General features: G+C 61.2%; 93 protein-coding genes, 7 tRNA genes, 3 rRNA genes and 1 pseudogene (2 of these 104 running past the window's edge). 51 read left to right on the top strand and 53 right to left on the bottom strand.

Features of this window, described 5'->3' with window-relative positions; genetic code table 11:
* The 21 genes from rpoC to tyrS form a co-directional block, all read right to left on the bottom strand.
* Positions 1–3,587, bottom strand: the 5' portion of a protein-coding gene (gene rpoC / locus LK03_RS07665) for a DNA-directed RNA polymerase subunit beta' (RefSeq protein WP_038411790.1). 613 nt of this gene lie to the left of the window's left edge; 3,587 of the gene's 4,200 nt are visible here — the first part of the coding sequence; it begins with the start codon at positions 3,585–3,587; the stop codon falls past the left edge of the window.
* A gap of 64 nt (positions 3,588–3,651) precedes the next feature.
* A complete protein-coding gene (rpoB, locus tag LK03_RS07660; protein WP_038411789.1) occupies positions 3,652–7,725 on the bottom strand; it encodes a DNA-directed RNA polymerase subunit beta in 4,074 nt (1,357 codons plus the stop codon).
* 220 nt (positions 7,726–7,945) lie between these two features.
* The gene (rplL, locus tag LK03_RS07655) at positions 7,946–8,311 is read right to left on the bottom strand and encodes a 50S ribosomal protein L7/L12 (RefSeq protein WP_028695403.1); all 366 of its coding nucleotides are present in this window, start codon (positions 8,309–8,311) and stop codon (positions 7,946–7,948) included.
* A gap of 78 nt (positions 8,312–8,389) precedes the next feature.
* Positions 8,390–8,890 carry a 50S ribosomal protein L10 gene (gene rplJ, locus LK03_RS07650; RefSeq protein ID WP_038411788.1) on the bottom strand — a complete coding sequence of 167 codons (501 nt, stop codon included), beginning with the start codon at positions 8,888–8,890 and terminating at the stop codon, positions 8,390–8,392.
* Between the two features lie 201 nt (positions 8,891–9,091).
* Positions 9,092–9,787: a 50S ribosomal protein L1 gene (gene rplA / locus LK03_RS07645; protein WP_028695401.1), complete on the bottom strand. Its 696-nt coding sequence runs from the start codon at positions 9,785–9,787 to the stop codon at positions 9,092–9,094.
* Complete coding sequence (rplK, locus tag LK03_RS07640) at positions 9,787–10,218, bottom strand: 50S ribosomal protein L11 (RefSeq protein WP_038411787.1); 432 nt, start codon at positions 10,216–10,218, stop codon at positions 9,787–9,789. Before rplK ends, rplA begins: the two co-directional genes overlap by 1 nt.
* A 118-nt stretch (positions 10,219–10,336) precedes the next feature.
* Positions 10,337–10,870: a transcription termination/antitermination protein NusG gene (gene nusG / locus LK03_RS07635; protein ID WP_038411786.1), complete on the bottom strand. Its 534-nt coding sequence runs from the start codon at positions 10,868–10,870 to the stop codon at positions 10,337–10,339.
* A 9-nt stretch (positions 10,871–10,879) separates the two neighbouring features.
* Positions 10,880–11,248 carry a preprotein translocase subunit SecE gene (secE, locus tag LK03_RS07630; protein WP_038411785.1) on the bottom strand — a complete coding sequence of 123 codons (369 nt, stop codon included), beginning with the start codon at positions 11,246–11,248 and terminating at the stop codon, positions 10,880–10,882.
* Between the two features lie 44 nt (positions 11,249–11,292).
* A tRNA-Trp gene (locus LK03_RS07625) sits at positions 11,293–11,368 on the bottom strand.
* 190 nt (positions 11,369–11,558) lie between these two features.
* A tRNA-Thr gene (locus LK03_RS07620) sits at positions 11,559–11,634 on the bottom strand.
* A 24-nt stretch (positions 11,635–11,658) separates the two neighbouring features.
* Positions 11,659–11,732: transfer RNA gene (locus tag LK03_RS07615), tRNA-Gly, on the bottom strand.
* A gap of 22 nt (positions 11,733–11,754) precedes the next feature.
* Positions 11,755–11,839: transfer RNA gene (locus LK03_RS07610), tRNA-Tyr, on the bottom strand.
* A 143-nt stretch (positions 11,840–11,982) separates the two neighbouring features.
* Complete coding sequence (locus tag LK03_RS07605; RefSeq protein WP_038411784.1) at positions 11,983–12,408, bottom strand: hypothetical protein; 426 nt, start codon at positions 12,406–12,408, stop codon at positions 11,983–11,985.
* A gap of 7 nt (positions 12,409–12,415) precedes the next feature.
* Positions 12,416–13,165: a pantothenate kinase gene (locus LK03_RS07600; RefSeq protein ID WP_038411783.1), complete on the bottom strand. Its 750-nt coding sequence runs from the start codon at positions 13,163–13,165 to the stop codon at positions 12,416–12,418.
* On the bottom strand, positions 13,155–14,114 hold the full coding sequence (gene birA / locus LK03_RS07595; protein WP_038411782.1) for a bifunctional biotin--[acetyl-CoA-carboxylase] ligase/biotin operon repressor BirA: 960 nt from the start codon (positions 14,112–14,114) through the stop codon (positions 13,155–13,157). The genes LK03_RS07600 and birA overlap by 11 nt, the downstream gene beginning before the upstream one ends.
* Before the next feature lie 157 nt (positions 14,115–14,271).
* Positions 14,272–14,387: ribosomal RNA gene (gene rrf, locus LK03_RS07590) — 5S ribosomal RNA — on the bottom strand.
* Between the two features lie 128 nt (positions 14,388–14,515).
* Positions 14,516–17,407, bottom strand: a 23S ribosomal RNA gene (locus tag LK03_RS07585).
* Between the two features lie 265 nt (positions 17,408–17,672).
* Positions 17,673–17,748: transfer RNA gene (locus LK03_RS07580), tRNA-Ala, on the bottom strand.
* 24 nt (positions 17,749–17,772) lie between these two features.
* Positions 17,773–17,849: transfer RNA gene (locus LK03_RS07575), tRNA-Ile, on the bottom strand.
* An 86-nt stretch (positions 17,850–17,935) separates the two neighbouring features.
* Positions 17,936–19,472 (bottom strand): 16S ribosomal RNA (locus LK03_RS07570).
* The 16S, 23S and 5S rRNA genes sit together here with 2 tRNA genes alongside, the layout of an rRNA operon.
* Before the next feature lie 561 nt (positions 19,473–20,033).
* The gene (gene tyrS / locus LK03_RS07565; protein ID WP_038411780.1) at positions 20,034–21,233 is read right to left on the bottom strand and encodes a tyrosine--tRNA ligase; all 1,200 of its coding nucleotides are present in this window, start codon (positions 21,231–21,233) and stop codon (positions 20,034–20,036) included.
* A 208-nt stretch (positions 21,234–21,441) separates the two neighbouring features.
* Between tyrS and LK03_RS07560 the strand changes: the two genes are divergently transcribed.
* Positions 21,442–22,854 carry a peptidoglycan DD-metalloendopeptidase family protein gene (locus LK03_RS07560; protein ID WP_038411779.1) on the top strand — a complete coding sequence of 471 codons (1,413 nt, stop codon included), beginning with the start codon at positions 21,442–21,444 and terminating at the stop codon, positions 22,852–22,854.
* Positions 22,855–22,857: 3 nt separating this feature from the next.
* Positions 22,858–23,949 (top strand): anhydro-N-acetylmuramic acid kinase, encoded by a 1,092-nt coding sequence (locus tag LK03_RS07555; RefSeq protein WP_038411778.1) that lies wholly within the window; start codon positions 22,858–22,860, stop codon positions 23,947–23,949.
* Between the two features lie 56 nt (positions 23,950–24,005).
* Here the strand turns inward: LK03_RS07555 and erpA are convergent, their stop codons facing one another.
* Both erpA and argC read right to left on the bottom strand, forming a co-directional pair.
* On the bottom strand, positions 24,006–24,356 hold the full coding sequence (gene erpA, locus LK03_RS07550) for an iron-sulfur cluster insertion protein ErpA (protein ID WP_028695768.1): 351 nt from the start codon (positions 24,354–24,356) through the stop codon (positions 24,006–24,008).
* Between the two features lie 158 nt (positions 24,357–24,514).
* On the bottom strand, positions 24,515–25,549 hold the full coding sequence (argC, locus tag LK03_RS07545; protein WP_038411777.1) for an N-acetyl-gamma-glutamyl-phosphate reductase: 1,035 nt from the start codon (positions 25,547–25,549) through the stop codon (positions 24,515–24,517).
* A gap of 144 nt (positions 25,550–25,693) precedes the next feature.
* Here argC and hemJ point away from each other — a divergent pair, with 144 nt between their 5' ends.
* From hemJ to coq7, 4 genes are all read left to right on the top strand, one after another.
* The gene (hemJ, locus tag LK03_RS07540; RefSeq protein ID WP_205621239.1) at positions 25,694–26,116 is read left to right on the top strand and encodes a protoporphyrinogen oxidase HemJ; all 423 of its coding nucleotides are present in this window, start codon (positions 25,694–25,696) and stop codon (positions 26,114–26,116) included.
* A gap of 82 nt (positions 26,117–26,198) precedes the next feature.
* Complete coding sequence (locus LK03_RS07535; protein WP_038411775.1) at positions 26,199–26,978, top strand: SDR family NAD(P)-dependent oxidoreductase; 780 nt, start codon at positions 26,199–26,201, stop codon at positions 26,976–26,978.
* Between the two features lie 66 nt (positions 26,979–27,044).
* Positions 27,045–27,383, top strand: a complete 339-nt coding sequence (locus LK03_RS07530) for a histidine triad nucleotide-binding protein (protein WP_038411774.1) — start codon at positions 27,045–27,047, stop codon at positions 27,381–27,383.
* Between the two features lie 100 nt (positions 27,384–27,483).
* Entirely contained in the window at positions 27,484–28,131 is a 648-nt protein-coding gene (coq7, locus tag LK03_RS07525) for a 2-polyprenyl-3-methyl-6-methoxy-1,4-benzoquinone monooxygenase (RefSeq protein ID WP_038411773.1), read from the top strand.
* Between the two features lie 55 nt (positions 28,132–28,186).
* Here coq7 and LK03_RS07520 read toward each other — a convergent pair whose 3' ends face one another.
* Positions 28,187–28,609 (bottom strand): OsmC family protein, encoded by a 423-nt coding sequence (locus LK03_RS07520; protein WP_038411772.1) that lies wholly within the window; start codon positions 28,607–28,609, stop codon positions 28,187–28,189.
* 188 nt (positions 28,610–28,797) lie between these two features.
* Here LK03_RS07520 and crp point away from each other — a divergent pair, with 188 nt between their 5' ends.
* On the top strand, positions 28,798–29,442 hold the full coding sequence (gene crp / locus LK03_RS07515; protein WP_038411770.1) for a cAMP-activated global transcriptional regulator CRP: 645 nt from the start codon (positions 28,798–28,800) through the stop codon (positions 29,440–29,442).
* On the opposite strand, the gene LK03_RS07510 is transcribed toward crp, so the two are convergent.
* From LK03_RS07510 to LK03_RS07495, 4 genes are read right to left on the bottom strand one after another with little or no spacing between them, the layout of a single operon-like run.
* A complete protein-coding gene (locus tag LK03_RS07510; protein ID WP_038411769.1) occupies positions 29,439–30,152 on the bottom strand; it encodes a lipoate--protein ligase family protein in 714 nt (237 codons plus the stop codon). The two genes, crp and LK03_RS07510, sit on opposite strands and share 4 nt — an antisense overlap.
* Before the next feature lie 7 nt (positions 30,153–30,159).
* Positions 30,160–30,993 carry an indole-3-glycerol phosphate synthase TrpC gene (gene trpC, locus LK03_RS07505; RefSeq protein ID WP_038411768.1) on the bottom strand — a complete coding sequence of 278 codons (834 nt, stop codon included), beginning with the start codon at positions 30,991–30,993 and terminating at the stop codon, positions 30,160–30,162.
* Positions 30,990–32,039 (bottom strand): anthranilate phosphoribosyltransferase, encoded by a 1,050-nt coding sequence (gene trpD, locus LK03_RS07500; RefSeq protein WP_038411767.1) that lies wholly within the window; start codon positions 32,037–32,039, stop codon positions 30,990–30,992. Before trpD ends, trpC begins: the two co-directional genes overlap by 4 nt.
* Positions 32,040–32,054: 15 nt before the next feature.
* Positions 32,055–32,648 carry an aminodeoxychorismate/anthranilate synthase component II gene (locus LK03_RS07495; protein WP_038411766.1) on the bottom strand — a complete coding sequence of 198 codons (594 nt, stop codon included), beginning with the start codon at positions 32,646–32,648 and terminating at the stop codon, positions 32,055–32,057.
* Positions 32,649–33,020: 372 nt separating this feature from the next.
* Here LK03_RS07495 and estP point away from each other — a divergent pair, with 372 nt between their 5' ends.
* Complete coding sequence (gene estP / locus LK03_RS07490) at positions 33,021–34,925, top strand: esterase EstP (protein WP_038411765.1); 1,905 nt, start codon at positions 33,021–33,023, stop codon at positions 34,923–34,925.
* Positions 34,926–34,985: 60 nt separating this feature from the next.
* On the opposite strand, the gene trpE is transcribed toward estP, so the two are convergent.
* From trpE to LK03_RS07445, 9 genes are all read right to left on the bottom strand, one after another.
* Entirely contained in the window at positions 34,986–36,467 is a 1,482-nt protein-coding gene (gene trpE / locus LK03_RS07485) for an anthranilate synthase component I (RefSeq protein ID WP_038411764.1), read from the bottom strand.
* A 72-nt stretch (positions 36,468–36,539) separates the two neighbouring features.
* A complete protein-coding gene (locus LK03_RS07480; RefSeq protein ID WP_038411763.1) occupies positions 36,540–37,358 on the bottom strand; it encodes a phosphoglycolate phosphatase in 819 nt (272 codons plus the stop codon).
* Positions 37,355–38,029: a ribulose-phosphate 3-epimerase gene (gene rpe, locus LK03_RS07475; protein WP_038411762.1), complete on the bottom strand. Its 675-nt coding sequence runs from the start codon at positions 38,027–38,029 to the stop codon at positions 37,355–37,357. Before rpe ends, LK03_RS07480 begins: the two co-directional genes overlap by 4 nt.
* 117 nt (positions 38,030–38,146) lie before the next feature.
* A complete protein-coding gene (locus tag LK03_RS07470) occupies positions 38,147–38,974 on the bottom strand; it encodes an ABC transporter permease (RefSeq protein ID WP_028695752.1) in 828 nt (275 codons plus the stop codon).
* A 12-nt stretch (positions 38,975–38,986) separates the two neighbouring features.
* Positions 38,987–40,234: an ABC transporter permease gene (locus LK03_RS07465; RefSeq protein ID WP_038411760.1), complete on the bottom strand. Its 1,248-nt coding sequence runs from the start codon at positions 40,232–40,234 to the stop codon at positions 38,987–38,989.
* A 63-nt stretch (positions 40,235–40,297) separates the two neighbouring features.
* Positions 40,298–41,332 carry an ABC transporter substrate-binding protein gene (locus LK03_RS07460; protein ID WP_038411758.1) on the bottom strand — a complete coding sequence of 345 codons (1,035 nt, stop codon included), beginning with the start codon at positions 41,330–41,332 and terminating at the stop codon, positions 40,298–40,300.
* 40 nt (positions 41,333–41,372) lie between these two features.
* Positions 41,373–42,497 carry an ABC transporter ATP-binding protein gene (locus LK03_RS07455; protein WP_038411756.1) on the bottom strand — a complete coding sequence of 375 codons (1,125 nt, stop codon included), beginning with the start codon at positions 42,495–42,497 and terminating at the stop codon, positions 41,373–41,375.
* Positions 42,498–42,698: 201 nt separating this feature from the next.
* Positions 42,699–43,328 (bottom strand): response regulator, encoded by a 630-nt coding sequence (locus LK03_RS07450; protein ID WP_038411755.1) that lies wholly within the window; start codon positions 43,326–43,328, stop codon positions 42,699–42,701.
* On the bottom strand, positions 43,325–45,730 hold the full coding sequence (locus tag LK03_RS07445; RefSeq protein WP_038411754.1) for a PAS domain-containing sensor histidine kinase: 2,406 nt from the start codon (positions 45,728–45,730) through the stop codon (positions 43,325–43,327). The genes LK03_RS07450 and LK03_RS07445 overlap by 4 nt, the downstream gene beginning before the upstream one ends.
* A 94-nt stretch (positions 45,731–45,824) precedes the next feature.
* Here LK03_RS07445 and LK03_RS07440 point away from each other — a divergent pair, with 94 nt between their 5' ends.
* Entirely contained in the window at positions 45,825–46,820 is a 996-nt protein-coding gene (locus tag LK03_RS07440; RefSeq protein WP_038411753.1) for an alpha/beta hydrolase family protein, read from the top strand.
* A 7-nt stretch (positions 46,821–46,827) separates the two neighbouring features.
* Here LK03_RS07440 and LK03_RS07435 read toward each other — a convergent pair whose 3' ends face one another.
* The 3 genes from LK03_RS07435 to LK03_RS07425 are packed head-to-tail and all read right to left on the bottom strand — an operon-like array spanning position 46,828 to position 49,281.
* Positions 46,828–47,592 carry a TerB family tellurite resistance protein gene (locus LK03_RS07435; protein ID WP_038411752.1) on the bottom strand — a complete coding sequence of 255 codons (765 nt, stop codon included), beginning with the start codon at positions 47,590–47,592 and terminating at the stop codon, positions 46,828–46,830.
* Between the two features lies 1 nt (position 47,593).
* Positions 47,594–48,265, bottom strand: a complete 672-nt coding sequence (gene murU / locus LK03_RS07430) for an N-acetylmuramate alpha-1-phosphate uridylyltransferase MurU (RefSeq protein ID WP_038411751.1) — start codon at positions 48,263–48,265, stop codon at positions 47,594–47,596.
* Positions 48,262–49,281, bottom strand: a complete 1,020-nt coding sequence (locus tag LK03_RS07425; protein ID WP_038411750.1) for an aminoglycoside phosphotransferase family protein — start codon at positions 49,279–49,281, stop codon at positions 48,262–48,264. Before LK03_RS07425 ends, murU begins: the two co-directional genes overlap by 4 nt.
* A gap of 131 nt (positions 49,282–49,412) precedes the next feature.
* On the opposite strand from LK03_RS07425, the gene LK03_RS07420 reads away from it, so the two are divergent.
* The 11 genes from LK03_RS07420 to LK03_RS07370 all read left to right on the top strand — a co-directional run bounded on the left by LK03_RS07420 (position 49,413) and on the right by LK03_RS07370 (position 63,507).
* The gene (locus LK03_RS07420; protein WP_038411749.1) at positions 49,413–52,241 is read left to right on the top strand and encodes an LPS-assembly protein LptD; all 2,829 of its coding nucleotides are present in this window, start codon (positions 49,413–49,415) and stop codon (positions 52,239–52,241) included.
* Positions 52,222–53,541 (top strand): peptidylprolyl isomerase, encoded by a 1,320-nt coding sequence (locus LK03_RS07415; RefSeq protein ID WP_038411748.1) that lies wholly within the window; start codon positions 52,222–52,224, stop codon positions 53,539–53,541. The genes LK03_RS07420 and LK03_RS07415 overlap by 20 nt, the downstream gene beginning before the upstream one ends.
* Positions 53,538–54,527, top strand: coding sequence for a 4-hydroxythreonine-4-phosphate dehydrogenase PdxA (gene pdxA, locus LK03_RS07410; RefSeq protein WP_038411747.1), 990 nt, complete (start codon positions 53,538–53,540; stop codon positions 54,525–54,527). Before LK03_RS07415 ends, pdxA begins: the two co-directional genes overlap by 4 nt.
* Positions 54,524–55,330, top strand: coding sequence for a 16S rRNA (adenine(1518)-N(6)/adenine(1519)-N(6))-dimethyltransferase RsmA (gene rsmA, locus LK03_RS07405; RefSeq protein ID WP_038411746.1), 807 nt, complete (start codon positions 54,524–54,526; stop codon positions 55,328–55,330). Before pdxA ends, rsmA begins: the two co-directional genes overlap by 4 nt.
* Before the next feature lie 112 nt (positions 55,331–55,442).
* On the top strand, positions 55,443–55,823 hold the full coding sequence (gene apaG, locus LK03_RS07400) for a Co2+/Mg2+ efflux protein ApaG (protein ID WP_038411745.1): 381 nt from the start codon (positions 55,443–55,445) through the stop codon (positions 55,821–55,823).
* Entirely contained in the window at positions 55,823–56,689 is an 867-nt protein-coding gene (locus LK03_RS07395) for a symmetrical bis(5'-nucleosyl)-tetraphosphatase (RefSeq protein WP_038411743.1), read from the top strand. The genes apaG and LK03_RS07395 overlap by 1 nt, the downstream gene beginning before the upstream one ends.
* A gap of 11 nt (positions 56,690–56,700) precedes the next feature.
* The gene (gene glpE, locus LK03_RS07390) at positions 56,701–57,030 is read left to right on the top strand and encodes a thiosulfate sulfurtransferase GlpE (protein WP_038411742.1); all 330 of its coding nucleotides are present in this window, start codon (positions 56,701–56,703) and stop codon (positions 57,028–57,030) included.
* Between the two features lie 283 nt (positions 57,031–57,313).
* Positions 57,314–59,236 (top strand): PrkA family serine protein kinase, encoded by a 1,923-nt coding sequence (locus tag LK03_RS07385; RefSeq protein ID WP_038411741.1) that lies wholly within the window; start codon positions 57,314–57,316, stop codon positions 59,234–59,236.
* Between the two features lie 140 nt (positions 59,237–59,376).
* Positions 59,377–60,651, top strand: coding sequence for a YeaH/YhbH family protein (locus LK03_RS07380; protein WP_038411740.1), 1,275 nt, complete (start codon positions 59,377–59,379; stop codon positions 60,649–60,651).
* Positions 60,648–62,216: a SpoVR family protein gene (locus LK03_RS07375; protein ID WP_038411739.1), complete on the top strand. Its 1,569-nt coding sequence runs from the start codon at positions 60,648–60,650 to the stop codon at positions 62,214–62,216. Before LK03_RS07380 ends, LK03_RS07375 begins: the two co-directional genes overlap by 4 nt.
* Before the next feature lie 58 nt (positions 62,217–62,274).
* Positions 62,275–63,507: a multifunctional CCA addition/repair protein gene (locus tag LK03_RS07370; protein WP_038411738.1), complete on the top strand. Its 1,233-nt coding sequence runs from the start codon at positions 62,275–62,277 to the stop codon at positions 63,505–63,507.
* A gap of 48 nt (positions 63,508–63,555) precedes the next feature.
* Here the strand turns inward: LK03_RS07370 and folK are convergent, their stop codons facing one another.
* Together folK and folB are read right to left on the bottom strand one after the other, a co-directional pair.
* Positions 63,556–64,065, bottom strand: a complete 510-nt coding sequence (folK, locus tag LK03_RS07365; protein ID WP_038411737.1) for a 2-amino-4-hydroxy-6-hydroxymethyldihydropteridine diphosphokinase — start codon at positions 64,063–64,065, stop codon at positions 63,556–63,558.
* A complete protein-coding gene (folB, locus tag LK03_RS07360) occupies positions 64,056–64,412 on the bottom strand; it encodes a dihydroneopterin aldolase (protein WP_038411736.1) in 357 nt (118 codons plus the stop codon). Before folB ends, folK begins: the two co-directional genes overlap by 10 nt.
* Before the next feature lie 75 nt (positions 64,413–64,487).
* Between folB and plsY the strand changes: the two genes are divergently transcribed.
* Complete coding sequence (gene plsY / locus LK03_RS07355) at positions 64,488–65,057, top strand: glycerol-3-phosphate 1-O-acyltransferase PlsY (protein ID WP_038411735.1); 570 nt, start codon at positions 64,488–64,490, stop codon at positions 65,055–65,057.
* Positions 65,058–65,088: 31 nt separating this feature from the next.
* On the opposite strand, the gene tsaD is transcribed toward plsY, so the two are convergent.
* Entirely contained in the window at positions 65,089–66,114 is a 1,026-nt protein-coding gene (gene tsaD, locus LK03_RS07350) for a tRNA (adenosine(37)-N6)-threonylcarbamoyltransferase complex transferase subunit TsaD (protein WP_038411734.1), read from the bottom strand.
* Between the two features lie 204 nt (positions 66,115–66,318).
* Between tsaD and rpsU the strand changes: the two genes are divergently transcribed.
* From rpsU to LK03_RS07325, 5 genes are all read left to right on the top strand, one after another.
* A complete protein-coding gene (gene rpsU / locus LK03_RS07345; protein ID WP_003255575.1) occupies positions 66,319–66,534 on the top strand; it encodes a 30S ribosomal protein S21 in 216 nt (71 codons plus the stop codon).
* Positions 66,535–66,818: 284 nt separating this feature from the next.
* Positions 66,819–68,816: a DNA primase gene (gene dnaG / locus LK03_RS07340; protein ID WP_038411733.1), complete on the top strand. Its 1,998-nt coding sequence runs from the start codon at positions 66,819–66,821 to the stop codon at positions 68,814–68,816.
* A 67-nt stretch (positions 68,817–68,883) separates the two neighbouring features.
* Positions 68,884–70,731 (top strand): RNA polymerase sigma factor RpoD, encoded by a 1,848-nt coding sequence (gene rpoD, locus LK03_RS07335; protein ID WP_038411732.1) that lies wholly within the window; start codon positions 68,884–68,886, stop codon positions 70,729–70,731.
* 195 nt (positions 70,732–70,926) lie between these two features.
* Positions 70,927–74,673 (top strand): bifunctional diguanylate cyclase/phosphodiesterase, encoded by a 3,747-nt coding sequence (locus tag LK03_RS07330; RefSeq protein ID WP_038411731.1) that lies wholly within the window; start codon positions 70,927–70,929, stop codon positions 74,671–74,673.
* Between the two features lie 16 nt (positions 74,674–74,689).
* Positions 74,690–74,766: transfer RNA gene (locus LK03_RS07325), tRNA-Ile, on the top strand.
* 50 nt (positions 74,767–74,816) lie between these two features.
* On the opposite strand, the gene LK03_RS21895 is transcribed toward LK03_RS07325, so the two are convergent.
* A protein-coding gene (locus LK03_RS21895) for an IS3 family transposase (protein WP_156109521.1) occupies positions 74,817–75,978 on the bottom strand; the annotation gives its coding sequence in 2 pieces (ribosomal slippage) (positions 74,817–75,720 and positions 75,719–75,978; 1,164 coding nt in all).
* Between the two features lie 966 nt (positions 75,979–76,944).
* On the opposite strand from LK03_RS21895, the gene LK03_RS21890 reads away from it, so the two are divergent.
* Positions 76,945–77,679: a hypothetical protein gene (locus LK03_RS21890; protein WP_081951576.1), complete on the top strand. Its 735-nt coding sequence runs from the start codon at positions 76,945–76,947 to the stop codon at positions 77,677–77,679.
* Entirely contained in the window at positions 77,669–79,951 is a 2,283-nt protein-coding gene (locus LK03_RS21885) for a DEAD/DEAH box helicase (protein WP_081951575.1), read from the top strand. The genes LK03_RS21890 and LK03_RS21885 overlap by 11 nt, the downstream gene beginning before the upstream one ends.
* A 473-nt stretch (positions 79,952–80,424) precedes the next feature.
* On the opposite strand, the gene LK03_RS07310 is transcribed toward LK03_RS21885, so the two are convergent.
* The 3 genes from LK03_RS07310 to LK03_RS07300 form a co-directional block, all read right to left on the bottom strand.
* On the bottom strand, positions 80,425–81,381 hold the full coding sequence (locus tag LK03_RS07310; protein ID WP_240478650.1) for a tetratricopeptide repeat protein: 957 nt from the start codon (positions 81,379–81,381) through the stop codon (positions 80,425–80,427).
* Between the two features lie 140 nt (positions 81,382–81,521).
* Complete coding sequence (locus tag LK03_RS07305) at positions 81,522–82,205, bottom strand: glycosyltransferase family 25 protein (RefSeq protein WP_038411726.1); 684 nt, start codon at positions 82,203–82,205, stop codon at positions 81,522–81,524.
* Positions 82,206–82,372: 167 nt separating this feature from the next.
* Positions 82,373–83,026 carry a hypothetical protein gene (locus LK03_RS07300; protein ID WP_038411725.1) on the bottom strand — a complete coding sequence of 218 codons (654 nt, stop codon included), beginning with the start codon at positions 83,024–83,026 and terminating at the stop codon, positions 82,373–82,375.
* A gap of 159 nt (positions 83,027–83,185) precedes the next feature.
* On the opposite strand from LK03_RS07300, the gene LK03_RS07295 reads away from it, so the two are divergent.
* The 6 genes from LK03_RS07295 to LK03_RS07270 all read left to right on the top strand — a co-directional run bounded on the left by LK03_RS07295 (position 83,186) and on the right by LK03_RS07270 (position 89,642).
* Complete coding sequence (locus LK03_RS07295; protein WP_038411724.1) at positions 83,186–83,638, top strand: Lrp/AsnC family transcriptional regulator; 453 nt, start codon at positions 83,186–83,188, stop codon at positions 83,636–83,638.
* 308 nt (positions 83,639–83,946) lie between these two features.
* Entirely contained in the window at positions 83,947–84,678 is a 732-nt protein-coding gene (locus LK03_RS07290; protein ID WP_038411723.1) for a GntR family transcriptional regulator, read from the top strand.
* Positions 84,679–84,717: 39 nt separating this feature from the next.
* A complete protein-coding gene (locus LK03_RS07285) occupies positions 84,718–86,001 on the top strand; it encodes an MFS transporter (protein ID WP_038411721.1) in 1,284 nt (427 codons plus the stop codon).
* Between the two features lie 52 nt (positions 86,002–86,053).
* Positions 86,054–86,893: an amidohydrolase family protein gene (locus tag LK03_RS07280; RefSeq protein ID WP_038411720.1), complete on the top strand. Its 840-nt coding sequence runs from the start codon at positions 86,054–86,056 to the stop codon at positions 86,891–86,893.
* Between the two features lie 261 nt (positions 86,894–87,154).
* Positions 87,155–88,837: a flavin monoamine oxidase family protein gene (locus LK03_RS07275; protein ID WP_038411719.1), complete on the top strand. Its 1,683-nt coding sequence runs from the start codon at positions 87,155–87,157 to the stop codon at positions 88,835–88,837.
* Positions 88,838–88,850: 13 nt separating this feature from the next.
* On the top strand, positions 88,851–89,642 hold the full coding sequence (locus tag LK03_RS07270) for a carbon-nitrogen hydrolase family protein (RefSeq protein ID WP_038411718.1): 792 nt from the start codon (positions 88,851–88,853) through the stop codon (positions 89,640–89,642).
* A 206-nt stretch (positions 89,643–89,848) separates the two neighbouring features.
* Here LK03_RS07270 and LK03_RS07265 read toward each other — a convergent pair whose 3' ends face one another.
* Complete coding sequence (locus LK03_RS07265; RefSeq protein ID WP_038411717.1) at positions 89,849–90,289, bottom strand: hypothetical protein; 441 nt, start codon at positions 90,287–90,289, stop codon at positions 89,849–89,851.
* Between LK03_RS07265 and trmL the strand changes: the two genes are divergently transcribed.
* Complete coding sequence (trmL, locus tag LK03_RS07260) at positions 90,288–90,743, top strand: tRNA (uridine(34)/cytosine(34)/5-carboxymethylaminomethyluridine(34)-2'-O)-methyltransferase TrmL (RefSeq protein ID WP_038411716.1); 456 nt, start codon at positions 90,288–90,290, stop codon at positions 90,741–90,743. The genes LK03_RS07265 and trmL overlap by 2 nt on opposite strands.
* A gap of 153 nt (positions 90,744–90,896) precedes the next feature.
* Here the strand turns inward: trmL and secB are convergent, their stop codons facing one another.
* The 3 genes from secB to LK03_RS07245 are packed head-to-tail and all read right to left on the bottom strand — an operon-like array spanning position 90,897 to position 92,094.
* The gene (gene secB / locus LK03_RS07255) at positions 90,897–91,385 is read right to left on the bottom strand and encodes a protein-export chaperone SecB (protein ID WP_028695698.1); all 489 of its coding nucleotides are present in this window, start codon (positions 91,383–91,385) and stop codon (positions 90,897–90,899) included.
* A gap of 38 nt (positions 91,386–91,423) precedes the next feature.
* Positions 91,424–91,678: a glutaredoxin 3 gene (gene grxC / locus LK03_RS07250; RefSeq protein WP_038411715.1), complete on the bottom strand. Its 255-nt coding sequence runs from the start codon at positions 91,676–91,678 to the stop codon at positions 91,424–91,426.
* Positions 91,679–91,680: 2 nt separating this feature from the next.
* Positions 91,681–92,094: a rhodanese-like domain-containing protein gene (locus LK03_RS07245; RefSeq protein WP_028695696.1), complete on the bottom strand. Its 414-nt coding sequence runs from the start codon at positions 92,092–92,094 to the stop codon at positions 91,681–91,683.
* Between the two features lie 204 nt (positions 92,095–92,298).
* On the opposite strand from LK03_RS07245, the gene gpmI reads away from it, so the two are divergent.
* From gpmI to LK03_RS07225, 4 genes are all read left to right on the top strand, one after another.
* Entirely contained in the window at positions 92,299–93,834 is a 1,536-nt protein-coding gene (gpmI, locus tag LK03_RS07240) for a 2,3-bisphosphoglycerate-independent phosphoglycerate mutase (protein ID WP_038411713.1), read from the top strand.
* Between the two features lie 111 nt (positions 93,835–93,945).
* Positions 93,946–95,271: a murein hydrolase activator EnvC family protein gene (locus LK03_RS07235; protein WP_038411712.1), complete on the top strand. Its 1,326-nt coding sequence runs from the start codon at positions 93,946–93,948 to the stop codon at positions 95,269–95,271.
* A gap of 95 nt (positions 95,272–95,366) precedes the next feature.
* Positions 95,367–96,683 carry a S41 family peptidase gene (locus LK03_RS07230; RefSeq protein ID WP_038411711.1) on the top strand — a complete coding sequence of 439 codons (1,317 nt, stop codon included), beginning with the start codon at positions 95,367–95,369 and terminating at the stop codon, positions 96,681–96,683.
* Between the two features lie 7 nt (positions 96,684–96,690).
* Positions 96,691–97,464, top strand: a complete 774-nt coding sequence (locus tag LK03_RS07225; protein ID WP_038411710.1) for a divergent polysaccharide deacetylase family protein — start codon at positions 96,691–96,693, stop codon at positions 97,462–97,464.
* Positions 97,465–97,901: 437 nt separating this feature from the next.
* Here LK03_RS07225 and LK03_RS07220 read toward each other — a convergent pair.
* Positions 97,902–99,439, bottom strand: a pseudogene (locus tag LK03_RS07220) (BCCT family transporter).
* A 482-nt stretch (positions 99,440–99,921) separates the two neighbouring features.
* Between LK03_RS07220 and betI the strand changes: the two are divergent.
* The 6 genes from betI (at position 99,922) to selO (ending at position 110,763) form a co-directional block, all read left to right on the top strand.
* On the top strand, positions 99,922–100,587 hold the full coding sequence (betI, locus tag LK03_RS07215) for a transcriptional regulator BetI (protein WP_038411708.1): 666 nt from the start codon (positions 99,922–99,924) through the stop codon (positions 100,585–100,587).
* A gap of 31 nt (positions 100,588–100,618) precedes the next feature.
* Positions 100,619–102,091 (top strand): betaine-aldehyde dehydrogenase, encoded by a 1,473-nt coding sequence (betB, locus tag LK03_RS07210; protein WP_038411707.1) that lies wholly within the window; start codon positions 100,619–100,621, stop codon positions 102,089–102,091.
* 158 nt (positions 102,092–102,249) lie between these two features.
* On the top strand, positions 102,250–103,941 hold the full coding sequence (gene betA, locus LK03_RS07205) for a choline dehydrogenase (RefSeq protein ID WP_038411706.1): 1,692 nt from the start codon (positions 102,250–102,252) through the stop codon (positions 103,939–103,941).
* 173 nt (positions 103,942–104,114) lie between these two features.
* Positions 104,115–105,857 carry a potassium/proton antiporter gene (locus LK03_RS07200; RefSeq protein WP_038411705.1) on the top strand — a complete coding sequence of 581 codons (1,743 nt, stop codon included), beginning with the start codon at positions 104,115–104,117 and terminating at the stop codon, positions 105,855–105,857.
* Between the two features lie 39 nt (positions 105,858–105,896).
* Entirely contained in the window at positions 105,897–109,190 is a 3,294-nt protein-coding gene (mscK, locus tag LK03_RS07195; protein ID WP_038411704.1) for a mechanosensitive channel MscK, read from the top strand.
* 112 nt (positions 109,191–109,302) lie between these two features.
* The gene (gene selO / locus LK03_RS07190) at positions 109,303–110,763 is read left to right on the top strand and encodes a protein adenylyltransferase SelO (RefSeq protein WP_038414645.1); all 1,461 of its coding nucleotides are present in this window, start codon (positions 109,303–109,305) and stop codon (positions 110,761–110,763) included.
* Between the two features lie 86 nt (positions 110,764–110,849).
* Here the strand turns inward: selO and LK03_RS07185 are convergent, their stop codons facing one another.
* Complete coding sequence (locus LK03_RS07185) at positions 110,850–111,620, bottom strand: ParA family protein (protein WP_028695684.1); 771 nt, start codon at positions 111,618–111,620, stop codon at positions 110,850–110,852.
* A gap of 314 nt (positions 111,621–111,934) precedes the next feature.
* Here LK03_RS07185 and LK03_RS07180 point away from each other — a divergent pair, with 314 nt between their 5' ends.
* The 6 genes in view from LK03_RS07180 to LK03_RS07155 are tightly spaced (at most 9 nt apart) and all read left to right on the top strand, a layout consistent with a single transcriptional unit that may run on beyond the window.
* The gene (locus tag LK03_RS07180) at positions 111,935–112,657 is read left to right on the top strand and encodes a beta-ketoacyl synthase chain length factor (RefSeq protein WP_038411703.1); all 723 of its coding nucleotides are present in this window, start codon (positions 111,935–111,937) and stop codon (positions 112,655–112,657) included.
* Entirely contained in the window at positions 112,633–113,451 is an 819-nt protein-coding gene (locus tag LK03_RS07175; RefSeq protein WP_038411702.1) for a lysophospholipid acyltransferase family protein, read from the top strand. The genes LK03_RS07180 and LK03_RS07175 overlap by 25 nt, the downstream gene beginning before the upstream one ends.
* The gene (locus tag LK03_RS07170; RefSeq protein ID WP_028695681.1) at positions 113,420–113,692 is read left to right on the top strand and encodes a phosphopantetheine-binding protein; all 273 of its coding nucleotides are present in this window, start codon (positions 113,420–113,422) and stop codon (positions 113,690–113,692) included. Before LK03_RS07175 ends, LK03_RS07170 begins: the two co-directional genes overlap by 32 nt.
* A 9-nt stretch (positions 113,693–113,701) precedes the next feature.
* Positions 113,702–113,956 (top strand): acyl carrier protein, encoded by a 255-nt coding sequence (locus LK03_RS07165; protein ID WP_038411701.1) that lies wholly within the window; start codon positions 113,702–113,704, stop codon positions 113,954–113,956.
* Positions 113,953–114,498, top strand: coding sequence for a membrane protein (locus LK03_RS07160; protein ID WP_038411700.1), 546 nt, complete (start codon positions 113,953–113,955; stop codon positions 114,496–114,498). The genes LK03_RS07165 and LK03_RS07160 overlap by 4 nt, the downstream gene beginning before the upstream one ends.
* Positions 114,495–115,343, top strand: partial view of an AMP-binding protein gene (locus LK03_RS07155; RefSeq protein ID WP_038411699.1) — the 5' portion only. It continues 831 nt past the right edge of the window; the window shows 849 of its 1,680 coding nt (coding positions 1–849); the start codon lies at positions 114,495–114,497; its stop codon lies off the right edge, out of view. The genes LK03_RS07160 and LK03_RS07155 overlap by 4 nt, the downstream gene beginning before the upstream one ends.

The following is a 115,343-nucleotide window of genomic DNA, read 5'->3' as shown; positions in this document are numbered from 1 at the left end:
AGGTGGCGCCACTTCGGAATCAGCTCTTCGTACGGATCGCTGCCGTCGGTTGGCGTGATGACCAGGCGACGCTTGCCCTTGGTTTCCTTGCCGAAAGCAATGGTGCCGCTGACTTCCGCCAGGATCGACGCTTCTTTCGGACGACGCGCTTCGAACAAGTCGGCAACACGTGGCAGACCACCGGTGATGTCACGGGTCTTGGACGTTTCCTGAGGAATACGCGCCAGAACGTCACCCACTGCAATCTGCGCACCGTCAGCAACGCCGACCAATGCGTTGGCTGGCAGGAAGTACTGAGCCGGTACGTCGGTACCTGGCAGGTACAGGTCCTTGCCGTTGGCGTCGACCATCTTGATCGCCGGACGGATTTCCTTGCCGGAGGCAGGGCGATCCTTGACGTCCAGAACTTCAATGTTGGTCAAGCCAGTCAACTCGTCGGTCTGACGCTTGATGGTGATGTTTTCTTCCATGCCCACGAAGGTCACGGTACCTTTCAGCTCGGTAACGATCGGGTGGGTGTGCGGGTCCCACTTGGCGACGATTGCGCCAGCGTCGACCTTGTCACCTTCCTTGACCGAAATCACCGCACCGTAAGGCAGCTTGTAACGCTCGCGTTCACGACCGAATTCGTCGGCAATGGCCAGTTCGCCCGAACGGGAAACGGCGACCAGGTTGCCATCGGCACGCTCGACCTGCTTGAGGTTGTGCAGACGTACCACACCACCGTTCTTCACTTGGACGCTGTCGGCAGCCGAGGTCCGGCTCGCCGCACCACCGATGTGGAAGGTACGCATGGTCAGCTGGGTGCCCGGCTCACCGATGGACTGGGCGGCGATGACGCCGACCGCTTCACCGATGTTGACCTGGTGACCGCGCGCCAGGTCACGACCGTAGCACTTGGCACAGATGCCGTAGCGGGTTTCACAGCTGATTGGCGAGCGAACGACGACTTCGTCGATGCTGTTCAGCTCGATGAATTCGACCCACTGCTCATCTACCAGCGTGCCAGCCGGAACGATGACGTCCTCGGTACCCGGCTTGAACACGTCACGGGCGATGACACGACCCAGTACGCGCTCACCGAGCGGCTCGACCACGTCGCCACCCTCGATGTGCGGCGTCATGTGCAGGCCATGTTCGGTACCGCAATCGATCTCGGTCACGACCAGGTCTTGCGCAACGTCCACCAGACGACGGGTCAGGTAACCGGAGTTCGCGGTCTTCAGCGCGGTATCCGCCAGACCCTTACGAGCACCGTGAGTCGAGATGAAGTACTGCAGTACGCTCAAGCCCTCACGGAAGTTCGCGGTGATCGGCGTCTCGATGATGGAGCCGTCCGGCTTGGCCATCAGACCACGCATACCGGCCAGCTGACGGATCTGGGCTGCGGAACCCCGCGCACCCGAGTCAGCCATCATGTACATCGAGTTGAAGGACTCTTGGTCGACTTCATTACCTTCGCGGTCGATGACCTTCTCTTTCGAGAGGTTGGCCATCATCGCCTTGGAAACTTCATCGTTCGCCTTCGACCACAAGTCGATGACCTTGTTGTACTTCTCGCCCTGGGTAACCAGGCCGGAGGCGTACTGGCTCTCGATCTCCTTCACTTCGTCGGTAGCGGTACCGATGATGCGGGCTTTCTCATCAGGGATAACGAAGTCGTTAACGCCGATGGACACACCGGAAATGGTCGAATAGGCAAAGCCGGTGTACATCAACTGGTCGGCGAAGATGACGGTCTCTTTCAGACCCACCACGCGGTAGCACTGGTTGATCAGTTTGGAGATGGCCTTTTTCTTCATCGGCTGGTTGACCACGTCGTACGGCAGACCTGCCGGAACGACCTGGAACAGCAGCGCACGGCCGACAGTGGTGTCGACGATACGGGTGTTCTTGACCACCGAACCATCACGCTCTTTCACGGTTTCGTTGATACGAACTTTGATCTTGGCGTGCAGCGCAGCTTCGCCGGCGCGGAATACGCGGTCAACTTCCTGCAGGTCGGCGAACACACGACCTTCGCCCTTGGCGTTGATCGCTTCGCGGGTCATGTAGTACAGCCCCAGAACGACGTCCTGCGAAGGCACGATGATTGGCTCACCGTTGGCTGGCGACAGGATGTTGTTGGTCGACATCATCAGCGCACGCGCTTCGAGCTGGGCTTCCAGCGTCAGCGGTACGTGAACGGCCATCTGGTCGCCGTCGAAGTCGGCGTTGTACGCGGCGCAGACCAACGGGTGCAGCTGAATGGCCTTACCTTCGATCAGAACCGGCTCGAACGCCTGGATACCCAGACGGTGCAGGGTCGGCGCACGGTTGAGCAGTACGGGGTGTTCACGAATGACTTCGGCGAGAACGTCCCACACCTCTGGCAGCTCGCGCTCGACCATCTTCTTGGCAGCCTTGATGGTGGTCGCCAGACCACGCATTTCCAGCTTGCCGAAAATGAACGGCTTGAACAGTTCGAGGGCCATCTTCTTGGGCAGACCGCACTGGTGCAGACGCAGGGTCGGGCCTACGGTAATGACGGAACGACCGGAGTAGTCAACGCGCTTACCGAGCAAGTTCTGACGGAAGCGACCTTGCTTACCTTTGATCATGTCGGCCAGGGACTTCAGCGGACGCTTGTTCGAGCCAGTGATGGCGCGACCGCGACGGCCGTTGTCGAGCAGGGCGTCGACCGCCTCCTGCAGCATGCGCTTTTCGTTGCGCACGATGATGTCTGGCGCCGACAGATCGAGCAGGCGCTTGAGGCGGTTGTTACGGTTGATCACCCGACGATACAGGTCGTTCAGGTCGGAGGTCGCGAAGCGGCCACCATCGAGCGGAACCAGCGGACGCAGGTCTGGCGGCAGAACCGGCAGAACGGTCAGCACCATCCACTCAGGCAGGTTGCCCGAACCTTCGAATGCTTCCATCAGCTTGAGGCGTTTGGACAGCTTCTTGATCTTGGTTTCCGAGTTGGTCTGCGGAATCTCTTCGCGCAGGCGACCGATCTCGTGCTCCAGGTCGATAGCGTGCAGCAGCTCGCGGACAGCCTCGGCACCCATACGGGCATCGAAATCGTCGCCGAACTCTTCCAGCGCTTCGAAGTACTGCTCATCGTTGAGCAGCTGGCCTTTTTCCAAGGTGGTCATGCCCGGATCGATGACGACGTAGCTCTCGAAGTAGAGCACGCGCTCGATATCACGCAGGGTCATGTCCATCAGCAGGCCGATACGGGATGGCAGCGACTTCAGGAACCAGATGTGGGCAACCGGCGAGGCCAGTTCGATGTGCGCCATGCGCTCACGACGAACCTTGGCCAGGGCAACTTCAACGCCGCACTTCTCGCAGATGACGCCGCGGTGCTTGAGGCGCTTGTACTTGCCGCACAGGCACTCGTAGTCCTTGACTGGGCCAAAGATCTTGGCGCAGAACAGGCCGTCACGCTCAGGTTTGAACGTACGGTAGTTGATGGTTTCCGGCTTTTTGACTTCACCGAACGACCACGAACGGATCATTTCAGGCGACGCCAGACCGATACGGATGGCGTCGAACTCTTCGACTTGACCCTGGTTTTTCAGCAAATTCAGTAGGTCTTTCAAGGCCTTTCCTCCTGGCGGAGCAGGAAGCGGGCATCAACTGCACCGCTCCCCTTCGCGTCACGTGTTATTCGGTTTCCAGATCGATATCGATACCGAGCGAACGGATCTCTTTGATCAACACGTTGAAGGACTCGGGCATGCCCGGCTCCATACGGTGATCGCCATCCACGATGTTTTTGTACATCTTGGTACGGCCGTTCACGTCGTCCGACTTCACTGTGAGCATTTCCTGCAGGGTGTAGGCCGCGCCGTACGCTTCCAGCGCCCACACCTCCATCTCCCCGAAACGCTGACCACCGAACTGCGCCTTACCACCCAGCGGCTGCTGGGTAACCAGGCTGTAGGAACCAGTGGAGCGCGCGTGCATCTTGTCGTCCACCAAGTGGTTCAGCTTGAGCATGTACATGTAACCAACGGTCACAGGACGCTCGAACTTGTTCCCGGTACGGCCATCGAACAGCACCATCTGGCCGCTTTCTGGCATGTCTGCCAGTTTCAGCATGGCCTTGATCTCGGTTTCCTTGGCACCGTCGAAGACCGGCGTCGCCATCGGCACGCCCTTCTTCAGGTTGTGCGCCAGAGCGAGGATCTCTTCGTCGGAGAATTCGTCGAGGTTTTCCTGACGACCACCGATCTCGTTGTAGACCTCGGTCAGGAAGCCACGCAGTTCTGCGGCCTTGCGCTGCTCTTCGATCATGCGGTCGATCTTCTCGCCCAGACCCTTGGCCGCGAGGCCCAGGTGGGTTTCGAGGATCTGCCCGACGTTCATACGCGATGGTACGCCCAGCGGGTTGAGCACGACATCGACCGGCGTACCGTTGGCGTCATGCGGCATGTCTTCGACAGGCATGATCACCGAGACCACACCCTTGTTACCGTGACGACCGGCCATCTTGTCACCCGGCTGGATGCGACGGCGAATGGCCAGGTAGACCTTGACGATCTTCAGCACGCCTGGAGCCAGGTCATCGCCCTGCTGCAGCTTGCGCTTCTTGTCTTCGAACTTGTCGTCCAGCAGACGGCGGCGATCGACGATGTAGGCCTGGGCTTTTTCCAGCTGTTCGTTCAGGGCGTCTTCTGCCATGCGCAGCTTGAACCACTGACCGTGCTCGAGGCCGTCGAGGACTTCATCGCTGATCACGGTGCCTTTCTTCAGGCCAGCACCACCATCGACGACCTGACCGTTCAGAGCCGAACGCAAACGCTCGAAGGTCGCACCTTCGACGATACGGAACTCTTCGTTGAGGTCCTTGCGGATCTCGTCGAGCTGGCTCTTCTCGATGGACAGGGCGCGGCTGTCGCGCTCTACACCATCACGGGTGAAGACCTGAACGTCGATGACCGTACCTTTGGTGCCGGTCGGCACGCGCAGGGAAGTGTCTTTGACGTCGCTGGCTTTCTCACCAAAGATGGCGCGCAGCAGTTTTTCTTCCGGAGTCAGCTGAGTCTCGCCCTTGGGGGTGACCTTGCCAACCAGGATGTCGCCTGCACCGACTTCGGCACCTACGTAGACGATACCGGCTTCGTCCAGCTTGTTCAGCGCAGCCTCACCCACGTTCGGGATGTCTGCAGTGATTTCCTCTGGGCCAAGCTTGGTATCACGGGCCACACAGGTCAGTTCCTGAATGTGGATCGTGGTGAAGCGGTCTTCCTGAACCACGCGCTCGGACAGGCAGATGGAGTCTTCGAAGTTGAAGCCGTTCCACGCCATGAAGGCGATGCGCATGTTCTGACCCAGTGCCAGTTCACCCATGTCGGTGGACGGACCGTCGGCCATGATGTCGCTGCGCTTGACCACGTCACCCTTGCTCACCAGCGGACGCTGGTTGATGCAGGTGTTCTGGTTCGAGCGGGTGTACTTGGTCAGGTTGTAGATATCTACGCCCGCCTCGCCGGTTTCCACTTCGTCGTCGGCAACGCGAACGACGATACGGCTGGCGTCGACCGAATCGATCACACCACCACGGCGAGCAACCACACAGACACCGGAGTCACGGGCGACGTTGCGCTCCATACCGGTACCTACCAGCGGCTTGTCGGCACGCAGGGTCGGAACCGCCTGACGTTGCATGTTCGAACCCATCAACGCACGGTTGGCGTCGTCGTGCTCGAGGAACGGAATCAGCGACGCTGCGACCGAAACAACCTGCTTCGGCGAAACGTCCATCAAGGTGACGTCTTCCGGCGCCTTGACGGTGAATTCGTTCAAGTGACGAACCGCTACCAGCTCATCGATCAGTTGCTTATTCTCGTTCATCGCGGCCGAAGCCTGGGCGATGACGTGATCGGCTTCTTCGATGGCCGACAGGAACACGATGTCGTCGCTGACGACGCCTTCCTTCACCACGCGGTACGGGCTTTCCAGGAAGCCGTACTGGTTGGTGCGGGCATAGGCCGCCAGGGAGTTGATCAGACCGATGTTCGGACCTTCAGGGGTCTCGATCGGGCATACGCGGCCGTAGTGAGTCGGGTGAACGTCACGTACTTCGAAGCCGGCACGCTCGCGGGTCAGACCACCAGGGCCAAGTGCCGAAACGCGGCGCTTGTGGGTGATCTCCGAGAGCGGGTTGTTCTGGTCCATGAACTGGGAAAGCTGGCTGGAACCGAAGAACTCCTTCACCGCCGCCGCGACCGGCTTGGCGTTGATCAGGTCCTGCGGCATCAGGCCTTCGCTTTCAGCCATCGACAGACGTTCCTTGACCGCACGCTCTACGCGCACCAGGCCAACACGGAACTGGTTCTCGGCCATCTCGCCGACGCAACGCACGCGACGGTTACCGAGGTGGTCGATGTCGTCGACGATGCCTTTGCCGTTACGGATATCGACCAGAGTCTTGAGGACTTCGACGATATCTTCCTTGCTCAGCACACCAGAACCTTCGATCTCGGTGCGACCGATACGACGGTTGAACTTCATGCGACCAACGGCGGACAGGTCGTAACGCTCGGCGCTGAAGAACAGGTTGTTGAACAGGGTCTCGGCAGCATCCTTGGTTGGCGGCTCGCCAGGACGCATCATCCGGTAGATTTCGACCAGGGCTTCCAGCTGATTGCCGGTGGTGTCGATCTTCAGGGTGTCGGCGATGAAAGGACCGCAGTCGATGTCGTTGGTGTACAACGTCTCGATACGCACGACCTGAGCCTTGGCGACCTTGACCAGCAGGTCGGCGGTCAGCTCGGTGTTGCACTCGGCGAGGATCTCTCCGGTCGCCGGATGCACAATGGCCTTGGCAGTGGTACGGCCCAGGACATACTCCATCGGCACCGCGAGCTCTTTCACGCCAGCTTTTTCGAGCTGGTTGATATGGCGGGCGGTGATGCGACGGCCCTGCTCGACGATGACCTTGCCGGTTTCGTCATGGATGTCCATGACTGCCACTTCACCACGCAGACGCTGCGGCACCAGTTCCAGGCTGAGTTGCTCGCCGGAAATATGGAAGACGTTGGTGGTGTAGAAGGTGTTGAGGATTTCCTCGGTGGTGTAGCCGAGCGCGCGCAGCAGCACCGACGCCGGCAGTTTGCGGCGACGGTCGATACGGACGAACACGCAGTCTTTAGGGTCGAACTCGAAGTCCAACCACGAACCGCGGTAAGGAATGATGCGCGCGGAGTACAGCAGTTTACCGGAGCTGTGAGTCTTGCCGCGGTCGTGGTCGAAGAACACGCCTGGCGAACGGTGCAGCTGGGAAACGATCACACGCTCGGTACCGTTGATAACGAACGTACCGTTCTCAGTCATCAGGGGAATTTCACCCATGTAGACTTCTTGCTCTTTGATGTCCTTGATCGCTTTGTTCGACGATTCTTTGTCGAAAATGATCAGGCGCACTTTCACCCGCAGCGGGACTGCGAAAGTCACACCACGAAGGACGCACTCCTTGACATCGAAGGCCGGCTCACCGAGGCGATAGCCTACGTACTCCAGGGCAGCATTGCCGGAGTAGCTGATGATCGGGAATACCGATTTGAAGGCCGCGTGCAGACCGACATCGCGGAACTGCTCCTTGGATGCTCCCGCTTGCAGGAATTCTCGATACGAATCCAGCTGGATGGCCAGGAGGTAAGGCACATCCATGACGTCCGGCAACTTGCTAAAGTCCTTGCGGATACGTTTTTTCTCAGTGTATGAGTAAGCCATCAGCGTTCCCCAGCTTGGTCACCTGCTTGTTTGGCTTCTCCCGGCGGGAGCAGCCAGAAAATCGTGCAAACCCCATGGTTTGCGTCACCCACTATGGGTGTATACCGCACGTCATCAGGGTCGAAACAATCGCCCGCCAATAACGGAAAAAGGCCGGTGGCCTAAGCCACCAGCCGTCAGCCTCGCGCTTAACGCTCAGGCTGGAGTCGCACAGTCGAAATTACTTCAGCTCGACTTTAGCGCCTGCTTCTTCCAGCTTCTTCTTGGCGTCTTCAGCAGCTTCTTTCGAAACGCCTTCAGCGACAACCTGAGGAGCGCCGTCTACTTTCTCTTTGGCTTCTTTCAGGCCCAGACCGGTCAGTTCACGAACTGCCTTGATCACGTTGACCTTCTTGTCACCAGCTTCCAGCAGGACGACGTTGAACTCGGTTTGCTCTTCGACAACGGCAGCGGCAGCAGCTGGGCCAGCGGCGGCAACGGCAGCGGTAACGCCGAAGGTTTCTTCCATGGCTTTGATCAGCTCAACAACTTCCAGAACGGTTTTCTGGCCGATTGCTTCGATGATTTGCTCGTTAGTCAGGGACATGACTTGAATCCTGTATTGGGGTGGCAGCCTACGCAGCCATCAAATTAAACGTATGATTTTGAAAGACAGTGCGCAGCCTTAGGCAGCAGCAGCTTCTTTCTGGTCGCGAACGGCCGCCAGAGTACGAGCCAGCTTGCTGGTAGCGCCTTGAATCACGCTCATCAGCTTCGCGATAGCTTCGTCACGGGTCGGCAAGGTAGCCAGCACGTCGATCTGGTTGGCGGCAATGAAATTGCCGTCAAACGCAGCTGCCTTGATCTCGAACTTTTCCTGACCCTTGGCGAACTCTTTGAACAGACGAGCAGCAGCGCCCGGGTGTTCGTTGGAGAACGCAATCAGGGTAGGGCCAGTGAAGGCGTCGTTGAGGATACTGAATTCAGTATCGGCAACAGCGCGCTTGAGCAGGGTGTTACGTACGACACGCACATAAACACCAGCCTCACGGGCCTCTTTACGGAGTCCGGTCATTGCGCTTACAGTCACGCCACGGGCATCAGCCACAACAGCAGACAGAGCGACTTTGGCAGCCTCGTTGACTTCAGCGACGATGGCCTTCTTGTCTTCGAGTTTAATTGCCACGGGTTTACTCCTGGTTTTAACCGTTTCATCTGGCCGAGGCCGGATGTCGTTTTGGTGTCTGATTCGATAACGAACCGGGAGCACCATCTGCGTAGGCTGGAGGTTTAAGACTTGCGTCGCCTACGGTCTTGGACAGCCCCCGCCAGGCAGGGACCCCAATCTCTTCCAACCCGTGCAGACTCGCCGCACGGGTGATGTTTCTTATACGTCCAGCGAGCTCTGGTCGATGACCAGACCTGGGCCCATGGTGGTGCTCAGGGTAACGCGCTTGACGTAGATACCTTTCGAGGAAGCCGGCTTGATACGCTTCAGATCAGCGATCAGGGCTTCAACGTTTTCCTTCAGCTTGCCAGCTTCAAAGCCGATCTTGCCAACGGAGGTGTGGATGATACCGTTCTTGTCGGTACGGTAGCGAACCTGACCAGCCTTGGCGTTCTTGACGGCGCCGGCTACGTCTGGGGTCACGGTACCCACTTTCGGGTTAGGCATCAGGCCGCGAGGACCCAGAACCTGACCCAGTTGACCGACAACGCGCATGGCATCAGGCGATGCGATCACGACGTCGTAGTTCAGGTCGCCGCCTTTCATTTCGGCAGCCAGATCGTCCATACCTACACGGTCAGCGCCAGCAGCCAGAGCGGCTTCAGCAGCAGGACCCTGGGTGAAGACAGCCACGCGAACGGTCTTGCCAGTACCGTGCGGCAGTACGGTAGCACTGCGAACGACCTGGTCGGATTTACGCGGGTCAACACCGAGGTTGACGGCGATATCGAACGACTCGACGAACTTGGCAGCCGGCAACGAAGCGAGCAGGGTTGCTGCTTCTTCGAAGTTGTAGGCCTTGCCTGCTTCGATCTTCTCGGCGATAGCCTTTTGGCGCTTGGTCAGCTTAGCCATTACACACCCTCCACGTTCAAGCCCATGCTGCGGGCAGAGCCAGCGATGGTGCGTACAGCTGCGTCCAGGTCAGCAGAAGTCAGATCGGCCTGTTTGGTCTTGGCGATTTCTTCCAGCTGAGCGCGGGTAACGGTACCAACCTTGACGGTGTTCGGACGAGCCGAACCACTGGCCAGGCCAGCAGCTTTCTTCAGCAGAACCGAGGCAGGGGTGCTCTTGGTCTCGAAGGTGAAGCTACGGTCGCTGTAGACAGTGATGATCACAGGAGTTGGCAGACCGGCTTCTTGACCCTGAGTACGGGCGTTGAAGGCCTTGCAGAACTCCATGATGTTCACGCCGTGTTGGCCCAGTGCAGGACCGACGGGTGGGCTTGGGTTGGCCTGGCCGGCCTTAACTTGCAGCTTGATGTAAGCCTGAATCTTCTTAGCCATGAGCTACTCCAAAATCGGGTACGAACGCCTGATGGCTCCCCGGATGACTTGCGTTTTATCCCAGTGACGACAAAACCCCGCAGCACGCAGGCTGCGGGGTATGGGATGCTGCGTTCCGCTAGACCTTCTCGACCTGGCTGAACTCGAGCTCCACCGGGGTGGAGCGACCGAAAATGAGCACTGCGACCTGCAGACGGCTCTTTTCGTAATTCACTTCTTCTACTGCACCGTTGAAGTCAGCGAACGGACCGTCGATAACGCGAACCGTTTCACCTGGCTCAAACAGCGTCTTGGGTTTCGGCTTGGCCGAACCATCAGCGACGCGACGCAGAATGGCTTCAGCTTCTTTATCAGTGATAGGTGCAGGCTTATCTGCAGTACCACCGATGAAGCCCATGACGCGCGGCGTGTCCTTGACAAGGTGCCAAGTCTCTTCGTTCATCTCCATCTGGACCAGAACATAGCCCGGGAAGAACTTACGCTCGCTCTTACGCTTCTGACCGTTGCGCATCTCGACGACTTCCTCGGTCGGAACCAGGATTTCGCCGAACACGTCTTCGATGCCAGCAAGCTTGACGCGCTCAATCAGGGAGCGCATTACATGCTTCTCGTAACCCGAGTAAGCATGCACAACGTACCAACGCTTAGCCACGGGACACCCTTAGCCAACAATCAAGGAAACCAACCAACCGAGCAGGGAATCAAGCCCCCACAACAGCAACGCCATCACCAGAACGACGACCACGACAATCAGCGTGGTCTGCATGGTTTCTTGGCGGGTCGGCCACACGACTTTACGAATCTCGGCACGAGCTTCCTTCGCCAGCGTAAAGAACGACCTACCCTTCGCAGTCTGCAGGGCGATGAAGCCAGCGACAGCAGCCAGGGCAAGCAGTGCAAGAACGCGATACAGGATAGGTGCCGCCGAGTAATACTGGTTACCCACCACACCCACGACCACCAAAGCCACAACAGCCAGCCACTTGAACAGATCGAAACGTGTTTCTTGGGCTTCAGTTTTGGGGGTCATCGAGGAAGATCCTGTAAGAAGAAAGCCAATCACACCGAGGTGAATGGCAGGTCAGGAGGGAATCGAACCCCCAACCTACGGTTTTGGAGACCGTCGCTCTGCCAATTGAGCTACTGACCTTTAACGCTGTATCAGGCCGCGCATTATGCAGACCCGACCTTGAGAAATCAACCACTTGTTCAAGCTATTCGCCCGGCGTGACACCACGACCAGACCCATTGAACCGTGACCAATCCGCTATCCGCCAGAAAGCAAACAGGCGTTCCTGACAGAACAAAGGCAGATATTTTCATATCTGCCTTTGTTTATATGGAGCTCTTGAGCGGACTTGAACCGCTGACCTCACCCTTACCAAGGGTGTGCTCTACCAACTGAGCTACAAGAGCAGTACACATTGAAAACAACAAACTTGGAGCGGGTAGCGGGAATCGAACCCGCATCATCAGCTTGGAAGGCTGAGGTTCTACCACTAAACTATACCCGCGGAGCTTGCAGCTCTCGCAAAATGGTGGAGGGGGAAGGATTCGAACCTTCGAAGTCGAAGACGTCAGATTTACAGTCTGATCCCTTTGGCCGCTCGGGAACCCCTCCTGAGCGTGGGCGGCATTTTCAACTCTTGCCGTCCTGCTGTCAAGCTTTTTCTCATTTAAATCCTGAGGTTAGCTCATTCGACAGCGACTTGCAGTTCAACCACTGGGTGGTGTTCCCTGCGAAGCGGGCGCCATTCTATCAAGCTATTCAGCCGTTGCAACCCCTTCGCATAAAATAATTTTATGCTTCAAGTCTTTGAAATCCTTGGAAAGACTTTGCAGCACCGACTGATCCAACAGGCGCTCGCTCTGAGGATCGATTTTCAGCCAACGGCCCTCAGCCCCAGGCAACTGTCCAGGGATCGTCTGGCTGGATATATCAAGGCTGACCAGCCGCTGGCGAAGTTGCTGGATTCGGTCGTTCGAACTCAACCCGCCCAGCACCAGGCACTCATCACGACGCACCGCTGGCAGCGATGTCCCCGTTTCGCGCACCAGGCGGATCTCTTGCTGCCCGCCCTTGTATAGGGAGAGCGGCGTCACATCCTTGATCTTCAGAGGCGCCTCCTGCTGGCGCCAGGCGAAGTAACAGATATTGAGCACGACCAAAAGCAAGAACAGCCAGCGCATAGGCACCTCAATTCAACGGGCAGGCCATCGCCAGGCCCACAAATACCAAGTCAGGCACTATCCGTCCCTGCGGCGCTGCACTTCTCACCAGAGGAGCATCCCCTCCCGTGAGGAACAGGGTGTAATCATCCCCCCACAGCGCCTGGGCCTGTTCGATTTGTGAACGAGCAAACCCTTGCAACATCATCACACACCCCCGCTCCACAGCTTCAACGGTCGAGCGGCCGGGCTCCAGACTCGCAAGGGCGCGTTCCGCGGAGGCATCGTCGTAACGAATACGCCGAGTGTGCGTGCGCAGCTGGGTACGCATCAACGGCATACCCGGACAAATGTAACCGCCCAGGTGCTGGCCGTCCGCCGCCACGAAGTCGGCCTTGGCAGCGGTACCGAAGTCGATGACCAGGCACGCTCCACCGGCCAGATGATAGCCCCCGAGTGCTGCAAGCCAGCGATCCATACCCAGGCGCTGGTAGTCATCATAGCCATTGCGCACGCCGGCCATTTCTCGAGCAGGCTCAGCCACCAGAGCAGTGATACCGAACGCCCTTTCGAGTTGGGCGCAAAGCGAGGCCGTTTCGTCCTCACTGCGGACGCTGACCATTCGACAAGCCGACAGATGCAGAGCCGTCACACTCCGTATGGCATCGAGCAGGGCTTGATCAGAGTCAACGATGCCCCCCGCCACGACGCAGGCATCTGCAGCGAAGATCACTCGCCATTTTATGAAGCTGTTACCGCAATCGAGCTCAAGAATCATCACGCAACCTCAGACTGAGCTCGCCACCGCTGAAGCTCTTTTCCTTGCCGTCGATGTCCAGACGCAGGCCACCGTGAACATCCACACCTTTCACGACCCCATCGACTCGGCTGGCGCCGGCAATCAGCGACACGCTACGCCCCTGCCAGAGGTGGGCCTGCTCCCATTCGACCTGGAAGGCGGCAAATCCATGCGTTTGATGCCTCTTGAGCTCACGTTCAAGCTCACCGCTCAGCATTGCCACCAAATGGTTGCGATCAACCAGAGCACCCGTCTCGCAGCGCATGGACGTCCAAGGCTGATCCACCTGGTCGGTGCTCTGCATGTTGACATTCACGCCAATACCCAGCACCACGTGGCATACATCGGCCGGATCACCCACCAACTCCAGGAGAATACCTGCCACCTTTCGATCAGCAACCAATACATCGTTCGGCCACTTGAGACCAACATGCTTGACGTTCAGGTTGCTCAACACGCGCATCACCACCAGCCCGACGACCAGGCTGAGCCCCTCCAGCTGGCGCATCCCGCCCTCTATGCGCAAAACTGCACTGTAGTAGAGGTTCTCGGCGAACGGACTGATCCACTGCCGCCCACGGCGACCGCGACCAGCGCTCTGGCGCTCTGCCAATACCACGAAAGGGGTCGGCTGGCCTTGTGCGGCCATTCTGAGCCCTTCAGCATTGGTGGAGTCGATTTCTTCGTGGACAAACACAGGCCAGGGGGCATGCGAAGCATCGCTTAAGATCACCTGTGCATCCAGTAGATGCAGAGGCTCGGAAAGCTTGTACCCCCGGCCACGCACTTTGTAGATCGTCAGGTTCAACTCGCTTTCCAGATTCTGCAGCTGCTTCCAGACGGCGCTCCGGCTGATACCCAGGGCTGTACCCAGATCTTCACCGGAATGGAAACGGCCGTCCCTAAGAAGGCTCAACAACTTCAGCATGCCAGTCTCGATTTGAAATGAGGGTCGCATGATAGCCACGCCCCGGTTGATTGCCTAGAACTGCGAGCAAGCTCCATCAGACGATGACGCTTTTTCCGACATCCAGAAAAGACAAAACCCCTACCTGCTCGCGCAGATAGGGGTTTTGCGAAATGAATCTTGACGATGACCTACTCTCACATGGGGAAACCCCACACTACCATCGGCGATGCATCGTTTCACTGCTGAGTTCGGGATGGGATCAGGTGGTTCCAATGCTCTATGGTCGTCAAGAAATTCGGTAGCCGGTGCGTTCTGAGAACGTGCCAGCGAATTCGGATATGTGATGTCTGTGAGCTGCGAATTTTCGGTTTCAGCGTCTTCACCACCACAATCTGCGTTGCAGATTGCTTGGGTGTTATATGGTCAAGCCTCACGGGCAATTAGTATGGGTTAGCTCAACGCCTCACAGCGCTTACACACCCCACCTATCAACGTCGTAGTCTTCGACGGCCCTTCAGGGGATTCAAGATCCCAGTGAGATCTCATCTTGAGGCAAGTTTCCCGCTTAGATGCTTTCAGCGGTTATCTCTTCCGAACATAGCTACCCGGCAATGCCACTGGCGTGACAACCGGAACACCAGAGGTTCGTCCACTCCGGTCCTCTCGTACTAGGAGCAGCCCCTCTCAAATCTCAAACGTCCACGGCAGATAGGGACCGAACTGTCTCACGACGTTCTAAACCCAGCTCGCGTACCACTTTAAATGGCGAACAGCCATACCCTTGGGACCGGCTTCAGCCCCAGGATGTGATGAGCCGACATCGAGGTGCCAAACACCGCCGTCGATATGAACTCTTGGGCGGTATCAGCCTGTTATCCCCGGAGTACCTTTTATCCGTTGAGCGATGGCCCTTCCATACAGAACCACCGGATCACTAAGACCTACTTTCGTACCTGCTCGACGTGTGGGTCTCGCAGTCAAGCGCGCTTTTGCCTTTATACTCTACGACCGATTTCCGACCGGTCTGAGCGCACCTTCGTACTCCTCCGTTACTCTTTGGGAGGAGACCGCCCCAGTCAAACTACCCACCATACACTGTCCTCGATCCGGATGACGGACCTGAGTTAGAACCTCAAAGTTGCCAGGGTGGTATTTCAAGGATGGCTCCATGAGAACTGGCGTCCCCACTTCAAAGCCTCCCACCTATCCTACACAAGCAAATTCAAAGTCCAGTGCAAAGCTATAGTAAAGGTTCACGGGGTCTTTCCGTCTAGCCGCGGATACACTGCATCTTCACAGCGATTTCAATTTCACTGAGTCTCGGGTGGAGACAGCGCCGCCATCGTTACGCCATTCGTGCAGGTCGGAACTTACCCGACAAGGAATTTCGCTACCTTAGGACCGTTATAGTTACGGCCGCCGTTTACCGGGGCTTCGATCAAGAGCTTCGCTTGCGCTAACCCCATCAATTAACCTTCCGGCACCGGGCAGGCGTCACACCCTATACGTCCACTTTCGTGTTTGCAGAGTGCTGTGTTTTTAATAAACAGTCGCAGCGGCCTGGTATCTTCGACCGGCATGAGCTTACGGAGCAAGTCCTTCACCCTCACCGGCGCACCTTCTCCCGAAGTTACGGTGCCATTTTGCCTAGTTCCTTCACCCGAGTTCTCTCAAGCGCCTTGGTATTCTCTACCCAACCACCTGTGTCGGTTTGGGGTACGGTTCCCGATTGTCTGAAGCTTAGGAGCTTTTCTTGGAAGCATGGCATCAACCACTTCGTCGCCTAAAGGCAACTCGTCATCAGCTCTCGGCCTTGAGATCCCGGATTTGCCTAAGATCTCAGCCTACCACCTTAAACTTGGACAACCAACGCCAAGCTGGCCTAGCCTTCTCCGTCCCTCCATCGCAACAATCGGAAGTACAGGAATATTAACCTGTTTTCCATCGACTACGCTTTTCAGCCTCGCCTTAGGGACCGACTAACCCTGCGTCGATTAACGTTGCGCAGGAAACCTTGGTCTTTCGGCGTGCGAGTTTTTCACTCGCATTGTCGTTACTCATGTCAGCATTCGCACTTCTGATACCTCCAGCAAGCTTCTCAACTCACCTTCACAGGCTTACAGAACGCTCCTCTACCGCATCACCAGAGGTGATACCCGTAGCTTCGGTGCATGGTTTGAGCCCCGTTACATCTTCCGCGCAGGCCGACTCGACTAGTGAGCTATTACGCTTTCTTTAAAGGATGGCTGCTTCTAAGCCAACCTCCTAGCTGTCTAAGCCTTCCCACATCGTTTCCCACTTAACCATGACTTTGGGACCTTAGCTGACGGTCTGGGTTGTTTCCCTTTTCACGACGGACGTTAGCACCCGCCGTGTGTCTCCCATGCTCGGCACTTGTAGGTATTCGGAGTTTGCATCGGTTTGGTAAGTCGGGATGACCCCCTAGCCGAAACAGTGCTCTACCCCCTACAGTGATACATGAGGCGCTACCTAAATAGCTTTCGAGGAGAACCAGCTATCTCCGAGCTTGATTAGCCTTTCACTCCGATCCACAGGTCATCCGCTAACTTTTCAACGGTAGTCGGTTCGGTCCTCCAGTCAGTGTTACCTAACCTTCAACCTGCCCATGGATAGATCGCCCGGTTTCGGGTCTATACCCAGCGACTAAACGCCCTATTAAGACTCGCTTTCGCTACGCCTCCCCTATTCGGTTAAGCTCGCCACTGAATATAAGTCGCTGACCCATTATACAAAAGGTACGCAGTCACCTAACAAAGTAGGCTCCCACTGCTTGTACGCATACGGTTTCAGGTTCTATTTCACTCCCCTCTCCGGGGTTCTTTTCGCCTTTCCCTCACGGTACTGGTTCACTATCGGTCAGTCAGTAGTATTTAGCCTTGGAGGATGGTCCCCCCATATTCAGACAAAGTTTCTCGTGCTCCGTCCTACTCGATTTCACCGCCAAGAGATTTTCGTGTACGGGGCTATCACCCACTATGGCCGCACTTTCCAGAGCGTTCCACTAATCTCAAACCGGCTTAAGGGCTGGTCCCCGTTCGCTCGCCACTACTAAGGGAATCTCGGTTGATTTCTATTCCTCAGGGTACTTAGATGTTTCAGTTCCCCTGGTTCGCTTCTTGCACCTATGTATTCAGTACAAGATACCTAGGTTATCCTAGGTGGGTTCCCCCATTCAGAGATCTCTGGATCACAGTCTGTTTGCCGACTCCCCAAAGCTTTTCGCAGGCTACCACGTCTTTCATCGCCTCTGACTGCCAAGGCATCCACCGTATGCGCTTCTTCACTTGACCATATAACCCCAAGCAATCTGGTTATACTGTGAAGACGACATTCGCCGAAAATTCGCGTGCTCAAGGAGCACTCACAAATTTTACCTTAGCCTGATCCACCAGCAGTGAAACTGGTGTTCAGTCTATTTCTATCACATATCCGAATTTTTAAAGAACGATCTGACAAAAGTCAGAAATCAACATTCACTTCACTCGCTACCCGAGTGGAATGTTCATTTCTGTATTCTGAACAGTGCGACGATCAAGCGTACACTTCAGCAAAAGGTGGTGGAGCCAAGCGGGATCGAACCGCTGACCTCCTGCGTGCAAGGCAGGCGCTCTCCCAGCTGAGCTATGGCCCCGTATCTCTAGGCTGCACCATGAAATGGTAGGTCTGGGCAGATTTGAACTGCCGACCTCACCCTTATCAGGGGTGCGCTCTAACCAACTGAGCTACAGACCTATAACAGGGTCGCGTTACAGCATCGTCTTCGTACAAAGAATCAAGCAATTCGTGTGGGAGCTCATCAGCAGGCTGATGTCTTCGATTAAGGAGGTGATCCAGCCGCAGGTTCCCCTACGGCTACCTTGTTACGACTTCACCCCAGTCATGAATCACACCGTGGTAACCGTCCCCCCGAAGGTTAGACTAGCTACTTCTGGTGCAACCCACTCCCATGGTGTGACGGGCGGTGTGTACAAGGCCCGGGAACGTATTCACCGCGACATTCTGATTCGCGATTACTAGCGATTCCGACTTCACGCAGTCGAGTTGCAGACTGCGATCCGGACTACGATCGGTTTTGTGAGATTAGCTCCACCTCGCGGCTTGGCAACCCTCTGTACCGACCATTGTAGCACGTGTGTAGCCCAGGCCGTAAGGGCCATGATGACTTGACGTCATCCCCACCTTCCTCCGGTTTGTCACCGGCAGTCTCCTTAGAGTGCCCACCATAACGTGCTGGTAACTAAGGACAAGGGTTGCGCTCGTTACGGGACTTAACCCAACATCTCACGACACGAGCTGACGACAGCCATGCAGCACCTGTGTCAGAGTTCCCGAAGGCACCTATCCATCTCTGGAAAGTTCTCTGCATGTCAAGGCCTGGTAAGGTTCTTCGCGTTGCTTCGAATTAAACCACATGCTCCACCGCTTGTGCGGGCCCCCGTCAATTCATTTGAGTTTTAACCTTGCGGCCGTACTCCCCAGGCGGTCAACTTAATGCGTTAGCTGCGCCACTAAAATCTCAAGGATTCCAACGGCTAGTTGACATCGTTTACGGCGTGGACTACCAGGGTATCTAATCCTGTTTGCTCCCCACGCTTTCGCACCTCAGTGTCAGTATCAGTCCAGGTGGTCGCCTTCGCCACTGGTGTTCCTTCCTATATCTACGCATTTCACCGCTACACAGGAAATTCCACCACCCTCTACCATACTCTAGCTTGCCAGTTTTGGATGCAGTTCCCAGGTTGAGCCCGGGGCTTTCACATCCAACTTAACAAACCACCTACGCGCGCTTTACGCCCAGTAATTCCGATTAACGCTTGCACCCTCTGTATTACCGCGGCTGCTGGCACAGAGTTAGCCGGTGCTTATTCTGTCGGTAACGTCAAAACAACCAGGTATTCGCTGATTGCCCTTCCTCCCAACTTAAAGTGCTTTACAATCCGAAGACCTTCTTCACACACGCGGCATGGCTGGATCAGGCTTTCGCCCATTGTCCAATATTCCCCACTGCTGCCTCCCGTAGGAGTCTGGACCGTGTCTCAGTTCCAGTGTGACTGATCATCCTCTCAGACCAGTTACGGATCGTCGCCTTGGTGAGCCATTACCTCACCAACAAGCTAATCCGACCTAGGCTCATCTGATAGCGCAAGGCCCGAAGGTCCCCTGCTTTCTCCCGTAGGACGTATGCGGTATTAGCGTCCCTTTCGAGACGTTGTCCCCCACTACCAGGCAGATTCCTAGGCATTACTCACCCGTCCGCCGCTGAATCGAAGAGCAAGCTCTTCTCATCCGCTCGACTTGCATGTGTTAGGCCTGCCGCCAGCGTTCAATCTGAGCCATGATCAAACTCTTCAGTTCAATACTGCTTGGGTTTTTAAGAAACCCTAAACTTGGCTCAGCAATCTCAAATGACTATGTGATTTCTCGCATGGCCACTTGTGATGCTGATAATCTATGCGACGATCAGTCCGTACTCACAAGCACCCACACGAATTGCTTGATTCAATTTGTTAAAGAGCGTTTGGTTAAGAGCGTTTCGTCTCAACCGAGGCGCGCATTCTACGCTTTCCTCTAAGCCTGTCAAGCGTTTATTTCGAAGTATTTTGCGAGAATCTCGTTCAACTTCAAACACTTGGCTCGCTGCGATCACTCGTAGCGGGAGGCGAATCATACAGCGTTAAACACCGCTGTCAACCACCTTTTTCACCGCTGCCGATCAGCAGATCGAAGCACCTCCAGCACTGCCAGAACATCTAACTCATTGAAACTCAAGGAGTTTTCCGTTCCGTTTGCCCCGGAAGTGGTGCGCAGTATAAAGAGATTCAGAGAAGGGTCAAGCACTTATTTCAAAAAGTTCATCCAGCCCTATATAAGAAGAGGGAGGCCCCAGGCCTCCCTCTTCTTATATAGGTAGAACGCTTAGCCCTGCTGCAGATTTACTCGGGCAAACGCCTTCTTGCCTGCCTGACAGACGTGCGTGGCACCCAGCGCGAAGACAAAGCTTCGATCGACCACCTCGCCATCGACCTTGACGCTGCCCGCCGCGAGCAGATCCCGAGCTGCCGCAGAGTTCTTGACCAGGCCCGTCTGATTCAATACGGCAGCGATCGGCATGTCCTCGCCCGCCGTCAGGGTCACTTCAGGCAAATCTTCAGGCAGCTCGCCATCCTTCATGCGATTACCAGCGGCACGATGCGCATTGGCTGCCGCCTCCTCGCCATGGAAACGGGCAACGATTTCTTCTGCCAGCTTGATTTTCACATCACGCGGATTGGCACCTGCTTCGACGTCGGCGCGCAGTTGCTCGATCTCTTCCATGCTGCGGAAGCTCAGCAGCTCGAAGTAGCGCCACATCATTGCGTCAGGAAGCGACACCAACTTGCTGTACATCACCCCGGGCGCTTCCTGGATACCGACATAATTGCCCAGCGACTTGGACATCTTCTTCACGCCATCCAGACCTTCGAGCAACGGCATGGTGATGACGGTCTGAGCCTCCTGGCCGTAGGCACGCTGCAACTCGCGCCCCATCAGCAGGTTGAATTTCTGATCGGTGCCACCGAGCTCGACGTCGGCCTTCAGCGCTACCGAGTCGTAGCCCTGCACCAACGGATAGAGGAACTCATGAATGGCGATCGGCTGACTGCTGGTGTAGCGCTTGTCGAAGTCATCACGCTCGAGCATGCGCGCCACGGTGTACTGGGACGCCAGACGAATGAAATCAGCTGGAGTGAGGTGGTCCATCCACGACGAGTTGAACGCGACTTCGGTCTTGGCCGGATCGAGAATCTTGAAGACCTGCTGTTTATACGTCTCGGCGTTGTCCAGAACCTGCTCACGGGTCAGCGGTGGACGGGTGGCGCTCTTGCCGCTCGGGTCGCCGATCATGCCGGTGAAGTCACCGATCAGGAACACTACGGTATGCCCCAGTTCCTGGAACTGACGCAGCTTGTTGATCAGTACGGTGTGCCCGAGATGGAGGTCAGGTGCCGTGGGATCGAAGCCTGCCTTGATACGCAGCGGCTCGCCACGCTTGAGCTTTTCGACCAGTTCCGACTCGACCAGTACCTCTTCTGCACCGCGCTTGATGAGCGCGAGCTGCTCTTCCACCGACTTCATACACAGTTCCGCAAGGCCATTTTCAAGGGATGCCAACCATACAATATCGGCGGTCAAATACAAGTTTTGAAAAACCTTGTGACCTAGGTGCAGGTCAGTGGCGTCTACGCGCGCTTGCGCTAAGGTAGATTTGGTTATATTTTATACAGTTATTTCATCTTCATCATGTCATTCATCTTTTCCATTTCACCTTTTCAAAGTCACCCCTATGACCAAAGACACTCCAAAGGCGCCTCCGCTATACCCGAAAATCCACCTGCTCGCTGCCAGCGGCCTTGCCGCACTGCTGAGCCTTGCCCTGCTGGTATTCCCTTCCAGCGACGTGGAAGCGAAGAAAACCACGCTTAGCCTCGAGCTCGAGACGCCCGGCGACCAACTGAAAGAAGAATCAGCCGCCGCCCCGCTGGTACAAACCCAGCAGTCCAGCGGCTCGCCATTCGCGCAGATCGAAAATGCGGCGCCCGCCACCACCGAGCAGGCAAACCAGACCCCTGAGGCGGAGCAGAAAGCCGCGCTGCCCGGACACCGTGAAGTGACCGTTGCCCGGGGCGATACGCTCTCGACGCTGTTCGCCAAGGTCGGCCTCCCTTCCAACGCCGTGCACGATCTGCTGGCCAGCAGCAAGCAGGCCAAGCAGTTCAGCCAGCTCAAACATGGCCAGGTACTGCAATTCGAGCTGGACAAAGACGGCCAACTGACGAGTTTGCACAGCAAGGTCAGCAATCTTGAAAGCATTCGCCTGACGCGTTCGGACAAGGGCTACAGCTTCAGCCGCGAAGTCAGCAAGCCGGTGGTACGCACTGCCTACGCACATGGGGTCATCAAGAGCTCGCTGTCCGCCTCGGCACAGCGCGCCGGGTTGTCCCACAGCCTGACCATGGACATGGCTCGCGTGCTCGGCTACGACATCGACTTCGCCCAGGATATTCGCCAGGGAGACGAGTTCGACGTGGTCTACGAACAGAAGGTCATGGACGGCAAGGTGGTTGGCACCGGCAACATCCTGTCCGCCCGCTTCACCAACCGCGGCAAGACCTACACCGCCGTGCGTTACACCAACAAGCAAGGCAATACCAACTACTACACCGCCGATGGCAACAGCCTGCGCAAGGCGTTCATTCGTACGCCGGTCGACTTCGCACGCATCAGCTCGCGATTCTCGGCCGGTCGCAAGCACCCGATCCTGAACAAGATTCGTGCGCACAAGGGTGTCGACTACGCCGCCCCCCGCGGCACACCCATCAAGGCTGCGGGCGACGGCAAGGTGGTACTGGCAGGCCGTCGCGGCGGTTATGGCAATACCGTCATCCTCGCCCACGGCAACAAGTACCAGACCCTCTACGGGCACATGCAGGGCTTCGCCAAGGGCGTGAAAACCGGCGGCAGCGTCAAGCAAGGCCAAGTGATCGGCTACATCGGTACTACCGGCCTGTCTACCGGGCCTCACCTGCACTACGAGTTCCAGGTCAATGGCGTGCACGTCGATCCATTGAGCCAGAAAGTGCCGATGGCTGACCCGATCGCCAAGGCCGAGCGCCAGCGCTTCATGCAACAGAGCCAACCCCTGATCGCCCGCATGGATCAGGAAAAAGCCACCATGCTTGCCTCCAACAAGCGCTGAGTCATGGCTTACTACATTGGCGTGATGTCCGGCACCAGCCTCGACGGGCTGGACATCGCCCTCATCGAACAAGGCGAGCAACCGGCGTTGCTCGCGACCCACTACCTGCCGATGCCAACGCAGCTGAAGGACGAGCTGCTGAGCCTTTGTACCAGTGGTGCCGATGAGATTGCTCGGGCCGCCATGGCCGAGAATCGTTGGGCACAACTGGCTGCCGAAGGTATTGGTCAACTGCTGGTCGAGCGCAAGCTTGGCCCGGAACACATCCGCGCCATCGGCAGCCATGGGCAAACCATCCGTCATGAGCCTGCCAAGGGGTTCACCGTACAGATCGGCAATCCGGCGCTGCTCGCCGAGCTGACCGGCATCAGCGTGGTGGCCGACTTCCGTCGCCGTGATGTCGCCGCCGGAGGCCAGGGTGCGCCGTTGGTCCCGGCGTTCCACGAAACCTTGTTCGGCCACCTTGGGCAGCGGTTGGCCGTGCTCAATGTAGGCGGGTTCAGCAACCTCAGTTTGATCGAACAGGATCAACCGGTCAGGGGCTTCGATTGCGGTCCGGGCAATGTGTTGCTCGATGCCTGGATCAACCAGCAACGTCAGCAGCCGTACGACGCCGACGGCGCGTGGGCCGCAGGAGGTGCAGTCGATGAAACACTGCTCAGCGCGCTGCTGTCGGATCCGTTCTTCGCCGGTAACGGTCCGAAGAGCACCGGACGCGAGGTGTTTAATCTACCTTGGCTGATCAGCCACCTGTCCGCCTACCCACCCCTACCCGAGCAGAATGTGCAGGCCACATTGCTGGAGCTGACCGCGCGGAGCATTTGCGACGCCCTGCGCTCAGCGCAGCCTGCAACCGACACGCTGCTGGTGTGCGGTGGTGGTGCTCGTAACGGCGCCTTGATGCGGCGTTTGGCGGCACTGCTGCCTGCGACCCGCGTCGACAGCACTCAAGCCCACGGCGTGCACCCCGACTGGGTAGAGGCCATGGCCTTCGCCTGGCTGGCGCACTGCTGCCTGGAAGGCGTGCCTGCCAATCGTCCAAGCGTCACTGCCGCCAAAGGACTGCGAGTGCTGGGCGCGATCTACCCTGCCTGACACTCAGATACGCAAACGCCGCGCAAGTGCGCGGCGTTCATGTCAGCCGATGCCATTCAGATCGAGAACGAAGATCCGCAACCGCAGGTGGTGGTTGCGTTCGGGTTCTTGATGACGAACCGCGAGCCCTCAAGCCCTTCCTGATAATCGACCTCGGCGCCCGCCAGGTACTGAAAGCTCATGGGATCGACCACCAGCGAGACGCCTTCGCGCTCGACGATGGTGTCGTCTTCGGCGACATCTTCATCGAAGGTGAAGCCATATTGAAAGCCCGAGCAACCGCCGCCAGTCACGAACACACGCAACTTGAGGCGATCATTACCCTCTTCGCTGACCAGAGTCTTCACCTTGTGCGCGGCACCTTGGGTGAATTCCAGACCCGTAGGGGTGAAGGTTTCGACGCTCATGTAGATTCTCCCGGCTTGACGCCGTAATAACACTCGATGGGGCGCATTATCCGCTTCTCCGAGAAAATTGGTCAACAATTGCGCGACACCGGGCGTTCCTTCCTGTCAGGAGGATACAAAAAGGCCCGCACGAGGCGGGCCCTGAACCACCGGGCCGCTCAGGGTAGCAAGCCCGCGTGGTTCAGCCCCATACGCTCGTCCAGACCGAAGACGATGTTGAGGTTCTGCACCGCCTGACCCGAGGCGCCTTTGACCAGGTTGTCGATCACCGACAACACCACGACCAGATCGCCACCCTGCGGCCGATGCACAGCGATGCGACAGACGTTGGCGCCACGTACGCTACGAGTTTCCGGGTGGCTGCCAGCCGGCATCACATCGACGAACGGCTCATCGGCGTAGCGCTTTTCGAACAGCGCCTGCAGGTCAACCGAGGTGTCCACGACGTTGGCATACAGGGTCGAATGGATGCCGCGGATCATCGGCGTCAGGTGCGGCACGAAGGTCAGGCCGATCTCTCCACCGGCAGCCAGGCGCAGGCCTTGGCTGATTTCTGGCAGATGACGGTGGCCTTTGACCCCGTAAGCTTTCATGTTTTCGCCAGCTTCGCTGAACAGCGAGCCCACCGCTGCACCGCGACCAGCACCACTGACCCCGGACTTGCAATCGGCGATCAGGCGCAATGGATCAGCGATACCGGCTTCGAGCAGCGGCAGGAAGCCCAACTGCGTGGCCGTTGGGTAGCAGCCCGGCACGGCGATTAGACGCGCCTGGCGAATTTTTTCCCGGTTGACCTCAGGCAAGCCGTATACCGCGTCCTGCAGCAGATCGGGGGCGCCGTGTGGCTGGCCGTACCACTTGCTCCACTCGGCGGCATCCTGCAAGCGGAAATCCGCAGACAGGTCGATGACCTTGGTACCTGCAGCCAGCAGCTCGCCGGCCAGGGCGTGTGCAACACCGTGAGGGGTGGCGAAAAACACCACGTCGCAGGCGCCGAGGGTCTTGCTGTCCGGCACGCTGAACTTCAGGCCATCGTAATGGCCGCGCAGGTTCGGGTACATGTCGGCCACCGCTACGCCCGACTCGGAGCGCGAGGTGATGACAGCCACCTCAGCCTGCGGGTGCTGCGCCAGCAGGCGCAACAGTTCGACCCCAGTGTAACCCGTGCCGCCGACGATACCGACCTTGATCATAACGCTTGCCCCTCATCAACGAAGCCACTGGAAAGTGGTCGATGATAGGGGCCGAAGGCGCCTGTCACAACACTCGATTGGCCCTGGGGGCTACCGGGCCACTACTATCTGCCCACCGTGAAAACCTGAAGGAAGTCATCAATGCTGTATCTCTGGATCAAAGCGCTGCACATCGTCAGCGTGGTCTGCTGGTTCGCCGGTCTGTTCTACCTGCCGCGACTGTTCGTCTACCACGCGCAAAGCACCGACCCGGTCAGCCAGGAGCGCTTCATCACCATGGAGCGCAAGCTGTATCGCGGCATCATGAATCCGGCGATGATCGCGACCTTCGTCTTCGGTATCTGGATGCTATACCTCACCCCGGGCTGGCTGAGCCAAGGCTGGATGCACGCCAAACTGACCTTGGTGCTGCTGCTGACCGGCTATCACCATGTGTGCGGCGCGCAGCGCAAGCGCTTTGCCGCTGGCAACAACACGCGCAGCCACGTGTTCTACCGCTGGTTCAACGAAGTACCGGTGCTTATTCTGCTGGCTGTGGTGATTCTGGTGGTGGTCAAACCGTTCTGACCCTGGGCGTGCGAAACAGCCGTCACAGGGGTTGAGGCAGGCTGTACACTAGCGCCCTCTTTCGCCGCCCCAGGAGCGCTGCATGACCCGTTACGCCATGATCACCGGAGCGTCCAGCGGCCTTGGCCTGGCTCTGGCGGAAGCTCTGGCGCGGCGTGGACGCAATCTCATTCTGGTCGCTCGTCAGCGCGAGACGCTGGAGCCGGTGGCCATCGAGCTGACACAGCGCTTCGGCGTCGAAGTGCTGTTTCGCGCCTGTGATCTGAGCCAGCCTCTACGGCTTTCCGGTTTCGTTCTGGAACTCGAGGAAGGCGAGCGGCGCATCGACCTGCTGATCAATTGCGCCGGTCTGCGCACATACGGCCCATTCCTGGCCCATGAGTGGGCCGACGAACAGGACCTGCTCGAAGTCAACGTCCTGGCGCTGAGCCGGCTCTGCCACGCCCTGGGTAATCTGATGGCGCTGCACGGTGGCGGGCAGATCCTCAATGTCGCCGGTCTTGCCGGCGTGGCGCCGGGCCCCTGGATGGCAGCCTACTCGGCGAGCAAGGCCTATGTGCTGAGCTTCAGCGAGGCGCTGCGCGAAGAGCTCAAGCGCGCCGGAATCAAGGTTTCGGTGCTGTGTCCTGGCCCGGTGCGTTCGCCGCGGCGGCGCATCGAACGCCTTGCCGGCAGCAGCCGTTGCCTGTCCCCCGAAGAAGTGGCCCTGTATACCGTACGCGCGCTGGACAAGGACCACGCGATCATTGTGCCCGGGCGCCGCAATCGCTGGCTGGCGTTCGCTCCGAGGCTGCTGCCACGCTGGCTGACCCGCAAGCTCGCCGGATTCATCCACCGTCGCTACTGCCCATCGGGAATGTAATGGAGGATGGGCGAGCAGCGCCGGGCTGAGTACACTCGACGCGCAACCTCACCATGGAGTAGCGCTGTGGATACGCTTTTCACCAAGATCATCAACCGAGAGATTCCGGCGAAGATCATCTACGAGGACGACCAGGTTCTGGCCTTCCACGATATCGCCCCGCAGGCACCGGTGCATTTTCTGGTCATCCCGAAAAAACCCATCCGCACCCTCAACGACCTGACCGAAGACGATAAAGGACTGGCAGGCCACATCCTGTTCACCGCACAGCGGTTGGCCAAGGAACTGGGCTGCGAGGATGGCTTCCGGGTCGTCATGAACTGCAACGAAAAAGGTGGCCAGACCGTCTACCACATTCACATGCACGTGCTTGGCCAGCGGCAGATGAACTGGCCTCCGGGCTGATCGACCAGCGCTGGGGAGGGTTCGAGCAAAACTGACTCGGCGCAATCGTCTCGTTCGTGTTTCAGGTAGACTGTCGGGCACACTCTTGCGGAGGTGCCCGATGGCTACCGAACGTCACTACTCGCCGCTTGACCGCATGCTGCTGCAGGCCGACACGGCCATGCGCACGCTGCTGCCCTTCAGCGGCCAACCCTCTCGTCCGTCACCGGCCATCGTCCAGCCGAACGTCGATCTCGATGCCAAGCAAACCCGCCATGTCGCCGGGCTGATGCGCATCAACCATACCGGTGAAGTCTGCGCCCAGGCGCTCTACCAGGGTCAGGCGCTGACGGCCAAGCTGCCGCAGGTGCGCAAGGCCATGGAGCACGCCGCCGAAGAGGAAATCGACCACCTGGCCTGGTGTGAACAACGTATCCGCCAACTGAACAGCCACCCCAGCGTGCTCAACCCGCTGTTCTATGGCATGTCGTTCGGAATAGGCGCGGTTGCCGGCCTGGTTAGCGACAAGGTCAGCCTCGGTTTCGTCGCGGCCACCGAGCGTCAGGTATGCAAACACCTGGACGAACACCTTGAGCAGATTCCGGCGCAAGATGGCAAGTCACGCGCCATCCTCGAACAAATGCGCGTCGACGAAGAGCACCACGCCGACGCCGCGCTGGATGCCGGCGGCTATCGCTTCCCTGCTCCGGTGCGCTTTGGCATGAGTTTGCTGGCCAAGGTCATGACCAAGAGCACTTACCGCGTCTGACCGACCTGAAGCAATGACCTGCACGCTGCTGTGCAGGTCTCTTGCAACCGCGTTATCAGCCGAGTTCGACGATTTCATAGCCGTGGCTGATTTCCACCCCGGCGCGGTCGAGCATGATGGACGCCGAGCAGTATTTCTCGGCAGACAATTCCACTGCGCGCTTGACCTGCGCTTCCTTCAAGCCGCGCCCCTTGACCACGAAGCGCAGGTGAATCTTGGTGAACACTTTCGGGTCTTCATCGGCGCGTTCGGCTTCAAGGAACGCCTCGCAGCTTTCCACCGCCTGGCGCGACTTCTTCAGAATGCTGACTACGTCGAAGCTGCTGCAGCCGCCCAGCCCGAGCAGGAGCATTTCCATGGGACGCACCCCCAGGTTACGGCCACCGGCTTCGGGTGGGCCATCCATCACCACCACATGGCCGCTGCCCGACTCGCCGAGGAACATGGCGTCACCCGCCCATTGGATGCGTGCTTTCATCTCTGACAACTCCAGGAAGCGTAAAAAGGCTGTCAGCTTAGTGCACGCTCGCAGCGGGGCAAAGCGCGGATGTTGAGGAATTCTGGTATTGCCGTAGGAAGTGTCTGATAATCTGGCGTCAAATGACTGGCACATAGCCAGTAATTCCCGTTCTCTCCTTTCTGCCTCGCCTCGAACAGGATTTCGTGATGGTTGCGCCAGCCCTTTCCGCCAAGATCAAGAATATCGACAAGTTGTTGGCCCATTGTCAGCGCCGTCGCTATGCGGCCAAAAGCAACATCATCTGTGCAGGTGACACCGCAGAGACGCTCTCGTACATCATCAAAGGCTCAGTCACCATCCTCATCGAGGATAAAGAAGGCCGCGAGATGATCATTGCCTACCTCAACAGCGGTGATTTCTTCGGTGAACTGGGACTGTTCGAGAATGCCGGTCAGCTACAGGGGCGCAGCGCCTGGGTGCGAGCGAAAACTGAGTGTGAAGTTGCAGAGATCAGCTACGAGCGCTTTCGCGAGCTGGTTCGTCATGATCCAGACATCCTCTACGCACTGGGCGGGCAAATGGCTCAGCGGCTGCGCAATACCACGCGCAAAGTGGGCGACCTGGCGTTCTTCGATGTCACTGGCCGGGTAGCACGCTGCCTGCTCGACCTGTGTAAGCAACCGGATGCGATGACCCACCCCGACGGCATGCAAATCAAGATCACCCGTCAGGAGATCGGTCGGATCGTCGGCTGCTCGCGAGAAATGGTCGGGCGCGTCCTCAAGGACCTCGAAGAACGCAATCTGGTGAGCGTGAAGGGCAAGACCATGGTGGTCTACGGGACCCGCTAGTCTTGGGGAATCGTGGAAAGTACCTGGCGGTATGCCGAGGCAAGGTGTTCGAGCACAGACGCCTGGGGTAACCATTCGTGCAAGGCGATATGGCTGTCGGCTCGGCAGCGCTGCGGCAACTGGCAACGCTCATTGAACAGGTTGACCGCAGCGACCATCGATTCGCGCTGGTTTTCCACCAGCATCGCACCGTGCACCAGCACCACCGGGCGTTTGCCCTGCAAGCCCTGGCGCCAGCGCTGGGCGGTGCCGACCAGCTTGCGACCGTTGAGGTTGACGTTGTAGCGCCCATCGCAGAACGCGCCTTCGATTTCCCCGGTCGAGGCTGCCCCGCCCCATTGCTGCAGGATATCGCATAACGGCTGGCACAAACGCTGATACGCCTGCTCGATGCGACCCTGATCGCCCTCCGAACGTGGTGCCACATACACCAGCGCCAGATTCACCGTGGCCGGCGACTGCGGCACCGGCTCGCCGCCGGTTTCACGCAACAGCACCGGCCAACCCGCCGCGGCGACGGCCGCGCTGGCCGGCTGGAAGCCGTCAAGACGACTCATGCGCCGCGGCATCACCAAGGCTTGATCGACAGGCCGCCAGAACAGCAGCGCAGCCTGCTGCTCACCACGGCACACGGCGCCGAGCAGGTCCTGCTCGGCTTGCAGTCCCTGCTCGACGCTCAGTGACCGCACCACGTGCGTCTTGCCAGACATGGCTCGATCAGTCCAGCGCCTGCGCGCTCTTCACCGGACGTTCCGGGAAGAACAGCCGCTGCAGTTCCAGGCCGGGCTGCTCGGCACGCATGAACGCTTCGCCGACCAGGAAGCTGTAGACGTCGTTGATTTCCATCAACTCGACATCGGCGCGGTTGAGGATGCCACTTTCGGTAATCGCCAGACGGTCGCGGGGAATGCGCGGTAGCAAATCGAGGGTGGTTTCCAGGCTGACGTCGAAGGTATGCAGGTTGCGGTTGTTGACCCCGACCAGCGGCGTATCGAGCGTGTTCAAGGCTCGTTCCAGCTCGTCGCCGTCGTGCACCTCGACCAGCACATCGAGGCCAACCTCTTGGGCGGTTGCGGCCAGCTCGACCATGCACGCGTCGTTCAGTGCCGCGACGATCAGCAACACGCAATCGGCACCCAGCGCACGGGCCTCGACGATCTGGTAGGGGTCGATCATGAAGTCCTTGCGGATCACCGGCAGTGCGCAGGCGGCGCGAGCTTGCTGCAAGTAGGCGTCGGCACCCTGGAAGTAATCGATGTCAGTGAGCACCGACAGGCAAGTTGCCCCGCCCTGTGCATAGCTGGCAGCGATCTCGGCAGGCACGAAGTGCTCACGAATCACGCCCTTGCTCGGTGAGGCCTTCTTGATCTCGGCAATCACCGCCGGGCGTTTCTGCCGGGCCTGCTCGATCAGGGCGTTGGCAAAGCCACGCGGCGCGTCGGCAACCTTGGCCAGCTGGTACAGCTCGGACAAGCCGACCCGCGCCTTGCGCTCGGCGACCTCCTCGGCCTTACGGGCGAGGATATTCTCGAGTACGGTTGGGATGCTCATGCTTCGTTCTCCACCTTGAACACCGCAGTAAAGGCGCCCAGTTCCTGCAGTTTTTCCCAGGCAAGGCCTGTATGCAGGACGTCGTGAGCCAGTTCCACCCCGGACTTGAGGGTCATGGCATGGCCTGCCGCGTACAACGCAGCGCCCGCGTTGAGGGCAATCATTTCCGCAGCCTTCTGCGCGTTCTCGCTCTTGCGCCGGCCGAGGGCATCGCGGATCAGCGCCAGCGACTCCGCCGAGTCGCCAACCGCCAGGCCGTGCAGGCTCTGGCTGCTGATGCCGAGGTCTTCGGGCTCGACCCAATATTCGCTGATTTCGCCGTTCTTCAATTCGGCGACGAATGTCGGTGCAGCCAGGCTGAATTCATCCAAGCCATCTTTGGAGTGCACCACCAGTACGTGCTTGCTGCCCAGCCGCTGCAGAACTTCCGCCAGCGGCCGGCACAGCGCCTGGGTGAACACGCCAACTACCTGGTGCTTGACCCCGGCCGGATTCGTAAGCGGGCCGAGCATGTTGAACAAGGTGCGCAGACCCAAATCGCGGCGCGGCCCAGCGGCGTACTTCATGGCCGAGTGATGGCTCTGGGCGAACATGAAACCGATGCCGAGGCTGTCGATGCAGCGCGCGACCTGTACCGGCGTCAGGTCGAGGTAAACGCCCGCCGCTTCCAGCAGATCGGCGCTGCCGGATTTACCCGACACCGCCCGATTGCCATGCTTGGCGACCGTACAGCCGGCAGCGGCAAGGACGAACGCCGAGGCGGTGGACACGTTGAAGATGTTCGCGCCGTCACCACCGGTGCCGACAATGTCGACCACGCCATCGAGATCTTGCAGTTCAACCTTGTGGGCCAACTCGCGCATCACCGAGACGGCGCCGACGATCTCGTCGATGCTCTCGCTCTTCATGCGCATGCCCATCATGAAGGCGCCGATCTGGGCCTCGGTGCACTGGCCGGTCATGATCTGACGCATCACGTCGCTCATTTCCGCCGTACTCAGGTCGAGGTGGCTGACGATGCGGCTCAATGCGGTCTTGATATCCATACTCACTGCGTGTCCTTAACGGCGTCCGCCGGTCTGCTTGAGGAAGTTGGCGAACAGCTCGTGACCTTGTTCGGTAAGAATCGATTCGGGGTGGAACTGTACCCCTTCGATGTTCAGCGTCTTGTGACGCAGGCCCATGATTTCGTCGACCGAGCCGTCTTCCCGTACGGTCCAGGCGGTCACTTCCAGGCATTCAGGCAGGGTGTCGCGCTTGACCACCAGCGAGTGGTAACGGGTCACCGTGAGCGGATTGTTCAGACCTGCGAACACGCCCAGGTCAAGGTGATGCACCGGGCTGGTCTTGCCGTGCATCACCTGGCGGGCGCGCACTACATCGCCGCCGAAAGCCTGGCCAATGGACTGGTGGCCGAGGCACACGCCCAGAATCGGCAGCTTGCCGGCAAAGTGCAAGATGGCCTCGATGGACACACCCGCTTCGCTTGGGGTGCACGGGCCAGGGGAAACGACGATGCGTTCGGGTTGCAGCGCTTCGATTTCAGCGATGGTCATTTCGTCGTTGCGAATGACCTTGACCTCGGCACCCAGCTCGCCCAGGTACTGGACGACGTTGTAGGTGAAGGAGTCGTAGTTGTCGATCATCAGTAACATCGGGTTGAAACCTCTTCAATCCACCGACTTTGTATACGCGTTTTCGATGCCCAGCACGGCAGCCGGCGGTGTATCGCGGGCGTGCTCGGCGCATCAGGAAAAGCAATCAGGAACGGGCCGGGTCAACCGGCAGGAGATAGAGTCAGGCGCGCCAACGCCAACGGGCGTGGGCCTTGATTACGCGCATCAAGAGTTTGCTGACGATCAACACAGGGTAGGTCTCGCTCATACGTGACCGCACAGTAGCCTACCGGCGCGGCGGGCGCAACACGGCCTGTGCGCCTGACAAACGAAGTGTTGAATTACCCCGTCAGGACGATTTGCTATGTTCCAGCGGCTCGATCCCATAACAACAACGAAAGGCACTCACACATGGCTAAACCTCCGTTTCTGCGCACACTTCTGGGGACGCTCATTCTGGCCAGCGGCTCGGTCCTGGCCGCGCCCAACCCTTACTCGACGATGATCGTGTTCGGCGACAGCCTCAGCGATGCCGGGCAGTTTCCCGATCTGACCGGCAACGACACCGGCACGCGCTTCACCAACCGTGATGCGGATGGCAAGTACGCGCCTGTATCGCCAATGATCCTGGGTGGCAAGCTGGGCTTTTCGGCTGAAGAGCTGGGCCCGTCTACTTCAACGTACAACCCGACACACCAGTTGCCCGACGGCAACAACTGGGCCGTCGGCGGATATACCACGCAGCAGATCCTCGACTCGATCACCGACACCTCCAAGCTGGTTATTCCTCCGGGCCAACCATTCGCCGGCCTGGTCATCCGCGACCGCCCCGGCTACCTGCCAGGCAACGGCCTGCGCGCCGACCCCAACGCGCTCTACTACCTCACCGGCGGCGGCAACGATTTCCTTCAGGGCCAAGTCAACAGCCCCGCCGACGCCGCGGCCGCAGGCGCGCGCCTGGCTGCCAGCGCCCAGGCCCTGCAGCAGGCCGGCGCCCGCTACATGATCGTCTGGCTGCTGCCCGATCTGGGGCAGACGCCCAACTTCAGCGGCTCGCCGTTGCAAGGCGCGCTGTCGCAATTGTCGGGCGTGTTCAACCAGTCGCTGGTCAGCCAGTTGCAGCAGATCGATGCCCAGATCATCCCGCTCAACGTGCCGGCGCTGCTCAAGGAAGCCCTGGCCGACCCCGGCAGCTTCGGTCTGGCAACCAACCAGAACCTGGTCGGCACCTGCTACAGCGGCAACAGCTGCGTGCAGAACCCGCTGTACGGCATCGGCGGCACCACGCCCGACCCCACCAAGCTGCTGTTCAACGACGCCGTCCACCCCACCATCGCCGGCCAGCAGTTGATCGCCGACTACGCCTACTCGGTGGTTTCCGCACCTTGGGAGCTGACACTGCTGCCGGAAATGGCCCACGCCAGCCTGCGCGCCCATCAGGATGAACTGCGCAACCAATGGCAAACGCCATGGCAAGGCGTCAGCCAGTGGCAGGCGATTGTCGCCACCGGCGCGCAAGACCTCGATTTCGATGAACAGAGCAGCGCCGCCAAAGGCGATGGCCGCGGCTACAACCTGACGCTGGGCGGTAGTTATCGTCTCGATGATGCCTGGCGCGTCGGCCTGGCCGCGGGTGTGTATCGGCAGAAGCTGGAGCTGGGCGAGCACGACTCGGACTACCGCCTCAGCAGTTATCTGGCCAGCGCCTTCGCCGAATTTCGCCATGATCGCTGGTGGGCTGACGCTGCGCTGACTGTCGGGCATCTCGACTACGGCGACCTCAAGCGCACCTTTGCCCTGGGCGTGAATCAGCGCAGTGAAAAAGCCGACACCGATGGCGAGGCCTGGGCGCTGACCACGCGCGCAGGCTTCAACCTGGCAGCACCCGGCAGCGCGTGGCAACTGGCGCCGTTCATCAGCGCCGACTATGCACGGGTCAAGGTGGATGGCTATGAAGAACGCAGCGGCCGCGCTACCGCCCTTGGGGTCGATGATCAGGAGCGCACCTCACGGCGCCTGGGTGCAGGCCTGCTTGGCAGCGTGCAACTGGCGCCGGCCACCAGGCTGTTCGCCGAGGTCGCCCGTGAACACGAGTTCGAAGATGAGCAACAGGATGTGACCCTGCACCTAAGCAGCCTGCCGGACAATCACTTCACCCTCGCCGGCTACACCCCGCACAGCAACCTCACCCGCGCCAGCCTGGGCCTGACCCAGCAGCTGGCGCCGGGCCTGAACCTGCGCGGCAATTACACCTGGCGCAAGAGCGACGCGCTCACCCAGCAAGGGCTGAACCTGGCGTTGAGCCTGGACTTCTAGCCCTGCGACAGCCCCGGGCGAAACGAAAACGGTGCTCCGAAGAGCACCGTTTTTTCATCCTCAGGCCTTGGCCGTCTGCTCGGCCAGGGCCACCGCGCGGAACATCGCCCGGCGCTTGTTGAGGGTTTCTTCCCACTCCAGCGCCGGCACCGAGTCGGCGACGATGCCGCCCCCGGCCTGCACATGCAGTTCACCGTTCTTGATCACCGCGGTACGGATGGCAATCGCCGTGTCCATGTTGCCATTCCACCCGAAGTAGCCGACCGCGCCACCGTACACGCCGCGCTTGACCGGCTCGAGTTCGTCGATGATTTCCATGGCGCGGATCTTCGGTGCACCGGACAGCGTGCCGGCCGGCAGGATGGCGCGCAGGGCATCCATGGCGGTCAGCCCCTGGCGCAGGTGCCCGGTGACGTTGGAGACGATGTGCATGACGTTGGAGTAGCGCTCGATGACCATTTTCTCGGTCAGGCGTACGCTACCGGTGGACGACACCCGACCCACATCGTTGCGACCAAGGTCGATCAGCATCAGGTGCTCGGCGATTTCCTTGTCGTCGGACAGCAGATCGTCTTCAAGCGCCTGGTCTGCCTCTTCGTTGGCGCCGCGTGGGCGGGTGCCGGCGATGGGGCGCACGGTGACCAGATTGTCTTCGACCCGCACCAGCACTTCCGGCGAGCTGCCCACCACGTGGAAATCGCCGAAGTTGAAGAAGTACATGTAGGGCGTCGGGTTGAAGCAACGCAAGGCGCGGTACAGGTCGATCGGCGCGGCGTTGAAGTCGATGGACATACGCTGCGACGGCACCACCTGCATGCAGTCGCCGGCCAGGATGTACTGCTTGACGGTGTCCACCGCGCGCTCGTAATCGGCTTGGGTAAAGCTTGAGCGGAACGCAGGTTCCTGGCCCTGGGACACCGACAGGTCGAGGCCCGGGCGCGGGGTGATCGGCTCACGCAAGGTGGCCAGCAGCGTCTGCAGGCGTTGCTGGCCCTGCTCGAAGGCCTGCTCGTCGGCGGGGTCGACCAGCACGATGGCGTGCATCTTGCCCGCCAGGTTGTCGAACACCACCACCGCGTCAGAGACCATCAGCAGGATGTCCGGCACGCCCAACGGGTCAGGGTTGGGGCAGGCGCCCAAGCGTTTTTCCACATAGCGCACGCAGTCGTAGCCAAAGTAGCCGACCAGTCCGCCATTGAAGCGCGGCAGCCCGGCGATATCGGCGACCTTGTAGCGCTGCTTGAATGCCTCGACGAAGGCCAGCGGGTCTTCGACGTCGTGCTGTTCGACCTCGATGCCATCCTCGACGATGCTGACCCGATAGCCATGCACGCGCAGCACGGTGCGCGACGGCAGGCCGATCATCGAATAGCGCCCCCATTTCTCGCCACCCTGCACCGATTCGAGCAGGTACGAGTTGGGCTGATCGGCAAGTTTCAGGTAGATCGACAGCGGCGTGTCGAAGTCGGCCAGGGTTTCGAAGGCCAGAGGGATGCGGTTGTAGCCGGCAGCGGCCAGGCGCAGGAATTCTTCGCGGGTCATGGGTAGCCTCGTGGGGCAAGCAGCATTGGACAGGGCAAACGGATGGGTCGGCCAGGTGCCGACAGGCGAGCGTCAGGCGCGCCAGCGCCAGCGGGCCAGGGCCTTGATAACTTTCATCCAGTATTTGCCGGTGACCACCACGGGAGGCTCTCTGTGTGTCGAATCCTTGAAGTCGGGCAACGTTATCCCAGCGGCTGTGACTACGCAACCGGGGATCAAGGCGCGCAGGTCATCGAGCACCAGGCTCGGTGATTCCTCGCTGATCGGCCGCCCATGGTTGTAGCCGTAGCTGAGCGCCGCGCACTGCACGCCAGCGGCACGCGCGGCCAACACATCGCTGCGCGAATCACCCACGAACAGCGACTGCTGCGGGGTGACGCCGGCCATCTGCATGACGAACAGCAACGCCGCCGGGTCGGGCTTTTTCTGCGGGAGGGTGTCGCCGCCGATGATCCAGCGGAAGTATTCGCCGATCTTCATCTGATCGAGCAAGGGCGCGACGAAGCGCTCTGGCTTGTTGGTGATCAGCGCCATCTCGATACCGCGCTTGCGCAGCCAGCGCAGGGTGTCGCGCACGCCAGGGTAGATCACCGTGTGTTCATGGCTGCGCGCATACGCCTCCATGAACAGCGCCAGCCCCTGCTCGGCCAAGGCATCGTCGACCGCAGCGTGATCGATGCCGCCCGCCAGTGCACGGCGTACCAGCACCTGGGCGCCGTTGCCGACCCATTGCCGGACCGCCTCGGTGCCCGCAGGCGGACGGCCCATTTCGAGCAGCATGTGATCGACTGCAACGGCCAGGTCGGGTACCGAGTCGACCAGCGTGCCATCGAGGTCGAACATCACCAGCCTGGGCAGCGCGTCCGCAAACAGCTGCTCGAAGCCACTCATGGGCGGGCCAGAGCCAGTTCAGCGCGCATCTTGCCGATCACTTCGCGGTAGTCCGGCGCGTTGAAGATGGCCGAGCCGGCGACGAAGGTATCGGCGCCGGCAGCGGCGATCTCACGGATGTTGTTGACGTTCACCCCGCCGTCGATTTCCAGGCGAATGTCGCGGCCGCTGGCATCGATCAGGGCACGCGCTTCACGCAGTTTGTCGAGGGTGCCGGGGATGAACTTCTGCCCGCCGAAACCTGGGTTGACGCTCATCAGCAGGACCATGTCGACCTTGTCCATGACGTACTTGAGCGCATCCAGGCTGGTGGCCGGGTTGAACACCAGGCCGGCCTTGCAGCCGCCGTCGCGGATCAGTTGCAGCGAACGGTCGATGTGCTGGCTTGCTTCGGGGTGGAAGGTGATGTAAGTGGCGCCGGCTTCGATAAAGTCGCCGATGATGCGGTCGACCGGACTGACCATCAGGTGCACGTCGATGGGCGCGGTGACGCCGTGCTTGCGCAACGCGGCGCAGACCATCGGGCCGATGGTGAGGTTGGGGACGTAGTGGTTGTCCATCACGTCGAAATGAACGATATCGGCGCCACTGGCCAGCACGTTGTCGACTTCCTCGCCCAGACGGGCGAAATCGGCGGAAAGGATGGACGGGGCAATAGCGAAGGGCTGCATGGCGCACCTGTAGGCAGAATCACGGTGGCGCGCATTGTAACTCAGCGAGAATGATCAGCGCTGATCGGTATCACTCAAGGGGCCGCTCGTGAAAGCGGCCCTTCCTGCATGGACCGCTCAGGCAGGCTGCTGCGTGCGCAGCTTCTCACTGCGCCCGCGCAACCATTCCAAGGTCAGCAACAGCACCACCGAGAAGCCGATCAACAGGGTCGCGGCGGCGGCGATGGTGGGGCTGAGGTTTTCGCGGATGCCGCTGAACATCTGCCGCGGCAGGGTGGCTTGCTCGGGGCCTGCGAGGAACAGCGTCACCACCACTTCATCGAACGAGGTGGCGAAGGCGAACAGCGCGCCGGAAATTACCCCTGGGGCAATCAGCGGCAAGGTCACGCGGCGGAAGGTGGTCAGCGGCGAGGCGCCAAGGCTGGCCGCAGCGCGCACCAGGTTGTAGTTGAAGCCCTGCAGGGTGGCCGACACCGTGATGATCACGAACGGCACGCCCAGCACCGCATGCACCAGAATCAGCGACAGGAAGCTGTTACCCAGCCCCAGTGGCGCGAAGAACAAGTAGCTGGCCACACCGATGATTACCACCGGCACCACCATGGGCGAAATCACCAGGGCCATCACCAACGACTTGCCCGGGAAATCGCCGCGGGTCAGGCCGATCGCCGCCAGGGTGCCGAAGACCATCGCCAGCACCGTGGCCGCCGGGGCGACGATGATGCTGTTCTTCAGCGCGCGCATCCATTCGGCCGAGCCGAAGAAGTCCTGGTACCACTGCAGCGAGAAGCCCTGCAGCGGATACACCAGGAAACTGCCACTGTTGAACGACAGCGGCACGATCACCAGCACCGGCAACACCAGGAACAACAACACCAGGCCGCAGAGAATGCGCAGGCCGTAGTACCACACCCGCTCCACGGGCGACATGTAAGGGCTCAGCATGACGAACGCTCCTCAGCTCAGGCGCAGACGGCTGGCGCCGACCAGCCAGCTATAGATCAGGTACAGCAACACGGTGGCCAGCAGCAGCAACCCGCCCAATGCGGTGGCCATGCCCCAGTTGATGCTGGTGTTGGTATAGAAAGCCACGAAGTAGCTGACCATCTGGTCGTTGGGGCTGCCAAGCAGCGCCGGGGTGATGTAGTAGCCGATGGCGAGGATGAACACCAACAGGCATCCGGCGCCGACGCCGGCGTAGGTCTGCGGGAAGTACACCCGCCAGAAGCTGGCGAACGGGTGGCAGCCCAGGGAGATGGCCGCTCGCATGTAGCTTGGCGAGATGCCTTTCATCACGCTGTACAGCGGCAGGATCATGAACGGCAGCAGAATGTGCACCATCGAGATGTACACACCGGTGCGGTTGAACACCAGCTCCAGCGGCTGATCGATGATGCCCAGGGCCATCAGCGCGCTGTTGATCAGCCCGCCTGATTGCAGCAGCACGATCCACGCCGCCACCCGCACCAGAATCGAGGTCCAGAACGGCAACAGCACCAGAATCATCAGCAGGTTACTTTGCCGGGTCGGCAGGTTGGCCAGCAGGTAGGCCAGCGGATACGCCAGCAGCAGGCAGATGACGGTGATCACCACACCCATCCACAGGGTGCGGGCGAAGATGTCCAGGTAGATAGCCTGGTCGGGTGAGGTCTTGGCCAGCTCACCGAGATCGTCGATGCGGTGGTCGACCGAGGCCAGCAGGTAGAACGAGGTCACGCTGCTGGTGTTGCGGCGGATGGCCTGCCAGTAGGCCGGGTCGCCCCAGCGTTCGTCGAGGCTCTGCAAGGCTTCTTTGTACGAAGCCGGTTCGCTCTTGAACGGCAGCGCCCGAGCGGTTTTCGCCAGCAAGCTGCGGTAGCCGGCCAGTTCCATGTTCAGACGTTTCGACACATCGCCCAGGGTCTGATTCTTGCGCGACTCGACCAGGTCCTGGCTGAGCGCCTGGTACACCGCATCGCCCGGCAGGCTCTTGCCGTCCCACTGCTCGATGGCCTGCACCGTGCGCGGCAGACCGCCCACCACTTCCGGGTTGCCGACGCTCTTGTACAGCAGCGCGGCAATAGGCACGAGAAATACCAGCAAGAGGAACAGCGCCAGCGGCGCGATCAACGCTTGGGCTTTCCAGCGGTTGACCCGCTCGGCACGCTTGAGACGCTGTTTGAGGTTAGGACCCGCGCCTTCATTCAGGGGCACTGCAATGGCCATGACAGACTCCGCAAAACAGGAAAACGGGGAGCGCCAGCCAGGCCGGCGCTCCGACGACGCGAGTTACTTCTTCGCGGCCCAGGCGTTGAAACGTTGCTCCAGCTGCTCGCTGTTGTCGGCCCAGAACGCCACATCGATCTGCACCTGGTTGGCGATGTTCTCAGGCGTGGTCGGCATGTTCTGCTTGACCTCATCGGCCAGCAGGTCGACCGCCTTGGAATTGGCCGGGCCGTAGGCGATGTTTTCCGAGTAGGTCTTCTGCTGCTCAGGCTGAACGCTGTAGGCGATGAACTTCTTCGCTTCCTCGGCATTCTTCGCGCCCTTGGGGATAGCCCAGGCATCGAAGTCGTAGATGCCGCCGTTCCACACCACTTTGAGGTTGCTCTCTTTCTGCACCGCGGCGATCCGGCCGTTATAGGCCGAGCTCATCACCACGTCGCCCGAGGCCAGGTACTGCGGCGGTTGAGCGCCGGCTTCCCACCACTGAATGCTTGGCTTGAGCTCATCGAGCTTCTTGAAGGCGCGGTCGACGCCCTCTTTGGTGCCGAGCACCTTGTACACATCCTTGGGCGCGACGCCGTCGGCCATCAGGGCGAATTCCAGGGTGTACTTGGCGCCTTTGCGCAGGCCACGCTTGCCGGGGAACTGCTTGGTGTCCCAGAAATCGGCCCAACTGGTGGGTGCGGTCTTGAGCTTGTCGGCGTTGTAGGCCAGCACCGTCGACCACACGAAGAAGCCGACACCGCACGGCTGAATGGCGCCCTGCACGTAGTCGGATTCGTTACCGAACTGCGCAGGGTCAAGCTCTTCGAACAGGCCCTCGTCACAGCCTCGGGCAAGCTCCGGCGACTCCACCTCGACCAGGTTCCACGACACACTCTTGGTATCGACCATGGCCTTGATTTTGGCCATTTCGCCGTTGTACTCACCGGCGACGATCTTGCCCTTGCCGGCCTTTTCCCATGGCTCGTAGAAGGCTTTGACCTGTGCGGCCTTGTTGGCGCCGCCGAACGACACCACGGTCAGGTCCGCGGCCAGGGCCTGGCCTGCGACCGCCAGCCCCAGCGCCAGGGCGGTCAGTTTCAACTGCTTGTGCATTATTGTTCTCTCCACAGTACGAGGTTGGTGACGGACACCTTCAATGGGCCTGGTCGATCGGGTCGAGCGCGCGGGCGTGCTGCACCTCCCAGCCAAGCGGAACCACATCGCCCACTGCCAGCGCCGGGTCGAGCTCGGCAATCGGCTGTTTGACGAAGAAATCAGTCTTGCCGCAGACCTCGAGGCGGACCCGCACATGGTCGCCGAGGTAGATGAATTCGGCCACGCGGCCCGAGAAGCGATTCACGCAATTCTCGCTATGGCCGTTGAGGCGCACGCGCTCGGGGCGGATCGACAAGGTCACCGCTTCGCCAGCCTGGCCGACGTTCACCGCCAGCGCCTCGACCCGCTCACCACGGCCCAACTGCACCTGGCAGCGCTCGCCATCGCGGCTGAGCAGGGTGCCGCTCAGGCGGTTGTTTTCACCGATGAAGTTGGCGACGAAGGTGTTGCGCGGCTCTTCGTAAAGGGTGCGTGGGTCGGCGATCTGCTGGATCTCGCCCTGGTGGAACACCGCCACGCGGTCGGACATGGTCAGCGCCTCGCCCTGATCATGGGTGACGTACACCACGGTCACGCCGAGGCGCTGGTGGATGTGCTTGATCTCCATCTGCATGTGTTCACGCAGCTGCTTGTCGAGGGCGCCAAGCGGCTCGTCCATCAGTACCAGCTGCGGCTCGAACACCAGCGCCCGGGCCAGCGCCACGCGTTGCTGCTGGCCGCCGGAAAGCTGGCCGGGGTAGCGTTTGGCGAAGCTGTCGAGCTGGACCATGTTGAGCACGCGTTTGACCCGCTCGCTGATGTCGGTCTTGCTCAGGTTGCGCACGCTCAGCGGGAACGCCAGGTTTTCCGCGACGGTCATGTGCGGGAACAGCGCGTAGTTCTGGAACACCATGCCGATGTCGCGCTTGTGCGGCGGCACGTTGTTGATCGAGCGCCCGGCCAACTGGATTTCCCCGGCGGTGGGGGTTTCGAAACCGGCGAGCATCATCAGGCTGGTGGTCTTGCCCGAGCCGGACGGGCCAAGCAAGGTGAGGAATTCGCCCTTGCGGATGTCCAGGTTGAGGTCTTTGACGATCAGCGATTCGCCGTCGTAACTCTTCTGCACTCCGCGGAAGCTGACCAGCGTCTCGCCGGTCGCGCCGTTCCGGTTCACCTCACTCATACCTGTACCTTCTTGTTGGATGACTGCCGTGGACACAGCCTAAAGAAGGCGCAAACCCCGTGAAATCGGGCCTGCTGAGAGATTGCCATCATCCAAATGGACGACTGCGTGTAGGGATCGCCCTACAACGATGGCGCGATTGGAACAGTTGCCGGAACGGTCCGCCCACGCTCACCGCCACCGCTGTCGCGAACAGAACAGTCAGAGCAAGCGATGCTCCATCGCATACTTCACCAGCTCAGCCAGCGAATGCACCTTGAGCTTCTGCATCAGGCGCGCCTTGTGGGTGCTGATGGTCTTGCTCGACAGCGCCAACTGCTGGGCGATGTCGTTGACGTTGGCACCGTGCGCCAGGCGCTCGAACACCGAGAATTCGCGCTCCGACAGCAAGGTGTGCAGGGGCCGCGATTCCGTCAGGCCGACCTCGAAGACCATGCGGTCGGCCAGCGCCGGGTCGATGTAGCGACCGCCCCCAGCGACCCGGCGGATGGCGGTGAGCAACAGCGCAGGATCGCTGTCCTTGGTGGCATAGCCGGCGGCGCCCGCCTTCAGCGCACGGGCGGCCATCTGCGCTTCGTCGTGCATCGACAGCATGAGAATCGCCGGCGGCGTGCTCAGCGCACGTATCCGCGGGATCGCTTCCAGGCCGCTGACACCGTGCATGGAAATATCCAGCAGCACCACTTCGCATGCGGTATGGCGCAAGGTCTCGAGCAGTTGCTCGCCATTGCCCGCCTCGCCCACCACCTGCATGTCACGGGCAAGGCCAATCAGTTGCTTGATGCCCTCGCGGACGATGGTGTGGTCTTCTGCCACGAACACTCGAATCACTCGCCTTCCTCCTGTTCCAGGGCAATGGCCACGCTCAGGCTGGTGCCCTCGCCCGGTTCGCTATCCAGGCTCATGCTGCCGCCCAGCATCAGCACCCGCTCGCGCATACCGACCAGGCCGAACGAGGTGGGCCGCGCCTGCTCGGGAGCGAAACCGACGCCATCATCGATGACGGTCATGCGCAATTGCCCTGGCGTGTGCACCAGCTCGATCTGCACGGTGTGCGCCTGGGCGTGGCGAATGACATTGGTCAGCGCCTCCTGCAAGACCCGGAACAAGCCCGTGGCCTTGGCATCGCTGAGTGCCGGCAGGGTATCAGGCACCTGCACCAGGCAGGGAATTTGCGTGCGTGCTTCGAAGCGCCGGGCCTGCCATTCGATGGCCGACGCGATGCCGGCATCGAGAATCGGCGGACGCAACGCGGTGGCGACGTCGCGCACCAGCTGGAACAACTGGGCGATCAGGCGCTTCATACTCGCCAGCCGCTCGTGCAGGCCTGGGTCGAGTTCGGCGTAGGCCAGTTCGCACATCGACACTTCCAGCTTGAGCACGGTGAGCATCTGACCAAGCTCGTCGTGCACTTCCCGGGCAATGCGCGCCTTTTCCTCTTCGCGCACGCTCTCGAGGTGCGCCGACAGCTCACGCAACTGTTCCTGCGAGCGGGCCAGTTCCAGCTCGGCGCGCTTGCTCTGGGTGATGTCCCAGACCACACCGTCCCACACCACCCGGCCATTGCCCAGGCGACGACTACTGGCCTTGATGTCGGCCCAGCGCTGCTCGCCTTCGCGGGTGACGATACGCCCTTGCCACGACCAGTCCAGGTCGTGGGCCAGGGCCAGGTCTTGCACCCGGTGATAATCGGCACGGTCATCGGCATGCACCAAGTTGCGCAAGCCCATCTGCGGATGCTGGATCGCCGCCGGCGTGTAGCCGACCAACGCTTCGCTGCCCTCACTGATGTAGGGAAATTCCAGGCCACCCTCTGCCGGATCACGCTCCAGGCGAAACACCAGCCCCGGCACGTTGCCGGCGATGCCCTTGAGCTGCGCCTCGCTTTCGCGCAGGGCCGCCAGTGCCCGGCGCCGCTCGGTGACGTCGGTGAGGAACACCACCAGGTATTCGGCATCGCGAAAGCGCAGGAACGACAGCGACAGATCGACCGGTAGAAGCGAGCCGTCGGCGCGCCGGCAGTGGCTCTCGAAGTGCTCGTCGGCACCCGCCGTGCTGCGCACCCGCTTCCAGAGCTCCAGCCAGCGGTCCATGTGCAGCGTCGGTTCGAAATCGATCAAGGGTCGTTCCAGCAACTCGCCCTCGGCATAGCCGAGCATGCGTTCGGCGGCATGGTTGGCGTAGCGCACATGACTGTCCCAGTTCACCCAAAGAATGCCGATGGTGCTTTGGTCGAGGGAGAACTGACTCAGGCGCAGCGACTCTTCCCGGGAGCGGCGCTCGTTGAGTTGTTCGCGGGTGGCCAGCAGGCTGCGCTCCAGATAACGCTGCTGCCGACGCTGCCAGGCCAACGTGGCGAGGGAGCACAGCAACAGCAGGGCGCAGAGCAGCGCAAGGTTTTGCCAGAACCCGGCCGACTCGGCGAAGCGCGGGTATTTGGGTTGCAGCCAGCGCTGGTGGATTTGCTCCAGGGTCTTGGCTGGCATGGCCTGCAAGCCCGCTTCGAGCACCTCGGCGAGCTGCGGCCAGTCGAGCCGCGAGCCGATGCGCAGCAGTTGCGGCAGGCCGATGTCGCCAACCACCGCAAGGTCGGCGAACTCGCCTTCGCGGGACAGCCGGCTGAGCTGCGCCTCATCCACTACGGCATACGCCGCCTGCCCACCGATGACCCACTGCAAGGCCGTGCGCTCGTTCGGCACACCTTGCAGGTTGAGGCTGGCGTAGTTGCTGCGCAGGTAGTCGGCCAGTGTGCTGAGCATGCGCACGGCCAGGCGTTCACTGGCGCCGAGCTTTTCCAGCTCGACCGCCACCGCGCCGCTGCGCGGGCCGACCAGTAACTGCGGCACGCGCATGTAAGGGTCGCTGAACAGCCATAGACGCAGGCTGGCCTGGGTCTGCGTGAGGCCGGGGGCGAAGTCGATCTCGCCCATGCGCAGGGCTTGCTCCAGCGCTGCCTGATCAGGAAAGTTGCGCCAGGTCAGATCGAGCCGCAGCGCCTGACCCAGCCAGGTCACCACTTCGACGTTGGCGCCGTACAACTGCTGCAGCCGGCGATCGAACTGCGCATACGGCGCTTGCAGCACCAGCCCGACCCGCAAACTGCGGTGCTCGTCGAGCCACTGCTGCTGGGCCGGTTGCAAGCTCACCACAGGCGACTGCGCATGGGCGCGTAGCAATAGCCCCGGCAACAGGCCAAGGCACAAGATCAGCAACAGGCAACGTGTGGACTTCATTCGACGCTCATCCCGACAAGTACCGGCCAGCGCGTGGCTGTCTGGGGCAAATGGCATTAGGCTGGAGGCAGTATTCTGATGACAGGTGAAACGGATGGTCTCACTTTATCGCAACTCGCTGGTGGCGATTTGCCTGGCCAGTGCCCTGCCGCTTGCCGCCCAGGCGACCGACGCCCCAGCCCCGGCCGCAGACCCTGCCGCCGCCAGCGCACCGACACCACGCCCGCCGCTGGCAGATCGCAGCGCCGACGAAGCGCTGGCGCTGCAACGCCGCGTGCCGAAAGAGCAGCAGCGCAGCCTCGAAGCCAACGGTGAAAGCTTTCTCGCGCTGTGGAAGCCAGCCAACGACACCGCCCCCCACGGCGCAGTGATCATCGTGCCGGGTGCTGGGGAAAATGCCGACTGGCCGATCGGTGTCGGCCCGCTGCGACAGAAGCTGCCCGATGCCGGCTGGCACAGCCTGAGCGTCACCCTGCCAGACCTGGTGGCCGACATGCCCCAGGCCCGCGCCGCTACGGAGCCCACCCCAGCGGCCGCCCCCGCCGGGCAAACGGCACCGGCCAAGGACACCCCGGACGACGCCAATGCCAATGTCGCCCAGGCGACCTCGCCCGATGCCGACACCGCTGAGGCCACCGATGCCGAAGACGCCACCGAGCACAACGATCAGGCCGATGCCGAACGCATCTTCGCCCGCCTGCAAGCGGCCATCAGCTATGCCCAGCAACAGAATGCACGCAGCGTGGTGTTATTGGGCCAAGGCAGTGGCGCCTACTGGGCGGCCCGCTTCGTCAGCGAAAAACAGCCCCCAGAAGTGCAAAAACTGGTGCTGGTAGCGGCGCAGACGCCGGCGCGGGTCGAAGATGGCCTGCCCAGCCTGGTGCCGACCCTCAAGGTGCCGACTGCCGACATCTATTACGCCCTGCGCAGCCCCGACAAGACCGCTGCCGAGCAGCGCCTGCAAGCCAGCAAACGGGTCAAGGACAGCCAGTACCGCCAGCTGTCGCTGATCGCCACGCCCGGCGACAGCGCCGCGCAGCAGGAGCAGTTGTTCCGCCGGGTCAAAGGCTGGCTGGTGCCGCAGCAGTGACTCTTCGCTACAGCCCGCGGCGCTTACGCACCACGGCATAGGCCTGGTGCAGCTCGCGCGTGCGCGCAGTAGCTTGGCGCACCTGCGCTTCGCTGGCGCCACTGCCTTGCAGTTTGTCGGGGTGATGACGGCTGAGCAGTCGCCGATACGCCTGCTTGACCTGCCCCGCCTCGGTATCGGCCGCCACGCCCAGCAGTTGCAGGGCGGCTGCATAGCTCAGCGCCGGCTCGGCGGTCTGCGCGGCACGCGGTTCGTACTCACGGGCCAGGGCCTGCACCTGTTGCCGACCCAGGCCAAGCTTGCCGCCCCAGTCGGCGAGCAGCGCGCGCTCGTGCCGGCCGGCCTTGCCATCGGCCCAGACCATCCGCCAGCAGGCGCGCAAAGTACCTTCGCTGGCATGGGGCTGGGCCTTGATCCGCCGCAAGTGATGGTCGAGACGGTCCTTGCCGGCCTTGCCACGGTTGAACGCATCGATTGCCCGCAAGCGTGAGGCTTCGGACAGGTTCAAGCGCAGCATTTCCTGACGCGCCTGGTGGATATGCAGCGGCTCGACCCGGCCGTCGCTCTTGGCCAGACGCCCGAGCAGCACGAACAGCAGTTCTTCATCACGCAGCGGCGAGCGACCTTGCAGGCGCTCGCGCAGGTCCGACCAGCCCTGCACGCGCAAGCGCCGGTCCATGGCCTGGCCGAGCAAGGCGCCCAACAGCGCGCCGGGAATGCTCGCCACCGCGAAACCGGCGCCGAGCCCCACCACCGTACTTGGCCACCACATCTCAGCAGCGCTCGGCGAGCAGTTGCTCGACTTCGGCAAGACGCTCCTGGGTGCCGACGTCGACCCAACGCCCCGCATAATGCTCGCCACTGACCTTTCCGACCGCCATGGCCTGGCGCAGCAGCGGCGCCAGTTTGAACGCCCCGGCCTGGCAGCCTTCGAACAGCGCCGGGTCGAGGACCGAAATGCCGCTGAAGGTCAGGGTGTCGCCCTGCTGGTCGCCATCGCACACCTGGCCATGGTCCAGGCGGAAGTCGCCGGCACAGTGATGGCCCGGGTTGTCGACCAGCACCAGATGCGCCAGTCCGTCGAGTGCCGACGGCAGCGCCGTGAAGTCGTAGTCGGTCCAGATATCACCATTGACCAGCACGAAGGGCGCCGACCCCAGCAGCGGCAGGGCCTGAAATATACCCCCGCCGGTTTCCAGCGGCTCGCCTTCAGGCGAATAGGCAATGCGCAGGCCGAAGCGGCTGCCATCGCCCAGGTGATCCTCGACCTGCTGGCCGAGCCAGGCGTGGTTGATCACCACTTCGGTGATGCCAGCAGCGGCCAGCGCGCGCAGGTGGTACTCGATCAATGGCTGACCCGCCACCGGCAGCAGTGGTTTGGGCGTGTGCAGGGTCAGCGGGCGCATGCGCTCGCCCTTGCCGGCGGCGAGGATCATCGCCTTCATGGGCGGGCCTGCGCGCGCAGTTCGGCAAGCAACCGGCCCAGCTCGGCCAGTTCCGGGCGACGTTCGATCACTTCATCTATATAGGCGAAGAAGCGCGGCGTATCGGCCAGGTAGCGCGGCTTGCCATCGCGGTGGCAGATGCGCGCGAAAATGCCGATGACCTTGAGGTGGCGCTGCACGCCCATCAGGTCGCTGGCGCGCTGGAAGTCGGCAAAGTCGGGCTGTACGGCGATGCCTGCGGCCAGGGCCTTGCGCCAGTAGTCGTGCAGCCAGCCTTCGACCTGCGCCTGAGGCCAGCTGATGAAAGCATCCTTGAACAGGCAGGTGATGTCGTAGGTCACCGGGCCGTAGACCGCGTCCTGGAAATCCAGCACGCCTGGGTTCGGTGTGCTGAGCATGAGGTTGCGTGGCATGTAGTCGCGGTGTACCAGCACTGTGGGCTGGGCCAGCGCGCTGTCGATCAGCTGCTGGCTGACCCGCTGCCAACGCGCCTGCTGCTCGGCGGTCATCACCACGTTCAGTTCATGGCCGACGTACCACTGCGAGAACAGTTCGACTTCGCGGCGCAGCAGCGCATCATCGTAGTGCGGCAGCGATGCATCGAGGGGAAGCCGCTGCAGCGAAACCAGCGCATCGATGGCGTCGGCGAACAGCTCATCGGCGTTGTCTGCGCTGAGCACGTCCAGGTAGGTCTGCCGACCCAGGTCGCTCAACAGCAGAAAGCCGCGCGGGATGTCCTGGGCGTGGATGACCGGGACATTGAGCCCGGCCTCGGCCATCAGGTGGTCGATGTCGACGAACGGTTGGCAGTTCTCGTGGGGCGGCGGCGCATCCATCACTACCAGAGTGCGCTCACCGCCCTGCCAGCGGAAGTAGCGGCGAAAGCTCGCGTCACTGCTGGCGGGGGTCAGCGTGACGGCGGGAACGCTGCCCCAGCCATTGTTCATGAAGAGGGTGGGCAACTGCTCATCCAGCCACTGGCCGAGGTGTTCCAGGCGTACATCGTGATCGGGCATTACTTGGGTCTCCGACGGCCCTAGCCGTCAAGCGGGTCATGCTTTATTATCCAGCATCTTTTTCAGACCATCGAGAGGCGTGCGGCCCCCACACGCGGGCAGATGGCACGCAGGAAGCCCGGACTAATAAGATGGCATTGAAATCCCCCGCGTTTCGTAGAAAGTTTCCGCTGCTGGTGACAGGCGGCCTATTGGCCCTGCAACCCCTGGCCGCGCCGCAGGTGATGGCTGCCGAGCAGTTCGACTGCCAAGTGTCCGCCTCTGGTGGCTGGGACTGCAAGCCCAAGGCCACTGACAGCCTGCCACCGCGCCCCGTGCACAAGGGCGCCGCACAAGCGTCGTCCGGCACCGAGGCCGAGGTCGCCCAGAGCGCCGAGGACAAACCCGTCCAGGTCACCGAAAGCAAAGGCCGTGGCCTGAAGTCGCGCAGCGCCGACTACAGCCACCTCGACTGGGTCCCGCGTGACAAGCTCACCCCTGCGCAACTGGCCGAAACCGGCCCGTACTGCAGCGGCGCCTACATCGAGCCCACCCGTCCCGGCATGAACGACAAGACCCCCAAGGACGAGTCCCCGACCTACCTCAACGCCAAGGTGTCCCGCTACCAGCAGGAACAGCAGGTCGCCACCCTCGCCGGTGACGTGGTCATGCGCCAGGGCAGCATGCAGCTGCAGGCCGACGAGGCCAACCTGTACCAGGCCGAGAACCGCGGCGAGCTCAAGGGCAACGTCAAACTGCGCGACAACGGCTCGCTGGTCGTCGGCGACCAGGCTGAAATCCAGCTCGACACCGGCGAAGCCCAGGTCGACAACGCCGAGTACGTCATTCACAAGTCGCGCATTCGCGGCAGCGCGTTGTACGCCAAGCGTGCCGAGAACGCCATCATCCGCCTCAAGGATGGTACCTACACCACCTGTGAACCGGGCAGCAACGCCTGGCAGATCAAGGGCAACAACATCACCCTGAACCCTGCCACCGGTTTCGGTACCGCGACCAACGTCACCCTGCGGGTCAAAGATATTCCGGTGTTCTACACGCCGTATCTTTACTTCCCGATCGACGACCGTCGCCAGTCCGGCTTCCTGCCGCCGTCGTTCAGCAGCAGCAGCGATACCGGCTTCACCCTGGTGACCCCGTACTACTTCAACCTGGCACCGAACTACGATGCCACGTTGTACCCGCGCTACATGACCAAGCGCGGCTTGCTGATGGAAGGTGAATTCCGCTACCTCACCGAGTCCAGCGAAGGTCAGCTCGGCGGCGCTTATCTGAACGATCGCGACGACGAGCGCAAGCGCCAGACCGACTACAAAGACAAGCGCTGGATGGTCAACTGGCAGCACAAGGGCGGCCTCGACGAGCGTCTGATGACCGAGGTGAACTACACCGACATCAGCGACCCGTTCTACTTCCAGGACCTCGACTCCGACCAGATCGGCGTCGAAAGCCGCGACTTCATCGACCAGCAAGGTGCCCTCACCTACCGTGGCGACAGCTACACCGCACGCCTCAACGTGCATGCCTACGAGCTGGCGACCATTTCGCAGATCACCCCGTACGATCGCCTGCCGCAGGTCACCTTCAACGGCAAGCTGCCGTTCCAGCCAGGTGGCGTGAACTTCGATTACGAGACCGAAGTGGTGCGTTTCGAGCGTGATCTGAAGAACGACCTGGTTTTCGACAAACGTGGCGCGCCTGATGGCTCCATCGGCTATGTGCGCGACGAAGTGGGCAACATCCTCGGCGGCAAGCGCCTTGACGAGAACGTCACCGGCATCGCCCGTGCCAATGGCACCCGTCTGAACCTTGCGCCGTCCATCAGCCTGCCGATGGAAGCGAGCTACGGCTACATCACGCCCAAGCTCAAATACGCCTACACCCAGTACGATCTCGACCTGGACAGCCAGGGCAAGGCTCAGGCCATCGCCCAAGCCAACCAGCCTGGCTACAGCAGCTACAGCAGCTCGATCAACCGCTCGATTCCGATCCTCAGCGTCGACAGCGGCCTGTACTTCGACCGCAACACCTCGCTGTTCGGCACCAACTACAAGCAGACCCTCGAGCCGCGTGCGTACTACCTGTACGTGCCGAACAAGGATCAGTCGGACATTCCGCTGTTCGATACCACCGAAACGCTGTTCAGCTACGACTCGCTGTTCCGTGACAACCGCTTCTCCGGCACCGACCGCATCGGCGACGAGAACAAACTGTCGCTGGGCGTGACCACCCGCTGGATCGAAGACAACGGCTTCGAGCGTCAGACCTTCAGCATTGGTCAGGCGGTGTACTTCAAGGACCGTGAAGTGCAGTTGCCGGGTATCGACTACCGCACCCGCGACGACAGCAAGGCCAATGTTTCGCCTTATGCCCTGGTCTATGGCTATCGCTTCAACCGCGACTGGCGCTTCAACTCCGACTTCAACTGGGATCCGGACAGCCACAGCACCCGTTCGGGCAGCGCGATGTTCCACTACCAGCCTGAAGACGAGCCGAACAAGGTGGTCAACCTCGGTTATCGCTATCGCAACGACCTGGTCACCTACGACTCCTCTACCGGTACCTGGAAAGTGGGCGGTGGCGACTACGGTCAGCCAGGCGATCCGAACTACATCAAGGACTACTACAAGATCCAGCAGCACGACTTCTCGGTCATCTGGCCGATCGTCCCGCAATGGAGCGTCATTGCCCGCTGGCAGCACGACTACAACCGCAATCGCACCCTGGAAGCCATGGGCGGTTTCGAGTACGACAACTGCTGCTGGAAGCTGCGTCTGATCAACCGCTACTGGCTTGATATCGACGACTTCAGCCAGGCCACCCCACAGAACGAGAAGGGCGACCACGGCATCTTCCTGCAGATCGTCCTCAAGGGCCTCGGCGGCGTAGTTGGCAACAAGGTCGAATCCTTCCTCGACCAAGGCATTCAAGGTTACCGCGAACGTGAAAAGCAAGCTTATTGATCGACTGCGCCCACTGATGGTGGGTGCGGCATTGCTGAGTGGGGCGGTACACGCCGCCGTACAACCGTTGGACCGTGTGGCGGCCATCGTCGACAACGATGTGGTCATGCAGAGCCAGCTCGACCAGCGCACCCGGGAAGTGCAGCAGACCATCGCCAAGCGCGGCGGTGGTGTGCCGCCTGCCGGCGCACTGGAGCAGCAGGTACTGGAGCGGCTGATCGTCGAGAACCTGCAGTTGCAGATCGGCGAGCGCACCGGCATTCGCATCACCGATGAAGAACTGAATCAGGCCATCGGCACCATTGCCCAGCGCAATGGCATGTCGCTGGATCAGTTCCGCGCGGCGTTGTCCCGTGACGGTCTGTCGTTCGAAGACGCTCGCGAGCAGGTCAAGCGCGAGATGATCATCAGCCGCGTGCGCCAGCGCCGTGTGGCCGAGCGCATTCAGGTGTCCGAGCAGGAAGTGAAGAACTTCCTCGCCTCGGACATGGGCAAGATGCAGCTTTCCGAAGAGTACCGCCTGGCCAACATCCTCATCCCGACCCCGGAAAGCGCCAGCTCTGACGCAATCCAGACGGCGGCACGCAAGGCCGGTGATGTCTACCAGAAATTGCGCCAGGGTGCGGACTTCGGGCAGATGGCCATTTCCCAGTCGGCCAGCGAAAACGCCCTGGAAGGCGGCGAAATGGGCTGGCGCAAGGCCGGGCAATTGCCACCGGATTTCGCCAAGCTGCTGGGCAGCATGAGTCAGGGCGATATCACTCAGCCGATCCGTATCCCCAATGGCTTCATCATCCTCAAGCTGGAAGAGAAGCGCGGCGGCAGTGCCAACGTGCTGCGTGATGAAGTGCACGTGCGCCACATCCTGATCAAGCCCAACGAGATCCGCAGCGATGCGGCCACCGAACAGCTGGCCGAGCGTCTGTACGAGCGCATCCAGAACGGTGAAGACTTCGCCACCCTGGCCAAGAGCTTCTCGGAAGATCCAGGCTCGGCGCTCAATGGCGGCGACCTCAACTGGGTCGACCCAAACAGCCTGGTGCCCGAGTTCCGCGAGCAGATGGCCAACGCCCAGCAAGGGGTCGTGACCCGTCCGTTCCGCACTCAGTACGGCTGGCATGTGCTGGAAGTGCTGGGCCGCCGCGCCACCGACAGCACCGAACAGGCACGCGAGCAACAGGCGATGACCGTTCTGCGCAACCGCAAGTACGACGAAGAGCTGCAGACCTGGCTGCGCCAGATCCGCGACGAAGCCTACGTTGAAATCAAGCTGCCTGGCGCCGACCAGGCTGCACAGTGAAGCCACTGCGCTTCGCACTGACTCCGGGCGAACCGGCCGGCATAGGTCCTGACCTGTGCCTGCTGCTCGCCGCAGAGGTCCAGCCCTATCCCCTGATCGCTATCACCAGCCGTGACCTGCTCGCCGAGCGGGCCACGCAGCTGGGTGTGGCCGTCACGCTGCTCGACGTAGCGCCAGGCCATTGGCCCGATGCGCCTGCCGCCGCCGGCAGCCTGTATGTCTGGGACACGCCGCTGGCCGCGCCAGTGGTTGCCGGACAGCTCGACAGCGCCAATGCGGCGTTCGTTTTGCAGACCCTGACGCGGGCCGGCGACGGCTGCGTCAACGGTGACTTCGCCGGCATGATCACCGCACCCGTGCACAAGGGCGTGATCAACGAAAGCGGCATCGCCTTTTCCGGCCACACTGAATTTCTCGCCGAGCTGACCCACACCGAACAAGTGGTGATGATGCTCGCGACCCATGGGCTGCGCGTGGCGCTGGTGACCACTCACCTGCCCTTGCGCGAGGTTGCCGATGCCATCAGCGCAGAGCGTGTGGAGCGCGTCACGCGCATTCTTCACGCCGACCTGCAAGACAAATTCGGCATCGCCCAGCCACGTATCCTGGTGTGCGGACTCAATCCCCATGCCGGCGAAGGCGGTCATCTGGGCCGCGAAGAAATCGACATCATCGAGCCGACGCTGGAGCGCCTGCGCAGCGAAGGCATGAACCTGCGTGGCCCCCTGCCCGCCGATACCCTGTTTACCCCCAAATATCTGGAGCACTGCGATGCAGTGCTGGCGATGTACCACGACCAGGGCCTGCCGGTCCTCAAGTACCAAGGCTTTGGCGCTGCCGTCAATGTCACCCTGGGCCTGCCGATCATCCGCACCTCAGTCGATCATGGCACCGCCCTGGACCTGGCCGGCAGCGGCAAGGTCGACACCGGCAGCCTGCGCGTAGCGCTGCACACCGCCTACCAGATGGCCGAGAACCGAGCATGAACGAGCACTACCAACACCGGGCGCGCAAGCGCTTCGGGCAGAACTTCCTGCACGACGCAGGCGTCATCGACCGCATCCTGCGTGCCATCCATGCCAAGCCTGGCGAGCACCTGCTGGAGATTGGTCCAGGCCAGGGCGCCCTCACCGAAGGCCTGCTCAACAGCGGCGCGCATCTGGACGTGGTCGAGCTCGACAAAGACCTCGTCCCGGTCCTGCAACATAAATTCCGCGACTTCGACAACTTCACCCTGCACCAGGGTGATGCGCTGAAGTTCGACTTCAATCAGTTGCAGGCACCGCCGCGCAGCCTGAAAGTGGTCGGCAACCTGCCTTACAACATCTCCACGCCGCTGATCTTCCACCTGCTCGCCCACGCGCACCTGATTCGCGACATGCATTTCATGCTGCAAAAGGAAGTGGTCGAGCGCATGGCGGCAGGTCCTGGCGGTGGCGACTGGGGGCGACTCTCGATCATGGTGCAGTACCACTGCCGGGTCGAGCACCTGTTCAACGTCGGTCCAGGCGCCTTCAATCCAGCGCCCAAGGTCGATTCGGCCATCGTTCGCCTGGTGCCCCACGAGACCCCGCCTCACCCGGCCAAAGACCCGGCATTGCTCGAGCGCGTGGTCCGTGAAGCCTTCAACCAGCGGCGCAAGACCCTGCGCAATACGCTCAAGGGTCTGCTCGACGGCGCCGCCATCGAAGCGGCCGGCGTCGATGGCAGCCTGCGCCCGGAACAGCTCGACCTCGCTGCCTTCGTTCGCCTGGCCGATCAGCTCGCCGCGCAACCTGCCCACAGCTGATGCCGTATGGGGTTCGCCCCGCTTGGGTCGGCAGGCAACTGGCCGACCCACCCGGCAATGGCCTAGACTCCTGGCATTGCCGTCGTTGCCTCATTCCCTCCAAGGCCCTCGCATGTCCGACCCTCGTTACCAGATCGACGTCAGCGTCGTGACCCGATACCTGAAAGAGCAATCCGACCCAGACTCCCAGCGCTTCGCCTTCGCCTACACCATCACGGTGCAGAACAACGGCAGCGTCGCCGCTCGATTGATCTCCCGTCACTGGCTGATCACCAATGGCGACGGCGAGGTCGAAGAGGTGCGCGGTGCAGGCGTGGTCGGGCAGCAGCCGCTGCTCGCCCCGGGCCAGTCGCACACTTACAGCAGCGGCTCGGTGATTGCGACTCGCGTCGGCACCATGCAGGGCAGCTATCAGATGCTGGCCGAGGATGGCAGCCAGTTCGATGCGCCCATCGCGCCGTTCCGTTTGGCCGTGCCTGGGGCGCTGCACTGATGGCGGTGTACGCCGTCGGTGACCTGCAGGGCTGCCTGCAGCCGCTCAAGTGCCTGCTCGAACGCGCCAGCTTCGACCCGGCAGTCGACCGCCTGTGGCTGGTCGGTGACCTGGTCAATCGTGGTCCCGACTCGCTGGAAACCCTGCGCTTTCTCTACGGCATGCGCGACGCCGTGGTCTGCGTGCTCGGCAACCACGACCTGCATCTGTTGGCCGCCTGGCACAACGTCGAGCGCCTGAAGAAAAGCGATACGCTGCTGGACATCATCAACGCGCCCGACGCCGACCAGCTGTTCGGCTGGCTGCGCCAGCAGAAGCTCCTGCACTACGACGAGGCCCGCGGGGTGGCGATGGCCCACGCCGGCATACCGCCGCAATGGACCCTGGGTACTGCGCTGGAACTGGCCGCCGAGGTCGAACAGGTGCTGCGTGATGACACTCGCCTGCAGCTGTACCTGGAAGGCATGTACGGCAACGAGCCGAACAAGTGGAGCAAGCGCCTTGCAGGCGTGGAGCGCCTGCGGGTCATCACCAACTACTTCACGCGCATGCGCTTCTGCACCGCCGAGGGCAAGCTCGACCTCAAGAGCAAGGAAGGTCTGGACAGCGCGCCCAAAGGCTTCAAGCCGTGGTTCGCGCACAAAGGGCGCCGCGCACGGCATGTCGAGATCATTTTCGGTCATTGGGCCGCGCTCGAGGGCAAGGTTGACGAGCCTGGCGTCATCGCCCTGGACACCGGTTGCGTCTGGGGTGGCGCCATGACGCTGTACAACGTCGATACCCGCGAATATCACCGCTGCGACTGCGCTGAAGGTGGGGCCTTACGTTCGCCAGCCGCCCCTGCCACACTCAACGACCAGCCCTGAAGGACACACTCATGAGCGATTTCAAGCGTATTTCACCCGAGCAGGCGCAGCCGCTGCGCGAACAAGGCGCCGTGGTGGTCGACATCCGCGACCAACAGGCGTTTGCCGCCGGGCATATCGTCGGTGCCCGCCACCTGGACAACGAATCGGTCGCCGACTTCATTCGCCAAGCCGACCTCGACGCCCCCACCCTGGTGGTGTGCTACCACGGCAACTCCAGCCAGAGCGCTGCTGCCTACCTGATCAACCAGGGTTTTTCCGACGTCTACAGCCTCGATGGCGGCTTCGAGCTGTGGCGCGCCACCTACCCTGCCGAGACCGCCCAAGGCAGCCTCGAATAATTTTTTCATCCTGCCCCCAGCCCGCGCTCTGCGCGGGCTGCCGCCCTTGCTGACGAACGGTCAAGAGGCACTTCTTCCTCTCCCGACCTTGACCTTGCGCAGAACCAACTATCCTTAAGCCCAGGCCATCCAAACAGGGGAGAGCCGGTACACCGGCGTGCGGGTCATCGGTTGCGTTCCAAGGGTGTTCTGGGGGGTTAACTGCAAGGGGTAGTTGCCACTTGCATGCCAGCATCAGCTGATAGATCCGGCGTCGGCTCCACGTATCGAGCGAGGTGACGTCATGAGTATTTTTAGCCACTTCCAACAGCGTTTCGAATCCACCCGACAAGAAGAACTCTCGTTACAGGAGTATCTCGAGCTGTGCAAAGCGGATCGAAGCGCCTATGCCTCGGCTGCCGAGCGCCTATTGATGGCGATCGGCGAGCCAGAGCTGGTAGACACCTCGACCAACTCCAGAATGTCGCGGATCTTCTCCAACAAGGTCATCCGCCGCTACCCTGCTTTTGCCGACTTCCATGGCATGGAGGAATGCATCGAGCAGATCGTGTCCTACTTCCGCCACGCCGCTCAGGGCCTGGAAGAGAAGAAACAGATCCTCTATCTGCTCGGCCCGGTGGGCGGCGGTAAATCGTCGCTGGCAGAAAAGCTCAAGCAGTTGATGGAAAAGGTGCCCTTCTACGCCATCAAGGGCTCACCGGTATTCGAATCCCCCTTGGGGCTGTTCAACGCCACTGAAGACGGTGCCATCCTCGAAGAGGAATACGGCATCAACCGGCGCTACCTGAGCACCATCATGTCGCCGTGGGCCACCAAGCGCCTGCAGGAATTCGGCGGCGATATTTCCAAGTTCAAAGTGGTCAAGCTGTACCCCTCGATCCTCAATCAGATCGCCATCGCCAAGACCGAACCAGGTGATGAGAACAACCAGGATATTTCTGCCCTGGTGGGCAAGGTGGATATCCGCAAGCTCGAAGAATTCCCGCAAAACGATGCCGACGCCTACAGCTACTCCGGCGCGCTGTGCCGCGCCAACCAGGGTTTGATGGAATTCGTCGAGATGTTCAAGGCACCGATCAAGGTGTTGCACCCCTTGCTGACCGCCACTCAAGAAGGCAACTACAACAGTACCGAGGGCCTTGGCGCCATTCCCTATACCGGTATTCTGCTGGCCCACTCCAACGAATCGGAATGGCACACCTTCCGCAACAACAAGAACAACGAAGCGTTCATCGACCGTATCTACATCGTCAAAGTGCCCTACTGCCTGCGTGTCAGCGACGAGATCAAGATTTACGACAAGTTGCTGGTCAACAGTTCGCTGGCCAATGCGCACTGCGCGCCCGACACCCTGAAGATGCTCGCCCAGTTCACCTCGCTGTCGCGCCTCAAAGAACCTGAGAACTCGAACATCTATTCGAAGATGCGCGTCTACGACGGTGAAAACCTTAAGGACACCGATCCCAAGGCCAAGTCGATTCAGGAATACCGCGATTCAGCCGGCGTCGATGAAGGCATGAATGGCCTGTCGACCCGCTTCGCGTTCAAGATTCTCTCCAAGGTCTTCAACTTCGACCCGCACGAAGTCGCCGCCAACCCGGTGCACTTGCTGTACGTGCTGGAACAGCAGATCGAGCAAGAGCAATTCCCCGCCGAAACCCGCGAGCGCTATCTGCGCTATCTCAAGGAATACCTGGCACCGCGCTACATCGAGTTCATCGGCAAGGAAATCCAGACCGCCTACCTCGAGTCATACAGCGAATATGGCCAGAACATCTTCGACCGTTATGTGCTGTACGCCGACTTCTGGATTCAGGATCAGGAATACCGCGATCCGGAAACCGGGGAAATCCTCAACCGCATCGCGTTGAACGAAGAACTGGAAAAGATCGAGAAGCCTGCCGGCATCAGCAATCCCAAGGACTTCCGTAACGAGATCGTCAACTTCGTGTTGCGCGCCCGGGCCAACAACAATGGCAAGAACCCCAGCTGGCTCAGCTATGAAAAGCTGCGCGTGGTGATCGAGAAGAAGATGTTCTCCAACACCGAAGACCTGTTGCCGGTCATCAGTTTCAACGCCAAGGCGAGCAAGGAGGACCAGCAAAAGCACAACGACTTCGTCACGCGCATGGTAGAACGTGGCTATACCGATAAACAGGTGCGCCTGCTTTCGGAATGGTACCTGCGGGTCAGGAAATCGCAATAAAGCGGCAAGCGACGAGCCGCAAGCTGCAAGCTGCCTGGCGTTGGCATTGCTGCCCGCGCCGGGTCTTGCGGCCGCGGTGGCTGCTCTTTCGTGCAGCTTGAAGCTTGTGGCTTGCAGCTGCTCCAGCTACCGGAGGAACCATGAGCTACGTTATCGACCGACGCCTGAACGGCAAGAACAAGAGCACGGTCAACCGCCAGCGCTTCCTGCGGCGTTACCGTGACCACATCAAGAAGGCGGTTGAAGAGGCCGTCAGCCGTCGCTCCATCACCGACATGGAACACGGCGAGCAGATCAGCATTCCCGGACGCGATATCGACGAACCCGTGCTGCACCACGGCCGTGGCGGCAAGCAGACCATCGTCCATCCGGGCAACAAGGAATTCACCGCAGGGGAACAGATCGCCAGGCCACAAGGGGGCGGTGGTGGAGGCGGCGGCCGTGGCAAAGCCGGTAACTCCGGCGAAGGCATGGACGAGTTCGTCTTCCAGATCACCCAGGAAGAATTTCTCGAGTTCATGTTCGAGGACCTCGAGCTGCCCAACCTGGTGAAACGTCACCTCAACGGCACCGATACCTTCAAGACCGTGCGCGCCGGCATCAGCAGCGAGGGCAACCCGTCGCGTATCAATATCGTACGCACCCTGCGCTCGGCCCATGCCCGACGGATCGCCCTCACCGGCAGCAGTCGTGCACTGTTGCGCGAGGCTCAGGCCGAGCTGGAGCGCCTGAAAGTCGAAGAGCCCGACAACTTTGGTGATATCCAGGCCGTCGAGGCCGAAATTGTACGCCTGAAGGCGCGTATCAATCGCCTGCCGTTCCTCGACACCTTCGACCTCAAGTACAACCTGCTGGTCAAGCAGCCGAACCCCAGTTCGAAAGCGGTGATGTTCTGCCTGATGGACGTCTCCGGCTCCATGACCCAGGCGACCAAGGACATTGCCAAACGCTTCTTCATCCTGCTGTACCTGTTCCTCAAACGGAACTACGACCGCATCGATGTGGTGTTCATCCGCCACCACACCAGCGCCCGCGAAGTGGACGAAGAGGAATTCTTCTATTCCCGTGAAACCGGTGGCACCATCGTTTCCAGCGCGCTCAAGCTGATGCAGGAAATCATGGCCGAGCGTTACCCCACCAACGACTGGAACATCTACGCTGCCCAGGCCTCCGACGGTGACAACTGGAACGATGACTCGCCGGTGTGCCGCGACATTCTCGCCAAGCAGATCATGCCCCATGTGCAGTACTACACTTACGTCGAGATCACCCCGCGCGAGCATCAGGCGCTGTGGTACGAGTACGAGCGCATCGGCGAGGCTTTCCCTGACACCTTCGCGCAACAGCAACTGGTCTCGGCCGGCGATATCTACCCGGTCTTCCGTGAACTCTTCCAGCGCAGGTTAGCCACATGACTGCCAGAGCCCAGAGACGCCAGCCCATTTCCACCGGATCGGAGTGGACGTTCGAGCTGATTCAGACCTACGACCGCGAAATCAGTCGTCTGGCGGCCCGCTACGCACTCGATACCTACCCCAACCAGATCGAAGTCATCACCGCCGAACAGATGATGGATGCCTATGCCTCGGTTGGCATGCCCCTGGGTTATCACCACTGGTCGTACGGCAAACAGTTTCTCAGCACCGAGAAGTCCTATACCCGCGGGCAGATGGGCCTGGCCTACGAGATCGTCATCAACTCCGATCCGTGCATCGCTTATCTCATGGAAGAAAACACCATGTGCATGCAGGCACTGGTGATCGCCCATGCCTGTTATGGGCACAACAGTTTCTTCAAAGGCAATTACCTGTTCCGCACCTGGACCGATGCCACGTCGATCATCGATTACCTGGTGTTCGCCAAGCAGTACATCAGCCAATGCGAAGAGCGCCATGGCATCGATGCGGTCGAGGACCTGATCGATTCCTGCCATGCGCTGATGAACTACGGTGTCGACCGCTACAAGCGGCCCTACCCGATTTCGGCCGAAGAGGAGCGGCGTCGGCAGAAAGACCGCGAGGAGCACCTGCAACGGCAGATCAACGACCTGTGGCGGACCATTCCCAAGGGTGCGGAAAAGGGCAACGAGAAAGACTTCGCCCGCTTCCCGGCCGAGCCGCAGGAAAACATTCTGTATTTCATCGAGAAACACGCACCGCTGTTGGAGCCTTGGCAGCGTGAAGTGGTGCGTATCGTGCGCAAGATCGCCCAGTACTTCTACCCACAGCGCCAGACCCAGGTGATGAACGAAGGCTGGGCAACGTTCTGGCACTACACGCTGATGAATGACTTGTATGACGAAGGCCTGGTGACCGAAGGCTTCATGATGGAGTTTTTGCAGTCGCACACCAGCGTGGTGTTCCAACCGGGTTACGACAGCCCCTATTACAACGGCATCAATCCCTATGCCTTGGGCTTTGCCATGTACACCGACATTCGACGGATGTGCGAGCACCCTACCGAAGAAGATCGCCGCTGGTTCCCTGAGATTGCCGGCAGTGACTGGCTCTCTACCCTCAAGTTCGCCATGACCAGCTTCAAGGATGAAAGCTTCATCCTGCAGTACCTGTCGCCCAAGGTCATACGCGATCTGAAGCTGTTCAGCATTCTCGACGACGACCAGCGCGATGACTTGCTGGTGCCGGCGATTCACGATGAGTCGGGCTATCGGACGATTCGTGAGCAACTGGCTGCGCAATACAACCTCGGCAACCGCGAACCCAACGTGCAGATCTGGAGCATCGATCGGCGTGGCGACCGTTCGCTGACCCTGCGCCATCAGCAACACAACCGCAAACCCTTGGGCGAGTCCACCGAGGAGGTGCTGCGCCACCTGCACCGGTTGTGGGGTTTCGACATTCATCTGGAAAGCGTCCAAGGCGAGCACGTCGTCAAATCCCACCACATGCCGCCGCGCAGCGAGCACGGCGATGGGCTGGAGTACGGACGCGGCGACCTGGCCATGGCCCATCGTTCCTGAATGACCCTTCGATCTGGCGCGCACGTTATGCTGTGCGCCAGATTGGAGGTAAGTGCCCATGCAAATCTACAAAGTTGGCGGTGCCGTGCGCGACCGCCTGCTCGGTCGCAGCGTCAGTGATATCGACTGGGTGGTGGTCGGTGCCAGCGTCGAACAGATGCACGAACTGGGCTATCGCCCGGTCGGCGCGGATTTTCCGGTGTTTCTGCACCCCGAAAGCGGTGAGGAATACGCCTTGGCGCGCACTGAGCGCAAGAGCGGTCGCGGCTATGGCGGCTTTACCTTCCACGCCAGCCCGGACGTGACCCTCGGGCAGGACTTGATCCGCCGCGACTTGACCATCAATGCCATGGCCGAGGACGAATATGGCCAGTTGTATGACCCTTACCATGGCCAGGCCGACCTCGAGGCCCGGGTACTGCGCCACGTCTCCCCTGCCTTTGCCGAAGACCCTTTACGCGTGCTGCGCGTCGCACGCTTCGCCGCGCGCTATGCACCGTTGGGCTTTCGGGTGGCCGAGGAAACGCTTGAGCTGATGCGCCAGATCGGCGAATCAGGCGAGCTTCAAGCGTTGACTGCCGAGCGCAGCTGGAAGGAAATCGAACGCGCCTTGATGGAAGACCAGCCCCAGGTGTTCATTCAGGTGCTGCGTGACTGCGGCGCACTGCAACACTTGTTGCCGGAGGTCGACGCGCTGTTCGGCGTGCCGCAACCTGAAGCGCACCATCCGGAAATCGACAGCGGCGTGCATACCTTGGCAGTACTCCAGCAAGCGGCGCTGCACCAGCAACCCCTGAGCGTACGCTGGGCCTGCCTGTTGCACGACCTCGGCAAAGGCACTACCCCGCCCGCGCAGTGGCCTCGGCACATCGCCCACGAGCACCGTGGGCTGAAGCTGATCAAAGCAGTGAATGAACGCTTCAAGGCACCACGGGAATGTCAGGAGCTGGCCTTGCTGGTGGGCGAATACCACACCCATGGCCATCGCGCCGTGGAGCTGCGCGCCGACACGCTACTGACCCTGTTGCAGAAATTCGACATCTACCGGCGCCCACAGCGCTTCGAAGACTTCATCGCGGCCTGCGAAATGGACGCCCGTGGCCGCCTGGGCCTGGAACGACGAGCCTACCCACAGGCCGACTACCTGCGCTCGGCAGCACAGGTGGCACGCGCCGTCACAGCACAATCGCTGATCGATCAGGGTTTGAGCGGCAAGGCGCTCGGGGATGCCATCCAGCACGCCCGCCTGCAGGCGTTGAAAGCCTTCAAGGCAGAGCGCGCGCAGGCTTGAGTGCGGCCACGGCCTGAGCGGGCAGGACGCTGGCTCAGGTCAAGGGATTCAGGCTTCGGTCAGTTGCCGCCCACGCCACTCGAAGGGCACTGGCGCCAGCACTTGCTGAATATCGGCTTCCTGCCACAGCTGCGCCATGCTCTTGCCCGCCACGGGGTGCACCAGGTGCGGCGCCAGCAGCGACAGCGGCCACAGCACGAAGGCGTTCTTGAGGATTTCTGCTCGCGGCAGCACCAGGCCGTCGAAGGTACCTTGCCAGTCTTGGTACATCAGCACGTCGATATCCAGCGGCAGCCCCTTGCGATCAGGGGCGTAGCGGCCGTTGTCAGCCTCGATGAACTTGAGCCGACGGTCGAGTTCGAGCAACGGCAGGTGGGTCTGGCCAGTGACCACGAAGTTGATGAACGGGCCGCTCTTGATGCCGACTGGCTCGCTTTCGAAGGCCGGCGAGCAGCGCAGATCGACCAGCACTTCGGCCAGCGCATCGAGACCGGCGCACAAGTGCCGCTCGCGCTCGATATTGCTGCCCAGCCCCAGGTATACCGTGCTCAGAGACATCCGCGCTCGATCTCCACGCCCACTCCACCCCGCGCAGCCGCAATGGCGCCGGGCTTGGTGACTTTCAGGCGCATCCAACGGATGCCGAACTCGCTCATCAGCGCGGCGGCCAGACGCTCGGCGAAGGTTTCCACCAGTTCGAAACGCGCCTGCTCGGCGAATGCCTGAATGCGCGCGGTGACCGTGGCGTAATCCAGCGTCAGGCTGAGATCATCGTCCGCTGCCGCCGGACGGTTATCCCAGGCGAACCGCAGGTCCAGGCGCAGGCACTGGCGGATGTCACGCTCCCAGTCATAGGCACCGATGACGGTATCGACCTCCAGGCCTTCGATGAACACTCTGTCCAAGCACTTCTCTCCACAGCACGACAAGGGCGACGGGCGCCGTTAGAATCTGGGGCGTCCTCGCCCGGAATAGTTAGCATGTTTTGGTTTCTGGCACTGCTCGCCTACCTGCTTGGCTCGCTGTCCTTCGCCATCGTCCTGAGCCGCCTTTCGGGCAGCCCGGACCCACGTTGCAGCGGTTCAGGCAATGCCGGCGCCACCAACATGCTGCGCCTGGCAGGGCGCCGAATGGCGATCCTGACCCTGTTGGGCGACCTGTGCAAGGGCGTCGTACCGGTACTGCTGGCACGAGGCGCGGGTCTGGACCTGCACGAGCAAGCCTGGATCGGCCTGTGTGCGGTGGTCGGCCATGTGTTTCCGCTGTATTTCCGCTTCCGCGGCGGCAAGGGCGTCGCCACGGCGGCAGGCATGCTCAGTGCGGTGTACCTGCCAGCCGCGCTGCTGGCCATCAGTGTGTGGCTGCTGACGCTCTATCTCAGCCGCACCAGCTCGCTGGCCGCCCTCATCGCGACCCCTCTGACCCTGCCGCTTCTGGCTTGGCGCCAGCCCGAAGCATTGCTGCCGATGGCGGTGCTGACCGTGCTGATCGTCTGGAGCCACCGCAGCAACCTGCGCGATCTGCGTGCGGGGCGCGAGCGGCATTTCTAGACGCTGAAAAGCCTGGCGCGATCCCGCCCATTCACAGCGGCGGCAGTTGCTCCATCGGCCAGCGCGCCTGCACGCTGATCGCCAGGTCCTGCTGCTGACCGGCCAGCAGACGCTGGCAACCGGCATAGGCGATCATCGCGCCGTTGTCGGTGCAGAACTGCGGACGCGCGTAATAAACGTTGCCCTTGAGCCCGGCCAGCATCTCTTCAAGTGACGCGCGCAAGGCTTTGTTGGCACTCACCCCCCCGGCGATCACCAGTCGCTTGAGGCCGGTCTGCTTGAGGGCCCGCTTGCATTTGATGGTCAAGGTCTCGACCACCGCCTGCTGGAACGCCAGGGACACATCGCAACGGGTCTGTTCGGTGTCATCGCCAGCCGCACAGCACTGCTGCCAGGTGTTGAGGGCGAAGGTCTTCAAGCCGCTGAAGCTGAATTCCAGGCCAGGGCGATCGGTCATTGGCCGTGGGAACTTGAAGCGCCCCGGCACGCCGTGCTCGGCCAGACGGGCGATTTCCGGGCCGCCCGGATAATTCAGGCCAATGAGCTTGGCAGTCTTGTCGAAGGCCTCACCTGCGGCATCGTCCAGGCTCTCACCCAGCAGCTGGTATTGGCCAATGCCATCGACGCGCACCAACTGCGTGTGACCACCCGACACCAACAAAGCGACGAACGGAAACTGTGGCGGCTGGGCTTCGAGCATGGGCGCCAGCAGATGCCCTTCCATATGGTGGACGCCGATCGCCGGGACGTCCCAGGCGAACGCCAGCGCCTGGGCGCACGACGCGCCGACCAGCAGCGCACCGACCAATCCGGGCCCTGCGGTGTAGGCGATGGCGTCGATGTCGCTGGCCACGCAGCCGGCGCTGGCCAACACTTCGCGGATCAACGGCAGCATGCGCTTGACGTGGTCACGCGAGGCAAGCTCGGGCACTACGCCGCCGTAGACGCGGTGCAGATCGATCTGGCTGAACAGCGCATCGGCTAGCAAACCGCGCTCACTGTCATATAATGCGACGCCTGTTTCATCGCAGGATGTTTCCAATCCCAGTACTAGCATGGGCCTTTGCCTTGTAGAGGCTGAATTCGAAGCCGCGCATGATAGTCGCCGTGCCAGGTGCCGACCAGCGGTTTTCGATCAGAGGCTTTGCATTCCGGCTGGCTACGGGGTAACATCCGCAACCCTTGAAAACCGACGTTCTCCAGCACACCATTGTTTTGCCAGGAGTACGTCTACCCCGGTAATGAATTAAGGTAGCCCTGGATGCCAGCCGTCAAAGTTAAAGAGAACGAACCCTTCGACGTCGCTCTGCGTCGTTTCAAGCGCTCCTGCGAAAAAGCCGGTGTATTGGCTGAAGTTCGTAGCCGCGAGTTTTACGAAAAGCCCACCGCAGAGCGTAAGCGTAAGGCTGCTGCCGCTGTTAAGCGTCACGCCAAGAAAGTTCAGCGCGAACAGCGCCGCGCCGTTCGTCTGTACTAATACAGACGTCGTCGCAAAGCTTCTGCCAAGCCCGGCCCTGCGCCGGGCTAATGGCAGTTGTAGTTTCAAGCTCTAGGCCATGCGCCTATTGCGCCCCGGCACAAGCTACGGGCAACCTGCTACATGACGTCAGATCTGGTCCTGGACCAGCGGTGCACGTGCTACTGACGAGCCTTTCGAGGCTGGCGACGCGCACACCCTTCCCGCTTTTCCCACTTTCATCACTGGCCGCGAAGCTGCGCGCAAGCGTTTAGACTTGCCAGTAGCCAGATGACGAGACGACCATGGCCGGGCTGATTCCACAGAGCTTCATCGACGATCTTCTCAACCGCACCGACATCGTCGACGTGGTGAGTTCGCGCGTCCAGCTGAAAAAAACCGGCAAGAACCTGTCCGCCTGCTGCCCTTTCCACAAGGAAAAGAGCCCGTCGTTCACGGTCAGCCCAGACAAGCAGTTCTACTACTGCTTCGGCTGCGGCGCAGGCGGCAACGCGCTGGGCTTCATCATGGACCACGACAACCTGGACTTCCCCCAGGCCGTCGAGGAGCTGGCTCGGGCAGCCGGCATGGAAGTGCCACGCGAAGACAGCCGGCGCGGGCAAAAGCCGCGCCAGCCAACCGATTCACCGCTTTATCCGTTGTTGGCCGCCGCCAGTGAGTTCTATCGCCAGGCGCTGCGCAGTCATCCGACCCGCAAGACGGCGGTCGAATACCTCAAGGGCCGCGGCCTGTCGGGCGAGATCGCCCGCGACTTCGCCCTGGGCTTCGCCCCCCCTGGCTGGGACAACCTGCTCAAGCACCTGGGCGCCGATCCACTGCAGCACAAGGTGATGATCGACGCCGGCCTGCTGATCGAGAACGCCGAATCCGGCAAGCGCTACGATCGCTTCCGCGACCGGGTGATCTTCCCTATCCGCGACAGCCGTGGCCGGGTGATCGCCTTCGGCGGTCGGGTATTGGGCGACGACAAGCCCAAGTACCTCAACTCGCCGGAAACCCCTGTATTCCACAAGGGCCAGGAGCTGTATGGCCTGTTCGAGGCACGCAAGCACAACCGCAACCTCGACGAAATCATCGTCGTCGAGGGCTATATGGACGTCATTGCCCTGGCCCAACAAGGCTTGCGCAATGCCGTGGCCACCCTGGGCACGGCCACCAGCGAAGAGCACCTCAAGCGCTTGTTCCGCGTGGTGCCCAGCGTGCTGTTCTGTTTCGACGGCGACCAGGCCGGCCGCAAGGCGGCCTGGCGTGCGCTGGAGTCCGCCTTGCCCAGCCTGCAGGATGGTCGACGCGCGCGATTTCTGTTCCTGCCAGAAGGCGAAGACCCGGACAGCCTGGTTCGCGCAGAGGGCACCGATGCTTTCCATGCGCGGATCAACCAGCATGCTCAGCCGCTCGCCGATTACTTCTTCGAGCAGTTGAGCAACGAGGCCGACCCGCGCTCGCTGGAAGGCAAGGCGCACATGGCCACGCTGGCTGCGCCGCTGATCGAACAGGTGCCAGGCGCCAACCTGCGTCAGCTGATGCGCAATCGCTTGCGTGAAATCACTGGCCTCGATCCCCAGCAGGTCGAGCAACTGGCGCAAAAAGCGCCGCCGGCCAGCACGCCGGACTACGACCCTGGCTACGATTACGACGCCATGGCCAGCTTTACCCCGAACTACGACGACTATACGCAGTTCGAGCACGCGCAGCCCCAGCTGGAACAGCAGCCGTGGACTGCGCAGAAAAGTGGCAAGAAGCAGTGGCAGGACAAACCGTGGAGCAAGAAGGGTGGCAAACCCTGGCAGCGCGACGGTCAACGCGACGCGCCGCCACGGGTGCCGGCACCCGTGGAACCGCCCACCCTGTCTGCGCTGCGTACGCTGCTGCATCATCCGCTGCTGGCGGGAAAGGTGGAAAATGCCAGCCATTTCGCCGACGAAGACCACGTCTACAGTCAGTTGCTGGTGGCCTTGATCGAAGCCGCACAGAAAAATCCTGGTCTAAGCTCGATGCAACTGATCGCCCGCTGGCACGGCACCGACCAGGGTCGTCTGCTTCGGGCCCTTGCCGAGAAGGAGTGGCTGATCGATGGGGAAAACCTTGAACAGCAGTTTATCGACACCATAACCAGGTTATCCGCTCGTCAGCGCGAGCGAAGGCTTGAACATCTGATGAAGCAGGCGCGTCTAAGCGATAGTGGCCATGGCCCTGCGCTGACCAGCGAAGAAAAAACCGAACTGGTTGCCTTGCTCATTCGACATGTTCCAGCACAAACCCCGACCTCAACTGGCGCGTGAGGTCCATGCTCGGGTATAATCCTCGGCTTGTTTTTTGCCCGCCAAGACCTTCAGTGGATAGGGTGTTATGTCCGGAAAAGCGCAACAGCAGTCTCGTATCAAAGAGTTGATCACCCGCGGTCGTGAGCAGGGCTACCTGACTTACGCGGAGGTCAACGACCACCTGCCGGAGGATATTTCAGATCCGGAACAGGTGGAAGACATCATCCGCATGATCAACGACATGGGGATCAACGTATTCGAGAGTGCTCCGGATGCGGATGCCCTTCTGTTGGCGGAAGCCGACACCGACGAAGCCGCCGCTGAAGAAGCTGCCGCTGCGTTGGCGGCCGTTGAAACCGATATTGGCCGTACGACCGACCCGGTGCGCATGTACATGCGTGAAATGGGCACCGTCGAACTGCTGACCCGCGAAGGCGAAATCGAAATCGCCAAGCGCATCGAGGAAGGCATCCGTGAAGTCATGGGCGCCATCGCTCACTTCCCGGGCACCGTCGATCACATTCTCAGCGAGTACGAGCGCGTCACCACCGAGAGTGGCCGCCTGTCCGATGTCTTCAGCGGTTACATCGATCCTGACGACAACATCGCCGCCCCCAACGACGACCTGCCGGTTCCAGGCGCCAAGCCTGCGGCCAAGACGGACGACGATGAGGAAGAAGAAAGCGACGACAGCGACAGCGAAGAAGAAGAAACCGAAAGCGGCCCGGACCCGGTCTTGGCTGCACAGCGTTTCGGCGCTGTCGCCGAGCAACGTGACGCCACCCTGAAAGTGCTGAAGAAGCACGGCCGTGGGCACAAGGACAGCATCGCTGCCATGCTCGCCCTGGCTGAGCTGTTCATGCCGATCAAGCTGGTGCCCAAGCAGTTCGAGGCACTGGTAGAGCGCGTTCGCGGTGCTCTGGACCGCCTGCGTGCCCAGGAGCGGGCCATCATGCAACTGTGCGTCCGTGACGCGCGTATGCCGCGTGCCGATTTCCTGCGCCTGTTCCCCGGCAACGAAACCGACCAGACCTGGAGCGGCGATCTCTCCAAGCGCAGCACCAAGTGGGCTGCCGCGCTGGGCGAAAAAGACGCCGCCATCGTCGCCTGCCAGCAGAAGCTGATCGACCTGGAAACCGAGACCGGCCTGACCGTGCTCGAAATCAAGGACATCAACCGTCGCATGTCCATCGGCGAGGCCAAGGCCCGTCGCGCCAAGAAGGAAATGGTCGAGGCGAACCTGCGTCTGGTCATCTCCATCGCCAAGAAGTACACCAACCGCGGTCTGCAGTTCCTCGATCTGATCCAGGAAGGCAACATCGGTCTGATGAAGGCGGTGGACAAGTTCGAATACCGTCGTGGTTACAAGTTCTCGACCTACGCCACCTGGTGGATTCGTCAGGCCATTACCCGCTCGATCGCCGACCAGGCACGCACCATCCGTATTCCGGTGCACATGATCGAGACGATCAACAAGCTCAACCGTATTTCCCGGCAGATGCTGCAGGAAATGGGCCGTGAACCGACCCCGGAAGAGCTGGGCGAGCGTATGGAAATGCCTGAGGACAAGATCCGCAAGGTGCTGAAGATCGCCAAAGAGCCGATCTCCATGGAGACGCCAATCGGTGATGACGAAGACTCGCACCTGGGCGACTTCATCGAAGACTCCACCATGCAGTCGCCGATCGACGTGGCTACCGTCGAAAGCCTCAAGGAAGCGACCCGCGATGTACTGTCGGGGCTGACTGCACGGGAAGCCAAGGTACTGCGCATGCGCTTCGGTATCGACATGAACACCGACCACACCCTCGAGGAAGTGGGCAAGCAGTTCGATGTCACCCGCGAGCGGATTCGTCAGATAGAGGCCAAAGCGCTGCGCAAGCTGCGCCACCCGACGCGAAGCGAGCACCTGCGCTCGTTCCTCGACGAGTGATCAAAGAACCCCGGCCCAGGCCGGGGTTTTTCTTTTCAGCGCGCACCGTCTCAGTGCACACGCCCGAGCATAAAGGGCTTTGGCGACAGCCACTTGGCGTCATTTTTCCCACCTCAAAGACAAAATCTTCACGCGTCCAGCGCGGGCTAAATGCCCGTCTACACTCGACTCAACGCCCTTGATCGAGACGCTGTTATGCGGTTGCTGCCGGCCTGCCTGTTGCTGTTGATGTCCCTCTGGACGACGGCTGCCAGCGCCCTGAACCTTACGCAAGAAGAGCAGAACTGGCTCAGTAAACATCCAGATATCCGACTGGGCGTCGACTCGGCCTGGCCGCCGTTCGAATTTCGTGACCCCAGCGGCCGCTACCAGGGCCTGTCCGCTGACTACATCGGGTTGATCGAGAAAAGGCTGGGCATCACCGCCACCGCTCTGCCGCCCAGCAGTTGGACGCAGTTGCTCGATCAGGCCCGAAACAATCGGCTCGACCTGCTGGCCGGGGTCATGTCCACGCCCGAGCGCCAGCAATACCTGTCATTCACCCGCCCCTACCTGGACTTTCCAATCGTCATCCTGGCGCACAATGGCGGCCCGCAACCGCGCTCGTTGCAGGATCTCTACGGCCTGAAAATCGCTGTGGTGGACAACTATGCCCCCCACGAGTTATTGCGCACCCACCATCCCGACCTCAACCTGGTGGCCATGGCCAACGTCAGCTCGACCTTGCAGGCGCTGGCCACCGGCCAGGTCGATGCCGTGGTCGGCGATCTCGCCTCGAGCATCTGGAGCCTGCGCGAACTCAAGCTCGATGGCTTGCACGTCAGTGGCCAGACCCCGTATCGCTACCAACTGGCGATGGCCGCGCCAAGGGAAAGCAGCCTGCTGGTGTCGATTCTCGACAAGGTCATGGCCGACCTGTCGCCCAGTGAAATCGACGCAATCCATGAGCGCTGGGTGGCCGACGCACTCGATCAGCGCACATTGTGGACCGACCTGCTGCTTTACGGTCTGCCCGCCCTGCTGCTGCTGATCGTGGTGCTGGCGATCGTGATCCGCATCAACCGCCGGCTCAGCTCGGAAATCTCCAGGCGCATCGCTCTCGAACAGGAACTGCGCAGCAGTGAGTACCATTACCGCAGCCTGATCGAGAGCCTGTCGGCCATTGCCTGGGAAGCCGACGCCAACGAGTTCACCTACAGCTATGTTTCGCCCCACGCCGAGGGCCTGCTCGGTTATGCCCTCAAGGAATGGCTCAAACCGGGGTTCTGGCGCAGCATCCTGCATCCCGACGACGCGTTGTGGGCGCAGACTTACTGCGAAAGCGAGACCGCCGCCGGGCGCGACCATAGCCTCGATTACCGAGTGATCCGCGCCGATGGGCGTGCGCTGTGGGTGCGCAACATCGTCAGCATGATCGAACAGGGCCATAAACCGCTGATGCGCGGGCTGATGATCGACATCAGCGAAACCAAGCGCGCCGAACATGCGCTACGCCTGTCCGAGCAGAAATTCGCCTCGGTGTTCGAGCAGTGTCCGGACATTCTGGTGATCGCCCGCCACAGCGATGGCTGCCTGCTGGATGTCAACGAAGCCTTCGAAGAACAGATCGGCCTGCAGCATGCCCAGGTCATCGGTCATACCGCCACCGAACTGGGCCTGTGGGAAGCCGAGCAAGCCGGTCCCAGCCTGCTGGAACGCTTGCACCGTGGCGGCATCCGCAACCTGGAGATGACCTTCCGGCGCAGCAACGGCCAGCGTTTCACCGGCCTCACCTCGGCGCAGACCTTCGACCTCGACGGCACCGCGGCGATGGTGGTCGCGGTGCGCGACATCAGCCAGCTCAAGCAAACCCAGGAACAACTGCAGACCTCAGAAGAGAAGTTCGCCAAGGCCTTCCACGCCTCGCCCGATGGTCTGCTGCTGTCGCGCCAGAGCGATGGCCTGCTGATCGAAGTCAACGAGGGTTTCTGTCGCCTGACCGGTTACGACCTCAACCCCCTGATCAATAACCAGACCGCTCTCGAGCTGGGCATCTGGGTTGACCTCGACGAACGCCGGCGCCTGGTCGAGCGCCTGCGTCAGGACGGTTTCGTGCGTGACTTCAGCTGCCTGATCCGGCGCAGCGACGGGCAGATTCGCCTGTGCGAGCTGTCTGCTCGACCACTGCCCATCGCCGGTGTCGACTGCATGCTGACCATCGCCCGCGACATCACCGAACGCCACCTGATGCAGGAAAAACTGCAACTGGCCGCTACCGTGTTCGAGAACACCGCCGAAGCCGTGCTGATCACCGACACTGAGCAGCACATCAGCGCGGTCAACCGTGCCTTCAGCGAAATCACCGGGTACAGCGAGATCGAAGCTCTGGGCCAGACACCCCGGCTGATGGCGTCAGGGCAACATGACAGCGCCTTCTATGCGGCGATGTGGCACCAACTGACTGCCGAGGGCCACTGGCAAGGCGAGATCTGCAACAAGCGCAAGAACGGCGAACTGTACCCTGGCTGGGTGACCATCAGCGTGGTGCGCAACCACGAGCGCGAGATTACTCACTTCGTGTCGGTGTTCGCCGACATCTCCAGCCTCAAGCACGCCCAGGCCAAGCTCGACTACCAAGCCCACCACGACCCGCTGACCGGGCTGCCAAACCGCGCGCTGTTCGAGAACCGCCTGCAAGCCGCCCTGACCTGCTCGCAAGGCTCCAGCCACCAGGGCGCTGTGCTGTTCCTCGACCTGGACCGCTTCAAGCACATCAACGACAGCCTCGGCCACCCGGTGGGCGACCTGCTGCTCAAAGGCATTGCCCAGCGCCTGAAAGAGCAGGTACGCGACGTCGATACCGTGGCGCGTCTGGGCGGCGACGAGTTCATCATCCTGCTGCCAGGCCTGCACCGCCCGAGTGACGCCAGTGCCATCGCCAACAAGTTGCTGGCCTGCTTCGTCGCGCCGTTCCAGGCAGGCGAGCACGAGTTCTTCACCAGCGCCAGCATCGGCATCAGCCTTTATCCACAGGACGGCACCGACGTCGCCAGCCTGATCCGCAACGCCGACGCCGCCATGTACCGCTCCAAGGCCAAGGGCCGCAACCGCGTCGAAGCCTACACCCGCGATCTCACCGCCCAGGCCAGCGAGCGTATCGCCCTGGAGCACGAACTGCGCCGGGCCATCGAGCGCAACGAACTGAGCCTGTGCTACCAGCCCAAGTTCAGCCTCAAGACGCAGAGCCTGGTCGGCGCCGAAGCCTTGATTCGCTGGAGCCACCCCACCTTCGGCGAGGTGCCGCCCGAGCATTTCATTCACCTGGCCGAAGACAACGGCAGCATTCTCCAGCTCGGCGACTGGGTGCTGGAGCAAGCGTGCCGGCAAATGCAGGCGTGGAAAGCCGAGTACCTGCCCTTCGGCCCCCTGTCGATCAACCTCGCCGGCGCCCAACTGCGCCAACCCAACCTCGCCGGACGCATCGAGCAACTGCTTGGGGCCTACCGCCTGGAAGCCGGTGACTTGCAGTTGGAGATCACCGAAAACTTCATCATGAGCCAGGCCGAAGAGGCCCTGATCGTGCTCGATCAGCTCAAACAGCTCGGCGTACAGCTGGCCATCGACGATTTCGGCACCGGCTACTCCTCGCTCAGCTACCTCAAGCGCCTGCCACTGGACATCCTCAAGATCGACCAATCCTTCATCCGCGGCCTACCCGAAGACGCCCACGACGCCGCCATCGCCCGCGCCATCATCGCCCTGGGCCGCAGCATGCAACTGACCATCATCGCCGAAGGCGTCGAAACCCAAGCCCAACAGCAATTCCTCGCCGCTGAAGGCTGCGAACAGATCCAGGGCTACTACGTCAGCCTCCCCCTCCCCCCCGCCGAATTCGCGGCGCAGTTTCTTCGTATAGCACCAACAGATCTTTCAGATGGCACCTCTCCCATTCCCCCGTTATAATCCGGCCTCCTTCTGGGGGCCTATAGCTCAGTTGGTTAGAGCAGAGGACTCATAATCCTTTGGTCCACGGTTCGAGTCCGTGTGGGCCCACCATACTCAAAGCCGCGCAAATGCGCGGCTTTTGTGTTTCTGGCGTGTAGTGGTCAACTCATTCCGGACACAGTTTTGAGTTTTTCTTCCACTTTCGCCGGGGCCAGTCCACCGTTGAAATGGTGGGGCTGTATCCAGTTGTAATGGTTCATCAGGTACTGGCTGATGTCTCGTTGAGCTTGCTGCCCAGTCAGGTATCCCGTGGTCGGTATCCACTCTGATTTCAAACTGCGAAAGACTCGCTCCATCGGCGCGTTATCCCAGCAGTTGCCTCGGCGGTTCATGCTCTGTTGCATGCGGTAGCGCCAGAGTCTCTGGCGGAACTGACGACTGCTATATTGCGATCCCTGGTCGGAGTGGAACAGTCCCCCTTGAGGCTTGTCGCGTTGTTGGTACGCCACGTCCAGCGCTTTGACCACAAGGTCTGCGTCCGGCTTTTCTGATAGTGCCCAGCCCACCACTCTGCGTGCATAGAGATCGAGGACAACTGCCAGATAGTGCCATTTGCCCTGCGCCCAAACGTAGGTGATGTCGCCACACCACACATGATTTGGCGCTTGGACATCAAACGCTCGGTTCAAGATATTCGGAATTTCTGGCCGCTCCACCGTGGCCTTTTTGTACGCATGCGACCCAGGCTGCTTGCTAACCAACGCCAGTTCACGCATCAGGCTGCGCACCTTGAACCGCCCACTTTGCTCACCTTCTTCTTGCATCATTGCCTTGATGCTACGGCTGCCGGGCGCACTTCGCCCTCGCGTGAACAACTCATTCACTCGGCTGCGCAATCGCAGTCGCTCAACGTCCGGAGTTCGTTTTCTAAGACGATGTGTGTAGTAACTTGAGCGAGTGACTTCGGACACCTCGCACAACCAATCAACCGGCTCATGGGCGCTGAGTTGAAGGATCAGCGAGTACGCTCGAGATCTTCCGACATCAAGAGCGCGGTAGCCTTTTCAGTATCGATTTCTCGCGTTCAAGGCGCGTTATCCAAGCTTCGAGCTCTTGGATTTTCTGCGGCTCTGAGGTCAACGCTTTGCGGGCGGGCGTGATGCCGCCACGCTCCTGCTGAAGCTGGTTAACCCAACGGCGTAGCGCCGACTCCACCAAGCCGAGCGAGCGGGCTGCTTCGGCATGACTGTAGTCTTGGTCGAGCACCAGGCAGGCAGCTTCGCGTTTGAATTCAGGGGTAAAGGTACGACGTTGCTTGGTCATCAGACACCTCTCTGTGCGAGCATTCTCGCCTAAATGGGTGTCCGGTTTTATTAGACCACTACACCTGTAGGAAAGAGTGAGTAAGTCTGAGAGTTTCCCATGCGGCAATGGATTACTATTGCCATTCGCAACAGGCTCATCCATGGGCCACAATTTGAAATGGTTCAAAGTTTGTCGATTATCGACTGCCCGCCTTGCGTGGGCACCTAACGGGTGAGCACCTGAAGCAACTCACCCCTTGATGCCCGGAAGCTGCCCCCCCCCCATTAGGGAGTGCTCTACCAGCTGTATCTTTTAGTCGCTGATACGATGTATAGGGTTAAGCCGATCGGCCGCTGCCTGCTATCAAGTCCCGTTCGTCATGACGAAGATACGTCAATTGAGTGGGCTATTGCAGGATAGGCGAAGCGACGGTGCTTCGTCATACAGCGCACGGTTAGCCCTATATGCCCATCAATAGCCCTACCGTCCGGATTGGACTGCTGGCTAGCGGCCATCGTGGTGACACCTTGCGCTGGCTCTTGCAGGGCTTATTTCAGGATCACAAAGCTGGCGCCTAGGAATCGGTGCTACCTCCTGCCTGTCAGCTAGCGACCGCTTGCCCACTCCCACGGCGCATTCGTCGCAAAGGCATGGCAAAAGTACGACGAAACCATAGTGGACTTACGCTAGATTTCGTTATGATCTGGACGACACAGGCTCCCCGAAAGGTTGAGAAATGGACTTCCCCCCTGTTATAACCCCATCTCTGCAAACGCTGAGCCGGTCCACTCCGGCTGTATCTTTTATCACCTCATTCGACTCGCCACAGGCGATAGATTACAAAAATGTGTCAATATTGCGTACTGCTCTTCACGAACAGTTCAGCAAGAAGATTTGCCATCGACATTGCAGCTCATCGCAACCAATTAAACTATCAGCAGCAAGACAGACTGTCTTTAGGGCTCGGGCCTCTGAGGTATCCGTATGTCTGTAAGTTATGGGAGGGTGATCCCCGATTTATCTTGGGGATGCGAGTTCACTGAGATTCTTAACTCGACAGAAATGCAGTTTGTTAAGATCTGCCATGTCCATGTTACGCAGATATCACAGATATCAAAAATGCTTACTTCTTCTATTGTTGATACCTCTTGGATGGTGGATCTAGATATCGGAGCCAGAGAGGCATACGAATTTACCGTTCAAGAAACGTCCGAATTACTCATCAAAATCTTCAAAGCAGCAGAGTCAGCCGGTAGTATTGTAGAAGATTTTGGCGAACTTATGGTATCCATGGGTGCGGCTAAATCCTTAGAACTATTACTTAGTCACACACTTATCCCGATAGCGGAGTTATGGAAGCCACAAGCAAAGCAAAACGAGGGATTTGACTTCCATAGCGTTTGCACCGCTGATCATATAAATTTCGGCGAAGCTAAATACTCCTCAAATAGCACTACCTATGGTATTGCCCTGGACCAAGCTAGCGAATTTCTTGTCGCGAAGAAACACAAGCGAGATTGGGTACACCTAACAAGCCTAGCCTCTCCAGCAAGCATTAAAAATTTAAATGATAACTTACATGGAATTATTGCAGCGTTTTCCGTAAATGCAAAAGAGCCTCTAACAATATACAAAAATGCGTTACAGAGGGCTATTGAGTTTGCGTCCGAGAAAAAGGTCAGCTTTGTGTATATGGTAGGTGTAACTCATGAAAGCTAGAAAAATAAAAGAAACTCTTGACCCCCTCTCAGACCTCGCTAACGTTTTTGAGCACCTTCATTTACAGGGTCCTATTAGCTCGGACATCCTTGAAACATTATCTTACTTTCGAATTTTTCACCCAGAAATCTTTGCCAGTCTAGAGGAGAAAATCATCTCTGCACTTGGATTGTTCTATAAAATATCCAATCCAGACAACCTTTATTCGTTACTTTTAAGCTCTATCGGAGAAGCTCATAATAAAGCCTATGGAAGATATCTGACTCCGGTCCAGGCGAGTGTAAGACGTGCAGTTGATAAAAAACAATTTATTTCTATTTCTGCTCCGACAAGCGCAGGCAAGTCTTATTCTATACGTGACTTCATTGCGGAACAGAGTGGAGACGCGGTTGTTGTTGTGCCGTCTCGGGCTTTGATCGCCGAATACATAAATACAATGAAAGACAGGTTTCAGGGTATAAAAGGAGTGATGATCACTCCTTTCATTGACGTCGTCTTCACAAGTAGAAATCTAAGGCGGATATTCGTCCTTACACCAGAGAGAGCAAGGGACCTTTTCGTATCATCAGCAAAACTTGAGATTAGAACATTTTTCTTTGACGAAGCGCATGTCTCAGAAGACAAATCTCGCGGGATTATCTTTGACGTAGTAGTTCGACGTATTCAAAAAGCTTTTCCGAGTGCAAAACTAATCTTTGCACACCCGTTCGTAGACAATCCAGACGCTCAGTTTAAAAAACATGGAATTTCTAGCGACAGTGGTTATGCCAGATCTTATACACATGGCACAGTGGGTAAGGTCTGCGTTTTTCAACATAATAATGGGCGCGACTATATATTCTCGCCGTTTGAAGAGAAAGGTTATCGAATTCGAGAATGCGTTGAACTCAAAGATGGATTTAACAAATTCGCCTTCAATGGCAAGCATTCTATATTAATATATATCTCTAAAGCATCTATTTACAACGGCAAGTTTCTAGACGGACACGAAAAATACATAGAAAATTTTCCTATTATTTCCGAACCTCTAGCTAAAGAAATAATTGAGTCTGTACAAGTCCTTCTTGGCGCAAACCAAGACGATCATCGCTCAAGAATGGTTGAGCTTCTAAAGAAGGGAGTTGTGATTCACCACGGCTCTGTTCCATTGGAGGTGAGATTTATGGTTGAGAACTTCATTCGCTCTGGGTACGCAAAAATTTGCTTTGCTACTAGCACATTGGCACAAGGGGTCAACATGCCCTTTGATATCGTATGGCTTGACAATATGCGATTCCAAGGTGATGGAGATGAGGAAAAATCCTTATCATTTAAGAATCTCATAGGTAGAGCAGGTCGGCTCTCCGATAAGGCAAAATTTGACTTTGGATATGTATTTACCAAGAATCCTAAGCTTTTTACTGAACGAATAAATCAGAACTTTAGACTAAACGAGAAATCCGTTATTGACTTGCCATATGATGAAAATGGCGACTCCGCCGAGCTTTTGAAAGCGATTAAGGACGAAACATTTGACGACGAACTGCATCTGCCGAGATCTAAAATTGAACGCCTTTCGTCTGTAGAAGTTCTTGAGGCGGCGGCGAATATACTAGACATACTTTACAGTGGGAGCGAACACCTTAAAGATGTACTGCGCGGCGATGTCAATCGCGACACTCGAATAAAACTTATAGAATATTTTAGGGCGATATACGAAGGAGCATTAGGGCGCTCGCTACATGAAGGAGAACTAGCTGTATTTAAGACAGCAATTGGAATAATGCTTCAAACCTTCCAAGGCATATCTTTCAAAGAAATCGTCGGCAATCGCTACAGCCGCATTTCTCGCCGTGCATATAAAGGAGCAGGAGATGCAGAATTTTCGCAACCGGCAAACAAACTGCCTGACAGCAATTTAAAAAGATCATACTCAATTTACGAAAAAGGCACTCCAGCAAAGCAAGTAAGTTACGACGCCATCGTTTTCGATACTTACGACTACTTGGATCAAGTAATTTCTTTCTCGCTTTCTGACACTTTTGTCGGATCATTTAAAATTTATAAGAACATAAGCAACGACAATCGATCAGACAAAATGATTGAACTATTACGATTTGGTACAAATGATGCGATGCACATGTTATTGATGCGATATGGATTTCCACCTGAAGAAGTCGCAGAACTTACACCATACATATGCTCCATTTCCGAATCAGACATCTCTTTCAAAAGCACCATAGCTCAAGCTCCAACATACATTAGGAACATGGTAGAATGGTACCTACCCTAGTTATTTATAAAGCAAGTGAAATATTGGATTCGAGTCAGAGGTAGACCACCCAATTTAATCCTGCAGCTTCTGTGAAGCTATATAAGCCCTGTCCTTGCTAGCGCTAGTATTCCTAATCGTCAATTTTCTCTAGGAATGCTAGCTTGCCCGACCCATAGAGGGCCGATTTTTCAAGAAGCTCGCTCGGTGAAGAAGTCTTACAAAAGCTGCCAGCGGTTAAGATCACGGTACAGTAGCGGTACAGCAATAAGTTTTTCGTACCTTCTCCAGATTACGCTGAAACCCTGAACCTATACATCACGCTAGGATGTTAAGCTACGCTTACGTTCCAATGATTATTCTAGGCTTCACAGCTTACCCAGCAACTCATAATCCTTTGGTCCACGGTTCGAGTCCGTGTGGGCCCACCAACGTCAAAGCCGCGCATAAGCGCGGCTTTTGTGTTTCTGGGACAAACACGCCAGATACTGTCCTCAGGCCAGCAACCGGTCGATCAACGCCTGCTCGTAATCGTTCAGAGGCTGATCCTCGTAGAGCTTGTCGGAGGCCGCGACCAGCGCCTGGCCCTCGACCTCACGCCCACTGTCGCCATACACGTGCCCAAGGTTCTCCAGCGACTGCAGGTTGCCGTGCTGAGAGAAGGAGATCAGGTACCAGCGCTCGGCCTGCTCGAGTTCGCCCAGGCGGTGATAGGCCACAGCCAGGTTGTGCTGGGCATAGACGTGGTCGGATTGCAGGGCCTGCAACAGCGCCTGCTTGGCCTGCTCATAGTCTTCGAGCTGCAAGTACAGAAGGCCAAGATTGTTGTAGCCGTCGACATGGCCCAACTCGGCCGCGCGCCGGTAGGCCTGCTCGGCCGGGCGATAGCGCTCGGCATGCAGATGGACGTCGCCGAGCAGGTTCAGCGCCTCCGGATGATCGTGGCGCACGGCGTTGTTGAGGTGCTCGACGGCGGCATCGTGATCGCCATTCTGGTAGGCCATGCTGCCAAGGTAGAAGTGGCTGCGGGGACAGTCATACTCGGCGGCTTGCTGGAAATATTGGCGGGCGGTGTCGTGATCACCCTCCTGGAAGGCCATGGTCGCGAGGTTGTAGTGGCTGCCTGGATAATCGTGCTCGGCAGCCCTAAGAAAGTGTCGGCGGGCGACGTCGTGATTACCGTCCTGGTAGGCCATGACGCCGAGGTTGTAGTGGCTGCCGGGATAATCAAGATCGGCGGCCTTCTGGAAGTGTCGGCGGGCATCGGCGCGATCGTCACGTGCCAGGCTCACCGCGCCAACGCCATTCATCCAGCGTGCGTCGGCGGGACACGCCTTGGCAAGGGTCTGGAAGCACTCCTGCGCGGTGTCCAGATCCTGCTCGCGAAACGCTGCCCAGGCCTGCTCATGGAGCGCCGTCGCCTGCTCGGCACTGAGCGTTTTTTTATTCATGAACCACATGGTGTTTCCTGCCTTGCGAGGGCCGGCCATTCTAAAGGCGCGCTATTGAAGCCAACAAGGCAATGGCTCTACTGGGCAGGCTCGAACCGTATTGAGGCAGGTCGAGCGCCAGAAGCCGTCAGGCGCCGCCCCTACAAATCCCGATGCAACACCGTCTTGCCAATATTCCTGAACGCCTCGGTGTATTGCCGCCGCCAGTTGCCTTTCCAGAAGTCGGCGTCGGGGCTTGTGCCGTCGGTGGAGCGGGCGGCGAGGACGTCGCTGGGGGCGATTTCTTCGGGTTGTTGTTGGCTGAGCATGGGGAACGACATGTAGCCCTTGAAATGTTTGCAGTAGATCCTGTCGATGGCCATGCCGCTGTATGGAGCGTGGCTGAGCAGGCGCTGGCAGCCGGCGGTGGAGAGGATGTAGGCGTGGGTGCCTTTGGCGCGTACGCGGGCGATGCCCAGGTTCCAGGTCAGCCAGACTCTGCCGAGGTTGGCGCCGAGGTAGAGTTGTTCGGGGTCGCGGCGGCGCAGGAAGGCGTTGATCTGCTGCACCTGCACGGACTGGAACTGCATCAGCGTGGCGTCGTCTTCGAGAATCAGCACGTGGCGGTAGCCGCGTTCGAGGGCGAGTTCGGCGCACCTGACGTGGGAGGTGAAGCAGCCGCGCTCGGGGCTGTGGGCGTCGCGGTCGACGATGAGGAATTCGATGTTCAGGCCGCTGCCGAGAAATTCGGCCTCGAGCAGCGCGCGGCGGTCGGTGCGTTCGCGCAGGCTGATGCAGAACACCCCGTCGATTTCCAGCTGGCTCAGATCCTTGCTTTTATTCATGTCGTGCATTCCTTGGTGACGGTACCTGACCGTGCGTGGTCAGGCCGGCGTTGCCGCCGGTTTTCGCACTGTGTAGGAAATGCTACGTGTCGCCTAGCGCCGGCTTGGAAAACTGACCGGCGGCGAGCGGGATCGTTCGGTTTACCGTCAGCGCAATCTGCGCGGCTTCAGAAGCCCAGGCGCAGCGCGGTACGCCAGAGGTTCTTCAACGGCGACAGCCAGTGTTTGCGCCAGTTGCGTGCCCACCATGCGTCCTCGTTGCGCACCACGGTTTCCAGGTCGCTGCCGGCCACCTCGGCGGGCAGCTGGCGATACATCATCGGGAACACGCAGTGCTGGCGAATGCGCTTCTTGAACAGCACGTCGACCGGCATGCCCTCATAGGGGGTGTCGGCCAGAATCTGGCAGCCCTCGCGCGACAGCACATAGGCATGCAGCGCCACCACGCGACCGCGGGCGATGAACGGGAACCAGGTCAGCCAGGTCTTGCCCATGCTGTAGCCCAAGTGCAGGGCCTGGAATGGCTGGCGGCGCATGAAGCGGTTGATCCAGTCGACCTGGCCGGGCTTGAGCGGGTAGGCCTGGGCGTCGTCTTCGAACACCAGAATGCGCGCGAAGCCTTTGTCCAAGGCCAGTCGAGCGAGCTGCTGATGGGATTCGTAGCAGCCTTGACGGGGGTCGCTGGCGCGCTCGACGACGTGGAAGAGCACCGGGTTGCTCATCTGGCTGGCAATGCCCTGGCGGAACAGTTCGCGGCGGTCGCCACGGGTGTCCAGCGAGATGCAATAGACGGCGTCGACATCGAAATGGATCTTGCTCAACCCTGTGTACCTGTTACTGGCGCCCCGCAGGCGGATAGCCGCGGATGATACCGAACCTGTGCCTGAGACTACAAAAACCGCCCGCAGCAGATGACGGCCGGCTTGCTCTGTACGGCCCGGGCTGGCTAGTCTGGCCGCCCACGCTTATCGAGCCCAACCATGCCGCCCCTGCGCCCCGTGACCCTGGATGACACCGACCGTCGTCTGATCGAGCTGTTGCAGATCAATGCCCGCGAGAGCGTTGCCAATCTCGCCCGCCATCTGGGCGTTGCCCGCACCACGGTCAACTCGCGGCTGGCGCGCCTGGAGCAGGCCCAGGTCATCACCGGCTATGGCGTGCGCCTGAGCCAACGTCTGATCGATGGCGGGCTGCAAGCCTACGTGGGCATCAAGGTGCAGTCGCGCGCCGGCAAGGAAGTGGTCAAACGCCTCAGCGCCATGGGCCAAGTGCAGCAGCTGTGCACGGTCAGTGGCGAATTCGACTATGTCGCCTGGTTGCGCAGCGACTCGCCGGAGCAACTCGATCAGTTGCTCGATCAGATCGGCAGCGTGCCGGGCGTTGAAAAAACCACCACGTCGATCATCCTCAGCCATAAGGTCCACCGGGGCTGATTCGGCGAAGTCATAGGGCTTGGAAAGTCGGTGCTCTGTCAGATGCAGGCGATTGATGCTCATGGCGTGACCGACGTCTCGAGCGCCGAGCAGTCTGCTTTCGCCCGTGCTCGCCCTTCTCCACCTTCACTGAGCAACGCGCCGGGCAATCACGCAGGGCTTCGGAATCGCGGGATTCACAACGGCTGGCGCATGTCCCGCCCTGGCGCCGCATGAGTATTGAGACTGACGACCGGTGGATTGACGCTCCGCCCGGGCGGGCCTATATTCATCCGCACATTGATATATATGACTGGATAACTACAACAATGTCCGCATTCCAACGTGATGACCGCCTGCCGCGCTACCAGCGTCTGCGTGATGAACTGGCCGAACAGATCGCCCAGAATCGCTGGCGGCCAGGTGAAGCCATCCCCACTGAAGCAGCGCTGGCCAGCGAGTATGCGATTTCCGTCGGCACCGTTCGCAAAGCCATCGACGTTCTGGTCAGTGAGGGGGTCCTCGAGCGCCAGCAAGGGCGCGGCACCTTCATTCGTCGTCCGCAGTTCCAGTCCTCTCTGTTCCGTTTCTTCCGCTTTCAAGGCCTTAATGGCGAACGGCTAGTCCCCGAGAGCCGAATTCTGGCCATGGAAACCCTTCAGGCGCCGCTTGCAGTGAGCCAGGTGCTCAGCCTGCCGGCCGGTACGGAGGTGATCCGTCTGGTGCGTTTGCGCTTGTTGAACGCGCAACCAGTGCTAGCCGAAGAGATATGGCTGCCCAAGAGCCGCTTCCTACCGTTGCTTACGGTCAATCTGCAGCGCCAGGGACCACTGCTTTATCCCGTCTACGAGTCGCTGTGTGGCCAGGTGGTGGCGCGGGCCTCGGAAACCCTGACGGCAGAGGCCGTGACGGCCGTTCATGCGCGCCTGCTGCAAATCGACGTAGGCAGCCCTGTGGTGGTCATCGAGCGGTTGGCGTGCGACTACGCCGGCGCGCCTCTGGAATGGCGCCGATCGCGCGGGCATGCCAGCCACTTCCGTTACAACGTCGAAATCCGCTGAGCCTGCGGCATTCAAACTCCATTCATAAGGATAAAAATAATGTTCAGTTGGTACCGTCACATCACTACCAAAGAGCGCAAGACGTTCTGGGCCTGCTTCGGCGGCTGGTCGCTCGACGCCCTCGAAGTGCAAATGTTCGGCTTGGCGATTCCTGCGCTCATCGCAGCGTTCGCCTTGAGCAAAGGCGATGCCGGGCTCATCAGCGGGGTGACCTTGGTAACGTCGGCGATCGGTGGCTGGCTGGGCGGCACGTTGTCCGACCGTTACGGTCGGGTCAGGACACTGCAGTGGATGATCCTGTGGTTTTCGTTCTTCACCTTCCTGTCCGCGTTCGTCACAGGCTTTCATCAGTTGCTGGTGGTCAAGGCACTGCAAGGCTTCGGCATCGGTGGTGAATGGGCCGCCGGCGCGGTGCTGATGGCCGAGACCATCCAGAGCAAGTATCGCGGCAAGGTAATGGGTGCCGTGCAAAGCGCCTGGGCTTTTGGCTGGGGTGGAGCGGTGGCGTTGTTCACCCTGATCTACACCTTCGTCCCGGAAGAGCTGGCATGGCGGGTGATGTTCCTGGTGGGTCTGGCGCCGGCGGTGCTGGTGATCTATGTACGTCGCAATGTCGAAGAGCCAGAGGGTTCGGCACGCAACCGCACGCAGGCCGCCGCGAGGCCATTTCTCGCCAGTCTGGCCGGCATCTTCCGCCCGGAGCTGCTGCGGGTCACCTTGTTTGGGGGCATCCTCGGCCTCGGTGCACACGGCGGCTACTATGCCGTGATGACATGGCTGCCGACCTTCCTCAAGACCGAGCGCAATTTGTCGGTGCTCAGTTCCGGCGGATACCTGGCGGTGATCATCTTCGCGTTCTGGCTGGGCTGCATCGTCAGCGGGCTGCTGATCGACCGCATCGGTCGACGCAAGAACATCGTCCTCTATGCGCTGTGCTGCGTGGTGACCGTGCAGTGCTACCTGTTCATCCCGCTGAGCAACACGCAGATGCTGTTCCTCGGCTTCCCTCTGGGCTTCTTTGCCGCCGGCATTCCGGCGAGTCTGGGTTCGTACTTCAATGAGCTGTACCCAGCCGATGTGCGCGGTGCAGGTGTGGGCTTCTGTTACAACTTTGGACGCGTGCTGTCTGCGGTCTTCCCGTTCCTGGTCGGTCACATGAGTGGGTATATGTCACTGGGTAGCGCCATCGGCATCGACGCAGGGATTGCCTATGGCGTTGCAGTGCTGGCCGCACTCGCGCTGCCCGAAACCAATGGCCGCAAGCTCACCGACAACGCTGCGCCAGACGCGCCCAACGGCGATGCCACCGCGCAGAACGCCTGATACCCGCTGCAACCGGCGCCTAGGCTGGCGCCGTCATCTCAAGAGACGCTTCATGCCCCAGATTCTTCCCGCTAACTTCCACGGCATCGATGGCCACGCGCACGTATTCGAGCGCGATCTGCAGCTGGCCGAGGGCCGCCGCTATGCCCCGACCTACGACGCTACCTTGACCGATTACCTGGCCCAGCTGGACAGTTGCGGCCTGAGCCATGGCGTGCTGGTGCAGCCCAGTTTCCTAGGCACCGACAACCGCTATCTGCTGGCAGCCCTGACAGCCGCGCCTGAGCGTCTGCGGGGTGTGGTGGTGGTCGACCGCGAGGTGGCGACCTCGACGCTCGAGCACATGGCGGCAGCGGGCGTAAAAGGTGTGCGCTTGAACCTGATGGGACAAGCCATGGACGATTTCGCCAGCCGCGAGTGGCAAGCCTTTTTCAGCAGGCTTGCCGAGTTGGGCCTGCATGTCGAGTTGCATCGCCAGGTGGAGGATTTGCCAGGCGTGCTGCAATCGCTGCTGCGCACTGGCTGTCAAGTTGTCATCGATCACTTTGGACGCGCCGACGCCCGCCTCGGCCTCGAGCAGCCAGGTTTCGCGCGCATGCTCGAGCTGGGCCGCGAGGGCGATGTCTGGGTCAAGGTATCAGCGCTGTACCGCCTCGGCGGCAGCGCCGCAGAGCAGCATCAGTTTGCACAGCAGGCCCTGCCTGCCCTGTGTGAAACACTCGGCGCAGAGCGGCTGTTGTGGGGCAGCGACTGGCCACATACCCAGCACGAGCAGCAGACCTCGTTCGGCGAACAATGGCAGACGATACGTGGCCTGATCAGCGATACCCGACTACAGACACAACTGCTGCGCGACAGCGCTGCGACCCTGTTCGGGATCAACCTGTCCTGAGGAAATTCGCATGCCGCCCGGCATTCATCCCGTTATCCAGGTTGAATCAAAGACCGGGTATCGAACGAGGGGAGTTGCTGTCGGCGGTGTCTACTTGCTGGCCACTTCGACAAAAGCTCTAACCGATTCGCCACTATGACGATACTTCTACCAAAACGCCGACACTCTGCGTCTTAATTACGACAAGACCGCTCTCTAAACTGACCCTCAGCCATTTCCTATACTCAGGCTCGACATCACGAGCCTCACCAGGGTCAGCGCATGAACAAGCACAATCGCCATCCCGATGACGGCAAAGCGCCTATCACCATCTTCGGCCCGGACTTCCCCTTCGCTTTCGATGACTGGCTGGAACATCCAGCGGGGCTGGGCAGTATTCCACCTGAGCGTCACGGCGAAGAAGTGGCTATCGTCGGAGCCGGGATAGCCGGATTGGTGGCAGCCTACGAGCTGATGAAGCTAGGCTTGAAACCTGTGGTGTACGAGGCCTCCAAGCTCGGCGGGCGGCTGCGCTCGCAGCCGTTCAACGGCACCGATGGCATCGTCGCCGAGCTGGGCGGCATGCGCTTTCCGGTGTCGTCGACGGCGTTCTACCACTATGTCGACAAACTCGGCCTGGAAACCAAGCCGTTCCCCAACCCGCTGACACCAGCCTCGGGCAGTACGGTCATCGACCTCGAAGGTCAGACCTACTACGCGCAGAACGCTACCGACCTGCCGGCGCTGTTCAATGAAGTCGCCGAGGCCTGGGCCGATGCGCTGGAAGACGGTGCGCGCTTCGGCGAGATTCAACAGGCCATCCGCGACCGCGACGTAGCCAAGCTCAAGGCGCTGTGGAACGACCTGGTGCCGCTGTGGGACGACCGCACCTTCTATGACTTCGTCGCCAGCTCGAAAGCCTTCGCCAAGCTGAGTTTCCTGCACCGTGAAGTGTTCGGCCAGGTGGGCTTCGGTACCGGTGGCTGGGACTCGGACTTCCCCAATTCCATGCTGGAAATCTTCCGCGTGGTGATGACCAATTGCGACGATCATCAGCACTTGGTGGTCGGCGGCGTCGAGCAAGTGCCGCAGCGCCTGTGGCGGCACGTGCCGGAGCGCTGCGCGCATTGGCCGGCGGGCACCAGCCTCAGTTCCCTGCACGGCGGCGCCCCGCGCAGCGGGGTCAAGCGTATTGCCCGCGCGGCCGATGGCCTGCTGGCCGTCACCGACATGTGGGGCACTGCCCGGCATTACGCGGCGGTCCTGGTGACCTGCCAGAGCTGGCTGCTGACCACGCAGATCGACTGCGAAGAAAGCCTGTTTTCGCAGAAGATGTGGATGGCGCTGGACCGCACCCGCTACATGCAGGCGTCGAAGACCTTCATCATGGTCGACCGCCCCTTCTGGAAAGACAAAGACCCGGATACCGGTCGCGACCTGTTGAGCATGACCCTTACCGATCGCCTCACCCGTGGCACCTACCTGTTCGACAACGGCGACGACAAGCCGGGGGTGATCTGCCTGTCGTATGCATGGATGAGCGATGCCCTGAAGATGCTTCCACACCCGACCGAGAAGCGCGTGCAACTGGCCCTGGAGGCACTGAAGAAGATCTACCCGAAGACCGACATCGCCGGGCACATCATCGGTGACCCGATCAGCATTTCCTGGGAGTCCGACCCGTACTTCCTCGGCGCCTTCAAGGGCGCGCTGCCCGGCCACTACCGCTACAACCAGCGCATGTACGCGCATTTCATGCAGGACCGGCTGCCGGCGGAGCAGCGCGGGCTGTTCCTCGCTGGCGACGACGTGTCGTGGACGCCGGCATGGGTCGAAGGCGCAGTGCAGACGTCGCTGAATGCGGTGTGGGGTATTCTCCATCACTTCGGTGGCCGTACTGCGGCCGACAACCCTGGCCCGGGCGATGTGTTCGACGAGATCGGCCCCATCGCCCTGCCCGACTGACAGGTGCAAGCGCATGCGCATCGCCGTGTATCAAGGAGCGCCACAACCGCTGGACGTTGCAGGTAACCTGCAGCGCCTGGATCAGCAGGCCGCGCTGGCGGCGCAACGCGGCGCCGAGTTGCTGGTGTGCCCGGAGATGTTTCTCAGCGGCTACAACATCGGACAGGCCGCCGTGCAGCGTCTGGCCCAAGCCGCGGACGGCGCGGCGGCCGAGGCGATCGCGCAGCTGTGCCGGAGGCATGCCGTGGCGGTGGTCTATGGCTACCCCGAGCGCGGCGAAGAGGGCGCGCTGTACAACAGCGTGCAGTTGATCGACGCCCACGGCCAGCGGCTGGCCAAATACCGCAAGACCCACCTGTTCGGCGAGCTGGACCGTGCCCAGTTCAGCGCCGGCAGCCAGCACTGCCCGGTGGTCGAGCTGAACGGCTTCATGCTTGGGTTGCTGATCTGCTACGACATCGAATTCCCCGAGAACGCCCGCCAGTTGGCCCTGGCCGGCGCCGAGCTGATCGTGGTGCCGACGGCGAACATGACGCCCTACGACTTCATATGCCAAGTCACCGTGCGCGCCCGCGCCCAGGAGAACCAGTGCTACCTGGTCTACGCCAACTACTGCGGCGCCGAGGGCGACATTCATTACTGTGGGCAGAGCAGCATCGTCGACCCGGACGGCAGCCTGCTGGCGATGGCCGGGCAGGCGCCCTGCCAGTTGCTGGCCGATGTGCAGCGTGAGCGGGTGCTGGAGGGGCGCAAGGGGTTTCCCTACCTCAGCGATCTGCGCCGCGACCTACAGCGGCACCGCTGAGGCGCGGTGCACCGATCCTGTGCCGGCTGCACCGCACAGAGGCAGAACAGCCGGCCTGCTGGGCGCTGAACTACCTGGTAACCCGCGGAAACAGGGGATTGGAGAAGTTGGCACGGCACCTGCAATCACTCCTGTACAGGTGATCGAAACCGCTCACCCACCCCTTTTGGGGACCTCGGTACAGGCAGGCCGGGATATCCCCTCTTTTATTCGTGCAGCCTCACCTGCACCCGCCAGCGTCCAGCCTCCTCCTCTGCAGCGGTCCAGCTACCGCGCAGGGGGCGGGCCGCCACCAGGGTCAGCAACAAGCCTTTGTCGGCCTGCTGCACCCGCCACGCCACCGGCTTACCCGCCATCTGCAATTGACCTCGCGCAGCCTTGCCGTGTGCATCGAACAGCAGCGCCAGCGTGCCTTGCACGTGCTCGCCGTGCAGTTTCGGCGCGTGGTCGAACCACAGGTCCAGACCGGCTTCGACCACTTCGATCTGCTCGAGCTGGCTGGGCTGTGTGGTGGTCAACCGACCGATCATCAGCCCCACCAGTACGCCGAACAGCACCAGCGACAACAGCATGCGTCGGCGCGCCTTCGGACGGGGGTCGGGTTCGAGGGTAGAATGCTCATCCTCTTCTTGCCTGGGGCCGTGCATGTTCCACGTCATCCTGTTTCAACCTGAGATTCCACCGAACACCGGCAACATCATTCGGCTGTGCGCCAATAGCGGCTGCCATTTGCACCTGATCGAGCCGCTGGGCTTCGAACTGGACGACAAACGCCTGCGCCGCGCCGGCCTGGACTACCACGAATACGCCACCTTGCAGCGCCATGCCAGCCTCGAGGCGTGTCTGCACAGCCTCGGTCGGCCGCGCCTGTTCGCCTTCACCACCAAAGCGTCTCACCCATTTCACGAGGTGGCGTATCAGCCGGGCGATGCCTTCGTGTTCGGGCCGGAGAGCCGCGGGCTGCCGGCCGAGGTGCTCGACAGCCTGCCTGCCGAGCAGCGCCTGCGCCTGCCGATGCGTCCGGGCTGCCGCAGCCTGAACCTGTCCAACACGGTGGCGGTGACGGTGTACGAGGCGTGGCGTCAGCAGGGGTTCGCCTGAGCGGCGGGCATGAAAAAGCGCCCTTGGGGGATGCTGTCGAGGCACTTGAGGCTGTTCGCGGATAAATCCACTCCTACACGGGGAGGGGATTGGTTGGAGAACGAGCCGGCCTGACATCATCACCCCGCAGGGCGCTTCACGACCGCAACGGGCTTATTGCAGGGCAGGCGCTTCGCCAGCTTCCTGCATGCGCTGCATTTCCTGGGCGTACAGGGCGTCGAAGTTGACCGGCGAGAGCATCAGCGCCGGGAACGAGCCACGGGTCACCAGGCTGTCGAGGGTTTCACGGGCGTACGGGAACAGGATGTTCGGGCAGAACGCGCCGAGGGTGTGGCTCATCGAAGCGGCGTCGAGGTTCTTGATCAGGAAGATACCGGCCTGCTGCACTTCAGCGATGAAGGCGACTTCATCGCCGTTCTTGACGGTCACCGAGAGGGTCAGCACCACTTCGTGGAAGTCGCCGTCCAGGGCCTTCTGCTTGGTGTTGAGGTCAAGGGCGACGCTCGGCTCCCACTGCTGACGGAAGATCGCCGGGCTTTTCGGCGCTTCGAACGACAGGTCGCGCACGTAGATGCGCTGCATGGAGAACTGAGGAGAGGTGTCGTCGGCGGCGGCAGCGCCGCTGTTCTGTTGCTCGGTCATGACAAATCCTATGGCTTAACGAGTGGATACGGCGTGGATCAGGACTGCAGCAGCGGGTCGAGTTTGCCCGCCCGCTCCAGGGCGAAGAGCTCATCGCAGCCGCCGACGTGGGTACTGCCGATCCAGATCTGCGGCACCGAGGTGCGGCCCGCCTTCTGGCTCATTTGCGCGCGCACTTGCGGCTTGCCGTCGACCTTGATTTCCTCGAAGTCAACACCTTTGCTGTTGAGCAGTTGCTTGGCGCGGATGCAGTAGGGGCAATAGTCGCTGGAGTAGACGATGACGCTCTTCATGATTACTTCACCAGTGGCAGGTTATCGGCTTTCCAGCTGGAAACGCCACCGCTGAGCCGGGCGGCGTCGAAGCCGGATTTGAGCAGTTCGCGGCACAGGGCGCCGGCCTGCTGGCCCATGGTGTCGGCCAGAATCAGGGTCTTGCCCTTGTATTTTTCCAGTTCGCCAACGCGGCCCAGCAGTTTGTCGTGGGGGATGTTCAGGGCGCCGACGATATGCCCGGCGGCGTATTCCTTGCTCGGGCGCACGTCGATGACCACGGCCTTGTCGGCATTGACCAGCGCGGTCAGTTGACCGTTGCTCAGGCTCTTGCCGCCGCGGCGCATTTCATTGAGCAACAGCAAGACCAGCAGAACCACGAAGATTGCCACCAGAAGAAGGTTATCCGTGGCGAATTGCAGCAATTTCTCAACCATCAGGGCTGTTCCAAGCGAGTGAAAATGCCGGTCAGTATACACACCGCCTCAGGCCCGCCACAGCCCGGCCGGCCAGCGGTGAGGCGCTTTCATCTCCAGGCTGTAGGCATGCCGCCCGGCGGCACTGAGGATTATTCGCAGTCGCGGAACGATTTGCCCTAAAATGCGGGTCTTTATCATTTTCAGCAACCGTGAGTGGGATTGATGACGAGCACGCCTAAACCCCTGGTCCTGATCATCCTCGATGGTTTCGGTCACAGCGAAAGCCCTGAGTACAACGCCATCTTCGCCGCCAACACGCCGGTCTACGACCGCCTCCTGGCGACCCAGCCCCATGGCCTGATTTCCGGTTCGGGCATGGATGTCGGCCTGCCCGACGGGCAGATGGGCAACTCCGAAGTCGGTCACATGAACCTCGGCGCCGGCCGGGTGGTGTATCAGGACTTCACCCGCGTCACCAAAGCCATTCGTGACGGCGAGTTCTTCACCAACCCGGTGCTCACCGGCGCCGTCGACGGCGCCGCCAAAGCGGGCAAGGCCGTGCACATTCTCGGCCTGCTCTCCGACGGTGGCGTACACAGCCACCAGGACCACCTGGTGGCCATGGCCGAGCTGGCCGCCCAGCGCGGCGCCGAAAAGATCTACCTGCACGCCTTCCTCGATGGCCGCGACACCCCGCCGCGCAGCGCGCAAGCGTCGCTGGAACTGCTCGACAGCACCTTCGCCAAGCTCGGCAAGGGCCGCATCGCCAGCCTCATCGGCCGCTATTTCGCCATGGACCGCGACAACCGCTGGGACCGCGTCAGCGCCGCCTACGACCTGATCGTCGACAGCGTTGCCGACTATAGCGCTGCCACCGCGGTCGCCGGCCTGGAAGCGGCCTACGCACGCGACGAGAGCGATGAATTCGTCAAGGCCACGCGCATCGGTGATGCGGTCAAGGTCGAGGACGGTGATGCGGTGGTGTTCATGAATTTCCGCGCCGACCGCGCCCGCGAGCTGTCGCGGGTGTTCGTCGAGCCGGATTTCAAGGAATTTCCCCGTGCGCGCCTGCCGAAGGTCGCCGCCTTCATTGGCCTGACCCAGTATTCGGCGAAGATTCCGGCCCCGGCAGCCTTCGCGCCGGCCAGCCTGAACAACGTGCTCGGCGAGTACCTGGCCAAGCACGGCAAGACCCAGCTGCGCATCGCCGAAACGGAAAAGTACGCCCACGTGACCTTCTTCTTCTCGGGCGGCCGTGAAGAGCCGTTCGAAGGCGAAGAGCGCATTCTGATTCCATCGCCGAAGGTCGCCACCTACGACCTGCAACCGGAGATGAACGCGCCGCAGGTCACCGACCGCATCGTCGAGGCCATCGAGCAGCAGCGCTTCGATGTCATCGTGGTCAACTACGCCAACGGTGACATGGTCGGCCACACCGGCGTGTTCGACGCCGCGGTCAAGGCTGTGGAAGCCCTGGACACCTGCGTCGGGCGCATCGTCGAGGCGCTCGATAAAGTGGGCGGCGAAGCGCTGCTGACCGCCGACCACGGCAACGTCGAGCAGATGGAAGATGAATGCACCGGCCAGGCGCACACCGCGCACACCACCGAGCCGGTGCCGTTCATCTATATCGGCAAGCGTGCGCTGAAGGTGCGCGAGGGTGGCGTGCTGGCCGATGTGGCGCCCACCATGCTGACCTTGCTGGGCCTGGAAATCCCTGCGGAAATGACCGGCACCTCGATCCTGCTCGACGCCTGATCGTCCGGCCCATTCCAGACCAACGCCCCGCCGTCGAGACGCCGGGGCGTTTTTTTTGCTGTCCTGGATGGGCATACTAGGCCGATTCTCATCCCTGGTACGTCCAACCTCATGCTTCGTGCTCTCCTACCCCTCGCCTTGTCGTGCCTGCTCAGCCCGGCCTTCGCCGACGAGCGTGCGCAAACCCAGCAGCAGCTGGACGCCACCCGCAAGGACATCGCCGAGCTGCAGAAGATGCTCGGCAAGATCCAGGCGGAAAAAGCCGGCGTGCAGAAAGACCTGCAAACCACCGAAACCGAAATCGGCACGCTGGAGAAGCAGGTGGAGGCCCTGCAGAAAGAACTAAAAAAGACCGAGGGCGAGCTGGAGCGCCTTGATTCCGAGAAAAAAAAACTCCAGAGCGCCCGCGTTGAACAACAACGACTGATTGCCATCCAGGCCCGTTCGGCCTACCAGAGTGGCCGCGAGGAATACCTCAAGCTGCTGCTCAACCAGCAGAACCCCGAGAAATTCGCCCGCACCCTCACCTACTACGACTACCTGAGCAAGGCGCGCCTCGAACAACTGCGCGCCTTCAACGAAACCCTGCGCCAGCTGGCCGCCGTGGAGCAGGACATCTCCCGCCAGCAGGCGCAGTTGCTGGCCCAGCGCGGCAACCTCGACAGCCGCCGGCAGGAACTGGAAACGGTGCGCAACGAGCGCCGTCAGGTGCTGGCCAAGATCAACGGCGACCTCAAGCAGCGCAACCAGGCGCTGCAAGCCCGCCAGCAGGATCAGGCCGACCTCGCCCAGGTGCTCAAGACCATCGAGGAAACCCTGGCGCGCCAGGCCCGCGAGGCTGAAGAAGCGCGGCAGAAGGCGCTGTTGGCGCAACAGGAAGCCGAGCGCCGCCGTCAGCAGGAAGCCTTGGCGCGCGCCGAGGCAGACAAAGCCCGCGGCGCCACCCCGACGCCCCCGGCGCCGGTCGAAGACGCCCCCGCCCCGCCGCGCAGGCCGCTCGGCCCGGTGGTGTCCAGTGATGGCGCGAACTATGGTGGCGCTTTTTCTGCGGCCCGCGGAAAACTTCCTTGGCCTGTCAATGGTCGATTGCTGGCACGCTTCGGCGATGCCCGCGGTGGCGACTCGCGTGCCAAGTGGGATGGGGTGATGATCAGCGCCTCGCCCGGCACCCAGGTACGCGCCGTGCATGGCGGGCGCGTGGTGTTCGCCGATTGGTTGCGCGGCGCCGGGCTTCTGGTCATTCTCGACCACGGCAACGGTTACCTGAGCCTGTACGGGCACAACCAGAGCCTGCTCACCCGCGCGGGCGATATCGTCAAGGCTGGCGACAGTATTTCCACCGTTGGCGACAGTGGCGGCCAGGAAAGCGCTGGGCTGTACTTCGCCATTCGCCAGCAAGGTCGGCCCGCCGATCCTGCGCAATGGTGTCGCGGTTAGGCTGTTCAACGTCTAGTTGGCGTAGCGCCGGCAAGGGCTGCACCGAGGCTCCCGTCTGGAGCGTCACAAGGATCAGGATCAGGAGTTCGTTCGACATGCTGCACTCGCCCCGCCTCACCCAGCTGGCCCTGACCATCGCGTTGGTGGTCAGCGCCCCCCTGGCCACTGCTGCGCAGCCCGCCAAGGGCGCCGCCGTGCCGGCCACGGAAGTGACGGCCAACGCACCTCTGCCGCTGGACGAACTGCGCACCTTCGCCGAGGTGATGGACCGCATCAAGGCCGCCTACGTCGAACCCGTGGACGACAAGACCCTGCTGGAAAATGCCATCAAGGGCATGCTCAGCAACCTCGACCCGCACTCGGCCTACCTCGGCCCGGAAGACTTCCAGGAGCTGCAGGAAAGCACCAGCGGCGAGTTTGGCGGCCTGGGCATCGAAGTCGGCATGGACGATGGTTTCGTCAAGGTGGTTTCGCCCATCGACGACACCCCCGCATCGCGTGCCGGCATCCAGGCCGGCGACCTGATCCTCAAGATCAACGGCGCCCCCACCCGCGGCCAGAGCATGTCCGAGGCGGTGGATAAGATGCGCGGCAAGATCGGCCAGAAAATCACCCTGACCCTGGTGCGCGACGGCGGCAACCCGTTCGACGTGACCCTGGCCCGTGCGGTCATCCAGGTGAAAAGCGTGAAGAGCCAGTTGCTGGAGAGCGGCTACGGCTACATCCGCATCACCCAGTTCCAGGTCAAGACCGGCGAGGAAGTCGGCAAGGCCCTGGCGAAACTGCGCAAGGACAACGGCAAGAAGCTGCGCGGCCTGATTCTCGACCTGCGCAACAACCCCGGCGGCGTGCTGCAGTCGGCGGTGGAAGTGGCCGACCACTTCCTGACCAAAGGCCTGATCGTCTACACCAAGGGCCGCATCGCCAATTCCGAGCTGCGCTTCTCGGCCGACCCGGCCGATGCCAGCGAAGGCGTGCCGCTGGTGGTGCTGATCAACGGTGGCAGTGCCTCGGCCTCGGAAATCGTCGCCGGCGCCCTGCAGGATCAAAAGCGCGGTGTGCTGATGGGTACCGACAGCTTCGGCAAAGGCTCGGTGCAGACCGTGCTGCCGCTGAACAACGACCGTGCGCTGAAACTCACCACCGCGCTGTACTACACCCCCAACGGCCGTTCGATCCAGGCCCAGGGCATCGTGCCGGACATCGAGGTGCGCTCCGGTAAGCTGACCACCGACGACGACAGCGAGAACTTCAAGGAAGCCGACCTCAAGGGCCACCTGGGCAACGGTAACGGCGGCGCCGACCGTCCCACCAGCAGCACCGTCCGCAAGGAACGTCCGCAGGATGGCGACTTCCAGCTAAGCCAGGCCCTGAGCCTGCTCAAAGGCCTGAACGTCACCAAGGGCGACTGAGCCCCCCATGTCTGTACTGCGCTGTGCCCTGTTCTGCCTGCTGGCCGGTGTCGCGACTGCGGCATCGGCCCAGCCGCCCAAAGCCTACCTGAGCCTGATCATCGACGACCTCGGTCAGAACACCGAGCGCGACGCACGCACCCTCGCCCTGCCCGGCCCGGTGACCCTGGCGATCATGCCCGACACCCCGCATGCCAGCGACTTCGCCCGCCAGGCGCACAAGGCCGGCAAGACGGTGATCTTGCACATGCCCATGGACCCGGCCACCGGCCCCTATGCCTGGCATCCCGACGTACCGCTGCCGACCCTCGCCCAGCGCCTGGACGCCGCGCTGGTCAAGGTGCCGTTCGCCGCAGGCGTGAACAACCACATGGGCAGCCGCATGACCTCGCAGCCGGCGGCCATGGCCTGGTTGATGGGCGAGCTGCAACAGCGCGGCCTGTTCTTCGTCGACAGCCGCACCAGCGCCGCCACGGTGGCCGCCGCCAAGGCTCAGGACATCGGCCTGGCGCACGTTTCGCGGGATGTGTTCCTCGATGACGTGCGCACCAAAGAGGCGATCGCCGGGCAGTTGCAGGTGGCCATCGAACTGGCGCGCAAGCAGGGTTCGGCGGTGATGATCGGCCATCCGTATCCGCAAACCCTGGACGTGCTGGAAAAACAGCTGCCCCGGCTCAAGAGCCAGGGCATCGAATGGATTCCGATCAAACAGATGATCGCCGAGCGCAGCAACCGGGCCATGGCCGGCCACGGTCGCAACGGCGTCTACCGCAACCGCTGAGCGCCCCGCGAGCGGGGCGCCGCTGGGTTTAGCTGTAGACCCGGCCCAGCACCTGGCGATGGCTCTCGAACTGGTCGAGCACGTCGCGCACGATCTGCTCGGGGGCAAAGCCCATCAGGTCGTACTCCTGACTGCCATCGTGCAGGTACACCTCGGCGCGGTAGAAGCGCTGACGCACCTCCTCCTCACCCTCGGTCGGCGCTTCGCCGGGCGCTGCCAGGTAGCCGTCCAGGCTCACCTCATAGACGAACGGGTTGCCTTCCTCCATCAGCACCCGCAAGCCCATCATGTTGCGTGACTGACCGAGCCGGGCTTCCACCTCGAAGCCTTGCGCGCGCAGGCACTCGGCGGCTTCACGCAGCGCCGGGCTGACCTGTTTGTCCATGAAGCGCTGGACGATGGCCTGGGTCGGCTCCAGTTCCAGCTGGGTCAGACGCTCACTGAAACCGCGACGGCCACGGGCGGCCAGTTCGGCGCGCTCCTGCTCGATGGCCACATCCTGCTTCATGGCCTTGTGCAGGCCGAACATGAACAGCACCAGCACCACCGAGAACGGCAAGCCAGCCAGCACCACCATGGTCTGCATGGCTTCGAAGTTGCCGGCGAACAGCAGGCCGATGGTCACCAGGGTGATCACCACCGACCAGAACACCACCATCCAGTGCGGGGCGTCTTCGTCGACCTTGCCGCCTTTGCACGAGAGGTTGGCCATCATCACCGCACCCGAATCGGCAGGGGTGAGGAACAGCACGAAGCCGACGAAGATCGCCACACCGATGACGATCTTCGCCGCCGGGAAGTATTCCAGCAGCTGATAGATCGACATCGAGGGCTGCTCGACGGCGGTACGCCCCAGCTCCACGGCGCCCTGGTTCATCACCAGGTCCAGCGCGGTGTTACCGAAGATCGACAGCCAGGCCAGGGTGAAGCCCAGCGGAATCAGCAGCACGCCACAGACCAGCTGGCGCACCGTGCGGCCTTTGGAAATACGTGCGATGAACATACCCACGAACGGGCCCCAGGAAATCCACCAGGCCCAGTAGAACACCGTCCACAGCCCCAGCCAGCGCTCCGACTTGGCGCCATCGCCTTCGTACACGTAGAGGTCGAAGGTCTTGAGCACGAAGCCGTTGAGGTAATCACCGACGTTCTGCACGAAGCCGTTGAGCAGGTGCAGGGTCTCACCGCCCAGCAGCACGAAGATCAGCAACCCGCTGAACAGCGCGATATTGAGGTTCGACAGGCGGCGGATGCCGTTTTCCACACCCGACACCGCAGCAATAGTCGCCACCGACGCCATGGTCAGGATCACCGCCAGCAGGTTGGTCTTGCTGTGGTCCATGCCGAACAGATATTCCAGACCCGAGGCCACCTGCATCGAGCCGATGCCGAGGTTGGTCACCAGGCCCAGCAGGGTGACGAACATGCCGAAGATGTCCACGGCATTGCCCGCCGCGCCCTTGACCCAGCGCTCACCGACCAGCGGATACAGCGCCGAGCGCAGTGCCAGCGGCTGGTTGTGACGGTAGGCGAAGTAACCCACCGCCAGGCCGACCAGGGCATAGATCGCCCAGCCATGCAGGCCCCAATGCAGGAAGGTCAGTTGCAGGCCTTCACGGGCAGCGTCGAGGCTGGCCGGGGTGCCTTCAGGCGGATTGAAATAGTGGTCCAGCGGCTCGGAGGCGCCGAAGTACAGCAGCGAAATACCGATGCCCGAGGAGAACAGCATGCCGGCCCAGGCGCCGTAGCTGAAGTCAGGGGTGTCGTCCTTGCCGCCCAGCTTGAGCTTGCCGAAGTCGGAAAACGCCAGGTAGATGACGAACACCAGGTAGCCGCAGATCACCAGCATGTAGTACCAGCCGAAGCTGCGGGTAAGCCAGGACTGGGCGAGGCCGAGCACGCGGCCGGCGGTTTCAGGTACAGCGATCAGCAAGGCAGTCAGAACGAGGATCAACAGTGCCGAGGTGTAGAACACCACGCGGTTGACCCGGACCCTCTCGGCGGGGGGTTTGGTAAGTGAGGCAGAACTCATTGCACGAATGCTCCGGCGGAGTGCGGCGGTGGAGGCTAATCAGTCTTGTCCCGAGCAATTGGTGCAATAGCCCTACTGCTTCAGGTGTTATAAAAGCACCTAAGGAAATCGTGCTCCCGAATCGAATCGTTGCAAAAAAATCAGGCTCGACCTCACTCCGAAGGCTTGCCGGGCAGTCGCTTGACCACTCGGCGGAATCTGACTCGCGCATCGCTCATACCCGTCAACGCCTTGTATTCCGGGGGCTTCACGACTTCCTGGGGTTTCAATTCGTGCCCGCTTGAGAGGCTGAAAAGCTGTCAATGGCACAAATTGTCGCAGAGCTTATTCTTTATTGATTGAACGTTCAATCAAAACAAAATAGACTGGTCTTCGCCGAGTCAGACGCCCGTCGCCTGCTCGCCAGACCTATGAGGAGATGCACGATGCCCAAGGTCGGTATGCAACCCATTCGCCGCCAGCAGTTGATCGAAGCCACCCTGCAAGCGGTCGATCAAGTAGGCCTGGGAGACGCCAGCATTGCGCTGATCGCCCGCCTCGCTGGGGTGTCGAACGGCATCATCAGTCACTACTTTCGGGACAAGAACGGCCTGATCGCAGCGACGATGCGCTACATCATGAACATGCTCAACGAAGGCGTGATCGCCCGGCGCCAGGCACTGGCGGACACCAGTCCCCGTGCCCAGCTGCAAGTGATCATCGAAGGCAACTTCGACGCCAGCCAGGTCACCGGCCCGGCAATGAAAACCTGGCTGGCCTTCTGGGCCTCCAGCATGCACCAGCCGTCCTTGCACAGGTTGCAGCGGATCAACGACCACCGCCTGTATTCCAACCTGTGCTACCAGTTCCGTCAGGTGCTGCCGCTCGATGAGGCGCGCAGCGCCGCCCGCGGCCTGGCAGCGTTGATCGACGGCTTGTGGTTGCGCGGTGCGCTGTCGGGCGATGCCTTCGACACCGCGCAGGCAGTACGCATCGCTTACGAATACATGGATCTACAACTGGCTAAGCAGCAACGCCCGGGCAGCGATGCCCACGTGACTGAACAACCGCGCGCAGCCACTGCCCAATCGGCACAGGCGCGACGCGCATAGCCACATCACACATTGCACTTGCGAGGACACTATGGCCCGTTTCGGAACGCAAAAACTCTACATCGATGGCGGTTACGTCGACGCCGGCAGCGATGCCACCTTCGAAGCCATCAACCCAGCGACCGGTGAAGTCCTGGCTTACGTCCAGCGGGCTACCGAAGCCGACGTCGAGCGTGCCGTAGAAAGCGCCGAGCGCGGCCAGAAGGTCTGGGCAGCGATGACCGCCATGCAGCGTTCGCGCATCCTGCGCCGCGCCGTCGACATCCTGCGCGAGCGCAACGATGAGCTGGCCATGCTGGAAACCCTCGACACCGGCAAGTCGTACTCCGAAACCCGTTACGTCGACATCGTCACCGGCGCCGATGTGCTCGAATACTACGCAGGCCTGGTGCCGGCCATCGAAGGCGAGCAGATTCCGCTGCGCGACAGCTCCTTCGTCTATACCCGCCGCGAGCCACTGGGCGTGACCGCCGGCATCGGCGCGTGGAACTACCCGATCCAGATCGCCCTGTGGAAATCCGCCCCGGCCCTGGCTGCGGGCAACGCGATGATCTTCAAGCCTTCGGAAGTCACCTCGCTGACCACCCTGAAACTGGCCGAGATCTACACCGAAGCCGGCCTGCCCGATGGCGTGTTCAACGTCCTCACCGGCAGCGGCCGTGAAGTCGGCAACTGGCTGACCGAGCACCCGCGCATCGAGAAAATCTCGTTCACCGGCGGCGGCACCACCGGCAAGAAAGTCATGGCCAGCGCTTCGAGTTCCTCGCTCAAGGAAGTGACCATGGAACTGGGCGGCAAGTCGCCGTTGATCATCTGCGCCGACGCCGACCTCGATCGCGCCGCCGACATCGCCATGATGGCCAACTTCTACAGCTCCGGTCAGGTCTGCACCAACGGCACCCGCGTGTTCATCCCGGCGTCGCTGAAAGCCGAGTTCGAAGCCAAGATCGCCGAACGTGTCGCGCGCATCCGCATCGGCAACCCGGAAGACGACAACACCAACTTCGGCCCGCTGGTCAGCTTCGCCCACATGGAAAGCGTGCTCGGCTACATCGCCAAGGGCAAAGAGCAAGGCGCCCGTGTGCTGTGCGGCGGTGAGCGTCTGACCGAAGGCGAATTCGCCAAGGGCGCCTTCGTTGCACCGACCGTGTTCACCGACTGCCGCGATGACATGACCATCGTCCAGGAAGAAATCTTCGGCCCAGTGATGAGCATCCTCAGCTACGAGACCGAAGAAGAAGTCATCCGCCGCGCCAACGACACCGAGTACGGCCTGGCCGCTGGCGTGTGCACCAACGACCTGACCCGCGCGCACCGCATCATCCACCAGCTCGAAGCCGGCATCTGCTGGATCAATGCCTGGGGCGAGTCGCCAGCCGAAATGCCGGTCGGCGGCTACAAGCAATCGGGCGTGGGCCGCGAGAACGGCGTCAGCTCCCTGGCGCAGTACACCCGCATCAAGTCGGTACAGGTCGAGCTCGGCGACTACGCCTCGGTCTTTTGACCGAGAGCGGCTAGCTGCAAGCTGTTAGCTGCAAGAAAGAGCCGGTCGGCGTTGGCCACCGGCCCTTGCAGGGATCATCCACTTGCGAGCCACGCACGAGCGCATCTACTTGCCGCTTGGAGCTACACGCTCGCAGCTGCTTCCGGAGGAAGCCCCCCATGGATTACGACTACATCATCGTTGGTGCCGGCTCGGCCGGTAACACGCTCGCCACACGCCTGACCGAAGACGCCAACGTCAGCGTACTGCTGCTCGAAGCCGGTGGCCCGGACTACCGTTTCGACTTCCGCACCCAGATGCCTGCCGCGCTGGCCTTCCCGCTGCAGGGTCGTCGCTACAACTGGGCCTATGAAACCGATCCCGAGCCGCACATGGACGGTCGGCGCATGGAGTGTGGTCGCGGCAAGGGCCTGGGTGGCTCGTCGCTGATCAACGGCATGTGCTACATCCGCGGCAACGCTCTGGACTTCGATGGCTGGGCCAAACTGCCTGGCTTGGAAGACTGGGCCTACCTCGACTGCCTGCCCTACTTCCGCAAGGCCGAAACCCGTGACATCGGCCCCAACGACTACCACGGCGGCGAAGGCCCGGTCAGCGTGGCAACGCCCAAGGCGGGCAACAACCCGCTGTTCCACGCCATGGTCGAAGCCGGCGTGCAAGCCGGTTACCCGCGCACCGAAGACCTCAACGGCTACCAGCAGGAAGGCTTCGGCCCGATGGACCGCTCGGTGACCAAGAACGGCCGTCGCTCCAGCACCGCTCGCGGTTACCTGGACCAGGCCAAGAAGCGCCCGAACCTGACCATCGTCACCCATGCCCTGAGCGACCGTATTCTGTTCGAAGGCAAGCGCGCAGTTGGCGTGACCTATCTGGTCGGCGACAGCGAAGAGCGTGTCGAAGCCCGTGCGCGCAAGGAAGTGATCGTCAGCTCCGGCGCCATCGCCTCGCCGCAACTGCTGCAACGCTCGGGCGTCGGCCCGCGTGCGCTGCTGGAAAGCCTGGATATTCCGGTGGTTCACGAACTGCCGGGCGTGGGTGAGAACCTGCAGGACCACCTCGAGCTGTACCTGCAATACGCTTGCACCCAGCCGGTCTCGCTGTACCCCTCGCTGCTGTGGTGGAACCAGCCGGCCATCGGTGCCGAGTGGCTGTTCAACGGCACCGGCATCGGCGCCAGCAACCAGTTCGAGGCCGGTGGATTCATCCGCACCCGTCCCGAGTTCGAGTGGCCGAACATCCAGTACCACTTCCTGCCGGTGGCGATCAATTACAACGGCTCCAACGGCGTCAAGGAACATGGCTTCCAGGCGCACATGGGCTCGATGCGCTCGCCGAGCCGTGGTCGCGTGCAGGCCAAGTCGAAAGACCCGCGTCAGCACCCGAGCATCCTCTTCAACTACATGGCCACCGAGCAAGACTGGCAGGAATTTCGCGACGGCATTCGCCTGACCCGGGAAATCATGGCCCAGCCGGCACTCGACCCGTACCGTGGACGCGAGATCAGCCCGGGCGAGCACGTGCAGACCGATGAAGAGCTGGACAAATTCATCCGCGAGCACGCCGAAACCGCCTTCCACCCGTCCTGCTCGTGCAAGATGGGCGAAGACGACATGGCCGTGGTCGACAACCAGGGCCGCGTGCACGGCATGCAGGGCCTGCGTGTGGTGGATGCGTCGATCATGCCGATCATCATCACCGGCAACCTCAATGCCACAACGATCATGATCGCCGAGAAAATCGCCGACAAGATCCGCAACCGCACCCCGCTGCCACGCAGCACCGCCCAGTACTACGTCGCCAACGGCGCACCGGTGAAGGGCAAGGCGATGCGTGAGGTGAAGCAGGGCTGATCCGCCTCAGAACCTGTGGGGGCGGTTTCAGGTGCATTGGACCGCCCCCAAGGACATCAATAGAAACGCTTTACAGCCAGCCAATTCATCAGGTTAGAATCGATTGGCACGCGACCTGCTAGCTGAATCCCCGGCAGGTCGGCTTCCCCCCGCAACACCTGGAGTACACGCTTTTGGATGCAAGCACCATCAACAGCCTGTTCTTGATCGGCGCTTTGCTGGTGGGCGCAAGCATTCTGGTCAGTTCTCTGTCTTCGCGTCTGGGCATCCCCATTCTGGTCATCATTCTCGCCGTCGGCATGGTCGCCGGGGTCGATGGTGGCGGCATCATCTTCAACAACTATCCCACCGCCTACCTGGTCGGCAACCTCGCGCTGGCAGTGATTCTGCTCGACGGCGGGCTGCGCACGCGGGTGGCGAGTTTTCGCGTGGCGCTGTGGCCGGCGCTGTCGCTGGCAACCGTCGGGGTATTGATCACCACAGCGCTGACCGGCATGGTCGCCGCCTGGCTGTTCGACCTGAGCCTGATCCAGGGCCTGCTGATCGGCGCCATCGTCGGCTCCACCGACGCCGCGGCGGTGTTCTCGCTGCTGGGCGGCAAGGGCCTCAACGAGCGGGTCACTGCCACCCTGGAGATCGAATCGGGCAGCAACGACCCGATGGCAGTGTTCCTCACCGTGACCCTGATCGACATGATCGCCAGTCACCAGACCGGCCTTCACTGGGGCCTGCTCGGCCACCTGCTGCGTGAATTCGGTATCGGCGGCCTGCTCGGCCTGGGCGGCGGCTGGCTGATGCTGCAGATGGTCAATCGCATCAACCTGGCCAGCGGGCTGTACCCCATTCTGGTGGTCGCCGGCGGCCTGGTGGTGTTCTCGCTGACCAACGCCCTGCACGGCAGCGGCTTCCTCGCCGTGTACCTGTGTGGCCTGGTGCTGGGCAACCGGCCGATCCGCAGCCGCCACGGCATTCTGCACATGCTCGACGGCATGGCTTGGCTGGCGCAGATCGGCATGTTCCTGGTGCTCGGCCTGCTGGTCACCCCCCACGACCTGCTGCCGATTGCCGTGCCGGCGCTGGCCTTGGCGCTGTGGATGATCGTGGTCGCACGGCCACTGTCGGTGTTCGCCGCGCTGCTGCCGTTCAAGGCATTCCACACCCGCGAAAAAGGCTTCATCGCCTGGGTCGGGCTGCGTGGCGCGGTACCGATCATTCTGGCGGTGTTCCCGCTGATGGCCGGGCTGCCGCAAGCGCAGCTGTTCTTCAACCTGGCGTTCTTCATCGTGCTGATTTCGCTGCTGGTGCAAGGCACCAGCCTGCCGTGGATGGCCAAGTTGCTGAAGGTCACCGTACCGCCTGATCCGTCGCCGATTTCCCGCTCGGCGCTGGAGGTCAACATCACCAGCGAGTGGGAGCTGTTCGTCTACCGCCTGGGCGCAGAAAAGTGGTGCATCGGCGCGGCCCTGCGTGAGCTGAAAATGCCGGAAGGCACGCGTATCGCAGCGCTGTTCCGGGGCGAGCAACTGCTCCACCCCTCGGGCAGCACCGTGCTGCAGGTCGATGACATGCTCTGCGTGATCGGCCACGAACACGATCTACCGGCACTCGGCAAGCTGTTCAGCCAGGCGCCGCATCGCGGCCTCGACCTGCGCTTCTTCGGCGACTTCGTACTCGAGGGCGACGCCGAGCTGGGCGCCGTGTCGGCGCTGTACGGCCTCAAGCTCGATGGTTTGGACAGCAAGATGCCGCTGGCGCAGTTCATTCGACAGAAGGTCGGCGGCGCGCCGGTAGTGGGCGACCAGATCGAATGGCACGGTACGCTGTGGACCATCGCGCTGATGGAGGGGAACAAGATCATGAAAGTGGGCGTCAGATTCCCCGAAGGGGCTCGACCAGGACCTGGGTTGTTCCTCTAAACTCGTTCATCGCCACCGGTCCCCTCAAGAAGTCTGCCTATGTTTCTCCGTGCATTGCGCACAGCCCTGCTTGGGCTGTGCCTGTCCCTCTCGATGGTGGTGGTGGCAGCCGAAGCTCCCAGCACCACCAGCGTGCAAGAAAGCCTCGACAAGATCGCCGACCGCAAGCTGCCCGAGGCTGATCAGAAGACCTTGCAGCAACTGCTGGAAAAAACCTTGTCCTGGCTCGACAGCCGAGATGACAACCAGCAAAAGCTCGAAGCGTTGAAACAGCAGCTCAGCGATGCGCCCAAGGAAATCCGCGACAGCCAGCAGGAACTGGCCAAGCTCAAGGACAGCAAAGCAGCTCCGGTGGCCGAGCGCTACGCCAGCCTCAGCGTGGCCCAGCTCGAACAGATGCTCAGCGAACGCAGCACCCAGCAGGGCGACCTGCAAAAGGCGCTGTCGGAAGCCAACAGCCTGATCATCAATTCCCAGACCCGCCCGGAACGGGCCCAGGCCGAAATCAGCAATAGCCAGAACCGCACCCAGCAGATCAATAGCACCCTCAAGCAGGGCAAGGACAACGGCAAGACCCTCAGCGCCGATCAACGCAACCAGCTCAATGCCGAGCTGGCCTCGCTCGCCGCACTGACCCAACTGCGCCGCCAGGAGCTGGCCGGCAATGGCCTGCTGCAAGACCTCGGCAATGCCCGCCACGACCTGCTGATCGAAAAGGCCACCCGCCAGGAGCAGGAAATCCAGGACCTGCAAACCCTGATCAACAGCAAGCGCCTGGCGCAGTCGCAGCAGACCGTCACCCAGCAATCGCTGGAGGCACAAAAGGCCGGCGGCAGCACGCTGCTGGCCAGCGAGAGCGCGGCCAACCTCGAGCTGTCCGACTACCTGCTCAAGAGTACCGACCGCCTCAACGAGTTGACCCAGCAGAACCTGCGCGCACGTCAGCAGCTCGACAGCGTGACACAGGCCGACCAGGCCCTCGACGAGCAGATCAACGTGCTCAAGGGCAGCCTGCTGCTGTCGAAGATTCTCTATCAGCAGAAACAGGCACTGCCGCACCTGAAACTCGACCGCGACCTGGCCGACCAGATCGCCGACATTCGCCTGTACCAGTTCGAGGTCAGCCAGCAGCGCGAACAGATGAGCACGCCCAGCGCCTACGTCGACAAGCTGCTGGCCGAGCGACCCGAACAGGACGTCACCCCGGCCCTGCGCAAAGCCCTGCTGGAAGTGGCGATCACCCGCAGCGACCTGCTCGAGCGGCTCAACCGCGAGCTGTCGTCACTGCTCAATGAATCGATCACCCTGCAGCTCAACCAGAAGCAACTGCTCAGCACCGCGCAGAACCTGCGCACCACCCTCGAAGAACAGATGTTCTGGATTCCCAGCAACAAGGCCATTGACCTGGAGTGGCTGCGCTACGCGCCAGAGCGCTTCGTCGAACAGATCGCCGGCTTGCCTTGGGTTTCGGGCATCACCGAGCTGGCCGATGGCCTGGCCCAGCACCCGCTGCTGTTCCTGCCGCTGCTGCTGGTGATCGGCGGCCTGCTGTGGCGCCGCACCTACCTGTACGAGCGAATCAACGATATCCACCAGGACATTGGCCACTTCAAGCGCGACAGCCAGTGGCACACGCCCAACGCGATTCTGATCAACATTCTTCTGGCCATGCCGCTGAGCCTGGGCCTGGCGCTGTGCAGCTACGCCTTGCAGATCGATGCCCGCGGACAGAATGCCAACCTCGGCGCGGCGCTGTGGCAACTGGCCCAGGCCTGGCTGGTGTTCTACACCGCCTACCGGATTCTTTCCCCAGGCGGCGTCGCTGAGGTGCATTTCCGCTGGCACAAGCCGCAGGTGCAGTTCCTGCGCGGCTGGGTGCGCCGGCTGGGCACCGTGGTGCTGGCGCTGGTCGGCGTGGTGGCGGTGGCCGAGCACCAGCCTTCGGCGCTGGCCGACGATGTATTCGGCATCGCTGTGGTGCTCACCTGCTACGCGCTGATGGCGCTGCTGCTCAGCCGGCTACTGCTGAGCAGCCCGGCGCACCGCGACACCTCACTGTTCCGCAAGGCTGTTGGCGTGGCGTTCACCGCGCTGCCCATCGCCCTGTTCGTGGCGGTGTGCTTCGGCTACTACTACACCGCGCTCAAGCTCACCGACCGCCTGATCTACACCTTGTACCTGCTGCTGTTCTGGCTGGTGATCGAGGCCGCTTTCATGCGCGGACTGTCGGTGGCGGCGCGGCGCCTGGCCTATCAGCGGGCAATCAGCAAGCGCCAGGCGAACAAGGAAGGGCTCGACGGCGATGTGGTCATCGAAGAGCCGACCCTGGACATCGAGCAGGTCAACCAGCAGTCGCTGCGGCTGATCCGCCTGGCGCTGCTCGGCGGCTTCCTCGCCGGGCTGTACTGGGTCTGGTCAGACCTGCTCAGCGTGTTCTCCTACCTGAACAACTTCACCCTCTACGAGTACAGCAGCGGCACCGGTGCGGCGGCGAGCATGGTGCCGATCAGCCTGGGCGACCTGCTCGGGGCGCTGGTGATCGCCGGCATCACCATTGCCCTTGCCAGCAACTTGCCGGGCTTGTTGGAAGTGCTGGTGCTGTCGCGGCTGAACCTGGCCCAGGGCAGTGCCTATGCCATTACCACGCTGCTGTCGTACGTCATCGTCGGGGTCGGCATCGTCAGCACCCTGGCGACCCTTGGGGTCAGTTGGGACAAGTTGCAATGGCTGGTAGCCGCGCTGTCGCTGGGTCTGGGTTTCGGCATGCAGGAAATCTTCGCCAACTTCATTTCCGGCATCATGATCCTGTTCGAGCGCCCGGTACGGATCGGCGACACCATCACCATCGGCAACCTGTCGGGCACGGTGAGCAAGATCCGCATCCGCGCCACCACCATCACCGACTTCGACCGCAAGGACATCATCGTCCCCAACAAGACCTTCATCACCGGCCAGTTGATCAACTGGTCGCTGACCGACACCATCACCCGCGTCACCCTCAAGCTCGGCATCGACTACGGCTCGGACCTCGACCTGGTGCGCGACCTGCTGCTCAAGGGCGCCGAAGAAAACCCGCGGGTGCTGAAAGACCCGGAGCCGCTGGTGTACTTCCTCAATTTCGGCGAAACCCTGGAACACGAACTGCGCATGCACGTACGCGATCTGGGCGACCGCAACCCGACGCTCGATGAGGTCAACCGCTACATCGACCGCGCCTTCAAGGAGCACGGCATCAAGATTTCCGTGCGCCAGGTGGAGGTGTTCCTGATGGATGCCAAAGGTGGGCGGCAGCAGATGATTGGGATGGAGTCGCCGCAATCCCCACTCCCGTAGGAGCGGACGGTCCGCCGCTGCGGCGAGTCGCGACCGCCTGGATTGGGCGTGCTTTGCACGCCATCGCGAGTAAACTCGCTCCTACAGTCCATCGCGAGTTGATCCCATGCCTGTGAAAGCCCTCGACCAACTGCACTTCGACACCCGCTTCGCTCGTCTGGGCGATACCTTTTCCGTCGAGGTGCTGCCTGATCCCATCGACGAGCCGCGCCTGGTGGTCGCCAGCCCTTCGGCCATGGCCCTGCTCGACCTCGACCTGAGCGAAGCCGAACAACCGCTGTTCGCCGAGCTGTTCAGCGGTCACAAGCTCTGGGAAGGCGCCGAGCCGCGGGCCATGGTGTATTCGGGGCATCAGTTCGGCGGCTACACGCCGCGCCTGGGGGATGGTCGCGGCCTGCTGCTGGGCGAGGTGATCAACGAAGCCGGCGAGCATTGGGACTTGCACCTCAAAGGCGCCGGGCAGACGCCGTTCTCGCGCATGGGCGATGGCCGCGCGGTGCTGCGCTCGTCGATTCGCGAGTTTCTCGGCTCCGAGGCGTTGCATGCGCTGGGCATTCCCAGCAGTCGTGCGCTGTGCGTGATCGGCTCAAGCACCGTCGTGTGGCGCGAGCGTCAGGAGCGCGCCGCCATGCTCGTGCGCCTGGCGCAGAGCCATGTGCGCTTCGGCCATTTCGAATATTTCTACTACATCAAGCAGCCCGAGCAGGCGCAGCAACTGCTCGATTACGTGCTTGAGCACCACTACCCCGACTGCCGCGAAGCCGAAGCGCCTTACCTGGCGATGTTCCGCAGTATCGTCGAGCGCAATGCCGAACTCATCGCCCGCTGGCAGGCCTATGGCTTCTGTCATGGGGTGATGAACACCGACAACATGTCGATTCTGGGCATCACCTTCGATTTCGGCCCCTATGCGTTTCTCGATGACTTCGACGCCAATTTCATCTGCAACCATTCCGACGACCGTGGCCGCTACAGCTATAGCAACCAAGTGCCGGTGGCGCACTGGAACCTCAGCGCGCTGGCCCAGGCACTGACGCCGTTCATCGCAGTCGATGACCTCAAAGCCGCACTGGAGCTGTTCCTGCCGCTGTACCAGGCGCACTACCTTGACCTGATGCGCCGCCGCCTGGGTGTGACCACGGCCGAAGACGACGACCTGGCGCTGGTCGAGCAACTGCTGCAGTGCATGCAGCGCGGCGCGGTGGACTACACGCTGTTCTTCCGTCACCTGGGTGAGCAGCCGCTGGACGCAGCCTTGCAGGTGGTGCGCGACGACTTCATCGACCTCGCCGCCTTCGACCAGTGGAGCGAACGCTACCGCGCCCGCTGCGCCCGCGAGCCGAACAATGCTCAAGGCCGGCGCGAGCGCATGCATGCGGTGAACCCGCTGTACATCCTGCGCAACTACCTGGCGCAACAGGCCATCGAAGCGGCAGAAGCCGGCGACTACAGCAAGGTCCGCGAACTGCACCAGGTGCTCAGCCGCCCCTTCGAAGAACAACCCGGCATGCAGGCCTACGCCGAACGCCCACCGGAGTGGGGCAAGCATCTGGAGATCAGCTGTTCTTCGTGAGGTTCAACGGCGCGCCGGGCAGGCGCGCCCTGTTTGCAAAAGTGGATGCAGCGACGGGTTAGCACACGGCCAGCCCAGCGCAGCCGTCACGCCCGCTCCAGCACATCATGCAACTCCACGAACTGCTGACTCAGCTTGTGCTTCGGATCGAGGTGGATCAGCGGCAGGTTGGCGTGGTGGGATTCGCGCATCTTCACCGAGCTGGCGAGGTACACCGGCAAGACCGGCAGGCCTTCGGCGATCAGTTCGTCGAGCATCTGCTGCGGCAGGCTGGCGCGGGACTGGAACTGGTTGACCACGATCCCTTCCACCTCGAGCGCCGGGTTGTGGTCTTCCTTGAGCTCTTCGATTTCCGCCAGCAGGCCGTACAGGGCCTGGCGCGAGAAGCTGTCGCAGTCGAACGGAATCAGCACCCGGTCGGCACCGATCAAGGCTGACACGGCGTAGAAGTTCAGTGCCGGCGGGGTGTCGATGTAGATGCGTTCGTAGTCTTCGTCGAGGCTGTCGAGCAGTTTGCGCAGCTTGTTGATCTTGTGTTTCGCCTCGAGCTTGGGCTGCAGGTCGGCCAGCTCGGCACTGGCGGTGATCACGTGCAGGTTGTCGAATGGCGTCTCGAAGATATCGATCTTGTTCTTCTTCGCCACCGGGCCGCCGGCCAGGCTCTGCTTGAAGAAATCGGCGATGCCCACGGGAATGTCGTCGCCCGTAAGGCCGGTGAGGTACTGGGTGGAGTTGGCCTGGGCATCGAGGTCGATCAGCAGCGTTCGATAGCCTTCATTGGCGCTGACCGCCGCCAGGTTGCAGGCGATGCTGGACTTGCCGACGCCGCCTTTCTGATTGAACACCACGCGCCGCATGTGAGACCTCCGTCTGTGATCGAACAGCGAGTATGTGGTGGCCTCTGTTGCATTACCAGTGTCGGTGAATGAGAAAAGATCCCAGACGCAAGTGAATTCCATGCGCCACCCGTCGGAAAATACCTACAAAAACTTCAACTTTTGGCACTAGCCACCGGGTCTACAGTCTGATGGCGATTATGTAACCAGTATTTGCTAGACACCCTCGTCACCGGGATAATGCGCGCCACTCATCAATGCGCCAACCCTGTCAGGTCGTTGTTCCGAGTCATCCCCACGGCAAGGAAGTCCCTGAGGCGGGAAGTATATAAATCGTGATCAGCTTCGATATCAGCCAATGGCGTGCCTGGGCCCCCGGCCTGCAGACGCCTGACCAATGGCAGCGTTGGGCGGTGGGCGAAACAGTCAGTGCCGACGCCGATGCGGCGCCCGATGTTTCTTTTCTGCCGGCCTTGCAGCGCCGCCGCCTCAGCCACCTGGCGCGCATGGCCTTCGCCGTGGGCTGGCCGCTGGCCGAAGGGTTGCAGGCGCTGCCGCTGGTGTTCGTCTCACGCCATGGGGAAACGCCGCGCACGTTCTCGATCCTCTGCGAACTGGCAGAAGGTCAGCCGTTGTCGCCGACCCAGTTCAGCCTCTCGGTGCACAACGCGGTGATTGGCCTGTGGTCGATCATGCGCGGCGAAACCAGCGAGATGACTGCCCTGGCCGCTGCCGGCGATGGTTTCGAACAAGGCCTGCTGGAAGCGGCCGGGCTGCTGCACGATGGCGCTGCGGCGGTGTTGTTGATCGTTGCCGAAGAGCAGCCACCCGAGGCCTACCGCCCGCGCATCGACGACGTGCCCTTCGCTTATGCCCTGGGCCTGTTGATCACCCCCGGCGAGCAATGGCAACTGCGCCCAAGCGCAGCCCCTGCCAACGTCGTTGCCGGCCAGGCAACGCCCCACGCCCTGAGCTGGCTGCGCGCATCGCTCACCCACCAGGCCACCCTCACCCACACCTGGAAGCAGCGCACATGGACCTGGCAGCGACAGCCGTGAAGCGCTCGCGAAACGCCTACTACTGGCGGCTGCTGGCCACCGCCCTGAGCTTTTGCCTGTTCGGCCTGGGCGGGCTGGGCCTGCGCCTGGTGGTCTTCCCCCTGCTGGCGTGCCTGCCGGGCGATGCCGAGCGCCACCGCCAGCGTGCGCGACAGACCATCGGCTGGCTGTTCTGGTGCTTCGTGCGCTTCATGCGCGGCTGTGGCGTGCTCACCTATCAGATCGATGGCGCCGAGCGTCTCGGTCGGCCCGGTCAGGTGATCATCGCCAACCACCCGTCGCTGATCGATGTGGTGTTTCTGCTCGGCCTGGTGCGCCATGCCAACTGCGTGGTCAAGCACAGCCTGTTCAGCAACCCATTCACCCGCGCGCCGCTGCGCGAGGCGCAGTACATCCGCAACGATGGCAGCCTGGAAATGCTCGACGCCGCCGTGGCCGCGCTGCAACAGGGCCAGGCGCTGATCATCTTCCCCGAAGGCACGCGCACGCCGCCTGGGCAGACGCCCACCTTCCACCGTGGTGCGGCGGCCATCGCCCTGCGCGGCGCGCGCGTCATCACCCCGGTGACCATCACCGTCAGCCCCACCACGCTGACCAAGAACGAACCCTGGTACCGCATTCCGCCGCGCCGCGTGCAGTTTCGCCTGCGCGTGGGCGAGGACATCGACCCACAGGCCTTCGCGGCCCTCGGCCCGGCGCCGCAGGCGTCGCGCAAACTCAACGATTTTCTGCACCAGCACTACATGAAGGAGCTCGCCGACCATGAGCGAAGCACAGCAAGACCTCAACCGTGACCTCAAGCAACTGATCATCGACGCACTGGGCCTGGAAGACATCAGCGTGCACGACATCGATGACCAGCAGACCCTGTTCGGCGAGGGCCTGGGCCTGGACTCGGTGGATGCGCTGGAGCTGGGTCTGGCGATCCAGAAACGCTACGGCATCAAGATCGACGCCGATGCCAAGGATACCCGTAGCCATTTCGCCAACGTCGCCAGCCTGGCGGCGTTCGTCACTGCCCGTCAGGCCGCCTGAGACCGCACCATGCAAACCCGTGAAGACATCTTCAACATCCTGCGCGACGCCCTGGTCGAGCTGTTCGAACTGGACCCGGCGCGTATCAGCCTGGACTCGAACCTGTACCAGGACCTGGAAATCGACAGCATCGACGCCGTCGACCTGATCGACCACATCAAGCGCCAGACCGGCAAGAAAATCGCCGCTGATGAGTTCAAGTCGGTGCGTACCGTCAACGACGTGGTCGAGGCGGTGTACCGCCTGGTCAACTCGCCGGCATGAAACGCCTGATTGGCCTGGGCCTGGTGCTGGCCGGGGTGCTGTACCCGTTCGCCGTGCACTTCGGCATGGCGCACTTCGCCCCCTGGCAATTCGCCGTGCTGCTCGGCGGGCTGTGGCTGGCGCGGCTGCTGACCTTGCGCCAGCGTACCGGCACGGCGCGCACCGCAGCGGTGGCGCTGGGCTTCTGCGCAGTGCTGGGGCTGTCCGACAGCGCCCAGATGCTTCGCTGGTACCCGGTGCTGATCAGCGCCTTCATGCTCGCCCTGTTCGGTGCCAGCCTGCTGCACGGCATGCCGGTGGCCGAGCGCCTGGCGCGCCTGCGTGACCCCGACCTGCCGCCGCGAGCGGTGCGCTATACCCGCCAGGTGACCCAGGTGTGGAGCGGTTTTTTCCTGCTCAACGGGCTGATCGCCGCTGCCCTCACGCTGTGGGCGCCGCTGACCTGGTGGACCCTGTACAACGGCCTGATCGCCTACGCCGCGATGGGCCTGCTGTTCGCTGGTGAATGGCTGATCAGACAACGTGTGCGAGGACGCCCATGAGCTGGACCCCGCTTCATCACCTGCTGCGCCCGCTGGATGCGCCGCGCCAGGTCACCGAACACCCATCGCTGGACCACGCCGCGCTGTGCCAACAGGCTCTGCGCCTGGCTGGCGGCCTGCAACAGCGCGGTATTCGCCGTCTGGCGCTGCACCTGGAAGACGCCGCCGAGCTGGCCATCGCCCTGCTCGGCGCCTGGCGCGCCGGGGTCGAGGTGCTGCTGCCGGCTGACCTGCAACCGCACACCCGCAGCCGCTGGGCCGACCAGGTCGACCTGTGGCTCACCGACCTGCCGGGCGATGCCAACCTCGCCAGCCTCAGCGCTACGCCCCTGTCGCCTGCCGACCTTGACCTGGAGCGCTGCCGCATCAGCCTGTGCACCTCCGGTTCCAGCGGCGAAGCCAAGCGCATCGACAAACAGTTGCGCCAGTTGCACAACGAAGTCGAAGCGCTGGAACAACTGTGGGGCGAGCGTTTGGGCGATGCCTGGATCATCGGCAGCGTCGCTACCCAGCACATTTATGGCCTGTTGTTCCGCGTGCTCTGGCCGCTGTGCGCCGGACGCGGTTTCGAACGCCGCCAGTGGCCGTTCCCCGAGGACTTGCAACGCGCCAGCCGCGCGCATTCGGCCTTCGCCTGGGTCACCAGCCCGGCGCTGCTCAAACGCATGGGCGAGAACCTCGACTGGCCGGCACTGCGCTCGGTGCGCGCGGTGTTTTCCTCCGGTGGCGAGCTGCCGCTGGCCGCCGCCGAGCAGTTGCACCAGCGCCTGGGGCAATGGCCGCTGGAAATCCTCGGCAGCTCGGAAACCGGCGGCATTGCCTGGCGCGAGGACGACGCGCTGTGG

This window comes from Pseudomonas cremoricolorata (assembly GCF_000759535.1).
GTDB classification, from domain to species: domain Bacteria; phylum Pseudomonadota; class Gammaproteobacteria; order Pseudomonadales; family Pseudomonadaceae; genus Aquipseudomonas; species Aquipseudomonas cremoricolorata_A.
This window is presented reverse-complemented; position numbering and strand designations above follow the sequence as displayed.

What these genes read in the sequence shown, in the direction of transcription:
- rpoB (WP_038411789.1), bottom strand. Translation starts at nt 7,725, where the DNA reads ATGGCTTACTCATACACTGAGAAAAAACGTATCCGCAAGGACTTTAGC.
- rplL (WP_028695403.1), bottom strand. Translation starts at nt 8,311, where the DNA reads ATGTCCCTGACTAACGAGCAAATCATCGAAGCAATCGGCCAGAAAACC.
- rplA (WP_028695401.1), bottom strand. Translation starts at nt 9,787, where the DNA reads ATGGCTAAGCTGACCAAGCGCCAAAAGGCTATCGCCGAGAAGATCGAA.
- rplK (WP_038411787.1), bottom strand. Translation starts at nt 10,218, where the DNA reads ATGGCTAAGAAGATTCAGGCTTACATCAAGCTGCAAGTTAAGGCCGGC.
- secE (WP_038411785.1), bottom strand. Translation starts at nt 11,248, where the DNA reads ATGACCCCCAAAACTGAAGCCCAAGAAACACGTTTCGATCTGTTCAAG.
- LK03_RS07605 (WP_038411784.1), bottom strand. Translation starts at nt 12,408, where the DNA reads ATGCGCTGGCTGTTCTTGCTTTTGGTCGTGCTCAATATCTGTTACTTC.
- LK03_RS07600 (WP_038411783.1), bottom strand. Translation starts at nt 13,165, where the DNA reads ATGATTCTTGAGCTCGATTGCGGTAACAGCTTCATAAAATGGCGAGTG.
- birA (WP_038411782.1), bottom strand. Translation starts at nt 14,114, where the DNA reads ATGCTGAAGTTGTTGAGCCTTCTTAGGGACGGCCGTTTCCATTCCGGT.
- tyrS (WP_038411780.1), bottom strand. Translation starts at nt 21,233, where the DNA reads ATGAAGTCGGTGGAAGAGCAGCTCGCGCTCATCAAGCGCGGTGCAGAA.
- LK03_RS07560 (WP_038411779.1), top strand. Translation starts at nt 21,442, where the DNA reads ATGACCAAAGACACTCCAAAGGCGCCTCCGCTATACCCGAAAATCCAC.
- LK03_RS07555 (WP_038411778.1), top strand. Translation starts at nt 22,858, where the DNA reads ATGGCTTACTACATTGGCGTGATGTCCGGCACCAGCCTCGACGGGCTG.
- erpA (WP_028695768.1), bottom strand. Translation starts at nt 24,356, where the DNA reads ATGAGCGTCGAAACCTTCACCCCTACGGGTCTGGAATTCACCCAAGGT.
- argC (WP_038411777.1), bottom strand. Translation starts at nt 25,549, where the DNA reads ATGATCAAGGTCGGTATCGTCGGCGGCACGGGTTACACTGGGGTCGAA.
- LK03_RS07535 (WP_038411775.1), top strand. Translation starts at nt 26,199, where the DNA reads ATGACCCGTTACGCCATGATCACCGGAGCGTCCAGCGGCCTTGGCCTG.
- coq7 (WP_038411773.1), top strand. Translation starts at nt 27,484, where the DNA reads ATGGCTACCGAACGTCACTACTCGCCGCTTGACCGCATGCTGCTGCAG.
- LK03_RS07520 (WP_038411772.1), bottom strand. Translation starts at nt 28,609, where the DNA reads ATGAAAGCACGCATCCAATGGGCGGGTGACGCCATGTTCCTCGGCGAG.
- crp (WP_038411770.1), top strand. Translation starts at nt 28,798, where the DNA reads ATGGTTGCGCCAGCCCTTTCCGCCAAGATCAAGAATATCGACAAGTTG.
- LK03_RS07510 (WP_038411769.1), bottom strand. Translation starts at nt 30,152, where the DNA reads ATGTCTGGCAAGACGCACGTGGTGCGGTCACTGAGCGTCGAGCAGGGA.
- trpC (WP_038411768.1), bottom strand. Translation starts at nt 30,993, where the DNA reads ATGAGCATCCCAACCGTACTCGAGAATATCCTCGCCCGTAAGGCCGAG.
- trpD (WP_038411767.1), bottom strand. Translation starts at nt 32,039, where the DNA reads ATGGATATCAAGACCGCATTGAGCCGCATCGTCAGCCACCTCGACCTG.
- LK03_RS07495 (WP_038411766.1), bottom strand. Translation starts at nt 32,648, where the DNA reads ATGTTACTGATGATCGACAACTACGACTCCTTCACCTACAACGTCGTC.
- estP (WP_038411765.1), top strand. Translation starts at nt 33,021, where the DNA reads ATGGCTAAACCTCCGTTTCTGCGCACACTTCTGGGGACGCTCATTCTG.
- trpE (WP_038411764.1), bottom strand. Translation starts at nt 36,467, where the DNA reads ATGACCCGCGAAGAATTCCTGCGCCTGGCCGCTGCCGGCTACAACCGC.
- LK03_RS07480 (WP_038411763.1), bottom strand. Translation starts at nt 37,358, where the DNA reads ATGAGTGGCTTCGAGCAGCTGTTTGCGGACGCGCTGCCCAGGCTGGTG.
- rpe (WP_038411762.1), bottom strand. Translation starts at nt 38,029, where the DNA reads ATGCAGCCCTTCGCTATTGCCCCGTCCATCCTTTCCGCCGATTTCGCC.
- LK03_RS07470 (WP_028695752.1), bottom strand. Translation starts at nt 38,974, where the DNA reads ATGCTGAGCCCTTACATGTCGCCCGTGGAGCGGGTGTGGTACTACGGC.
- LK03_RS07465 (WP_038411760.1), bottom strand. Translation starts at nt 40,234, where the DNA reads ATGGCCATTGCAGTGCCCCTGAATGAAGGCGCGGGTCCTAACCTCAAA.
- LK03_RS07460 (WP_038411758.1), bottom strand. Translation starts at nt 41,332, where the DNA reads ATGCACAAGCAGTTGAAACTGACCGCCCTGGCGCTGGGGCTGGCGGTC.
- LK03_RS07455 (WP_038411756.1), bottom strand. Translation starts at nt 42,497, where the DNA reads ATGAGTGAGGTGAACCGGAACGGCGCGACCGGCGAGACGCTGGTCAGC.
- LK03_RS07445 (WP_038411754.1), bottom strand. Translation starts at nt 45,730, where the DNA reads ATGAAGTCCACACGTTGCCTGTTGCTGATCTTGTGCCTTGGCCTGTTG.
- LK03_RS07440 (WP_038411753.1), top strand. Translation starts at nt 45,825, where the DNA reads ATGGTCTCACTTTATCGCAACTCGCTGGTGGCGATTTGCCTGGCCAGT.
- LK03_RS07435 (WP_038411752.1), bottom strand. Translation starts at nt 47,592, where the DNA reads ATGTGGTGGCCAAGTACGGTGGTGGGGCTCGGCGCCGGTTTCGCGGTG.
- murU (WP_038411751.1), bottom strand. Translation starts at nt 48,265, where the DNA reads ATGAAGGCGATGATCCTCGCCGCCGGCAAGGGCGAGCGCATGCGCCCG.
- LK03_RS07425 (WP_038411750.1), bottom strand. Translation starts at nt 49,281, where the DNA reads ATGCCCGATCACGATGTACGCCTGGAACACCTCGGCCAGTGGCTGGAT.
- LK03_RS07420 (WP_038411749.1), top strand. Translation starts at nt 49,413, where the DNA reads ATGGCATTGAAATCCCCCGCGTTTCGTAGAAAGTTTCCGCTGCTGGTG.
- rsmA (WP_038411746.1), top strand. Translation starts at nt 54,524, where the DNA reads ATGAACGAGCACTACCAACACCGGGCGCGCAAGCGCTTCGGGCAGAAC.
- apaG (WP_038411745.1), top strand. Translation starts at nt 55,443, where the DNA reads ATGTCCGACCCTCGTTACCAGATCGACGTCAGCGTCGTGACCCGATAC.
- LK03_RS07395 (WP_038411743.1), top strand. Translation starts at nt 55,823, where the DNA reads ATGGCGGTGTACGCCGTCGGTGACCTGCAGGGCTGCCTGCAGCCGCTC.
- glpE (WP_038411742.1), top strand. Translation starts at nt 56,701, where the DNA reads ATGAGCGATTTCAAGCGTATTTCACCCGAGCAGGCGCAGCCGCTGCGC.
- LK03_RS07385 (WP_038411741.1), top strand. Translation starts at nt 57,314, where the DNA reads ATGAGTATTTTTAGCCACTTCCAACAGCGTTTCGAATCCACCCGACAA.
- LK03_RS07380 (WP_038411740.1), top strand. Translation starts at nt 59,377, where the DNA reads ATGAGCTACGTTATCGACCGACGCCTGAACGGCAAGAACAAGAGCACG.
- LK03_RS07375 (WP_038411739.1), top strand. Translation starts at nt 60,648, where the DNA reads ATGACTGCCAGAGCCCAGAGACGCCAGCCCATTTCCACCGGATCGGAG.
- LK03_RS07370 (WP_038411738.1), top strand. Translation starts at nt 62,275, where the DNA reads ATGCAAATCTACAAAGTTGGCGGTGCCGTGCGCGACCGCCTGCTCGGT.
- folK (WP_038411737.1), bottom strand. Translation starts at nt 64,065, where the DNA reads ATGTCTCTGAGCACGGTATACCTGGGGCTGGGCAGCAATATCGAGCGC.
- plsY (WP_038411735.1), top strand. Translation starts at nt 64,488, where the DNA reads ATGTTTTGGTTTCTGGCACTGCTCGCCTACCTGCTTGGCTCGCTGTCC.
- tsaD (WP_038411734.1), bottom strand. Translation starts at nt 66,114, where the DNA reads ATGCTAGTACTGGGATTGGAAACATCCTGCGATGAAACAGGCGTCGCA.
- rpsU (WP_003255575.1), top strand. Translation starts at nt 66,319, where the DNA reads ATGCCAGCCGTCAAAGTTAAAGAGAACGAACCCTTCGACGTCGCTCTG.
- dnaG (WP_038411733.1), top strand. Translation starts at nt 66,819, where the DNA reads ATGGCCGGGCTGATTCCACAGAGCTTCATCGACGATCTTCTCAACCGC.
- rpoD (WP_038411732.1), top strand. Translation starts at nt 68,884, where the DNA reads ATGTCCGGAAAAGCGCAACAGCAGTCTCGTATCAAAGAGTTGATCACC.
- LK03_RS07330 (WP_038411731.1), top strand. Translation starts at nt 70,927, where the DNA reads ATGCGGTTGCTGCCGGCCTGCCTGTTGCTGTTGATGTCCCTCTGGACG.
- LK03_RS21890 (WP_081951576.1), top strand. Translation starts at nt 76,945, where the DNA reads ATGTCTGTAAGTTATGGGAGGGTGATCCCCGATTTATCTTGGGGATGC.
- LK03_RS21885 (WP_081951575.1), top strand. Translation starts at nt 77,669, where the DNA reads ATGAAAGCTAGAAAAATAAAAGAAACTCTTGACCCCCTCTCAGACCTC.
- LK03_RS07310 (WP_240478650.1), bottom strand. Translation starts at nt 81,381, where the DNA reads ATGAATAAAAAAACGCTCAGTGCCGAGCAGGCGACGGCGCTCCATGAG.
- LK03_RS07305 (WP_038411726.1), bottom strand. Translation starts at nt 82,205, where the DNA reads ATGAATAAAAGCAAGGATCTGAGCCAGCTGGAAATCGACGGGGTGTTC.
- LK03_RS07295 (WP_038411724.1), top strand. Translation starts at nt 83,186, where the DNA reads ATGCCGCCCCTGCGCCCCGTGACCCTGGATGACACCGACCGTCGTCTG.
- LK03_RS07290 (WP_038411723.1), top strand. Translation starts at nt 83,947, where the DNA reads ATGTCCGCATTCCAACGTGATGACCGCCTGCCGCGCTACCAGCGTCTG.
- LK03_RS07285 (WP_038411721.1), top strand. Translation starts at nt 84,718, where the DNA reads ATGTTCAGTTGGTACCGTCACATCACTACCAAAGAGCGCAAGACGTTC.
- LK03_RS07280 (WP_038411720.1), top strand. Translation starts at nt 86,054, where the DNA reads ATGCCCCAGATTCTTCCCGCTAACTTCCACGGCATCGATGGCCACGCG.
- LK03_RS07275 (WP_038411719.1), top strand. Translation starts at nt 87,155, where the DNA reads ATGAACAAGCACAATCGCCATCCCGATGACGGCAAAGCGCCTATCACC.
- LK03_RS07270 (WP_038411718.1), top strand. Translation starts at nt 88,851, where the DNA reads ATGCGCATCGCCGTGTATCAAGGAGCGCCACAACCGCTGGACGTTGCA.
- trmL (WP_038411716.1), top strand. Translation starts at nt 90,288, where the DNA reads ATGTTCCACGTCATCCTGTTTCAACCTGAGATTCCACCGAACACCGGC.
- LK03_RS07265 (WP_038411717.1), bottom strand. Translation starts at nt 90,289, where the DNA reads ATGCACGGCCCCAGGCAAGAAGAGGATGAGCATTCTACCCTCGAACCC.
- secB (WP_028695698.1), bottom strand. Translation starts at nt 91,385, where the DNA reads ATGACCGAGCAACAGAACAGCGGCGCTGCCGCCGCCGACGACACCTCT.
- grxC (WP_038411715.1), bottom strand. Translation starts at nt 91,678, where the DNA reads ATGAAGAGCGTCATCGTCTACTCCAGCGACTATTGCCCCTACTGCATC.
- LK03_RS07245 (WP_028695696.1), bottom strand. Translation starts at nt 92,094, where the DNA reads ATGGTTGAGAAATTGCTGCAATTCGCCACGGATAACCTTCTTCTGGTG.
- gpmI (WP_038411713.1), top strand. Translation starts at nt 92,299, where the DNA reads ATGACGAGCACGCCTAAACCCCTGGTCCTGATCATCCTCGATGGTTTC.
- LK03_RS07235 (WP_038411712.1), top strand. Translation starts at nt 93,946, where the DNA reads ATGCTTCGTGCTCTCCTACCCCTCGCCTTGTCGTGCCTGCTCAGCCCG.
- LK03_RS07230 (WP_038411711.1), top strand. Translation starts at nt 95,367, where the DNA reads ATGCTGCACTCGCCCCGCCTCACCCAGCTGGCCCTGACCATCGCGTTG.
- LK03_RS07225 (WP_038411710.1), top strand. Translation starts at nt 96,691, where the DNA reads ATGTCTGTACTGCGCTGTGCCCTGTTCTGCCTGCTGGCCGGTGTCGCG.
- betI (WP_038411708.1), top strand. Translation starts at nt 99,922, where the DNA reads ATGCCCAAGGTCGGTATGCAACCCATTCGCCGCCAGCAGTTGATCGAA.
- betB (WP_038411707.1), top strand. Translation starts at nt 100,619, where the DNA reads ATGGCCCGTTTCGGAACGCAAAAACTCTACATCGATGGCGGTTACGTC.
- betA (WP_038411706.1), top strand. Translation starts at nt 102,250, where the DNA reads ATGGATTACGACTACATCATCGTTGGTGCCGGCTCGGCCGGTAACACG.
- mscK (WP_038411704.1), top strand. Translation starts at nt 105,897, where the DNA reads ATGTTTCTCCGTGCATTGCGCACAGCCCTGCTTGGGCTGTGCCTGTCC.
- LK03_RS07185 (WP_028695684.1), bottom strand. Translation starts at nt 111,620, where the DNA reads ATGCGGCGCGTGGTGTTCAATCAGAAAGGCGGCGTCGGCAAGTCCAGC.
- LK03_RS07175 (WP_038411702.1), top strand. Translation starts at nt 112,633, where the DNA reads ATGGACCTGGCAGCGACAGCCGTGAAGCGCTCGCGAAACGCCTACTAC.
- LK03_RS07170 (WP_028695681.1), top strand. Translation starts at nt 113,420, where the DNA reads ATGAGCGAAGCACAGCAAGACCTCAACCGTGACCTCAAGCAACTGATC.
- LK03_RS07165 (WP_038411701.1), top strand. Translation starts at nt 113,702, where the DNA reads ATGCAAACCCGTGAAGACATCTTCAACATCCTGCGCGACGCCCTGGTC.
- LK03_RS07160 (WP_038411700.1), top strand. Translation starts at nt 113,953, where the DNA reads ATGAAACGCCTGATTGGCCTGGGCCTGGTGCTGGCCGGGGTGCTGTAC.